At 62.2% G+C, this 108,516-nt stretch carries 124 protein-coding genes (2 of these 124 only partly in view); 69 read left to right on the forward strand and 55 right to left on the reverse strand.

Translation table 11 applies throughout. The annotated features are described in order from the left end of the window. On the reverse strand, positions 1 to 852 hold the 5' portion of the coding sequence (locus ACWNZ3_RS03530) for a TRAP transporter substrate-binding protein (protein WP_269365631.1). The gene continues 168 nt to the left of window position 1, outside the view; only the first 852 of its 1,020 coding nucleotides appear in the window; it begins with the start codon at positions 850 to 852; its stop codon lies beyond the left edge, outside the window. Positions 853 to 931: 79 nt separating this feature from the next. Further along, on the reverse strand, positions 932 to 1,465 hold the full coding sequence (locus tag ACWNZ3_RS03535; protein WP_496901207.1) for a MarR family winged helix-turn-helix transcriptional regulator: 534 nt from the start codon (positions 1,463 to 1,465) through the stop codon (positions 932 to 934). Positions 1,466 to 1,603: 138 nt separating this feature from the next. On the opposite strand from ACWNZ3_RS03535, the gene ACWNZ3_RS03540 reads away from it, so the two are divergent. From ACWNZ3_RS03540 to ACWNZ3_RS03550, 3 genes are read left to right on the forward strand one after another with little or no spacing between them, the layout of a single operon-like run. Beyond that, a complete protein-coding gene (locus ACWNZ3_RS03540) occupies positions 1,604 to 1,792 on the forward strand; it encodes a hypothetical protein (protein ID WP_496901208.1) in 189 nt (62 codons plus the stop codon). An 11-nt stretch (positions 1,793 to 1,803) separates the two neighbouring features. Next, the gene (locus ACWNZ3_RS03545) at positions 1,804 to 3,144 is read left to right on the forward strand and encodes an aromatic ring-hydroxylating dioxygenase subunit alpha (RefSeq protein ID WP_496901209.1); all 1,341 of its coding nucleotides are present in this window, start codon (positions 1,804 to 1,806) and stop codon (positions 3,142 to 3,144) included. Beyond that, entirely contained in the window at positions 3,141 to 3,614 is a 474-nt protein-coding gene (locus ACWNZ3_RS03550; protein ID WP_269365640.1) for an aromatic-ring-hydroxylating dioxygenase subunit beta, read from the forward strand. Before ACWNZ3_RS03545 ends, ACWNZ3_RS03550 begins: the two co-directional genes overlap by 4 nt. Positions 3,615 to 3,796: 182 nt before the next feature. Here ACWNZ3_RS03550 and ACWNZ3_RS03555 read toward each other — a convergent pair whose 3' ends face one another. Genes ACWNZ3_RS03555 through ACWNZ3_RS03570 form a run of 4 tightly spaced genes read right to left on the reverse strand, consistent with a single transcriptional unit; the run spans position 3,797 to position 9,024 of the window. Next, positions 3,797 to 4,654, reverse strand: a complete 858-nt coding sequence (locus tag ACWNZ3_RS03555) for an isocitrate lyase/PEP mutase family protein (RefSeq protein WP_496901210.1) — start codon at positions 4,652 to 4,654, stop codon at positions 3,797 to 3,799. Then, positions 4,651 to 5,268 carry a cysteine hydrolase family protein gene (locus ACWNZ3_RS03560; RefSeq protein ID WP_496901211.1) on the reverse strand — a complete coding sequence of 206 codons (618 nt, stop codon included), beginning with the start codon at positions 5,266 to 5,268 and terminating at the stop codon, positions 4,651 to 4,653. The genes ACWNZ3_RS03555 and ACWNZ3_RS03560 overlap by 4 nt, the downstream gene beginning before the upstream one ends. Before the next feature lie 16 nt (positions 5,269 to 5,284). Continuing rightward, positions 5,285 to 7,333: a hydantoinase/oxoprolinase family protein gene (locus ACWNZ3_RS03565; RefSeq protein ID WP_496901212.1), complete on the reverse strand. Its 2,049-nt coding sequence runs from the start codon at positions 7,331 to 7,333 to the stop codon at positions 5,285 to 5,287. After that, entirely contained in the window at positions 7,330 to 9,024 is a 1,695-nt protein-coding gene (locus ACWNZ3_RS03570; RefSeq protein ID WP_496901213.1) for a hydantoinase B/oxoprolinase family protein, read from the reverse strand. Before ACWNZ3_RS03570 ends, ACWNZ3_RS03565 begins: the two co-directional genes overlap by 4 nt. A 238-nt stretch (positions 9,025 to 9,262) precedes the next feature. On the opposite strand from ACWNZ3_RS03570, the gene leuC reads away from it, so the two are divergent. Together leuC and leuD are read left to right on the forward strand one after the other, a co-directional pair. Next, positions 9,263 to 10,666 (forward strand): 3-isopropylmalate dehydratase large subunit, encoded by a 1,404-nt coding sequence (leuC, locus tag ACWNZ3_RS03575; RefSeq protein ID WP_496901214.1) that lies wholly within the window; start codon positions 9,263 to 9,265, stop codon positions 10,664 to 10,666. Continuing rightward, a complete protein-coding gene (gene leuD / locus ACWNZ3_RS03580) occupies positions 10,666 to 11,271 on the forward strand; it encodes a 3-isopropylmalate dehydratase small subunit (protein ID WP_496901215.1) in 606 nt (201 codons plus the stop codon). Before leuC ends, leuD begins: the two co-directional genes overlap by 1 nt. Positions 11,272 to 11,616: 345 nt before the next feature. Here leuD and ACWNZ3_RS03585 read toward each other — a convergent pair whose 3' ends face one another. The 5 genes from ACWNZ3_RS03585 to ACWNZ3_RS03605 all read right to left on the reverse strand — a co-directional run bounded on the left by ACWNZ3_RS03585 (position 11,617) and on the right by ACWNZ3_RS03605 (position 16,156). Continuing rightward, positions 11,617 to 12,879, reverse strand: coding sequence for a glycerate kinase type-2 family protein (locus ACWNZ3_RS03585; protein ID WP_496901216.1), 1,263 nt, complete (start codon positions 12,877 to 12,879; stop codon positions 11,617 to 11,619). Positions 12,880 to 12,947: 68 nt separating this feature from the next. After that, a complete protein-coding gene (locus ACWNZ3_RS03590; RefSeq protein ID WP_274574215.1) occupies positions 12,948 to 14,114 on the reverse strand; it encodes a nucleotide sugar dehydrogenase in 1,167 nt (388 codons plus the stop codon). A gap of 174 nt (positions 14,115 to 14,288) precedes the next feature. Beyond that, a complete protein-coding gene (locus ACWNZ3_RS03595; RefSeq protein ID WP_274574216.1) occupies positions 14,289 to 15,344 on the reverse strand; it encodes a YeeE/YedE family protein in 1,056 nt (351 codons plus the stop codon). A gap of 41 nt (positions 15,345 to 15,385) precedes the next feature. Further along, the gene (locus ACWNZ3_RS03600) at positions 15,386 to 15,721 is read right to left on the reverse strand and encodes an ArsR/SmtB family transcription factor (protein WP_269365657.1); all 336 of its coding nucleotides are present in this window, start codon (positions 15,719 to 15,721) and stop codon (positions 15,386 to 15,388) included. Positions 15,722 to 15,784: 63 nt separating this feature from the next. Then, positions 15,785 to 16,156, reverse strand: a complete 372-nt coding sequence (locus ACWNZ3_RS03605) for a thioredoxin fold domain-containing protein (protein WP_274574218.1) — start codon at positions 16,154 to 16,156, stop codon at positions 15,785 to 15,787. Positions 16,157 to 16,227: 71 nt separating this feature from the next. Here ACWNZ3_RS03605 and ACWNZ3_RS03610 point away from each other — a divergent pair, with 71 nt between their 5' ends. The 13 genes from ACWNZ3_RS03610 to ACWNZ3_RS03670 all read left to right on the forward strand — a co-directional run bounded on the left by ACWNZ3_RS03610 (position 16,228) and on the right by ACWNZ3_RS03670 (position 26,109). After that, a complete protein-coding gene (locus ACWNZ3_RS03610; RefSeq protein ID WP_496901217.1) occupies positions 16,228 to 16,968 on the forward strand; it encodes a cytochrome c biogenesis CcdA family protein in 741 nt (246 codons plus the stop codon). Positions 16,969 to 16,981: 13 nt separating this feature from the next. Next, positions 16,982 to 17,542 carry a thioredoxin family protein gene (locus ACWNZ3_RS03615; RefSeq protein ID WP_269365661.1) on the forward strand — a complete coding sequence of 187 codons (561 nt, stop codon included), beginning with the start codon at positions 16,982 to 16,984 and terminating at the stop codon, positions 17,540 to 17,542. 123 nt (positions 17,543 to 17,665) lie between these two features. Beyond that, on the forward strand, positions 17,666 to 18,139 hold the full coding sequence (soxX, locus tag ACWNZ3_RS03620) for a sulfur oxidation c-type cytochrome SoxX (RefSeq protein ID WP_269365662.1): 474 nt from the start codon (positions 17,666 to 17,668) through the stop codon (positions 18,137 to 18,139). Between the two features lie 69 nt (positions 18,140 to 18,208). Beyond that, entirely contained in the window at positions 18,209 to 18,625 is a 417-nt protein-coding gene (gene soxY, locus ACWNZ3_RS03625; protein ID WP_496901218.1) for a thiosulfate oxidation carrier protein SoxY, read from the forward strand. Between the two features lie 20 nt (positions 18,626 to 18,645). Then, positions 18,646 to 18,975: a thiosulfate oxidation carrier complex protein SoxZ gene (soxZ, locus tag ACWNZ3_RS03630; protein ID WP_114275008.1), complete on the forward strand. Its 330-nt coding sequence runs from the start codon at positions 18,646 to 18,648 to the stop codon at positions 18,973 to 18,975. Positions 18,976 to 19,002: 27 nt separating this feature from the next. Further along, entirely contained in the window at positions 19,003 to 19,854 is an 852-nt protein-coding gene (soxA, locus tag ACWNZ3_RS03635; protein ID WP_496901219.1) for a sulfur oxidation c-type cytochrome SoxA, read from the forward strand. 93 nt (positions 19,855 to 19,947) lie between these two features. Further along, a complete protein-coding gene (soxB, locus tag ACWNZ3_RS03640) occupies positions 19,948 to 21,651 on the forward strand; it encodes a thiosulfohydrolase SoxB (RefSeq protein WP_496901220.1) in 1,704 nt (567 codons plus the stop codon). A gap of 23 nt (positions 21,652 to 21,674) precedes the next feature. Beyond that, positions 21,675 to 22,109, forward strand: coding sequence for a DsrE family protein (locus ACWNZ3_RS03645; RefSeq protein WP_114275005.1), 435 nt, complete (start codon positions 21,675 to 21,677; stop codon positions 22,107 to 22,109). Between the two features lie 44 nt (positions 22,110 to 22,153). Further along, positions 22,154 to 23,422, forward strand: coding sequence for a sulfite dehydrogenase (gene soxC, locus ACWNZ3_RS03650; RefSeq protein ID WP_496901221.1), 1,269 nt, complete (start codon positions 22,154 to 22,156; stop codon positions 23,420 to 23,422). Then, positions 23,406 to 24,476 carry a c-type cytochrome gene (locus ACWNZ3_RS03655; RefSeq protein WP_496901222.1) on the forward strand — a complete coding sequence of 357 codons (1,071 nt, stop codon included), beginning with the start codon at positions 23,406 to 23,408 and terminating at the stop codon, positions 24,474 to 24,476. The genes soxC and ACWNZ3_RS03655 overlap by 17 nt, the downstream gene beginning before the upstream one ends. Positions 24,477 to 24,610: 134 nt before the next feature. Further along, positions 24,611 to 25,069: a GNAT family N-acetyltransferase gene (locus tag ACWNZ3_RS03660; RefSeq protein ID WP_496901223.1), complete on the forward strand. Its 459-nt coding sequence runs from the start codon at positions 24,611 to 24,613 to the stop codon at positions 25,067 to 25,069. A 162-nt stretch (positions 25,070 to 25,231) separates the two neighbouring features. After that, positions 25,232 to 25,660, forward strand: a complete 429-nt coding sequence (locus tag ACWNZ3_RS03665; protein ID WP_496901224.1) for a DUF302 domain-containing protein — start codon at positions 25,232 to 25,234, stop codon at positions 25,658 to 25,660. Further along, on the forward strand, positions 25,660 to 26,109 hold the full coding sequence (locus ACWNZ3_RS03670; protein WP_496901225.1) for a methyltransferase family protein: 450 nt from the start codon (positions 25,660 to 25,662) through the stop codon (positions 26,107 to 26,109). The genes ACWNZ3_RS03665 and ACWNZ3_RS03670 overlap by 1 nt, the downstream gene beginning before the upstream one ends. A gap of 16 nt (positions 26,110 to 26,125) precedes the next feature. On the opposite strand, the gene ACWNZ3_RS03675 is transcribed toward ACWNZ3_RS03670, so the two are convergent. The 5 genes from ACWNZ3_RS03675 to ACWNZ3_RS03695 form a co-directional block, all read right to left on the reverse strand. Then, positions 26,126 to 27,046: an MBL fold metallo-hydrolase gene (locus ACWNZ3_RS03675; protein WP_496901226.1), complete on the reverse strand. Its 921-nt coding sequence runs from the start codon at positions 27,044 to 27,046 to the stop codon at positions 26,126 to 26,128. Positions 27,047 to 27,129: 83 nt separating this feature from the next. Then, positions 27,130 to 27,441, reverse strand: a complete 312-nt coding sequence (gene hmuQ / locus ACWNZ3_RS03680; RefSeq protein ID WP_496901227.1) for a heme-degrading protein HmuQ — start codon at positions 27,439 to 27,441, stop codon at positions 27,130 to 27,132. A gap of 9 nt (positions 27,442 to 27,450) precedes the next feature. After that, positions 27,451 to 28,269, reverse strand: coding sequence for a ChaN family lipoprotein (locus ACWNZ3_RS03685; RefSeq protein WP_496901228.1), 819 nt, complete (start codon positions 28,267 to 28,269; stop codon positions 27,451 to 27,453). An 81-nt stretch (positions 28,270 to 28,350) separates the two neighbouring features. Next, complete coding sequence (locus ACWNZ3_RS03690) at positions 28,351 to 29,370, reverse strand: Fe(3+) ABC transporter substrate-binding protein (RefSeq protein WP_269365687.1); 1,020 nt, start codon at positions 29,368 to 29,370, stop codon at positions 28,351 to 28,353. Positions 29,371 to 29,963: 593 nt separating this feature from the next. Next, positions 29,964 to 31,109 (reverse strand): alpha-D-ribose 1-methylphosphonate 5-triphosphate diphosphatase, encoded by a 1,146-nt coding sequence (locus ACWNZ3_RS03695; protein ID WP_496901229.1) that lies wholly within the window; start codon positions 31,107 to 31,109, stop codon positions 29,964 to 29,966. Between the two features lie 56 nt (positions 31,110 to 31,165). On the opposite strand from ACWNZ3_RS03695, the gene ACWNZ3_RS03700 reads away from it, so the two are divergent. Further along, positions 31,166 to 31,834, forward strand: a complete 669-nt coding sequence (locus ACWNZ3_RS03700) for a DUF1045 domain-containing protein (protein WP_269365689.1) — start codon at positions 31,166 to 31,168, stop codon at positions 31,832 to 31,834. On the opposite strand, the gene ACWNZ3_RS03705 is transcribed toward ACWNZ3_RS03700, so the two are convergent. The 8 genes from ACWNZ3_RS03705 to phnG form a co-directional block, all read right to left on the reverse strand. After that, positions 31,816 to 32,301: a ribose 1,5-bisphosphate phosphokinase PhnN gene (locus tag ACWNZ3_RS03705; protein ID WP_496901230.1), complete on the reverse strand. Its 486-nt coding sequence runs from the start codon at positions 32,299 to 32,301 to the stop codon at positions 31,816 to 31,818. The two genes, ACWNZ3_RS03700 and ACWNZ3_RS03705, sit on opposite strands and share 19 nt — an antisense overlap. Positions 32,302 to 32,357: 56 nt before the next feature. Beyond that, the gene (phnL, locus tag ACWNZ3_RS03710; protein ID WP_496901231.1) at positions 32,358 to 33,038 is read right to left on the reverse strand and encodes a phosphonate C-P lyase system protein PhnL; all 681 of its coding nucleotides are present in this window, start codon (positions 33,036 to 33,038) and stop codon (positions 32,358 to 32,360) included. Positions 33,039 to 33,087: 49 nt separating this feature from the next. Next, entirely contained in the window at positions 33,088 to 33,858 is a 771-nt protein-coding gene (phnK, locus tag ACWNZ3_RS03715; protein ID WP_269365693.1) for a phosphonate C-P lyase system protein PhnK, read from the reverse strand. After that, complete coding sequence (locus tag ACWNZ3_RS03720; RefSeq protein ID WP_274574236.1) at positions 33,855 to 34,730, reverse strand: alpha-D-ribose 1-methylphosphonate 5-phosphate C-P-lyase PhnJ; 876 nt, start codon at positions 34,728 to 34,730, stop codon at positions 33,855 to 33,857. The genes phnK and ACWNZ3_RS03720 overlap by 4 nt, the downstream gene beginning before the upstream one ends. Positions 34,731 to 34,791: 61 nt before the next feature. After that, positions 34,792 to 35,085: an endonuclease domain-containing protein gene (locus tag ACWNZ3_RS03725; protein WP_496901233.1), complete on the reverse strand. Its 294-nt coding sequence runs from the start codon at positions 35,083 to 35,085 to the stop codon at positions 34,792 to 34,794. 282 nt (positions 35,086 to 35,367) lie between these two features. Beyond that, positions 35,368 to 36,453: a carbon-phosphorus lyase complex subunit gene (locus tag ACWNZ3_RS03730; protein ID WP_496901234.1), complete on the reverse strand. Its 1,086-nt coding sequence runs from the start codon at positions 36,451 to 36,453 to the stop codon at positions 35,368 to 35,370. Then, positions 36,453 to 37,013 carry a phosphonate C-P lyase system protein PhnH gene (gene phnH, locus ACWNZ3_RS03735; protein ID WP_496901236.1) on the reverse strand — a complete coding sequence of 187 codons (561 nt, stop codon included), beginning with the start codon at positions 37,011 to 37,013 and terminating at the stop codon, positions 36,453 to 36,455. Before phnH ends, ACWNZ3_RS03730 begins: the two co-directional genes overlap by 1 nt. After that, complete coding sequence (gene phnG / locus ACWNZ3_RS03740; RefSeq protein WP_496901237.1) at positions 37,013 to 37,468, reverse strand: phosphonate C-P lyase system protein PhnG; 456 nt, start codon at positions 37,466 to 37,468, stop codon at positions 37,013 to 37,015. Before phnG ends, phnH begins: the two co-directional genes overlap by 1 nt. 103 nt (positions 37,469 to 37,571) lie before the next feature. Between phnG and phnF the strand changes: the two genes are divergently transcribed. Next, complete coding sequence (gene phnF / locus ACWNZ3_RS03745) at positions 37,572 to 38,282, forward strand: phosphonate metabolism transcriptional regulator PhnF (protein ID WP_496901238.1); 711 nt, start codon at positions 37,572 to 37,574, stop codon at positions 38,280 to 38,282. A gap of 6 nt (positions 38,283 to 38,288) precedes the next feature. On the opposite strand, the gene ACWNZ3_RS03750 is transcribed toward phnF, so the two are convergent. The 9 genes from ACWNZ3_RS03750 to phnC form a co-directional block, all read right to left on the reverse strand. Then, on the reverse strand, positions 38,289 to 38,933 hold the full coding sequence (locus tag ACWNZ3_RS03750) for a CDP-alcohol phosphatidyltransferase family protein (protein WP_496901239.1): 645 nt from the start codon (positions 38,931 to 38,933) through the stop codon (positions 38,289 to 38,291). Next, positions 38,926 to 39,327 (reverse strand): hypothetical protein, encoded by a 402-nt coding sequence (locus tag ACWNZ3_RS03755; protein ID WP_496901240.1) that lies wholly within the window; start codon positions 39,325 to 39,327, stop codon positions 38,926 to 38,928. Before ACWNZ3_RS03755 ends, ACWNZ3_RS03750 begins: the two co-directional genes overlap by 8 nt. Next, positions 39,324 to 40,265 (reverse strand): phosphatidate cytidylyltransferase, encoded by a 942-nt coding sequence (locus ACWNZ3_RS03760; RefSeq protein ID WP_269365709.1) that lies wholly within the window; start codon positions 40,263 to 40,265, stop codon positions 39,324 to 39,326. Before ACWNZ3_RS03760 ends, ACWNZ3_RS03755 begins: the two co-directional genes overlap by 4 nt. Continuing rightward, a complete protein-coding gene (locus ACWNZ3_RS03765) occupies positions 40,258 to 40,896 on the reverse strand; it encodes a lysophospholipid acyltransferase family protein (protein WP_496901241.1) in 639 nt (212 codons plus the stop codon). Before ACWNZ3_RS03765 ends, ACWNZ3_RS03760 begins: the two co-directional genes overlap by 8 nt. A gap of 76 nt (positions 40,897 to 40,972) precedes the next feature. Further along, the gene (locus tag ACWNZ3_RS03770; protein WP_496901242.1) at positions 40,973 to 41,590 is read right to left on the reverse strand and encodes an LbetaH domain-containing protein; all 618 of its coding nucleotides are present in this window, start codon (positions 41,588 to 41,590) and stop codon (positions 40,973 to 40,975) included. Further along, complete coding sequence (gene phnE / locus ACWNZ3_RS03775; protein WP_496901243.1) at positions 41,590 to 42,873, reverse strand: phosphonate ABC transporter, permease protein PhnE; 1,284 nt, start codon at positions 42,871 to 42,873, stop codon at positions 41,590 to 41,592. Before phnE (ACWNZ3_RS03775) ends, ACWNZ3_RS03770 begins: the two co-directional genes overlap by 1 nt. Further along, positions 42,870 to 43,697: a phosphonate ABC transporter, permease protein PhnE gene (phnE, locus tag ACWNZ3_RS03780; RefSeq protein ID WP_443069614.1), complete on the reverse strand. Its 828-nt coding sequence runs from the start codon at positions 43,695 to 43,697 to the stop codon at positions 42,870 to 42,872. The genes phnE (ACWNZ3_RS03775) and phnE (ACWNZ3_RS03780) overlap by 4 nt, the downstream gene beginning before the upstream one ends. 120 nt (positions 43,698 to 43,817) lie before the next feature. Continuing rightward, a complete protein-coding gene (gene phnD / locus ACWNZ3_RS03785; protein WP_496901244.1) occupies positions 43,818 to 44,729 on the reverse strand; it encodes a phosphonate ABC transporter substrate-binding protein in 912 nt (303 codons plus the stop codon). A 57-nt stretch (positions 44,730 to 44,786) separates the two neighbouring features. Next, positions 44,787 to 45,581 carry a phosphonate ABC transporter ATP-binding protein gene (gene phnC / locus ACWNZ3_RS03790; RefSeq protein WP_114274978.1) on the reverse strand — a complete coding sequence of 265 codons (795 nt, stop codon included), beginning with the start codon at positions 45,579 to 45,581 and terminating at the stop codon, positions 44,787 to 44,789. Positions 45,582 to 45,839: 258 nt separating this feature from the next. On the opposite strand from phnC, the gene edd reads away from it, so the two are divergent. From edd to ACWNZ3_RS03805, 3 genes are all read left to right on the forward strand, one after another. Continuing rightward, positions 45,840 to 47,639 (forward strand): phosphogluconate dehydratase, encoded by a 1,800-nt coding sequence (gene edd / locus ACWNZ3_RS03795; RefSeq protein WP_496901245.1) that lies wholly within the window; start codon positions 45,840 to 45,842, stop codon positions 47,637 to 47,639. 15 nt (positions 47,640 to 47,654) lie between these two features. Beyond that, on the forward strand, positions 47,655 to 48,293 hold the full coding sequence (eda, locus tag ACWNZ3_RS03800; RefSeq protein ID WP_496901246.1) for a bifunctional 4-hydroxy-2-oxoglutarate aldolase/2-dehydro-3-deoxy-phosphogluconate aldolase: 639 nt from the start codon (positions 47,655 to 47,657) through the stop codon (positions 48,291 to 48,293). A gap of 449 nt (positions 48,294 to 48,742) precedes the next feature. Then, positions 48,743 to 49,693, forward strand: coding sequence for a 2-hydroxyacid dehydrogenase (locus ACWNZ3_RS03805; RefSeq protein WP_496901247.1), 951 nt, complete (start codon positions 48,743 to 48,745; stop codon positions 49,691 to 49,693). 102 nt (positions 49,694 to 49,795) lie between these two features. On the opposite strand, the gene ACWNZ3_RS03810 is transcribed toward ACWNZ3_RS03805, so the two are convergent. From ACWNZ3_RS03810 to ACWNZ3_RS03825, 4 genes are all read right to left on the reverse strand, one after another. Beyond that, entirely contained in the window at positions 49,796 to 50,374 is a 579-nt protein-coding gene (locus tag ACWNZ3_RS03810) for a nucleoside/nucleotide kinase family protein (RefSeq protein ID WP_496901248.1), read from the reverse strand. Positions 50,375 to 50,915: 541 nt separating this feature from the next. Beyond that, entirely contained in the window at positions 50,916 to 51,680 is a 765-nt protein-coding gene (locus ACWNZ3_RS03815; protein ID WP_269365725.1) for an ATP-binding cassette domain-containing protein, read from the reverse strand. A 130-nt stretch (positions 51,681 to 51,810) separates the two neighbouring features. Continuing rightward, positions 51,811 to 52,872 carry an ABC transporter permease gene (locus ACWNZ3_RS03820; RefSeq protein WP_269365728.1) on the reverse strand — a complete coding sequence of 354 codons (1,062 nt, stop codon included), beginning with the start codon at positions 52,870 to 52,872 and terminating at the stop codon, positions 51,811 to 51,813. 169 nt (positions 52,873 to 53,041) lie between these two features. Then, a complete protein-coding gene (locus tag ACWNZ3_RS03825; protein ID WP_269365729.1) occupies positions 53,042 to 54,061 on the reverse strand; it encodes a sugar ABC transporter substrate-binding protein in 1,020 nt (339 codons plus the stop codon). A 154-nt stretch (positions 54,062 to 54,215) separates the two neighbouring features. Here ACWNZ3_RS03825 and ACWNZ3_RS03830 point away from each other — a divergent pair, with 154 nt between their 5' ends. Then, entirely contained in the window at positions 54,216 to 55,415 is a 1,200-nt protein-coding gene (locus ACWNZ3_RS03830) for an ROK family transcriptional regulator (protein ID WP_496901249.1), read from the forward strand. Positions 55,416 to 55,704: 289 nt separating this feature from the next. Then, a complete protein-coding gene (locus tag ACWNZ3_RS03835; RefSeq protein ID WP_496901250.1) occupies positions 55,705 to 56,412 on the forward strand; it encodes a D-lyxose/D-mannose family sugar isomerase in 708 nt (235 codons plus the stop codon). Between the two features lie 46 nt (positions 56,413 to 56,458). Here ACWNZ3_RS03835 and ACWNZ3_RS03840 read toward each other — a convergent pair whose 3' ends face one another. The 6 genes from ACWNZ3_RS03840 to ACWNZ3_RS03865 form a co-directional block, all read right to left on the reverse strand. After that, a complete protein-coding gene (locus tag ACWNZ3_RS03840; protein WP_496901251.1) occupies positions 56,459 to 57,757 on the reverse strand; it encodes a flavin-dependent oxidoreductase in 1,299 nt (432 codons plus the stop codon). A gap of 61 nt (positions 57,758 to 57,818) precedes the next feature. Next, positions 57,819 to 59,498, reverse strand: a complete 1,680-nt coding sequence (locus ACWNZ3_RS03845; RefSeq protein ID WP_496901252.1) for an amidohydrolase — start codon at positions 59,496 to 59,498, stop codon at positions 57,819 to 57,821. Positions 59,499 to 59,606: 108 nt separating this feature from the next. Continuing rightward, a complete protein-coding gene (locus tag ACWNZ3_RS03850; protein WP_496901254.1) occupies positions 59,607 to 60,626 on the reverse strand; it encodes an ABC transporter substrate-binding protein in 1,020 nt (339 codons plus the stop codon). A gap of 18 nt (positions 60,627 to 60,644) precedes the next feature. Continuing rightward, entirely contained in the window at positions 60,645 to 61,445 is an 801-nt protein-coding gene (locus tag ACWNZ3_RS03855; protein ID WP_269365736.1) for an ABC transporter permease, read from the reverse strand. After that, positions 61,438 to 62,349, reverse strand: a complete 912-nt coding sequence (locus ACWNZ3_RS03860) for an ABC transporter permease (RefSeq protein ID WP_269365738.1) — start codon at positions 62,347 to 62,349, stop codon at positions 61,438 to 61,440. Before ACWNZ3_RS03860 ends, ACWNZ3_RS03855 begins: the two co-directional genes overlap by 8 nt. Before the next feature lie 4 nt (positions 62,350 to 62,353). Next, on the reverse strand, positions 62,354 to 63,433 hold the full coding sequence (locus tag ACWNZ3_RS03865; protein ID WP_240313039.1) for an ABC transporter ATP-binding protein: 1,080 nt from the start codon (positions 63,431 to 63,433) through the stop codon (positions 62,354 to 62,356). Positions 63,434 to 63,582: 149 nt separating this feature from the next. Here ACWNZ3_RS03865 and ACWNZ3_RS03870 point away from each other — a divergent pair, with 149 nt between their 5' ends. Next, positions 63,583 to 64,383, forward strand: coding sequence for a helix-turn-helix domain-containing protein (locus ACWNZ3_RS03870; RefSeq protein ID WP_496901255.1), 801 nt, complete (start codon positions 63,583 to 63,585; stop codon positions 64,381 to 64,383). A 42-nt stretch (positions 64,384 to 64,425) separates the two neighbouring features. Here the strand turns inward: ACWNZ3_RS03870 and ACWNZ3_RS03875 are convergent, their stop codons facing one another. Next, positions 64,426 to 66,057: an alpha-D-glucose phosphate-specific phosphoglucomutase gene (locus tag ACWNZ3_RS03875; RefSeq protein ID WP_496901256.1), complete on the reverse strand. Its 1,632-nt coding sequence runs from the start codon at positions 66,055 to 66,057 to the stop codon at positions 64,426 to 64,428. A 355-nt stretch (positions 66,058 to 66,412) separates the two neighbouring features. Here ACWNZ3_RS03875 and ACWNZ3_RS03880 point away from each other — a divergent pair, with 355 nt between their 5' ends. Beyond that, positions 66,413 to 67,339, forward strand: coding sequence for a carbohydrate kinase family protein (locus tag ACWNZ3_RS03880; RefSeq protein ID WP_496901257.1), 927 nt, complete (start codon positions 66,413 to 66,415; stop codon positions 67,337 to 67,339). Here the strand turns inward: ACWNZ3_RS03880 and ACWNZ3_RS03885 are convergent. From ACWNZ3_RS03885 to ACWNZ3_RS03920, 8 genes are all read right to left on the reverse strand, one after another. Then, entirely contained in the window at positions 67,336 to 69,186 is a 1,851-nt protein-coding gene (locus tag ACWNZ3_RS03885) for an FAD-dependent monooxygenase (RefSeq protein WP_496901258.1), read from the reverse strand. The two genes, ACWNZ3_RS03880 and ACWNZ3_RS03885, sit on opposite strands and share 4 nt — an antisense overlap. A gap of 58 nt (positions 69,187 to 69,244) precedes the next feature. After that, a complete protein-coding gene (comE, locus tag ACWNZ3_RS03890; RefSeq protein WP_269365747.1) occupies positions 69,245 to 69,799 on the reverse strand; it encodes a sulfopyruvate decarboxylase subunit beta in 555 nt (184 codons plus the stop codon). Next, positions 69,796 to 70,302, reverse strand: coding sequence for a sulfopyruvate decarboxylase subunit alpha (locus ACWNZ3_RS03895; protein WP_496901259.1), 507 nt, complete (start codon positions 70,300 to 70,302; stop codon positions 69,796 to 69,798). The genes comE and ACWNZ3_RS03895 overlap by 4 nt, the downstream gene beginning before the upstream one ends. 90 nt (positions 70,303 to 70,392) lie before the next feature. Continuing rightward, positions 70,393 to 71,700, reverse strand: coding sequence for a histidinol dehydrogenase (gene hisD / locus ACWNZ3_RS03900; RefSeq protein ID WP_496901260.1), 1,308 nt, complete (start codon positions 71,698 to 71,700; stop codon positions 70,393 to 70,395). Positions 71,701 to 71,952: 252 nt separating this feature from the next. Continuing rightward, positions 71,953 to 73,227, reverse strand: a complete 1,275-nt coding sequence (tviB, locus tag ACWNZ3_RS03905) for a Vi polysaccharide biosynthesis UDP-N-acetylglucosamine C-6 dehydrogenase TviB (RefSeq protein ID WP_496901261.1) — start codon at positions 73,225 to 73,227, stop codon at positions 71,953 to 71,955. A gap of 10 nt (positions 73,228 to 73,237) precedes the next feature. Continuing rightward, the gene (locus ACWNZ3_RS03910; RefSeq protein WP_496901262.1) at positions 73,238 to 74,251 is read right to left on the reverse strand and encodes an NAD-dependent epimerase/dehydratase family protein; all 1,014 of its coding nucleotides are present in this window, start codon (positions 74,249 to 74,251) and stop codon (positions 73,238 to 73,240) included. Between the two features lie 263 nt (positions 74,252 to 74,514). After that, on the reverse strand, positions 74,515 to 75,672 hold the full coding sequence (gene argE, locus ACWNZ3_RS03915) for an acetylornithine deacetylase (RefSeq protein WP_496901263.1): 1,158 nt from the start codon (positions 75,670 to 75,672) through the stop codon (positions 74,515 to 74,517). 2 nt (positions 75,673 to 75,674) lie between these two features. Continuing rightward, positions 75,675 to 76,856, reverse strand: coding sequence for a M24 family metallopeptidase (locus ACWNZ3_RS03920; protein ID WP_496901881.1), 1,182 nt, complete (start codon positions 76,854 to 76,856; stop codon positions 75,675 to 75,677). A gap of 190 nt (positions 76,857 to 77,046) precedes the next feature. On the opposite strand from ACWNZ3_RS03920, the gene ACWNZ3_RS03925 reads away from it, so the two are divergent. From ACWNZ3_RS03925 to ACWNZ3_RS03950, 6 genes are all read left to right on the forward strand, one after another. Then, entirely contained in the window at positions 77,047 to 78,267 is a 1,221-nt protein-coding gene (locus tag ACWNZ3_RS03925; RefSeq protein WP_496901264.1) for an aminopeptidase P family protein, read from the forward strand. A gap of 13 nt (positions 78,268 to 78,280) precedes the next feature. Beyond that, positions 78,281 to 79,657 (forward strand): aspartate aminotransferase family protein, encoded by a 1,377-nt coding sequence (locus tag ACWNZ3_RS03930; protein ID WP_496901265.1) that lies wholly within the window; start codon positions 78,281 to 78,283, stop codon positions 79,655 to 79,657. A gap of 152 nt (positions 79,658 to 79,809) precedes the next feature. Beyond that, positions 79,810 to 80,910, forward strand: a complete 1,101-nt coding sequence (locus ACWNZ3_RS03935; protein WP_274574272.1) for an ABC transporter ATP-binding protein — start codon at positions 79,810 to 79,812, stop codon at positions 80,908 to 80,910. Positions 80,911 to 81,022: 112 nt separating this feature from the next. Then, positions 81,023 to 82,117, forward strand: a complete 1,095-nt coding sequence (locus ACWNZ3_RS03940; RefSeq protein WP_269365764.1) for an extracellular solute-binding protein — start codon at positions 81,023 to 81,025, stop codon at positions 82,115 to 82,117. Between the two features lie 89 nt (positions 82,118 to 82,206). Further along, positions 82,207 to 83,892, forward strand: a complete 1,686-nt coding sequence (locus tag ACWNZ3_RS03945; protein WP_496901266.1) for an ABC transporter permease — start codon at positions 82,207 to 82,209, stop codon at positions 83,890 to 83,892. A gap of 4 nt (positions 83,893 to 83,896) precedes the next feature. Then, positions 83,897 to 85,075, forward strand: a complete 1,179-nt coding sequence (locus ACWNZ3_RS03950; protein WP_496901267.1) for an ABC transporter permease — start codon at positions 83,897 to 83,899, stop codon at positions 85,073 to 85,075. A 441-nt stretch (positions 85,076 to 85,516) separates the two neighbouring features. On the opposite strand, the gene ACWNZ3_RS03955 is transcribed toward ACWNZ3_RS03950, so the two are convergent. The 3 genes from ACWNZ3_RS03955 to ACWNZ3_RS03965 all read right to left on the reverse strand — a co-directional run bounded on the left by ACWNZ3_RS03955 (position 85,517) and on the right by ACWNZ3_RS03965 (position 88,656). Then, positions 85,517 to 87,349 carry an AAA family ATPase gene (locus ACWNZ3_RS03955; protein WP_496901268.1) on the reverse strand — a complete coding sequence of 611 codons (1,833 nt, stop codon included), beginning with the start codon at positions 87,347 to 87,349 and terminating at the stop codon, positions 85,517 to 85,519. Positions 87,350 to 87,380: 31 nt separating this feature from the next. Next, entirely contained in the window at positions 87,381 to 87,686 is a 306-nt protein-coding gene (locus ACWNZ3_RS03960; protein WP_496901269.1) for a YbjQ family protein, read from the reverse strand. Between the two features lie 223 nt (positions 87,687 to 87,909). Then, entirely contained in the window at positions 87,910 to 88,656 is a 747-nt protein-coding gene (locus tag ACWNZ3_RS03965; RefSeq protein ID WP_496901270.1) for a S24 family peptidase, read from the reverse strand. Positions 88,657 to 88,755: 99 nt separating this feature from the next. Here ACWNZ3_RS03965 and ACWNZ3_RS03970 point away from each other — a divergent pair, with 99 nt between their 5' ends. The 36 genes from ACWNZ3_RS03970 to ACWNZ3_RS04145 form a co-directional block, all read left to right on the forward strand. Next, on the forward strand, positions 88,756 to 89,004 hold the full coding sequence (locus ACWNZ3_RS03970) for a hypothetical protein (protein WP_496901271.1): 249 nt from the start codon (positions 88,756 to 88,758) through the stop codon (positions 89,002 to 89,004). Beyond that, positions 89,004 to 89,228: a hypothetical protein gene (locus ACWNZ3_RS03975; protein WP_496901272.1), complete on the forward strand. Its 225-nt coding sequence runs from the start codon at positions 89,004 to 89,006 to the stop codon at positions 89,226 to 89,228. The genes ACWNZ3_RS03970 and ACWNZ3_RS03975 overlap by 1 nt, the downstream gene beginning before the upstream one ends. Next, complete coding sequence (locus ACWNZ3_RS03980) at positions 89,219 to 89,449, forward strand: hypothetical protein (RefSeq protein ID WP_496901273.1); 231 nt, start codon at positions 89,219 to 89,221, stop codon at positions 89,447 to 89,449. The genes ACWNZ3_RS03975 and ACWNZ3_RS03980 overlap by 10 nt, the downstream gene beginning before the upstream one ends. Then, a complete protein-coding gene (locus tag ACWNZ3_RS03985) occupies positions 89,446 to 89,682 on the forward strand; it encodes a hypothetical protein (RefSeq protein WP_496901274.1) in 237 nt (78 codons plus the stop codon). The genes ACWNZ3_RS03980 and ACWNZ3_RS03985 overlap by 4 nt, the downstream gene beginning before the upstream one ends. Next, a complete protein-coding gene (locus ACWNZ3_RS03990; protein WP_496901275.1) occupies positions 89,682 to 89,951 on the forward strand; it encodes a hypothetical protein in 270 nt (89 codons plus the stop codon). Before ACWNZ3_RS03985 ends, ACWNZ3_RS03990 begins: the two co-directional genes overlap by 1 nt. Then, positions 89,948 to 90,835: a ParB/RepB/Spo0J family partition protein gene (locus tag ACWNZ3_RS03995; RefSeq protein WP_496901276.1), complete on the forward strand. Its 888-nt coding sequence runs from the start codon at positions 89,948 to 89,950 to the stop codon at positions 90,833 to 90,835. Before ACWNZ3_RS03990 ends, ACWNZ3_RS03995 begins: the two co-directional genes overlap by 4 nt. Further along, on the forward strand, positions 90,835 to 92,976 hold the full coding sequence (locus ACWNZ3_RS04000; RefSeq protein ID WP_496901277.1) for a DDE-type integrase/transposase/recombinase: 2,142 nt from the start codon (positions 90,835 to 90,837) through the stop codon (positions 92,974 to 92,976). Before ACWNZ3_RS03995 ends, ACWNZ3_RS04000 begins: the two co-directional genes overlap by 1 nt. A 60-nt stretch (positions 92,977 to 93,036) precedes the next feature. Further along, on the forward strand, positions 93,037 to 93,780 hold the full coding sequence (locus ACWNZ3_RS04005; RefSeq protein ID WP_269367232.1) for an AAA family ATPase: 744 nt from the start codon (positions 93,037 to 93,039) through the stop codon (positions 93,778 to 93,780). Further along, positions 93,777 to 94,388, forward strand: coding sequence for a hypothetical protein (locus ACWNZ3_RS04010; protein ID WP_496901278.1), 612 nt, complete (start codon positions 93,777 to 93,779; stop codon positions 94,386 to 94,388). The genes ACWNZ3_RS04005 and ACWNZ3_RS04010 overlap by 4 nt, the downstream gene beginning before the upstream one ends. Beyond that, positions 94,385 to 94,756 (forward strand): hypothetical protein, encoded by a 372-nt coding sequence (locus tag ACWNZ3_RS04015; RefSeq protein WP_496901279.1) that lies wholly within the window; start codon positions 94,385 to 94,387, stop codon positions 94,754 to 94,756. Before ACWNZ3_RS04010 ends, ACWNZ3_RS04015 begins: the two co-directional genes overlap by 4 nt. Beyond that, positions 94,753 to 95,094, forward strand: coding sequence for a hypothetical protein (locus ACWNZ3_RS04020; protein WP_496901280.1), 342 nt, complete (start codon positions 94,753 to 94,755; stop codon positions 95,092 to 95,094). The genes ACWNZ3_RS04015 and ACWNZ3_RS04020 overlap by 4 nt, the downstream gene beginning before the upstream one ends. Then, entirely contained in the window at positions 95,087 to 95,302 is a 216-nt protein-coding gene (locus ACWNZ3_RS04025) for a hypothetical protein (RefSeq protein ID WP_269368084.1), read from the forward strand. The genes ACWNZ3_RS04020 and ACWNZ3_RS04025 overlap by 8 nt, the downstream gene beginning before the upstream one ends. A gap of 2 nt (positions 95,303 to 95,304) precedes the next feature. After that, positions 95,305 to 95,535, forward strand: coding sequence for a hypothetical protein (locus ACWNZ3_RS04030; RefSeq protein WP_496901281.1), 231 nt, complete (start codon positions 95,305 to 95,307; stop codon positions 95,533 to 95,535). After that, positions 95,532 to 95,756 carry a hypothetical protein gene (locus tag ACWNZ3_RS04035; RefSeq protein ID WP_496901282.1) on the forward strand — a complete coding sequence of 75 codons (225 nt, stop codon included), beginning with the start codon at positions 95,532 to 95,534 and terminating at the stop codon, positions 95,754 to 95,756. Before ACWNZ3_RS04030 ends, ACWNZ3_RS04035 begins: the two co-directional genes overlap by 4 nt. An 11-nt stretch (positions 95,757 to 95,767) precedes the next feature. Continuing rightward, positions 95,768 to 96,418, forward strand: a complete 651-nt coding sequence (locus ACWNZ3_RS04040; protein WP_496901283.1) for a DUF3164 family protein — start codon at positions 95,768 to 95,770, stop codon at positions 96,416 to 96,418. Positions 96,419 to 96,422: 4 nt separating this feature from the next. Then, positions 96,423 to 96,659, forward strand: coding sequence for a hypothetical protein (locus ACWNZ3_RS04045; protein ID WP_496901284.1), 237 nt, complete (start codon positions 96,423 to 96,425; stop codon positions 96,657 to 96,659). Then, a complete protein-coding gene (locus ACWNZ3_RS04050) occupies positions 96,656 to 97,285 on the forward strand; it encodes an HNH endonuclease signature motif containing protein (RefSeq protein ID WP_269368069.1) in 630 nt (209 codons plus the stop codon). The genes ACWNZ3_RS04045 and ACWNZ3_RS04050 overlap by 4 nt, the downstream gene beginning before the upstream one ends. Before the next feature lies 1 nt (position 97,286). After that, positions 97,287 to 97,658 (forward strand): helix-turn-helix domain-containing protein, encoded by a 372-nt coding sequence (locus ACWNZ3_RS04055; protein WP_496901285.1) that lies wholly within the window; start codon positions 97,287 to 97,289, stop codon positions 97,656 to 97,658. Beyond that, positions 97,655 to 98,098, forward strand: a complete 444-nt coding sequence (locus ACWNZ3_RS04060) for a gp16 family protein (RefSeq protein ID WP_496901286.1) — start codon at positions 97,655 to 97,657, stop codon at positions 98,096 to 98,098. The genes ACWNZ3_RS04055 and ACWNZ3_RS04060 overlap by 4 nt, the downstream gene beginning before the upstream one ends. Before the next feature lie 20 nt (positions 98,099 to 98,118). Next, on the forward strand, positions 98,119 to 98,352 hold the full coding sequence (locus tag ACWNZ3_RS04065; protein WP_496901287.1) for a hypothetical protein: 234 nt from the start codon (positions 98,119 to 98,121) through the stop codon (positions 98,350 to 98,352). Beyond that, positions 98,349 to 98,723: a helix-turn-helix domain-containing protein gene (locus ACWNZ3_RS04070; protein WP_269367832.1), complete on the forward strand. Its 375-nt coding sequence runs from the start codon at positions 98,349 to 98,351 to the stop codon at positions 98,721 to 98,723. Before ACWNZ3_RS04065 ends, ACWNZ3_RS04070 begins: the two co-directional genes overlap by 4 nt. 111 nt (positions 98,724 to 98,834) lie before the next feature. Next, positions 98,835 to 99,698 carry an N-acetylmuramoyl-L-alanine amidase gene (locus ACWNZ3_RS04075; protein ID WP_496901288.1) on the forward strand — a complete coding sequence of 288 codons (864 nt, stop codon included), beginning with the start codon at positions 98,835 to 98,837 and terminating at the stop codon, positions 99,696 to 99,698. Positions 99,699 to 99,716: 18 nt separating this feature from the next. Further along, a complete protein-coding gene (locus ACWNZ3_RS04080) occupies positions 99,717 to 99,935 on the forward strand; it encodes a hypothetical protein (RefSeq protein WP_269367830.1) in 219 nt (72 codons plus the stop codon). A gap of 3 nt (positions 99,936 to 99,938) precedes the next feature. Further along, positions 99,939 to 100,343, forward strand: coding sequence for a hypothetical protein (locus tag ACWNZ3_RS04085; protein WP_496901289.1), 405 nt, complete (start codon positions 99,939 to 99,941; stop codon positions 100,341 to 100,343). Positions 100,344 to 100,372: 29 nt separating this feature from the next. Then, entirely contained in the window at positions 100,373 to 100,735 is a 363-nt protein-coding gene (locus ACWNZ3_RS04090; RefSeq protein ID WP_269367828.1) for a hypothetical protein, read from the forward strand. Positions 100,736 to 100,800: 65 nt separating this feature from the next. Next, positions 100,801 to 101,037, forward strand: coding sequence for a hypothetical protein (locus ACWNZ3_RS04095; RefSeq protein ID WP_269367827.1), 237 nt, complete (start codon positions 100,801 to 100,803; stop codon positions 101,035 to 101,037). Positions 101,038 to 101,059: 22 nt separating this feature from the next. Then, positions 101,060 to 101,353, forward strand: coding sequence for a VpaChn25_0724 family phage protein (locus tag ACWNZ3_RS04100; RefSeq protein ID WP_269367826.1), 294 nt, complete (start codon positions 101,060 to 101,062; stop codon positions 101,351 to 101,353). Between the two features lies 1 nt (position 101,354). Then, on the forward strand, positions 101,355 to 101,930 hold the full coding sequence (locus ACWNZ3_RS04105; RefSeq protein WP_269367825.1) for a phage protein Gp27 family protein: 576 nt from the start codon (positions 101,355 to 101,357) through the stop codon (positions 101,928 to 101,930). Next, complete coding sequence (locus ACWNZ3_RS04110) at positions 101,920 to 102,225, forward strand: ubiquitination-like system serine protease family protein (RefSeq protein WP_496901290.1); 306 nt, start codon at positions 101,920 to 101,922, stop codon at positions 102,223 to 102,225. The genes ACWNZ3_RS04105 and ACWNZ3_RS04110 overlap by 11 nt, the downstream gene beginning before the upstream one ends. Continuing rightward, on the forward strand, positions 102,225 to 102,545 hold the full coding sequence (locus tag ACWNZ3_RS04115; protein WP_496901291.1) for a DUF7694 domain-containing protein: 321 nt from the start codon (positions 102,225 to 102,227) through the stop codon (positions 102,543 to 102,545). The genes ACWNZ3_RS04110 and ACWNZ3_RS04115 overlap by 1 nt, the downstream gene beginning before the upstream one ends. Further along, complete coding sequence (locus ACWNZ3_RS04120) at positions 102,545 to 102,748, forward strand: hypothetical protein (RefSeq protein ID WP_496901292.1); 204 nt, start codon at positions 102,545 to 102,547, stop codon at positions 102,746 to 102,748. Before ACWNZ3_RS04115 ends, ACWNZ3_RS04120 begins: the two co-directional genes overlap by 1 nt. After that, positions 102,745 to 104,442 (forward strand): terminase large subunit domain-containing protein, encoded by a 1,698-nt coding sequence (locus tag ACWNZ3_RS04125; RefSeq protein ID WP_496901293.1) that lies wholly within the window; start codon positions 102,745 to 102,747, stop codon positions 104,440 to 104,442. Before ACWNZ3_RS04120 ends, ACWNZ3_RS04125 begins: the two co-directional genes overlap by 4 nt. Positions 104,443 to 104,567: 125 nt before the next feature. Further along, positions 104,568 to 106,220, forward strand: a complete 1,653-nt coding sequence (locus tag ACWNZ3_RS04130; protein WP_496901294.1) for a DUF935 domain-containing protein — start codon at positions 104,568 to 104,570, stop codon at positions 106,218 to 106,220. 127 nt (positions 106,221 to 106,347) lie between these two features. Next, positions 106,348 to 107,367 carry a phage head morphogenesis protein gene (locus ACWNZ3_RS04135; protein WP_496901295.1) on the forward strand — a complete coding sequence of 340 codons (1,020 nt, stop codon included), beginning with the start codon at positions 106,348 to 106,350 and terminating at the stop codon, positions 107,365 to 107,367. A gap of 121 nt (positions 107,368 to 107,488) precedes the next feature. Next, positions 107,489 to 107,989, forward strand: a complete 501-nt coding sequence (locus ACWNZ3_RS04140) for a phage virion morphogenesis protein (RefSeq protein WP_496901296.1) — start codon at positions 107,489 to 107,491, stop codon at positions 107,987 to 107,989. 112 nt (positions 107,990 to 108,101) lie between these two features. Further along, on the forward strand, positions 108,102 to 108,516 hold the 5' portion of the coding sequence (locus ACWNZ3_RS04145) for a phage protease (protein ID WP_496901297.1). Its footprint extends 662 nt past the window's final position; only the first 415 of its 1,077 coding nucleotides appear in the window; the start codon lies at positions 108,102 to 108,104; the stop codon falls past the right edge of the window.

Consider the following 108,516-nt stretch of genomic DNA (forward strand, 5'->3'; position numbering starts at 1 on the left):
CGCTTCGGTCTGTGCCCGCGCCTCTGCGTCGCTTTCGTCCCAGACCTGACCCATCATCCGGCTTGCCGTTTCACCAAAGACCTGTTCGTCCAGCGCAGCCTGCAGGTTCTCGGGCAGGCTGTCGAATTTGTCCTGGCTCATGATCACCGCGAAAGACCCGCGATAAAAGCCGCCGGGCATTTCATAGACGTTCTTGGCGACCTCGTTCAGCTTGAAGCTGATCCGCTCGCCCATGTTCATGGCCACGGCGTCAGCGGCCCCGGAATCCAGCGTCTCATAGACTTTGGGTGCCGGTACCTGAATGCCCACAAGCCCCAGTTCCGCCCCGACATCGGCCGACACCCCGCCGCCCAGACGGGTTTTCAGCCCCTGCAGATCGGCCAGTGTCTTGACCTCCTTGTTGGAGTGGATCTGCCCGGGACCATGGGTTGTCAGCGCCACCAGCTTGGTGCCACGGTGTTCGTCCAGCGCATCGAGGTATTCCTTCTGCACCCGCCAATAGGCCACCGAGGCAGCTTCGGCGCTGCCTTCGTATCCGGGCACTTCGATCAGCTTCGATCCGACAAAACGGCCCGGCTGATAGCCGTGGAAGATGATCGTCATATCCGCCGCGCCATCCATCACCAGGTCCATCTGCGCCGGTGGCGGGGCAAGGCCCATCTTGATCTCGCCGGTGACTTCACCCCCCGTCGCGGATTCCATCATGTCGATCAGGCCTTGCAGCATCCCTGTGTTGATCGGATGGCTGGGCGGCAGCCAGCTTGAGATCGTGATGGTTTCAGCAGCCTGTGCCGTGGTTGCCATGCTGAGAACCAGCGCGGTGCCGGTCAAGAATTTGGTAAACTTTCCCATGTCTCACTCCCTTTTTCTTCACGCAGGCGGTCGCCGACAAAGCCGGACTCACCCGTCATGAAATTTATATGCATTTTCATTAATCCATATTTTCTTTGACTTGTGAACCCGTTTTCTGACCTGTCCCGCGCCGTGCCGTTTCGGAAGTTCCCGGTTCAAGCGCTGCCAGCAGGGATCGCAATGCAGGTTTCAGCCGCGCGCCGTCGCCGCCGGAAAGTGTCCGGATCAGTTCCGCCTCGTGCACCTTGGCTTCGGCGACCAGCCTGGTGGCCAGGCGCCGGCCTTCGGGTGTCAGATGCACCCGGACCCGCCGCTTGTCGGCGGCGTCGCCGCGCCGGACGACAAGATCGCGCTTTTCCATTTGCAGGATGATCCGGGTCAGCCGCGACTGTTCGGCCAGGGCAACTGTCGCCAGTTGCGTGACCATCGCGCCGTCTTCGTCCAGCAGGCAGGCCAGCACCCGCCATTCAGGGACCCGCAGACCCGCCGCGCGGACGGTCTGGTGGAACTGGGCGCTCGCCGCTTCGCTGGCAGCGGCCAGCAGGTACAGCAGATAGTCCGAAACAAAGCCGGGCGCCGCCTCTGAAACGGTTTCCTCGCGCGGTGCCTGCATCCGTAAAATTCCTTCCTGTCTGCCACCCTGGTTCAGCAGCAACCTGCCTGGAACAATGTAGCGAAGCACAGGGACCACATAAAGGGCTTGACGGCTATTATATGATTTTTCATGCTAGTTGACATGAGAGAACAGCCGATGGAGACCATGTTCGGCAGGATCGTCGATGTTGCCCCGCTGACCGGCCGCATCGACAAATTTCGCATCGCGGCGCAGATCGGTGATACCCTGGGCCTGTCCGGGGCGGCATGCGCCAGCGCCAGCGGCAGGGTCACGCATATCTGCGTCATCCGGGCCAGATCCGCCCGGCTGACACGGGACATCTGAAGGAGCACCCGATGGGCAAGTATTCCGGTAACCCCGCAGCCGCCGCTGCATTGTTCGAGGGCCATCAGGTCCACCGCGATGTCTATATCGACCCGGAGGTGTTCCGGCTTGAGATGAAACATGTCTTTGCCAATGCATGGGTCTTTGTCGGCCACGAAAGCCAGACGCCACAAAAGGGTGACTATTTCGCGACCTCGATCGGCGACCAACCGGTGATCCAGGTGCGCCATTCAACGGGTGACATCCATGTTCTCTACAACCGCTGTCCGCACAAGGGCACCAAGATCGTCATCGACCGGCAGGGCAACACCGGCAAGTTCTTTCGCTGCCCCTATCACGCCTGGTCCTTCAAGACCGACGGGTGCCTATTGGCGATCCCGTTGAAGAAAGGCTACGCCGACACCGGCCTTGACCAGACGGAGAGCGCCAGGGGCATGAAGGCCGTGGGCGCGGTGCGCAACTACCGTGGTTTCATCTTTGCCCGTCTGGCCGAAGAGGGCATTTCATTCGAAGATTTCTTCGGCGACAGCCTGTCATCGCTCGACAACATGGTGGACCGTTCCCCTGCCGGACGGCTTGAGGTCGCAGGCCCGCCGCTGCGCTACATGCACCATTGCAACTGGAAAATGCTGGTGGAGAACCAGACCGACACCTGCCACCCGATGGTGGCCCATGAATCCTCCGCAGGCACGGCGGTAAAGCTCTACGAAGAACTGAACCTGCCCGAAGACGCGCCCAAACCCCCGGCGATGGAGATCATCGCACCTTTCATGAGCCCTTACGAATTCTTCGAGAACATGGGCATCCGCACCTGGCCCAACGGGCACGGTCACACGGGTGTGAATCACTCGATCCACTCCAATTACTCCCGGATCCCCGGTTATTTCGAAAAGATGGTGGAAAGCTATGGCGAGGAAAAGGCAAAGGCGATTCTGGACGAGAACCGCCATAACACGGTCTATTTCCCCAACATCATGATCAAGGGCCCGATCCAGCAGTTGCGCATCTTCATCCCGCTGGCGGCGAACAAGACCCTGGTGGAAAGCTATATCTACCGGCTGGTCGATGCGCCCGATGAACTGACTGCCCGCACGGCGATGTACAACCGCATGATCAACGCGCCCACCTCCATCGTCGGCCATGATGACCTTGAGATGTACGAACGCGCGCAGGAGGGGCTGGAGGCGAACGGTCTGGAATGGGTGAATATCCAACGCCTGCGGACGGGCGAAGAGGATTTTTCCGAAGAGGTGGTGGAGAACGGCACGACAGAGCGTCAGATGCGCAACCAGTTCGACGCATGGGCGCGGTTCATGACCTGGGATACCCCCGCGCGGGAGGCGGCGGAATGAGCGTGACCAGGGAGCAAGTGATCGACTTCATCTATGATGAGGCACGGATGCTGGACGAGGGCCGCTATACCGAATGGCTGGCGCTCTGGCTGCCCGACGGCCATTACTGGATGCCGCTGGATTATCAGCAGACCGACCCGCTGAACGTCACGTCGCTGATGTATGAGGATCTCTTCATGCTGAAACTGCGGGTGGAGCGCCTCAACGGCGCGCGCACCTTCAGCCAGAAACCCAAAAGCCGCTGCCACCACGTACTCCAGCGCCCCTTCGTGGACGAGATGAACGGCGACAGCTTCGTCACCACCACCTTCATGCATTACGTCGAGACGCGGCTGGACGAACAGCAATTGCTGGCGCTGACCGCGAAACACGACCTCGCGCTGGTCGACGGATCGCTCAGGATCGCCAACAAAAGGGTGGATATCGTCAATTGCGACGCGGCCTTCCGCAACATTCAGCTGCTGCCATAAGGAGCGGCTGCGCCGCATTCGATCCAAAGAATCTTGGGGCTTTGCCCCAAACCCCGTGTATTTACGGAACAATGAATGTGGCACGATGCGCCATAGTCCGTTTCATTGTTCCGTAAATATACCGGGGGAGACGCCGCTTGCGGCGTCGGGGGCAGCGCCCCCGGCTTTGCCTGCCAAGGATTTCAGTCTTCATAAGTTTTGCCGCGCGCGAGCAACTCGGCGGTGCCGATCACCTCGTTCAACCCGTCGAAATCATGCATCCGTCCGGCGAAAGGCGCGTTGGTTCCGTGGGTCGCGAGGCTGGCGTAATAGTCCTGCGCCGTCCGGGCCAGTGCGCGCACGATGCCGCCGGGAAAGATCACCAGTGAAAAGCCGAGGGTTTCCAGGTCACCGGCACCATGCATCGGGGTTGCGCCGCCTTCGACCATATTGGCCAGCAGCGGCACGCGGCCCTTGAACTGTGCCGTGATCTCCTGCAACTGCGCGCGGGTCCGGGGCGCTTCGATGAACAGAACGTCAGCACCGGCTTCCAGATAGGCTTCCGCCCGGTCTGTCGCCGCCCCGAACCCTTCGACCGCGATGGCATCGGTCCGGGCCACGATCAGCGTATCCTCGGAGCGGCGGGCATCGCTCATGGCGCGGATTTTCCCAGCCATTTCCGCAGCGCTGATCAATGTCTTGTCCTTCAGATGCCCGCAGCGCTTGGGATAGGTCTGATCCTCGATCTGCAGTGCCGCCGCGCCTGCGCGTTCATATTGCCGCATCGTGCGCTGGGCGTTCAGCGCATTGCCGAAGCCGGTGTCGGCGTCGATGATCACCGGCAGTTCAACACGGTCCGCGATCAGCGCCATGGTATCGGCCATTTCGGTCACCGAGGTCAGCCCGATGTCGGGCCGCCCGAGCCTTGTATAGGCCAGGGCCGCACCCGACAGATACAGCGCCTCGAACCCCGCCGCCTGGGCGATGGCGGCGGTGAGCCCGTCATAGACGCCGGGGGCGACAAGGATCTTGCCGGTGCCGAGCCGCGATTTCAGGGTCATGCGTCCTCCAACAGTTTCAGCGCCTCGGCGCAGGTCATCTGGTGCGTCACGGTGCCCAGCGACAGCAGCGTTGCCTCATGCACATCGTCGCGGAAGGCGGCGCAGCCGTCACTCAGCATGCAGGTTTCAATATCGCGCAGATGCGCGTCCCGCAGGGTGGAGGCGACGCCGCCGTTCGTGACGATGCCCGCCACGATCAGATGCTCCAGGCCGAGGGCGCGCATGATGTATTCCAGCCGGGTCTGGTAGAAGGCGGAATAGGCCACCTTTTCCACCACGAAATCCGCCGGGTGCAAAATATCGACGATCCTGTGGCCAAAGCTGCCGGGGGCAAAATCACCTTTGGTCAGGAAGGGGCGCAGCTGTTTCAGATGGGGTGCGATCAGCGGCACACCCTGCGGCCCGGGCACCAGGGTGAACTGGGCCGAGATATAGGTGCCGCCCCGCGCCCGCAGCGCCCGCACCAGCGGGGCGATGCGGTCGGGCAGGGCGGCGATGCTGTCTGCGCCCTGACCGGCGCGGCCATAGGCACCATCGGGATGGATGAAGTCGTTTTGCAGGTCGATTGTCAGCAGGGCCGTTCTGGTCAGGTCCCATGTTTCGGGGTGGCTCATGTCATCTTCGCCTTTGTCATCTGTCACCTGTGATGATGGTGTTGCCAAAGCGATCCACCCGGCCTTTCAGCCCCGGCTCGATCAGCACCGTGGTATCGGGTTGTTCCAGGATCGCGGGGCCGGTGATTTCGGTGCCGACAGGCAGGGCAAGCCGGTCGTAGATCGCCGTGTCGCGCCAGGTATCGCCGAAATGAACGCGGCGCGTGGCCCTGGGGGCAGGTATCCTGGTGCCCCTGGGGGCCAGTGTTTCCAGATCGAACTTTGGCCGGATGCCCGTCACGGCCGAGCGCAGGTTCAGGACGCGCCGCACGCCGTTCTTCAAGAGCCGCCCGAATGTCGCGGTATAGGCGGCGTCGAATGCGGCCTCGATCTGTGCCCTGGCAGGGGGCTGAACGATGCCATCGCCGACCGTTACTTCCAGCGGGACGGCAACCGTATGGGTCTGACCGATATAGGCCATGTCCAGTTCGAAGCTTACCTTTCGCGCCTCGAAGGTGGTTTGTGCCGCCCGCAGCATCGCCATGCCCCGGTCGACGTGATCCTGCATGAAACCGGTAAGCACCGCTGTATCCAGCTGATCGACCAGTGCGTTGATCGTCTGGACAAAGTCCTGCCGCATGTCCGCGATCACGCAGCCCATGGCGGATGTCACCCCCGGATACCGCGGCACGAAGGCGCGGGCGATGCCGACCTCGGCCAGCATGGCACCCGCGTGCAGCGCACCGCCACCGCCAAAGGGCATGAAGGCAAAGCGTTTCGGGTCAAACCCGCGTTCGATACTGACCAGGCGGATCGCCCCCGCCATGCGGCTGTTGGCGACGCGCAGGATTGCCTCTGCCGCCTGATGGGTGTCGAGGTTCAGCGGCGCGCCCACATGGGCGTCGATGGCCCGTGCTGCCGCTTCCACATCCAGCCGTGTCAGCTTGCCGCCGATGGGATTGTCCGGGTCGATCCGGCCCAGCACCACATTGGCGTCGGTCACGGTGGGCCGGTCGTTGCCCAGCCCATAGGCCACCGGTCCGGGATTTGACCCCGCGCTTTCGGGGCCGATGTTCAGCAACCCGCCCTTGTCCACCCAGGCGATGGAGCCACCGCCGGCACCGATGGTGGTGATCTCGATCATCGGGGTGCGTACCACCATGCCGAAGTCGATGGAGGTTTGCGGGGACAGCATGGATTGCCCGCCCGCAATCAGCGACACATCGAAGGATGTGCCGCCCATGTCGCCGGTGATCACATCGGGAAAGCCTGCGGTGGAGGCGATGTAGCCCGCCGCGATCACCCCTGCCGCAGGCCCTGACAATGCAGTGCGCACCGGCACCTTGCAGGCGGTATCGACAGCCATCACCCCGCCATTGGACTGCACGATCATGAATTCACCGCCGAACCCGCCCTGCTTCAGCGCCGTTTCCAGCCGGTCGAGATAGCCCGAGACTTCCGGCTGCAGATAGGCGTTCAGCGCGGTGGTGGAGAAACGTTCGAACTCGCGGATTTCCGGCAGGATTTCCGAGGAGCAGGAGACATGTTCATTGGGCCAGATGGCACGCACGGCCTGAACTGCCAGCGCTTCGTTCGCGGGATTGGCATAGGAATTGGCAAAGAGGATGGCGATGGCGGCGCAGCCCTGACCGGCAAGCGTGGTTGCCGCCGCGCGCACCGCGTCCAGATCGACGGGCGTGCGGATCGTGCCATCCGCCAGGGTGCGTTCCGGCACTTCCAGACGATACCGCCGGTCCACGACCGGTTCGAAATCACCGCGCAGGCCCCAGGTGCGGGGCCGGTCCCGGCGGCGCATTTCCAGCACGTCGCGCAGCCCCATGGTGGTGATCACGCCGATCTTCGCACCCTTGCGTTCCAGCAGGGCATTGGTGCCTGCCGTCGTGCCATGCACCACAACCGAAATATCGGAAAGGTCTTCCACCTGTTCGCCGATCCCGGTCAGGAAACCGCCCGATTGATCCGGGCGCGTGGTGGGAACCTTGGCGACCGCAGCGGTGCCGTCCGCTTCGTTCAGGACAAAGACATCCGTAAATGTACCGCCCACATCGACGCCGACGATCTTCATATGTTGACCTCCCGCCAGGCCAAACCATAGGCTTCATCCGCATGTTCGGCAGACATCAATCCGCGCGCCACGTCACGCGCCACGGCGGCGGCGGCACGGTCGGCGGCAGGGCCATAGCCGCCGCCGCCGGGTGTTTCCAGCCGCACCGATTGCCCCTGCCGCAACTTGATGCCCCGCATCTTCGAGACCAGCGGTGGATGCGCGAAACCTTCGTCGGTCGCATAGGAGAACACGTTCAATGCCGCGTTCGCCCCGCCCGCGATCCCCTTGGGCGCGAACCGCCCGCGTTCGCCAAACAGGAAGGCTTCCGCGCCATTCTCTTCCAGGACCTCTATTTCATAAATGGCCCCCAGCCCGCCGCGATGCTTGCCATCGCCTGCACTGTCCGGGCGCAGGGCCCATTGCCGGAACATCACGGGATAGACGCTTTCGAGGATCTCCAACGGCGGAATGGTGGCGGTGGAGATCGGCGCATTGCCGTGGTTCAGCCCGTCACCCTCCAGCGATGCGCCGTGCCCGCCGCCGTAAAAGCTGAACATGACCCAGGGCCGCCCGTCACTGCGCTTGCCCGCAATCGACAGCGCATTGATCGTGCCATAGGCATTGGCGACGATCCGGTCCGGCGCCGCCTGTGCGGCGGCAGAGAATATCACGTCGATCATCCGCAGGATTGTCTCCGTATAGCCGCCCGTGGGCGCAGGAAACTGCGCGGCCAGCATCGACCCTTCCGGCACCCGCACCTCGATGGGGCGCATCACGCCCGCATTGGCGGGCAGCATCGGAAAGACATGTTTGATCGCCACATAGGCGGCAGCCACGGTGGTGGGCAGGGCGATGTTCACCGGCCCCGCGCATTGCGGGGCGGAGCCTGCAAAATCCAGCACCATTTCATCGCCGTTGATTTCCAGCGCGACCCGGATGGCCAGCGGTTCATCGGTGATACCGTCATTGTCGAGGTAATCCATGGCCTCCCAGCGGCCATCGGGCAGCCCCTCCAACTCGGCGCGCATCAGCGCCTCGGCCCGGTCGCCCAGGGCATCCAGTGCCGCGCGCACCGTGTCGGCGCCATAGGCGTCCAGCAATTCATCCATCCGCCGGATGCCAAGATCCAGCGCGCCCAGCTGGCCGTTCAGATCACCCATTGCCGATTGCGGCAGGCGGGTATTGCGCAGCAGGATGTCGATGATGTCCTGGTTGATCTCGCCCGCGCGGGCCAGCTTGACCGGGGGCAGGTTGAAGGCCTCCTGAAACACATCCGTCGCCGCCGGGTTGTAATTGCCCGGCACCGCGCCCCCCACATCATGCCAATGCCCGACCGAGGCGAGGTAACAGAACAGCTTGCCATCGCGATAATAGGGCCGCACCAGCCGCATGTCGCTCAGATGTGTGCCGCCGATATGGGCGTCGTTGAAAATATAGATGTCCCCGTCGGCCAGATCGCCATCGGCGGCGGCCTTGTCGATGACCGCCCTGACCGCAAATGCCATGACCCCGACAAAGATCGGCAGCCCGGATTTGCCCTGCACCAGCGTGTCACCCGTGGATGCGTGATAAAGACCATGGCTGGCGTCATGCGCCTCTGCAATGATCGGGTTGAAGGCCGCGCGGAACAGGGTCGCGTCCATCTCATCGGCGATCTGTTCCATCCGTCCCGCCAGCACGGCGAGGGTGATCGGGTCAATCTCGGCCATGGTCTGCCTCTTGTCTTCTGCGCCCCCTGGCGATGTCATGGACCTTGTCGCGGCGGTGGCGCGGATTGACGGCAGGTCCGACGGGGCTGGCGTTCACCGCAGCCGGAACTCCGTCGGTCAGGTGAATTTCGACAACCGGCACGACACCCCCTTCGGGTTACCATCTCCGCCGGACAGGCTGCTGCCGCGGCGGGACATTCTGTTGCATTTGGGCCTTGGGACATTTATGTGCATTTTCATGAAAAAGCCAAGCACCCTGCTGGACAAACTCTGGGGCGCGCATGAAATTCTGCGCCGCGAAGATGGCACTTCGCTGCTTTGGGTGGACCGGCATCTGGTGCATGAAGGGTCGCATCACGCCTTCGCGAAGCTGGCCGCGCGGGGTCAGCCGGTGGCAGAGCCGCGCCTGACCTTTGCCGTCACCGACCATTATGCCCCGACCCGGCAGCGCGACAGGATCACGGACCCCGACATCGCCCGCATGATCGAGACGCTGGAGGGCAACGCGCAGACCCATGGGCTGGAGATCTTCGGGCTGCGCGACCCGCGACAGGGCATCGTGCATGTGATCGGGCCGGAGCAGGGGCTGACCCTGCCGGGGCTGCAGATCAACTGCGGCGACAGCCACACATCGACCCACGGAGCCTTCGGCGCGCTGGCCTTTGGCATCGGAGCGACGGAAGTGGCCCATGTGCTGGCAACCCAGACGGTCTGGCAGCGCAAACCGGCTGCCATGCGGATCACCTTTGAGGGGGCCTTGGCACCGGGGGTCACCGCCAAGGACATGGCGCTGGGCTGGATCGCCCGGCTGGGTGCCGGCGGGGCGCAGGGACATGCGGTGGAATACGCAGGCCCGGCGGTCGAAGCGCTGAGTATGGAGGGGCGCATGACCCTGTGCAACCTGTCGATCGAGGGCGGCGCCCGCTTTGGCATGGTGGCCCCCGACGCGGTGACATTCGCCTATATCAAGGGCCGCCCCTATGCGCCCGGGCCCGGCGATTGGGAGACGGCCCTGACCGGCTGGCGCGTCCTGCGCACGGATGCGGGGGCGGATTTCGCCCGCGAGGTGGTCATTGACGCCACCGAGATTGCGCCGACCCTGACCTGGGGCACCAGCCCCGAACAGGCCATCGGCATCGACGCGGTCCTGCCCGCGCCCGAAAGCCTTGGCTCAGGCAAGGCCGCAGCGGCAAGGGCGGCCTATGACTACATGGGGCTGACACCGGGGCAGCCGATCAAGGGCACGCCGGTGGATCAGGTCTTTCTCGGCTCCTGCACCAACGGGCGGATCGAGGACCTGCGTGCGGCGGCGGCGGTCCTGCGGGGCCGCAAGGCGCGGGTGCCGGGGTTGGTTTCACCCGGTTCGGCGCTGGTCAAGCAACAGGCGGAGGCCGAGGGGCTGGACAAGGTGTTCCGGGACGCCGGGCTGGAATGGGCCGCATCGGGCTGTTCGATGTGCGTCGGCATGAACGGGGATCTGGTGGCGCCGGGCAAGCGCTGCGCCTCATCGACCAACCGGAACTTCAGGGGGCGCCAGGGGCGCGGGGCGCGCACGCATCTGATGTCGCCCGCCATGGTCGCGGCGGCGGCGGTGACCGGCGCGCTGTCGGATGTGCGCGAAGTCACGCAGGAGAGGACCTGATGGCGGGATGGACCAGGCATGAGGGCAGGGCCGTCCACCTGCCGCAGGACAATGTGGACACCGACCAGTTGATCCCGGCGCGGTTCATGTCGACGCCCCGTGTGCAGGGCTATGGCGATTTCCTGCTGCATGACATGCGGCGGGATGAGGCAGGGATGCTGCGCCCGGATTTCCCCTTGAATGGGGTGGAACCTGCCAGCATCCTGATCGCGGGCCGGAACTTTGGCACCGGTTCCTCGCGGGAGGCTGCGGTTTACGCTCTGGTCGACGCCGGATTCCGCGCCGTGATCGCGCCCGGCTTTGGCGACATCTTTGCCGCCAATGCGGTCAACAACGGCCTGTTGCCCGCAAGGCTGGCGGAGCGTGAGATTACGGCACTGGCGGGCGCATTGGGCGGCGGCGATGCACGCGTTTCCATCGACCTGGGCAATTGCGAAATCCACGCGGCGGGACAGGTCTTTGCCTTTGCGCTGGACGAGATGTGGCGGGAAAAGCTGATCCGGGGCTGGGATGACATCGACCTGACGCTGCAACATGCCGCGCAGATCAGGACGTACCGGGAGCGTCGGGTCGCGGATATGGCCTGGCTCTTGCCGGATGATTGAGGCCGGTCTGGCCGGACCGGCATCCTGCACCGGAACTTGCAGGTCAGGCAGCACCTGACACTCAGGGTGCGTGTCGAGGTGTGAACGCGCAGACCAGATGCAATCCAGATCGCCAGCAAGCGCGCCGCTCCTGACAAACGCCAAACCTGACACAAATGAAGACATGTCATTTTTGACATGTCAAAAATGACATGTCTTCATTTGTGTTGATACTTGGCAATAGCGGCAGACCGCAGACCGCACTAAACCCCCGCGTCGCGCGAATCCACTGGGCCGCCGGGGTGATTCAAGGGTCCGGAAGCCGGTGCTGCCCGTCCCCGCCCAGGGGCGCGGGCATTGCGGCCATCAGCCTCTGGGCGTTCCGATCAGGATGGCCCGAAAATCATTGACGTTTGTCCCTGTCGGCCCGGTCATGAACAACCCGTTTACCGCCTTGAGCGCCGAATAGGAATCGTCACGCTGCAAAGATTGCAACGGATCGAGACCCGCAGCACGGATCCGCGCCGCCGTCGTCCCGTCCACCCAGGCCCCTGCATTGTCTTCGGAGCCGTCGATCCCGTCCGTATCGGCCGCAAGGGCGTGAAACCACGGCTCCCCCTCCAGCGCCAGGGCGAGGGAAAGCTGAAAGGCGCTGTTGCGTCCGCCCTTGCCCCTGTGGCGCAGCGTTACTGTCGTCTCTCCGCCTGACAGCAGGACCACCGGCGCAGGATAGGGCGTGCCTGCGGTTGCGGCCTGCCGCGCGAGGGCCGCATGGACCAGGGCCACCTCGCGGGCCTCCCCTTCGATCCGGTCGGACAGAACCCAGGGCGTCACGCCCTCGGCGCTGGCCCGGCAGGCGGCGGCCTCAAGCGACTGCGCGGCAGAGGCGATGATCCTTGTCGTCACATCGGGGTGCGGTGCCGCCCCGTCTTCCGGCTGCTGGCGCAGGTGATCCATGCAGGCCTGCGGCAGCGACAGCCCCCGCGCCTCGATCAGGGCCGCGACCTCTGCCGCGGCTGGCCGTCCCGGCACCGTGGGTCCGGAGGCGACGGCACCGGGGTCGTCACCGGGCACATCGGACACGATCAGGTTGCAGATGCGCGCGCCCCCGGCCAGTTCCGCAAGCCGCCCGCCGTTGATGCCGCTGAACCGCTTGCGGATCGCATTCATGACCGAGATCGGCGCGCCGGATTCCAGCAGGGCGGCATTCAGTTCCTGCAGATCGGTCAGGGTCAGCCCCGCGGGCGGATCGGGCAACAGCGATGACCCCCCGCCGCAGATCAGCGCGATGACCAGATCATCCGGCCCCAGCCCGCTGACAGCCGATTTCAGCGCCTGTGCGGCCGCCAGCCCGGCGGCGTCCGGCACCGGATGCGCCGCTTCCATGACCCGGATGGTGTGACAGGGCGCGCCATAGCCGTAGCGGGTGACCACGACCCCTTCAAAGGGCGCATCCCACAGCCCCTCAAAGGCCTGCGCCAGCTGCGCCGCCCCCTTGCCGGCACCGATCACCACGGTGCGGCCGCGTGGCGCTTCCGGCAGATTGCTGCCCAGGGCATTCAGCGGATCGGCGGCCGCAACCGCCGCGTCGAACAGCCCGGACAGGAAGGCGCGGTGAGTGTCTGCCATGGTCCCTCGTCAGTTTGAATGGCGCTACCTGCCCCGGGCGCTGCCGGTCCCGCAACGCCTTTTGGGTCTCAGCTCAGGCCAAAGATGTCCCGGGTAAAGACCTTGTCTTCCACATCCGAAAGATCATCGGACGCCCGGTTGGCCACGATCACATCGCTTTGCTGCTTGAAGGTTTCCAGGTCGCGCACAACCGTGCAGTTGAGAAAGCTCTCCTGCGCGTAGGCCGGTTCGTAGATAACCACCTTGATCCCCTCGGCCAGGATGCGACGGATCACGCCCTGCACGGAACTTTGCCGGAAATTGTCCGACCCGGCCTTCATCACCAGACGGTGAATCCCCACCACCTGAGGTTTGCGCGCCAGCACCCGTTCGGCGATGAAATCCTTGCGGGTGCGGTTCGCATCCACCACCGCGCGCATCAGGTTCTGCGGCACCGCCGAGAAATTGGCGAGCAACTGCTTGGTATCTTTGGGCAGGCAATAGCCGCCATAACCGAAGGAGGGGTTGTTGTAATGGGTGCCGATGCGCGGATCGAGGCCGACACCTTCGATGATCTCACGCGCGTTCATGTCTTCGGCCAGGGCATAGCTGTCCAGCTCGTTGAAGAAAGCCACCCTCAGCGCCAGGTAGGTATTGGCAAAAAGCTTGATCGATTCCGCCTCTGCCGGTCCGGTGTAAAGCACTGGCACATCCTTGGCCAAGGCTCCCTGCACCAGCAAATCGGCAAAGACCTTTGCCTCTTCCCGGCGCGACCCGACCACGATCCGTGAGGGATAGAGGTTGTCGTGCAGCGCCTGACCCTCGCGCAGGAATTCGGGGCAAAAGATGATGTCCTCGCTCCCGAACAGCTTGCGCACCCGGTCGGTAAAGCCGACGGGCACGGTCGATTTGACCACGATGGTCGCGGTCGGATTGACCTCAAGCGCCAGCTTGATCACCGCTTCCACCGAGGAGGTGTTGAAGAAGTTGGTTTCGGGGTCGTAATCCGTCGGCGTCGCGATCACGATGAAACGCGCCTCCCGGCAGGCGGCCGCGCCGTCGATGGTGGCTGTCAGGTCCAGTTCCTTTGTGGCCAGCCATTGTTCCAGTTCCACGTCTTCGATCGGCGAGGTCCGGGCATTCAATTGCGCCACGCGCTCCGCCGACAAATCCACCGCCGTGACAGTGTTGTGCTGGGCCAGCAGGACTGCGTTCGACAAACCCACGTACCCAATTCCAAAAACAGCAATTTTCATTAATTTTCTTCCAATTAATACCGCGCGAACTACTCCCATATTCGGTCCGCGCTGGCAATATCCGGTGATCCGATCCGGGCCTGACGGTGGCTTTTTGCGCAAAGCGGGTTGTGAATGGTCAAGGTGTGATCACGAAGGTGGCGGTTGGCGGCCCCGGTGCAGCAGGCCAGCGGCCTAGACTCCCGGCGCGAATCCCAGGATCAGCTGGCGCAATCCAACCGCGGCACCGGCCATGATGCAGGCCAATGTCAGCGGCGCGCTGTAGGCCAGTACCGAAAATGCGGAAAGCCCCTGGCCCACGCTGCAGCCGACGGTGATCACGGCGCCGAACCCCATCAGCGCGGCCCCCAGGATCTGACGGCCCAGCTCGCGCGGGTCGTCACAGGCCTCCCAGCGGAAATGCCCCTTGAAAAGACTGCCCGCAAAGGCGCCCAGCAGCACCCCCAGGACCGACCCGGTGCCAAAGCTGATGGTATTGCCCGAGGAGGTCATCGCGTAAAGCATGGTTTCCCCCAGGGGTGCGGAGAACGTATGGCTCACAACCGGCGTGGCATCAAAACCGACATTGGCCACCCATTGTGTGCCTGCCCATCCCGAAACGATCGCGAGACCGACAACCGCCCCCCAGAACACATGCGCATAGGCCCGGCGCATCGGCCTGTGCAAAAGCGTCAGCAGCAGGATCAGCGCCCCGATCAACATGCCCGTGGCATGAACCGGCAGACCGGTCAGGGCTGACAGCGCATCTGCAAACCCCGGCATCGGGCCGGGGGTGTCGGCGGCATCGAACAGCCACAGCCGCAATCCCGACAGCGGACCGCCCAGGGTCATATAGGCCGCCAGCCCCATCACCAGCACGATGACGAAAGAGCGCAGATCACCGCCGCCCAGACGGGCCAGCGCGCCATAGCCGCAGTTGCCCGCCAGCGCCATGCCATAGCCAAAGGTCAGTCCGCCGACCACACAAGCGAGCGGGGTCCAGCCGCGCCCAAGATAGAGGGTCTGCCCGAGGTCGAGCAGCCCCGATGCCGCCAGCCCGAAGGTGCCCATCACCGCCACCCCGATGGCAACGCCCCACATGCGCAGCCGCAGGCTGGAATTGCCGTAATAGATGTCTTCGATGGCGCCCAGCGTGCAAAACCGACCGATCCGCGCGGCAAGGCCCAGCAACAGGCCGCCAAGCCCGCCGATCAGCGCAACCGCCTGCGGCTCTGTCAGATAATTCAGCACGTGACCCCTCCCTTCACGCATTGGATATCGAAAAGGCTCAGTTATTTCTCCTGGCAGAACAGGTCATAGACCACTTCCATGATCTTTCTCGGGCGGTCGTCGGCAAGGCTGTAATAGATCGTCTTGCCATCACGCCGGGGGGTGACCAGCCCTTCCAGCCGCAGCCGCGACAATTGCTGCGACACTGCGGCCTGTCGGGCAGACAGCAGTTCTTCCAGCTCGGTCACTGATTTCTCTCCGGTGGTGAGATGGCACAGGATCATCAGCCGCCCCTCGTGGCTGATCGCCTTGAGAAAATTGGAGGCCTGCACCGCGCTGGCGGCCATCCTGTCCATATCTTCCGCACACATGTCGTCGTGAAAAACCGGCAACCCCATCAACCTGCTTCCTTCGTTGTTTCGGACCGGACAGCGCCTGCATGGGCGCGGCCAGTCGGACCGTCAGTTCATTTTGATCCCGGGATCGGCGCGGGTGATCATTGCACCCAGCAAACCCCAAAAGAAATCTTCGCCCGGATAGCCTTCGATCCGCGACAATTCGCGCCCGTCCTCAACCAGGACAAAGGTCGGCGTGAAGCGCAGCGGACCTGTGAAGGCAAGGTCCGTCGGCACCGGCGTATCAATGTCATAGCGCCGCAACGGGGCGGCGCGCCCCTCGGCTGTCTTGGGGTACTTGGGCGCGATTTCGCGGTCCCACCTGGCACACCAGATGCAGCCCTTTTCCTCAACCATCACAAGCGCAAGCTCCGCAGAGGCGACCTGCACCCATCCGGCGACAACAAAGGCAGGCAGTAACAGCGCGCGCAGCAACATGTCGGTTTGACCTTTCCGTTAAATAACACTTAATATGAATATGTGAATTACTCAAGCACGGACCCCGGAACATGATGGATATCACCCTCGCTGGCGCGCTGATTGCCGGATTATTGTCCTTTCTGTCGCCCTGTATCCTTCCGATCGTGCCGTTTTACCTCAGCTACCTGGCCGGCGTGGGCATGAACCAGATATCGGCAGATGCCCCCGTAGACAGCGCGGTGCGGCGGCGCGCGGTGCTGGCGGCCTGCCTGTTCGCGGCAGGGGTGATCACGATCTTCATGGGGCTGGGGGCGGCGGCCACGGCATTCGGCCAGATCGTGCGCGAATATTTCGATATCCTGCGCTGGATCGCGGCGGCGATCATCATCGCGATGGGGCTGCATTTCCTGGGCGTGATCCGGATCGGCCTGCTTTACAGACAATTCCGCGCCGATGCGGGCGATACCTCCAATGTCAGCCTGCTGGGGGCCTATGTCATCGGTCTGGCCTTCGCCTTTGGCTGGACGCCCTGCGTGGGGCCGGTGCTGGCGGCGATCCTGTTCACCGCAGCCGGGGCAGATACCGCGGGCAGCGGCGCGCTGCTGCTGTTCGTCTACGGGCTGGGCATGACCGCGCCCTTTATCCTCGCCGCGCTGTTCATCGGCCCGTTCATGCGCTGGATGGCCCGGTTCCGCCGCCACCTTGGCCTGATCGAAAAGCTCATGGGTGTGATGCTGATCCTGTTCGGGATATTGATAGCCACAAACACCATCAACTATATCGCGCAATGGATGCTGGAGATCGCGCCGGACATCGGCACGTTGCGCTAAGCGGAGGAACGACATGCGACCAATCGCACTGGCCCTTGCGGCCCTGATCACAATGACACAGGCGGCCCTCGCCGACCTGGGCGACGACGGGCTGCACAAGGCCCCCTGGATGCGCGATACCTTCAAGGACCTGTCGGAGGACCTGGCCGAGGCCAACAGCGAAGGCAAGCGCATGGCGATCATGGTCGAACAGCGCGGCTGCATCTATTGCAGCAAGATGCACGAAGAGGTCTATCCGATCCCCGAAATCGCCGATTACATCGAAGAGAACTTCTTTGTCGTGCAGATCAACATGTTCGGCGACATCGAAGTGACCGATTTCGATGGTGAAGCCCTGCCCGAAAAGGAGATGGTGCGCAAATGGGGTGTCCTGTTCACCCCCACCGTGCTTTTCATGCCCGAAACGGTGGCGGAGGATGCCACAGCGGCGCAGGCGGCTGTGACCGTCATGCCGGGGGCCTTTGGGCGTCATACCACCTTCAACATGTTCAACTGGGTGGTCGAAAAGGGCTATGACGGCGACGAGAGCTTTCAGAAATATCACGCCCGCAAATTTGCCGAGCAAAGCCAATAGGCTGGGAACAAAGAGGTTTTGAGGGTCAAAATCTATATTCATTCGATTTTTTGAATTTGTTGTTGCCTGTTCACAAAGCTGTGGGCTACGTTAAGGCAAAAGCCGAAGGGCGAGGGAGGAACCATGAAAATTCTAGGAACAGCTGCGGGCATCGCGGCCTTGCTGGCATCCGTGGCGGTGGCGGAAATCATCGAGCCGACCAATGTCAGCTTTGAGGACGGGGCCATTGCCACATCCCTGACAGGTACGCCCGGCGACCCTGCCGAGGGGCGCGATATCGTCGGTAACAAGAAAAAGGGCAATTGCGTTGCCTGCCATCAGGTCAGCGATCTGGCTGAGATCCCCTTCCACGGTGAAATCGGGCCGATGCTGGACGGAGCCGGCGACCGCTGGAGCGAGGCAGAGCTGCGCGGCATCGTCGCCAATGCCAAGGTGATGTTCGAGGACAGCATGATGCCTTCCTTCTACAAGACCGAAGGATTTATCCGTCCGGGCAATGCCTATACGGGGGAGGCGGCGGATGACACATTTGGTCCCATCCTGACCGCCCAGCAGATCGAAGATGTCGTCGCCTACCTCGCGACGCTCAAGGATTGAGCCGCGCGACAGGCGGCACGCTCACGGAACGAACCGCGCCCGACGCGGCCTGAACGATAGGAGATCGGAATGGAATTTACACGACGCAACGCGCTGGCGGTCGGGGCAGGGGCCGTTGTCCTTGCCGGGCTGCCCATCAGGGGTTTCGCCAAGGGCGAAGAGGAAATCGCGGCCTTCACCGGTGGTGCCGATCTGGGCGAAGGCGGCATTGAACTGACCGCGCCCGAAATCGCGGAAAACGGCAATACCGTGCCAATCGAAGTCTCTGCCGAAGGCGCGACAGAGATCATGGTGCTGGCAATGGGCAACCCGACCCCGCCCGTGGCCACCTTCAAATTCGGCAAGTTGGCCGCATCCCAGCAGGCCTCAACCCGCATTCGCCTCGCCGGGACGCAGGAGGTTGTCGCCATCGCCAAGATGGCCGATGGGTCCTTCGCCAAGGCGTCGAAAACGGTCAAGGTCACAATTGGCGGCTGCGGCGGCTAAGGCATTCAAGGAGAATTATCATGGCATCAGGTGTAAAACCGCGCGTCAAAGTCCCGAAAAAAGCGGCTGCCGGAGAGGCGATCACGATCAAGACCTTGATCAGCCACCAGATGGAAAGCGGCCAGCGCAAGGATGATGACGGCAACGCCATTCCGCGTTCGATCATCAACCGCTTTGTCTGCGACTTCAACGGCGAGAACGTGATCGACGTCAAGATGGAACCGGCGATTTCCACGAACCCCTACTTCGAATTCGAGGCCATCGTGCCGGAAGAAGGTGAGTTCAAGTTCACCTGGTATGACGACGACGGTTCGGTCTACGAGGAAACCAAGGCCATCGCGATCGGCTGAACGACACGTTTCAGGGAGGGACGGATAATGAAAAGACTGGCAAAAATGGCCGGCGTGGGTGCGCTGATCGCAATGGGAATGTCGGCGCAGGCCGACCCGGTTGACGATACGCTGATCCTCAACGATGAAACGGAAATGGTGACGCGCACGGCGGCACCCGCCCATCTTTCGGACAGGTTTGACGAGATCCTGTCGGGATGGCTGTTCCGGGGTGACGAAACCCGGATCATGCAGGCCGACGATTTCGACAATCCCGGCATGATCTTTGTCGAAAAGGCGCTTGAAGCCTGGGAGACAGCGGACGGCACCGAAGGCAAGTCATGTTCCTCCTGCCACAATGACATCGAAAGCATGGCAGGCGTCAAGGCGACCTACCCGAAATGGAACGAGGCCGCGGGCGAGGTGCGCACGCTGCAGATGCAGGTCAACGACTGCCGCACCAACCGGATGGGCGCGGAAGCCTGGAAATACGACAAGGGCGACGCGATCAACATGGAAGCGGCGCTTGCATCCGTGTCGCGGGGCCTGCCGGTCAACGTGGCCATCGACGGTCCGGCGCAATCCACCTGGGAACAGGGCAGGGAGCTGTACTACACCCGCACCGGCCAGCTGGAACTGTCCTGCGCCAATTGCCATGAGGACAACTTCGGCCGGATGATCCGCGCCGACCACCTCAGCCAGGGCCAGATCAACGGTTTTCCGGTCTACCGCCTGAAGAACACCAAGCTGAACGGATCGCATTCCCGCTTCAAGGGCTGTATCCGCGACACCCGCGCGGAAACCTATGCGCCGGGCAGCCCGGAATTCGTGGCACTTGAGCTTTACGTGGCCTCGCGGGGCAATGGCCTTTCGGTCGAAGGCCCCTCTGTCCGCAACTGAAAACTGAAGACCCCCGTGTGCCGCGTCGCACGGGGTTTTTCGCCCCAGACAAATTCATAGATGCGCATATATATCTGCGTGAAGGAGCCCCCCATGATTTCGCGTCGCGACTTCCTACAGACTTCCATGGCTGCGGCGTCGATCTATGGCGCTTCCGGCTTCGGCAACTGGTCCCGGCTGGCCGCCCAGCAATTGCTGACGCAGGACAGGCTGCTGGAGTTCGATACCTTCGGCAATGTGTCGCTGATCCACGTCACGGACATCCACGCGCAGCTCAAGCCGGTCTATTTCCGGGAACCGGAGGTCAACATCGGCGTGGGCGGCAACAAGGGGGCCGTGCCCCATGTCACCGGCGCCGATTTCCGCAGGCTCTATGGCATCGACGATGGCAGCCCTTCGGCCTATGCGCTGACCTGTGATGACTTTGCCGCACTCGGGCGGGCATACGGGCGGGTCGGCGGGCTGGACCGTGTGGCGACCGTGGTCAATGCCATCCGCGCCGACCGCCCCGATGCGCTGCTGCTGGATGGCGGCGATACCTGGCACGGCAGCTACACCTGCTATCAGACCGAAGGCCAGGACATGGTCAACGTCATGAACGCGCTGAAACCCGATGCGATGACCTTCCACTGGGAATTCACCCTGGGCGCCGACCGCGTGGCCGAGATTGTCGAGGGGTTGCCCTTTGCCGCCCTGGGCCAGAACATCTTCGACGCCGAATGGGACGAACCGGCCGAATTGTTCCCGCCCTACAAGTTCTTTGAGCGCGGCGGCGTGAAGATCGCCGTGATCGGCCAGGCCTTTCCCTATATGCCCATCGCCAACCCCGGCTGGATGTTCCCGGGATACTCCTTTGGGATCCGCGACGAACGCATGCAGGAAATGGTGGACGAGGTCCGCGCCGAAGGGGCCGAACTGGTGGTCTGCCTGTCGCATAACGGGTTCGACGTGGACAAGCAGATGGCGGGGAAGGTCACCGGCATCGACGTGATCCTGTCGGGCCACACCCATGACGCCCTGCCCGAACCGGTCCTTGTGGGGCAGACGATCATCATCGCCTCCGGTTCCAACGGCAAATTTGTGTCCCGCGTCGATCTGGATGTGCGCGACGGGCGCATGATGGGCTTCCGCCACAAGCTGATCCCGATCTTTTCCGACGTGATCACCCCGGATGCGCCCATGACCGCATTGATCGACGAACAGCGCGCGCCCTATCTGGACGCAATGTCAGAGGTGATCGGGAAAACGGCAGAGGATCAGACCCTCTACCGACGCGGCAATTTCAACGGCACCTGGGACGATCTGATCTGCGATGCGCTTCTGTCCGAACGCGAGGCCGAAATCGCGCTCAGCCCCGGCGTGCGCTGGGGCCCGTCGATCCTGCCCGGGCAGGACATCACCCGCGAGGACATCTGGAACGTGACCTCGATGACCTATCCGCAGGCCTATCGCACCGAAATGACCGGCGAATTCCTGCATGTGGTGCTGGAAGACGTGGCCGACAACCTGTTCAATCCCGATCCCTATTACCAGCAGGGCGGCGATATGGTCCGCACCGGCGGGCTGGGCTACCACATCGACGTGACCAAACCGCAGGGCGAACGGATCACCGAAATGACCCTCCTGAAAACCGGAGAGTTGATCGACCCGGCCAGGACCTATCAGGTCGCGGGCTGGGCCTCTGTCAACGAAGGCACCGAAGGCCCGCCGATCTGGGATGTGGTCGAGGCGCATATCGCCAAACAGGGCACCATCAGTCTGAACCCGAATACCAGCGTGACCGTCGCAGGCACGTAACCCTTGATCAAGGAGATACGGCAATGAAGAAACTGATGACAGCAGCGGCACTGGCCGCCACGATCGCCACCGGCGCATGGGCCGAGGGCAAGACGCATTATGTCGCCATACATGTGGATGAGAACGATCCGCAGGTGATGAACATGGCGCTGAACAATGTTGCCAATGTCGCCAGCTATTATGAATCCCAGGGTGACAGCGTGGTGGTCGAAGTGGTCGCCTATGGCCCCGGCCTGAACATGCTGATCCCCGGCAAAAGCCCGGTGGAAAACCGCATTTCCGCCATGTCGCTGGAACTGGAAAACCTGACATTCGCAGCCTGCGGCAACACCCTGCGCGCCATGAGCAAGAATGCGGGCCATGAGATCTCCGTGATGGACGAAGCCAATGTCGTGCCCTCGGGCGTGGTGCGGCTGATCGAACTGCAGGAAGACAACTACGCCTACATCCGCCCCTGAAAGGCGCGGGCAAGGGCCGGAATACGAAGCTAACGGAGACGATGATGACAGATCGCACATCGCGCAGAGCGTTTTTGAAGCATGGCTTTGCGGCAGGGGCAGCAGCCTCCATTGCAGGCACGGCTCGGGCGCAATCGGCCGATCCGCTGATCACCGAAGTCCAGCCCTGGGCGCAGGAATTCGGCGATGGTGTGGATGCGACCCCCTATGGCCTGCCGATCCGGTTCGAGGGTGACGTGATCCGGCGCAATGTCGAATGGCTGACCGCCGATACCGTCAGCTCCATCAACTTCACCCCGATCCACGCGCTGGACGGCACGATCACCCCGCAGGGCTGCGCCTTTGAACGGCACCACTCGGGCGCGATCGAGCTGCGCAAGGAAGACTATCGCCTGATGATCAACGGTCTGGTCGATCAGCCGTTGATCTTCACCTATGCCGATCTGGAACGCTTCCCGCGCGAAAACCACGTCTATTTCTGCGAATGCGCGGCAAATTCCGGCATGGAATGGGCCGGCGCACAGCTTAACGGCGCGCAATTCACCCATGGCATGATCCACAACATGGAATATACCGGCGTGCCGCTGCGCAGCCTGCTTGAGGAAGCGGGGTTGGATGCTGCTGGTGATCTCAAGGGCAAATGGGTCTTTGTCGAAGGTGCCGATGCCTCCTCCAACGGGCGGTCGATTCCGATGGAAAAGGCGCTGGACGATGTGCTGGTGGCTTTCAAGGCCAATGGCGAGGCATTGCGCAAGGAGCACGGGTATCCCGTGCGCCTCGTGGTGCCGGGGTGGGAAGGTAACATGTGGGTCAAATGGATCCGCCGGATCGAGGTCACGGATGGCCCCGTCGAAAGCCGCGAGGAAACCAGCAAGTACACCGACACGCTGGAAGACGGCACCAGCCGCAAATGGACATGGGCGATGGATGCGAAATCCGTTGTCACCTCCCCCAGCCCGCAGGCCCCGATTGCCCATGGCGCGGGCCCGCTGGTGATCACCGGCCTGGCCTGGTCCGGGCGCGGTGCGATCACCCGTGTGGACGTCTCAAAGGACGGGGGCATGACATGGGAAACCGCGCGTCTGGCGCGGCCCGGTGAAAAGATGGCGATGACCCGCTTCTACCTGGACACCACCTGGGACGGGCAGGAGATGATGCTGCAATCGCGCGCCATGGATGACACCGGCTATGTCCAGCCGACCAAGACCCAGCTGCGCGAAGTGCGCGGGCTGAATTCAATCTATCACAACAACGGCATCCAGACCTGGCTGGTGCGTGCCAACGGGGAGGCGGAAAATGTCGAGGTTTCTTAAGTCCGCAACACTTGTTGCAATGCTCGCCACCGTGGCCGGCCCCGGTCTGGCACAGGGGCTTGGCCTTGGCCGTCCCGCCCTGCCCGAAGAGATCGCGGCCTGGAACCATGACATCGACCCCTCCGGCGCGGACCTGCCGGCAGGCGCTGGCAGCGTCATGGAAGGGGAAGAGATCTTTGCCGAAAGATGCGCATCCTGCCATGGCGATTTTGCCGAAGGTATCGGCAACTGGCCGAAACTGGCCGGGGGCCGGGGCACACTCGACCGCGACGATCCGCTCAAGACCGTGGGCTCCTACTGGCCGCATCTGACGACGGCTTTCGACTACATCCGCCGGTCCATGCCATATGGCAATGCAGGCACGCTGACCGATGACGAAGTCTATGCGATCACCGCCTATATCCTCTATTCCAACGATCTGGTGGACGGTGAATTTGAACTGTCAGACCAGAACCTGATGGATGTCGAAATGCCCAATGCCGGTGGTTTCATTGTCGATGACCGGGCCAAGACTGAATATGCCCTCTGGCAGGGCGAGCCCTGCATGGAGAATTGCAAGGATGCGCCCGTCAAGGTCACCATGCGAGCCATGGTGCTGGATGTGACGCCGCAGGACGAGGACGTAGAGCCGCAGGCGCCATCCGACGAGGTGGTAAAAGCCACCGCGACGCAAGAGGCACCTGCAGAGGAAGCACCGGCAGAGGAAGCGCCGGCAGCCGCCGCCGCATTCGACCCCGAACTGGCCAAAGCAGGCGAAAAGGTCTTTCGCAAATGCAAATCCTGCCACCAGATCGGTGCGGGGGCCAAGAACCGATCCGGCCCGCTGCTGACCGGCGTGGTCGGCCGCGCCGCCGCTGCCGTGGACGGCTTCAAATATTCACGGGCGATGACCTCCGCCGCTGGGGAGGGTCTGATCTGGAACGAGGCGGAGCTCTCCAGCTTCCTCGCCGCACCGAAAAGCTACATGAAAGGCACCCGGATGTCCTTTCGCGGGCTGAACAAGCAGGAAGACCTGACCGCCGTGATCGAATATCTCAAATCGGCCGGTGACTGACCCGGCTTGCGCCGGGCAGGGGCTTTATGTGGCCGCTGCGCCAAACGGGGCCATGGCAAATGCCGCTTGGAACGCTCCTTGCCTATCGCTGCGTGCCAGCAGTACCATCAAAACAAAGCCGGTATGGAGCGCGTTTGGACAAGGGTTTTGACATCAGGCAGGCGCAGGCTGCGGATGAAACGGCTGTCAGGGAATGCGCCCAAGGTGCCTATGAACGCTACGTTGCGGCAATGGGCAGGAAGCCCGCCCCGATGGTCGCCGATTTTGCCGCCCTGATCGCCGCCGGGGTGGTGCATGTTGCTGTCGGGCAGGATGCAGAGGTGCTCGGATTTATCGTGTTTTATCAGGAGGGTGAGCAGGTTCTTCTTGAAAACGTCGCCGTGCGCCCAACCGCAGCGGGTCGCGGTATTGGAAAACACCTGATCGCCTTTTGCGAAGCAGAGGCAAAACGATCAAACGCAACCTCGGTCAAGCTCTATACGAATGAGAAAATGACTGAAAATCTGTCGATCTACCCGCATCTTGGCTATCGGGAGACCGAGCGAAAGACAGAAGATGGTTTCAACCGCGTGTTCTTTGAAAAGTTCATCTGAAGAATGGCCGAATGGCCCAATGCCGGAGGTTCACGCAGCCTGCGGCAAACCCTCGCCCGCCGCAGAAATCTTCGGCTGAAACACGCGGCCGGGGCTTTGGCCTTTCCCATTTCCCCCGGTTTTCTGCTACACTTTCCAGACCCCGCATAACGGAGACTCGTCATGAAGCCCCTGATCCTTACCGCTCTGATCTGCTGCGCCGCCCCGGCCCTCGCGCAGGAGGCGGTCACCTATCCCTTTGACGGCAGCTTTGACGACGCCACCTTCAATGTGGAAAGCGCGATAGTCGGTCAGGGGCTGGTCATCGACCATGTCAGCCATACCGGCGAGATGCTGAGCCGCACGGCGAGCGATGTCGGCAGCGATACCAGGATTTTCGATGCTGCGGATGTGTTCCTGTTCTGCTCTGCCGTTCTGTCCCGCAAGGTGATGGAGGCGGATCCGATGAACATTGCCCATTGCCCCTATGGCATCTTCGTGGCGGACCGCGAGGGAGAGGTCGTCGTGGGATACCGGACCTATCCGCAAGGCCCGATGCAGGAGGTGCAGGCCCTGCTGGATGAGATCGTGCAAGAGGCCGTGGCCAACTGATGCGCGCCTTTCCCGATCTGCCGCCGGTCTGGTGGCTTGGCAGCATTGCCGCGATCTATCTGTTCAAGTTCATCGCGCCCGGCCTGCACCCGGACATCTGGTGGCTGGATGCCCTGTCCTGGCTCGTGCTTCTGGCGGCGCTGGCGATCATCGTCTGGTCCGCCTGGTACTTCTTTGCCCGCAAAACCACGATAGAGCCACATCACACCCCCAAGGTCCTGATCGAGGAGGGGCCGTTTCAATGGTCCCGCAACCCGATCTACCTCGCGCTGGTGATGCTCACATTGTCCTTTGCCATGGGCAACGGGTCACTGCTGGGCCTTGTGCTGACAGCTGTGCTCTGGCTGGTGCTCGACCGTCGTTTTGCCGCGCCGGAAGAGGCCCTGCTGCGCCAGACCTTCGGGGAGGAGGCAGACGCCTATTGCGCCCGGGTCCGGCGCTGGATCTGACCTGCACCGCAGCGCGTCAGTCGACCCCCGGCACAAAGCGATAGGCATCCGCCGTCTTTTCCACCCGGCCGAACCCCTGCGGCAGGTGAAAGCCGATGATGCGGGTCTGTTCATGTGCCAGCTGATCCAGCAGGGCCACCCGCGTTGTGGCGGCAAGTTCCTGATCCTGATCCGACCCAGACAACCAGCCAGGCCGCGCAAAGGCGACATGGTGGTTGCCGATGCAATCACCCAGGATCATCACGGATTCCGTGCCGTCCTGCACTTGCAGCGCCATATGGCCCGGCGTGTGACCCGATGTGGCGCGGGCCAGAACACCCGGCAGAACCTCGTCGCCGTCATCGAACAATGTCATGTCCTCTTCGATCATCCGCAAACGCCGCTCCGCCCCGACTGCAAAGGCGACACGCGCTTCGCCAATCTGATCGACCGTGGCGGGGTTGAGCCAATAGTCCCACTCCGCCCGCCCCATCATATAGCGCGCCCCGGCAAACAGCGGATCGCCGAAATCATCCAGCAGCCCCCAAAGGTGGTCCGGATGGCCATGGGTGAAAACCACATCCGTCACCTCCTCCGGCGCGACACCCAGGGCATCCAGCGAGGCACCCAGGGTCCCGGCGGTCGCTGCAAAATCCGGGCCAGAGCCCACATCGAACAGCACCGTCCGGTCACCGCTGCGCATCAGGGTCACATTGCAGGGCGGGGTCAGCACCTCGGGAGAGATGCCCTGCGCCGCCAGCACGGCCTGCAGTTCATCCTTGGGCATCGGATCAAAGACAAAGCTGCCCGGCAGGGCAAGCGCGCCGTCGCTGACCACATCAAGCCGGACATTGCCCAGATCAATCTGCGCATGTGCAACCCGCGGCCCAAGGCCAATCCCGGCCATGCCCGCCGCGCCGATGCTGCCCGCCACGAAACGCCGCCTGGTGATATGCATCGCCTGTCCTCCCCGTTAAAAATTCGTAACCTTGAATATGAAGGGGCGGGAGGCAAAGCGCAAGCGTGGCGGGGGCAATGAGGTCAGGCGATATGCTGGATCGTCGAAAACCCTTCGAACACCGGAGCACCCTCATGCAGCTTTGCCGTGGTGCCGGCGCTCTTGTGCGAGGCCCGGAAAGCGTCGCTGCGGGTCCAGTTGCGAAAGGCATCCTCCGACGCCCAGACCGTATTCGAGGCGAAAAGCACCTTGCCGTCTTTTTCGGGACCGCGCAGCATGTGGAATTCCACAAAGCCCTCCATCTCCTTGAGATGGCTGTCGCGGCCCAGCCAGAGCGCCTCGAAGGCTTCGGCGTTTTCCGACGGGACGGTGAAACGGTTCATCGCGATATACATGGCAGGTCCTTACTTGTTGAATGCGGCGCAGGGATCTGGCCGGTCCGCCGGGGCGGTGACGATGGTGGTATCATAACGCGGATCACCGCCCTCTGCGGGGGCTTCGACAAAGCCCGTCACATGCACCCTGGTCTGCGCTGCGGCGCGGGCAATCAGGGCCGGCATGGCCCAATCCTTGCGCGCATGTCCGTTGCCGGTGATCACCACCACGGGCGCGCCATAGGTGGCAAGCGCGTCGAGTGTCGCTGCGGAAAAGGCGGCGTCGCGCAGGCGCTGCGCCTCGACCATGCCGCCCATCATTTCCATCGGCATCGCCGCGCAATGCGCCTCGAACTGCAATGCCGCGCGCGCCTCTTGCTCGGCCTGCGACAGGGGGGCATCCAATCCGAACCGGCTGGCCCCGGCACCGAACACCTCTGCCGCGCCGCGTTCAAAAGCCGCACGCACCTTGTCACGGGGCAGGGCGGCGCCAACCACGGGGGTTTGCCCTGCCGCCTCGAACACCGGACGGTAGAGCGCAAAATCCGGCCAGCCCGACTCCGCCCAGCCGATCTGCTGCGCCAACGCGGTCAGATCCCCGCGGCTGTCCGCATTGACCTGTGTCGCCTGCTCCGGTGACAGCATTTCGAAAACAATGGCCTTTGGCGCAATCCGGGCAATCAGTTCCGCCTGTCCAATGTGGTGCGCGGCATTGTCATGCACCTCGCCCAGGATGACGATATCGGCGGCGCGCATCCGCGCAACCGCATCGGGGTCGACCTCCGCCACGCCGGGTCCGGCGGCAAGGACAGCCAGACAAACTGTGAGCATGTGACGGAAGTGGCGCATATCAGCCCCCTGCTGGATCGGGCATTACAGCCCATGCAAAAAGGGCCGCATCGCTGCGGCCCCATTGTTGCGATGCCGGGCTTACTTCCAGCCGACTTCGTTAAAGATCTTCTGCGCTTCGGGCAGGTTCTGGGCCACGGCCGAGAGGTTCACTTCATCCGCCTTGAACGCGCCCAGCTTCGCCACGCTCTCGCTCAGCGGCACGCCCGCGACCGTCGGGAATTCGTCGTTCCCGGCAGAGAAATAGACCTGTGCCTGATCCGACGCGAGATATTCCAGGAACTTCACCGCATTCTCGCGGTTCGGCGCATGGGCTGCCACACCGCCGCCCGAAAGGTTCATATGCGCCCCTTCGGCATCCTGCGCCGGAAAGATCCAGCCGATCCGGTCCACCTCTGCGGTCACGCCATCCACGTCTGTGCGCAGGGCGCGGGCAAAGTAATAGCTGTTGGCGATGGAAATTTCGCATTGTCCCGACACCAGCCCGCGCAGCTGGTCGGTGTCCCCGCCTTCGGGGTCGCGGGCAAAGTTGGCGACCACACCGGCGGCCCAGTCACGCGCCGCTTCCGCGCCATGGTTCTCGATCACCGAGGCAAGCAAGGTCTGGCTGTAGACATTGGTGGAAGAGCGGTGGCACACCATGCCCTTGTACTTGGGATCTGCCAGCGACAGGTAATCCATCGGCGGCTCGGTCACATCGTTCTTGTCGTAAAAGATGATCCGCGCCCGCTGGGAGAAGCCGAACCACTGGTTGTCGCTGTCCTGCAGGTTGGCGGGAATGCGCTCTTCCAGGATGTCGCTGTCGACCGATTGCAGCACACCGGCATCCTTGGCCCGCTGCAGGCGCGAGGTATCGACCGTCAGCAGCACGTCTGCGGGTGAATTCGCGCCTTCCGCCTGCATCCGCGCGATCAGCTCGTCCGCATTGCCTTCGATCCGGTTGACGGTGATGCCGGTCTGTTCGGTAAAGTCGGAGTAGAGCCGCTCGTCCGTGTCATAATGGCGTGAGGAATACAGGTTCACATCCCCCTCGGCGGCAGCGCTGCCAGCCACCAGAACGGCGGTCAGGGCAAGGGGGGTAAAACGTGTGTTTAGGGGCATGGGGATCTCCGGTTTCCAATCCTTACTTTTTTGATCAGATACCAGACTGAACTTGGGATGCAAGAATACTTATCGAAACACTCGGAAATATCCCGCTGGTGGGAAACGCGTCTGGCGGGGACGAGTCCAATGTGATGTGAGGGCGAGCCGGGCCAGCGCCTGCCCGGGGTAGGCGATGCTGGCTTATGTTCATGCCACTTAATTTCTCAACCATGATGAGTCCTATCGGGGGAATACCCAGGCTCACCAAATCGCCTACCCGGGGCACGGGCAGGCGATGGCCCGGCGCCTTTGGCTTGTTCCGGGCTTTGGTGGCATTGATTGACGGCAGCAGTGTCCCGCTCACCAGACCTTGACCCATACCACGTCTAAAGTCTGGTTGGGTCGGAAATGCTTGGCATATGGGTCGGAATTGCCGCGCAGGACCCACTGAAATGATTCAGCAAACGCGCCGCCAGGAGCCGGAGTTGCGCCACATTCGGCATGTCTTATTTGACAGGTCGCCGGTGACGGGTGTTGATTTCAAGGCAGCAAGACCGGCGGGCCCCTGTCTCACCACGCACCGCACCCCCCGGGCCCGGCGGCACCCGACATCAGGACACCCGCGCGCCCTGGACCCAGACGGATTTGACCACCGGATGATGGCCCAGCGTCGCGAAGCGCATCAGGTCGCCGCGCCTGCCGACCTCCAGCACACCGCGATCCTCCAGCCCCACATGATATGCCGGATTGGCGGTGACAGTGGCCAATGCGCGCGGCAGATCCCCCCATATTTCGTTCAGGATCAGCGCCCCCTGCATCAATGCCGCGGGCACATAGTCGGACGACAGGATGTCCAGCCGGTCGCCTTCCGCCAGCTCCCTTGCCGCCACATTGCCCGAATGAGATCCGCCCCTGACCAGGTTCGGCGCCCCCATGATCGTGGCGATCCCCTGCCTGTGGCAGGCCTCCGCCGCCTCCACGGTGGTGGGGAATTCCGCAATGCGCACGCCCTGCAAATGGCTCTTGTCCACCTGTTCGGCTGTGGTGTCGTCATGGCTGGCCAGCGTCGCCCCGTACCGCTTTGCCGCCGCCACTGCCGCGCTCTCATGGGCCGTCCCCAGCCGGGCCTGCAGCCCACAGAGGAAATCGCGATATTCGTCGAAGCCCTCGTCGGACATGCCATGCTTGCCACAGACGTAATCCTTGAACTTGCCCAGATCCCGGAACTGCCGCTGGCCCGGCGTATGATCCATCAGCGACACGATCCCGATCTTGTCCGCCGGTCCGAATTCCGCCATCTCCTCCACCAGCGTTTCCGAACAGATCTCGGCCCGCAGGTGGATATGATGGCTGATCTTCAGCACCCCCGCCTCCCGCATTTCCAGGATTTCATCCGCCATCTGCCGCGCATATTTTCCATAGCGCCTGCTGCTGGAAGACACGATGGACCCAACCCGGATCGCGTCGAACACCGTGGTAATCCCGGTGCCCGCCAGCTCCCGGTCATGCGCCAGGATCGCGGCGCGATGCGGCCAGTCCACCTTGGGGCGCGGCGTCATGTGCCGCTCCAGGTTATCGGTGTGCAATTCGATCAACCCGGGGCAAAGGTAATCGCCCTCGCAATCCTGCGCCCCGGCTGCCGCGCTGCCCCCCTGCGAGATATCGGCGATCCGCCCGTCCCGCAGCACAAGCGATCCCTCGATCACCTCTGTCGGCAGGACGATCCTTGCATTTGTCAAAACGGTCTCTTGTGTCATAGCAACGTCACATCTGAATGGCACGGCTTGCGCGTGCCAGTTGAAAGGAAGGGTTCATGTTCAAACGGTTTGCGGTCTATTTCACGCCCCAGGGCGCCTTGGCAGACAAGGGGGCCGCATGGCTGGGATGGGACATCGCATCGGGCTGCGCCGCTGACCACCCGAATATTGCCGGGCTCGACCTTGCCGGCCTCACCGCGACACCGCGTAAATACGGCTTCCACGCCACCATCAAACCGCCTTTCGCCCTTGCGACGGGCACCGATGTCGCCGGGCTTTCGCAGGCCCTGGCGCGGTTCTGCACCCAATTCGCCCCGGTCACGCTGGACGGGCTTCAGGTGGCGCAACTGGGCGGCTTCCTCGCCCTGATCCCGACCGGAGATCAGGAGCAGCTGAACCACCTCGCGGGCGAGGCGGTGATGCGGCTCGACCGGTTTCGCGCGCCCCCCACGGCGGAGGAACTGGCGCGCCGCCGGGCCAGCCATCTGACTCCGCAGCAGGAGCGGAACCTGCGTGAATGGGGCTACCCCCATGTGCTTGACGCCTTCCGCTTCCACATGACCCTGAGCGGGCGTGTCAAGCAGCCCAAACAGATCCTGCCCGCCGTGGCCGCCCATTTTGCCGAAGTCCTGCCGCAGCCTTTCCTGATCGACAGCCTGACCCTGGCGGGAGAGCGTCATGACGGGATGTTCGAGGCTCTGCAACGCTATGCCCTCGCCGGATAAAGCGCGGCCAGCGCGCGAGTGACAGTGTCGCGCAGCGCGCCGGAGTTGTCGATCCGCGTGGCGCTGATGCCCTCCGGCAGGGCAAAATCCGCCCGTGCCAGCCGGGTCTCGATCTCTGCCGCACTCTCGCGCCGGCGCGCACGCAGACGTGCCTCCAGCACCTCCGGCGTCGCAGTCAGCGACAGCACCTCAAAGCGGTCGAAACGCGCTTGCGCCAGCGGCAGGACCGACCGCGACAGATTGGCCAGCACATCCTGCCCCCGCGCCATCACATCCACGACCCCGGCCGGGATGCCATAGCACAATCCATGCGCCTGCCAGTGCAACACGAAAGCACCCTCTGCCACGCGCCGCGCAAATTCAGCCGCGCTCACCGCCTCATAATCCTCGCCCCCCGCCGCCACCGGCCGGGTGATGACCCGGCGGACCGCCACAAGATCACGCGCCCGGGCGACCATTCCGGCCATGACGGAATCCTTTCCGACACCCGACGGGCCGACAACTGCGATGAAACGCCCCACGCTCATGCCAGCCCGGGGGTAAAGCGGGTTACATCCACCTCGCGGTCACAGACCCTGTGCCGCGCCGCCTCATCGTGGAAGATCCCGACAATGGCAGCCCCGCGCGCCTTGGCCTCTTCGATCAGCGCCAGCACAACCTCCCGGTTGCCCGCATCAAGGCTCGCGGTCGGTTCATCCAGCAGCAGCGCCGGATAGGCATAGGCAAAGCCGCGCGCAATGTTCACGCGCTGCTGTTCGCCCCCCGAGAATGTGGTCGGGCTGAGCGTCCACAGATGTCGGGGAATGTTCAACCGCTCCAGAAGCTCCTGCGCCCGCGCCCTGGCGCTCTGCGCGCCGCAGCCCGTGCGCAACAGCGGTTCGGCCACCACATCCAGCGTCGACACCCGTGGGACCACCCGCAGGAACTGGCTGACATAGCCCAGCCTGTCCCGGCGCAGCGCCAGGATCTCGCGCGGCTCGGCGCGGGCCACATCGACCCCGCCAATCCGGATATGGCCAGAGGCCGCCAGGTAATTCCCGTAGAGCATGCGCATCAGGGTGGACTTTCCGGCACCGGAGGCCCCGATCAGCCCGACACATTCGCCGGGGGCCACCTCAAATTCTGCATCCTGCATCACCGGGATCACCGCGCCACCCTGATTGTGCAGGGTGAAGGACTTGCAGAGTTTCTCGACTTGGATCATCAGATTAACCTGTTGTTAATAAGTAAAAGGTTTCGCGGCGAAACCAGTCTCATACCTGCAGGACCGATGAGACCAGCAATTGCGTGTAGCCATGCTGCGGATCGTCCAGCACCTGGTCCGTCAACCCGGTCTCGACCACATGACCGTCCTTCATCACCATCAGCCGATCGGCCAGCAACCGCACCACGGCAAGGTCATGGGTCACGATGATCGCACTCAACCCCATCTCGCGGACCAGACCACGCATCAGATCAAGCAACCGGGCCTGCACCGAAACATCAAGCCCCCCGGTCGGTTCGTCCATGAACACCAACCGTGGCCCGGTGACCAGATTGCGCGCAATCTGCAACCGCTGCTGCATGCCCCCCGAAAAGGCGCTGGGGCGGTCGTCGATCCGATCGGCGGCAATCTCGACCCGGCCCAGCCAGTCCGTCGCGGTGTTGCGGATATCGCCATAATGGCGTGCGCCCACCGCCATCAGCCGCTCACCCACATTGCCGCCGGCACTCACGTTCATGCGCAGCCCGTCGCGGGCGTGCTGATGGACAAAGGCCCAGTCGGTGCGCCCCAGCATCCGGCGCTCGGGCTCCGACATGGTGATCGTATCGCGCAACCCCCCGGCGCGGGTGTCGAAACGAACTGCGCCTGCGTCAGGCTGCAAATGTCCCGCCAGACAATTGAGCAGCGTCGACTTGCCCGATCCGCTTTCACCGACGATGCCCATGACCTCTCCCGGATAAAGATCAAAGGACACCTCCGCGCAGCCGATCCGCGCACCATAGAATTTCGAAACGGCGTCAACCTGCAACAAGGGCGTCATGCCACATCCTCCTTCGCCGGAACACCCTGGGCGCCCACATGGCCCGCCGCGCGGCGGGTTGTGCAATAATCGGTGTCCGAACACATGAACAACCGCCCGCCCGCGTCATCGACGATCAGTTCGTCAAGATAGCTGTCCCCGGCGCCACAAAGATCGCAGGCATGATCCGCCTTGCTGGCCTCGAACGGGAAATCCTCGAAATCAAGACTGACGACCCGGGTATGGGGCGGCAGCGCATAGATCCGCTGCTCGCGCCCGGCGCCGAACAATTGGATGGCATCCATGGTCAGTTTCGGATTGTCGAATTTCGGGATCGGCGAGGGATCCATGACGTAACGCCCCTCGACCTTGACCGGATAGGCATAGGCGGTGGCAATCGCCCCGTGCTGGCTGATGTCTTCGTAAAGCTTGACATGCATCAGCCCGTATTCCTCCAGGCTGTGCATCTTGCGGGTCTCGACCTCGGAAGGCTCCAGGAACCGCAGCGGCTCGGGGATGGGAACCTGATAGACAAGGATCTGATCCGACCGGAGCGGCATTTCGGGGATCCGGTGACGGGTCTGGATCACGCTGGCCCTGGCGGTGTCTTCGGTCACGGCGACCCCTGCGGTTTTCTCGAAAAAGCGTCGGATTGACACGGCATTGGTGGTGTCATCCGCCCCCTGGTCGATGACCTTGAAGGTGTCCTCGGGCACCAGCACCGCCGCTGAGACCTGCACGCCACCGGTGCCCCAGCCATAGGGCATCGGCATCTCGCGGCTCGCAAAAGGCACCTGATAGCCGGGGATCGCCAGCCCCTTGAGGATGGCACGGCGGATCATCCGCTTGGTTTGCTCATCGAGATAGGCAAAGTTATAGGCTGAAACATTCATGCGAAATGCCGCTCCTGTCTGACCGGGAAACTGAGGGGGGAGGCTTGGCGGCGCGCCCGCGTCAATGCCTGCGATGCGCAATGGCTGCGATTTCTGCCAACAAGCCGGCAAAATCGCTGTCGACCTGTTCGCGGGCGAGGCGGATCACCCCATATCCAAGCGCCTGCAGCGCCATGTCCCGCTGGACAAGCAAGGCACGATGTTGCGCCTGCCCGGTGACTTCCACCACCAGCCGCGCCGCAGGGCACAGGAAATCTACAACGTAGGGTCCCAGGGGCGCCTTGCGGCGAAATTTCAAACCGGCCAGCTGCCGGTTGCGCAGGGCCTGCCATAATTTGTCTTCGGGCGCCGTCATCCAACGACGCTGCGCACGCGCCTTGCTGATCTGCGGATGGAATCTGGCCATCCGGGAAGGGTGGCACTGAATTCGTGAACCACGGATTAACAACACAAGTATCAGGTCGAAGTTTCTTATCGCACCGTGACCCCCTCACCCCCGGCCCCTCTCCCCTTGGGGAGAGGGGAGCCACGCTATCGCCGTTAGCACATCCTGTTGCTTCGGGCGCTGCGCTGCATGGGGTACGGCGTCCCCTCTCCCCAAGGGGAGAGGGGGTTGGGGGTGAGGGGGGCAACACGGTCATTCGGCGGCGTCCCTGATTGTATCCGACACTGCGCGGCGCAACTTGCGGATCAGTTCAAGTTCGGACTGAAAATCCACGTAATGGGGCAATTTGATGTGTTCCAGGAACCCGGTGGCCTGGATATTGTCCGCATGGCTCAGCACGAATTCCTCGTCCTGGGCCGGAGCACCCAGGTTGTCTTCTCCGAGTTCCTTCCACCGCAGGGCCCGATCCACCAGCGCCATCGAGATCGCCTTGCGTTCGGACATGCCGAAAACCAGGCCATAGCCGCGGGTAAATTGCGGTGGTTCGGTTCTGGAGCCCTTGAACTGGTTTACGGTTTCGCATTCGGTCACCTCGATCTCACCGATCTCGATCTCGAATCCCAGCTCGGGAACGTCCATTTCCACCGCGACGGTGCCGATGCGCAGTTCCGCCACGAAGGCGTGGTTGCGGGCATAGCCGCGCTGGGTCGAATAGGCCATGCCGAGGATGAAGCCCTCGTCGCCGCGGGTCAGGGACTGCAGGCGCAAGGGGCGTTCTGCAGGCAATTCGAGCGGTTCGCGGGTCAGATCGGGGGGTGTTTCCGCACCCGTTTCCTCGGTCTGGATCAGATTTTCCCGATCCAGGAACCCCATGATATGGGGTGTCCGGGCGGGATCGGCGGGTTTCTCGGGGGCTGCGGGCACATCACCTTCGGCGGCCAGTTTGAAGTCGAGCAGACGGTGCGTGTAGTCGAAGGTCGGGCCCAGCAACTGGCCCCCCGGGGCGTCCTTGAACGTGGCCGAGACACGGCGGTCGCAGCGCATTGCGCCGGTGTCGATGGGATGTGAGGCACCGAAGCGGGGCAGGGTGGTGCGATAGGCACGGATCAGGAAGATGCCTTCGATCAGGTCCCCGCGCGCCTGTTTGATGGCCAGCGCGGCCAGGTCGGGATCGAAAAGGGACCCTTCGGCCATCACCCGGTTGACCGCCAGTTTCAGCTGTTCACGGATCTGGGCGACGGAGAGTTCGGCCACCTCGCTGTCACCGCGGCGTTCTTCGGCGAGCCAGGCATGGGCGTTGTCGATGGCGCGCTCGCCACCTTTTACTGCGACATACATCAGGACACCTTTGTGCTGCGGGGCAGGGCCGCAATCTGCGTGCCCGTGGTGAAGAAATGATCATGACCCAGGGGGAACAGGGCGGCATTGTCCTGAAACCGCTTGATCTCTGGCAGCGAGAGCCGCGTGACATCCCTGATGCCGGGGCCGCGCAGGGTGGCGCCGGATTGCGCGAGATGTGTCACCTCCACGATCAGCGTGGCGGAGCGGTCGGGGTATTCCGGGGTGCCGATGGCAAAGTCGCAGGGCGTCAGCGCGTCCCATGTGCCCAGGGCAAAGCGGGCAGTTGCCGCGCCGGTAAAGGGCGCGCCGGTGTGGAAGGTGATCCAGTCCCTTATCTGCGGCGTGTCATGGCCCGGTGCCAGAAAGATCGGCGTGTCCGGATCGCAGAGTGTCAGGATCAATGTCCCGGCGGCGACGGAAAGGGGGGCCGGTGGCATGGCGCCTGAGAGGGGTGCAATCTCGCCCGGTCGGGCCATGACCTGCATGATGGCGCGAAAGGCGGTGGCCGCCTCGATCGGGGCGTCGTCAAAGCCGCCTGTGAGGGCCTGTGTCTGCATCAGTCTTCCCCCCGGGCCATGGTAAAGAAATCGACCCTGGTCGCGGCGGCCTTGGCGGCGCGGGTGGTCTGGCGGCGGGTTGCTGCCGTCGAGAGCGGTGTCAGCACCTTCTCGCGGATCTCGGTGGCGGCGGCGGTCTGCATTCCGGCATCAAGCAGCGCGGCGCGCAGGGCCTTGGTCTTGTCGCGGCCCTGCACATAGGCGTGGCCGTCCTGACCGGAGGACAGGCGGACCGAGCAGCGGGTGACGGTGATTTCGCCCAGGTTGAAGGCGGCACCCACCGCGCCCGCACGGCCGCGGACCATGACGCTGCCAACCTCGGGCGCGCGCAGCACCTGGTGATCAAGGCTGAGGTCCAGGGCGGACCAGGCACCATCCAGCTCGGCGGGATCGCATTTGGCCAGCAGGCTCATCCATTGCTTGCGGTCTGCGTTCTGGTCTTGAATGACGGTCATCTAGACACCTTGTGGATTTGTCTACTATACTATACAACTAGACAAATCATGACGGATTCGCCGTTCTGACACAAGCCCCGCAACTGTGAAACTTTGGTGACACATGGCCCGCACCCCGATCTGGAGATCCATTGCAACCACGCTGAGCGGTGAAATCAGCGCCGGGCAGTACGCCCCCGGGGACAAGCTGCCGACCGAAGCCGTGCTGGCGGCGCGTTTCGGGGTGAACCGGCACACCGTGCGCCATGCGCTGGCGGCGCTGGCCGACGAGGGGGTGGTCTTTGCCCGGCGCGGTGCCGGGGTCTTTGTCACCCAGGTGCCGACGGAATATCCGCTTGGCAAGCGGGTGCGGTTTCACCAGAACCTTGCTTCGGCGGGGCGGGTCCCGGGCAGGCGGATCCTCACCATGCAGACCCGCAGCGCCACGGAAACGGAGCGCAACCTGCTGGCGCTTGAGGAAGGCGCCCAGGTGCATGTGGTCGATGGGCTGTCCTTGGCCGATGACATGCCGGTTGCGGTTTTCAACAGCGTCTTTCCGGCGGCGCGTTTCCCCGATTTGCCGGTGTATCTGGAAGAGGTGAATTCGGTGACCGAGGCGTTGCGCCGTTCCGGCGTGCGTGATTATACCCGCGCCTCGACCCGGCTGAAAGCCAAGCTGGCCACAGCCACGCAGGCCTTGCATCTGCAGATTGCAGAGGGCGCGCCGGTGCTGCTTTCGACCTCGGTCAATGTCGATCCGGAGGGCACGCCGGTGGAGTTCGGCAGCACCTGGTTTGCCGGGGACAGGATCACGCTGACCTTGGAAGGGGAGTAGGGGATTTCACCCCCCGAGCAGGTCGGCCCGGATATGATTGGCGCGCCGTCCGACCGTGACGATGGAGCCGATGATCACAACCCAAAGCGCGACGGTCAGAATTGTGCCTTGCGGCAGGAAATGCTGCTCAACGACCGCCAGCACCGCGGCCAGCGTGACAGTTGCCATCCGGTGCTGCTTGGCCATCGGGCCGGAAAAGTCGGGCGCAAGTCCGATGCTGGCGCCCAGTTCACGGGTATAGGCGGTCAGGACGGCACATGTGGCTGCGGCAAAACCGAGGGTGGGGGAGCCAAGGCCAAAGCCGATGCCGATGAAGATGATGATATCTGCGATACGGTCCGGAAATTCATTCCAGAACGGCCCGTCGGGCGCGCTTTTGCCGGCTTCGATGGCGACCATTCCGTCGAACAGATTGCAGAGCAGGCGCAATTGGCAGGCCAGGGCGGCCAGGATCAGCAGCGCCCCCTTCAGGTTGGTGCTGTCCGCATAGGCGGTCATCCAGAACGCAAGACCGGCCAGGAGTGCCGCCGCAATGCTCGCCTGCGAGATCTGGTTCGGCGTGATCGCGCGCCCGGCCAGAAAGGCTGTGATCCTGTTGGCCCAGCCTGACTTGCGGCTTTGCAGGGGGCGGCGGTTTTTCAGGTCAGTCATGAGTCCTGTCTTCCGATCTGTGCTGGCTGAGAAAATTGTAGGTGAAAATATAGGAGGCCGATACCAGCAGCGGCACTGCGATTGTCCTGGCCACTTCGGGCGTGCCGGACAGCAGATGCGCTGTGACAAGCAGCATGGCAGAGGCCAGAGAGGCGATCAGGGCAGGCGCGACATGGCCCGTCCCATAGGAAAACCGGGGGCGCATCCAGTCCACCGTTCGTTTGAGGAACAATGTCAGTGCCGCCGAGATGCTGCCCTGCACAAGACCGGCCAGCAAGGGTTTGGGCATGGCATGGGTGCTGTTTGCAAAGATGGCCCAGCCCCCCATCGCGACAAAGGCAAAGGCCACATGCAGCGGGGTGCTTTTCAACGCTGCTGACAGGGCGTTCTTCAATGAATGTCCCAGTAGAAGCGCACGATGTGAAAGAAGATCGGGGCGGAGAAGATGACCGAATCCAGCCGGTCGATGAAACCGCCGTGTCCGGCGATCAGATGGCCCCAGTCCTTCACCCCGCGATCCCGCTTGATGGCGGACATGACCAGCCCGCCCAGAAAGCCCATGAGGGTAATCACGATGGACATGCCAACCGCCTGCATCACGGTAAAGGGCGTGATCCAATAGAGCGATGCCCCAAGCAGGCTGGAGGTGACGACACCGCCGATGAGCCCTTCCCAGGTCTTGGATGGTGACACCTTCGGCGCGATCTTGTGTTTTCCCAGCAGCTTGCCCCAGACATATTGAAACACGTCGCTGGACTGAACCACGACCACCAGGAAGAAGATCAGGAACAGGTTGCGCCCTTCGAAATCCGCGATGTTCAGGCTGAGCAGCGCAGGCACATGCGACACGCAGAAGACGCTGATCATCAGCGCCCATTGCGCCTCTGCGATGCGGATCAGGAAATTGTCGGTTTCGCCGCTGAGCATGGAGACGATCGGCATCAGCAGGAAGGCGTAGACGGGAATGAAGATCGAGTAGAAGCCGTACCAGTTCATGCCCACCGCGATGAACTGGATCGGCAGGACGATGAAGGCGGCGGCGGCAATGGCCCAATGGTCAGAGACACGGGTGTTGGTCAGCGTCAGGAATTCGCGCAATGCGGCAAATGAGCAGAGCGCGAAAAGGATCACAACGCCGGTGTTGCCGGCCGAAAAGGCGAGGGCCGTCAGGCCGACCATGACCCACCAGGCATTGATGCGGGCATTCAGATTTTCGATGGTCAGATCAGGCCCGTCAGGCCCGGCCTTGAATTTCAGGAATTGCCCGATGGCCGATGCCACCAGCAACACGGCCAGAACGCAGCCCAGCAGAAAGAGAAAGCTGTCAGCCATTCACCTGTTCCTTTGCGGTTATCGACAGCGCCAGCAGCGCCGCCTGCGCGCGTTCCAGAAAGTCTGCTTTGGTTTCGCCCTGCTTCAGCCGCAGCGGTTGCCCGAAGGTGATGGTACAGATCAGCGGGATCGGCACCAGCTTTCCCTTTGGCATCACGCGGTTCAGGTTTTCGATCCAGACCGGCACCAGATCGACCTCGGGCTTTTTTGTGGCCAGGTGAAAGAGCCCGGTCTTGAAGGGGAGCAGGGGCGATTGGGTCATGTTGCGGGTGCCCTCGGGGAAGAGGATCAGGCTGTCGCCCGCATCCAGCGCATCCGCCATTTGCTGCACCGGATCGGCGGCGCGTTCTTCGGGGTTGCGTTCAATCAGCAGGGCGTTGAACACCGATCTGCCGATGAATGTCTTCAGTTTGGAGGACAACCAGTAGTCCGCAGCGGCGACGGGGCGGGTTTTTTCGCGCAGCTTGCCGGGCAGCACGGTCCAGATCAGGACAAAATCGCCATTGCTTGCGTGGTTGGCAAAATAGACCCGCTTTTCCGGGAGCGGAGCGGCACCCTGCCAGATCGCGCGCACTGCCGTGATCAGCCTTGCAAACGTGATAATCAGCAATGCGACAAGTTGGCCAAACATCGGCTGAATTTGCATGAGAGGGTTTGTGAAGGCAATCACAATAGTTGCCCTGGGGCCCCGGCCCGCGCAGTTGTTTTCAGCCTTCGTATTTCTCCAAAAACGCCTCGGCGGGCAATGTGCGGAAGTCCTGCAAGGTCTCGCGCAGGCGGGCATGGGGCCAGTCCCACCAGGCGAGCGTCATCATGCGCTCTGCGATGCTGTCGGAAAACCGGGCGCGCAGGGGCGCGGCGGGGATGCCCGCGACGATCATATAGGGGGGCACGTCGCGGGTGACGATGGCGCCGCCTGCGATCACCGCACCATGGCCGATGGTGACTTCGGGGCGGACCTGCGCGCCGTGGCCCAGCCAGGTGTCATGCCCGATCTGCGCGCGGCGGCTGCGGCGGTGGGCGAACCATGCGTGGTCCGGTTCCGCATCGTCGAAATAATCGGCAGAGCGGTAGTGGAAATGGTGCAGGCTGGCCTTTTCCATCGGGTGGTCGGTCGCGCCGATGCGCACAGCGGAGGCAATGTTGGAGAATTTGCCGATCTCGGCATTGGCGATGTCGGCGAAGCGGTCGCAATAGGAATAATCCCCGATGTGGCTGTGCGCCACGCGCGAGGCGCGGCCGATCTCCACATAGGCACCAAATGTGCTGTCGGTGATCTCGCAATCGGGGTGCAGGTAGGGAACGTGCGGTTTCAGCCGTGCCATCAGGACGCGTCCCCGGAGATCAGACGCCGCCGCAGCCAGCCTGACAGGCTGTCCATGATCATGACCATCAGGATGATCAGCACGATGTAATAGGTCACTTCTTCCCAGTCCTTCTGCGTGATGATCGCCTGTGTCAGCAACAATCCGATGCCGCCGCCGGTGATCGCGCCGATGATGGTGGCAGAGCGGGTGTTGGATTCAAGGTAATAGAGCACCTGGCTCAGCAATATCGGGGTGATCTGGGGGATCACGCCAAAGCGGTAGCGTTGCAGCGGCCTGGCCCCCGTGGAGGTCAGGCCCTCGATCTGCTTGTCGTCCACGTTCTCCAGCGCCTCGGAGAATATCTTGCCGAAGGTGCCGGTGTCGGTGAGCATGATCGCCAGCGACCCGGTCAGCGGGCCGGGGCCAAAGGCGCGGCTGAGCACGATGGTCCAGATCAGCCCGTCGACCCCGCGCAGGAAGTCGAAGATGCGGCGCGCGGCGAAGCGGGCGGCGCCGAGCGGCGTGAAGTTGCGCGCGGCGAGAAAGCCCATGGGCAGGGCGATGATGGCGGCACCGAAGGTGCCGAGGAAAGCCATCAGCACGGTTTCGACCAGCGCCCAGGCGACATCGGCGTGGCGCCACATCTTGTTGTTCCAGAAATCCGACCACATCCCGCCATAGTCGCCGTTTGCGATGAGTTGCGTCAGGCTGAGGTCATGGAACGGGCTGTCCAGGGTGAAGAAAAACAGCTCCCAGCCGGTGAAATAGCGGAACACCTCGGTCCGGTTACGGGTGATGGTCAGCCGACCCGCGTCGGTGGTGATTGCGATACGGTTCCTTGAGGCGTTGATCCAGTCGGGCACCGCGCCCGCAGGCAGTTCGGCGTTGACGCCGCTGCGGCCCGGCCGTGCCGTCACGGTGCCATAGCCGGGAATGTCGTAGCGCACGGTTTCGCCCAGCGTGATCAGGTGGCCGTCGCCCAGATCGACGGATGTGGCAGGTCCAAGTTTTACCCAGTCCGGGCTGTCGCCCTGCGGGTAGGTTCCCTTGCGCTCGCCCTCGATGGCGATGCTGACCTCGCCGTTGCGGTTGTCCTGCGTGACATGGGTCTTGTAGCTGTAGGTGTCGCGCAAAAGCGTGTTCATGTTGTCCAGGCTGACCCGGTCGCGCAGGCCCGGCACGTCGAAGGCGAAGAAGACATAGATCAGATAGGCCGCGATCAGCACCGGCGCGGCAAGCGCGACCAGTTTCTTGCGGGCAATCAGGCGCTCGGCCTGCAGGGTGAGGGTTGCGGTGGTCACAGGAGGGCTCCCTTGTCCTTGTAGGCCTTGCCATGGGTCAGGCGGTTGCGGGCGTAGCTGGAGAGCTGATCCACGATCACGATGGCCCCGAAGAGCAGCAGGAAGATCGCCGCCGCCTCGTCGAACTTGCCCTGTCCCCAGGACATGGTGTTGCGCAGGTCATAGCCGATGCCGCCGGCACCCACGAAGCCGAGGATTGCAGAGGCGCGGATGTTGATCTCGAACCGCAGCAGCGCATAGCTGAGGTAGTTGGGCGCGACCTGGGGCACGACGCCCAGCATCATGCGTTGCAGCCAGGACGCGCCGACAGAGGCCAGCCCTTCGACCGGTTTGAGGGAGGCGTTCTCGTTCACTTCGGAGAACAATTTGCCAAGCGCGCCGATGGTATGCAGGCAGATCGCGATCATGGCGGGCACCGGGCCGCCGCCCAGCAGGAAGATCAGGATCAGGGCGATGACGATTTCCGGCACCGCGCGCAGGATGTCCAGAACCCGGCGGACGGGTGCGACGATCCAGGGCAGGGGGGCCAGGCCACGTGTGGCCAGCAGGGCCGCGAAAAACGCCAGCAAAGCGCCCAGCAGCGTGGCTGCGGCGGCGATGTTGATGGTTTCGATCAGCGACGGCAGGTATTTCAGGAAATAGCCGGGCAGCAGCTGGGCGCGGGACAGCGCCTCGCCGATCACGTCACCGGGGAAGTCGAGGACATTGCGCCATCCGTCCCAGAAGCCACCGGCATTGCGCGCATCTGCGGTGGCGAAACCCGCCACCATCAGGGCCACGAAGATGACCAGCAAAAGCATGTTCAACACACGTTTCTGTCGCATCGCCGCGACGTATTCCGTGCGGATGTCCTGGACCGTTTCGGCCATTACCCCACCCCTTTCAAAAAAATTGCAGGCCCCGATGTGACACCGGGACCTGCAGCTCAACTTAAATGTCTTTGATCAATTCGATTTCGCCTTGCGGGCTTCGACGATCGACACATAGGCGTCATGTGTGATCGGATCGAACCCCAGAGTATCGCCCGACGCCACGCCATAGGCGCAATCGGGGTCGGTCTCGTACAGGTTGTCGACCAATGCGGTCATCTTGGCCTTGACCTCCTGGGGGAGGGTCTTGCGCAGGACAACGGGGCCTTCCGGGATCGGCTTGGAGCGCCAGATTTCCACCAGGTCGTTCATGTCGACCAGGCCAGCGTCCACGGCCTTGCGCAGCGCGCCGGAGTTATAGCCGTCTTCCCAGTTGCCCTGGCCGTCGGCCCAGGTCACGCCGCCGTCGATTTCGCCATTGGCGACTGCGACGATGGTCTGTTCGTGACCGCCGGTGAACTTGACCTCACCGAAGTAGTCACCGGAGTCCATGGTGATGCCTTCGCCCGCCTGCGGGATCTCGATGGAGGGGATCAGGTAGCCGGAGGTGGAGTTGGGGTCGCCGAAGCCAAAGACCTTGCCTTTCATGTCGGCAAGCGAGGCGATGCCGCTGTCCTTGCGGGCAAAACCGATGGAATGGTAGCCGTAGGAGCCGTCGAGGTTGATCTTGACCAGCACCGGCTCGACCGCTTCGGGGTCCTGAAGGTAGACGGCGGCGTAGCCGGAAGAGCCCATCCATGCCATGTCGAGCGTGCCGCCCAGCAGGCCCTGGATCACGCCGTTGTAGTCGGCGGGGGCGAAAAGCTTGGTTTCGACGCCCAGTTCCTCGGCCGTGTAGTCGGCCAGGCACTGAAAGCTGTTCATGCGGTCCTGCGCGTTTTCGCCGCCCAGGATGCCGATGCGGAATTCGCTGATGTCGTTGGTCTGGGCCAGCGCGCCCGTGCTCAGGGCGGTGGTGGCGAGTGCCGCTGCGAGAAGCTTGTTCATATGTTGTCTCCGGTTGGTTGGATGTTCCGCCCGGTCTTGCCGGTGCGGCTTGGGCATTCAGGCAAGCGCATGGTCGAGGGTCTCGATCGAGGTCGAGGTTGCAGCTTCTGAAAAGGAGGCGTCGGCGCCGTAGATTTCGCGCGCCATCGCGGTGGTCAGTTGTTCGGGCAGCCCGTCAAAGACGATCTTGCCGTCGCGCATCCCCACCACGCGGTCGCAGTAGCGGCGCGCGGTATCGAGGGTGTGCAGGTTGGCGATGATGGTGCGGCCGTCCTCTTCGTGGATGCGGCGCAGGCTTTGCATCACCACCTGGGCGTTCATCGGGTCAAGCGATGCGATGGGTTCGTCCGCGAGGATGATCCGGGGGTCCTGCATCAGGGCGCGGGCAATCGCCACGCGCTGTTGCTGGCCGCCCGACAGCGCCTCTGCCCGTTTGGTGGCATGTTCGGCGATGCCGAGGCGGTCGAGGATGTCGATGGCCCGGTGCACGTCTGCCGTCGGGTAGATGCTGAACATGCTGGCAAGGGTCGAACGGCGGTTGAGGGTGCCGTGCAGCACGTTCGAGACCACATCCATGCGCGGCACCAGGTTGAACTGCTGAAAGATCATTGCGCAGCGGGACTGCCAGTCGCGCTTGTCCTTGCCGGAGAGCGCGGTGATGTTGCGGCCTTCGAAATTGATTTCGCCCGAGGTTGCGTCGGTGAGGCGGTTCAGCATCCGCAGCAAGGTGGATTTGCCGGCACCCGACCTGCCGATGATCCCGATCATGGCCGGGCGGTCGATGTCCAGGTTCGCGGCGCGTACCGCGACATTGGGACCAAAGGACTTGGTCAGGTCGGTCAGTTTCAGCATGTTGCCCCCGTGGTTTGAGGCACCATCTGTCAGGGCGGGCTTTCAGAGATATGTCGGTTTGACGAAACTTTTGTAACGCCGGACGCGCAGCCCCGGTTGCAAGGGGGCGAAGGTTTGCGCGATGATGTGGAGGTGCTGGACTTTTCGATCTGTTAGCGCTAACAAGGCGCTGACGAAGCGTGAAGAACACATGCACAATATGTGATTGGCCGGTGCGCCCGCGATGGGCGGCCCTGATACGAATCGATGGAGGATCCCATGCTGAACCAGACCGTTGCCCGCGTCACGGACCGTATCATCGCCCGCAGCAGCGCGGGTCGGGCTGATTATCTCGGACGGATGGCAAGGGCCGCGCAGGACGGCCCGGCGCGCGCGCATCTGTCCTGCAGCGGACAGGCCCATGCCTATGCGGCGGCAGGCCCGGACCAGGAGGCGCTGGCGACGCAGTCGGCGGGAAATATCGGGATCGTCACCGCCTATAACGACATGCTCTCGGCGCATCAGCCGTTTGAGCGCTATCCCGAGCTGATCCGCGCCGCGGCCCGCGCCGCAGGCGGCACCGCCCAGGTGGCGGGCGGGGTGCCCGCGATGTGCGATGGCGTGACCCAGGGCACCGCCGGGATGGAGCTGAGCCTGTTTTCGCGCGATGTGATCGCATTGGCCGCCGGGGTGGCGCTCAGCCACAACACCTTCGACACAACGGTTTATCTGGGCGTCTGCGACAAGATCGTGCCGGGGCTGGTGATCGCGGCTCAGGTCTTTGGCCATCTGCCGGCGGTCTTTCTGCCTGCGGGGCCGATGACCTCGGGCATTTCCAATGACGAAAAGGCGCAGGTGCGCCAGAAGTTCGCGGCGGGTGAAGTGGACCGCGCCGCGCTGATGAAGGCCGAGATGGGCGCCTATCACGGGCCGGGGACCTGTACCTTTTACGGCACCGCGAACACCAACCAGATGTTGATGGAATTCATGGGGCTGCATCTGCCGGGGTCCAGCTTTGTCAACCCGAACACGCCGCTGCGCGATGCGCTGACCGATGCGGGGGCGCGGCGCGCCCTGTCGATCAGCCATCTGGGCAATGAATATATCCCGACCAGCCAGGTGCTGGACGAGAAAGCCTTTGTGAACGGCATCGTCGGGCTGCATGCCACCGGCGGCTCCACCAACCTGCTGATCCACCTGGTCGCCATGGCGCGGGCGGGGGGGATCATCCTGGACTGGCAGGATTTTTCGGATCTCGCCGATGTGACGCCGCTGTTGGCGCGGGTCTATCCCAACGGGCTGGCGGATGTGAACCATTTCCACGCGGCGGGGGGGCTTGGCTTCATGATGGGGCAATTGCTCTCGGCGGGCCTGCTGCATGAGGACGTGAAGACGATCATGGGCCCTGGGCTGGACCGTTACACGCGCGAACCCCGTCTGAAGGACGGCGCCCTGACCTGGGAAGCAGGCGCGGCAGAGACGCTGAACGACCGCATCCTGCGCCCGGTGACGGACCCGTTCCAGCCCACCGGCGGATTGCAGCGGCTGGATGGCGCGCTGGGGGCGGCCGTCACCAAGGTGTCGGCGGTCAAGCCCGAGCATCACGTGATCGAGGCGCCGGTGCGGGTGTTCCACGATCAGGAGGCCGTGAAGGCGGCCTATCAGGCCGGGGAGTTCGTGGAGGATGTGATCGTCGTGGTCCGTTTCCAGGGGCCCAAGGCGAATGGCATGCCGGAACTGCACAGCCTGACGCCGGTGCTGGCGAACCTGCAGGCGCGCGGGCTGAAGGTCGCGCTGGTGACGGACGGCCGGATGTCGGGTGCCTCGGGCAAGGTCTTGAGCGCGATCCATGTCTGCCCCGAGGCCGTCGACGGCGGTGCCATCGCCAAGCTGCGCGACGGTGATATCCTGCGTGTGGACGCGGCAAAGGGCAGGCTGGATATCATGACCGAAGGCGTGCTGGAGCGTGACTGCGTGACGGCGGACCTGACTGCGAACGGCTTTGGCCAGGGCCGCGAGTTGTTCAACCATTTCAGAACGCTGGTCGGCTCTGCCGATACCGGCGCAAGCAGCATCTAGGATCGGAGACCCAACATGACCCCAGCCGAAAGCAGCCGCGAGGCCCGCGCGCTTTGCCAGATGGCCCCCATCATTCCCGTGCTCGTGGTGGAGGATGTGGCCCATGCCCGGCCCCTGGCCGAAGCCCTGGTCGAGGGCGGGCTGCCGGTGCTTGAGGTGACCTTGCGCACCGAGGCCGCATTGGCCGCGATTGCCGAGATGGCGAAAGTCGAAGGCGGGGTTGTGGGCGCCGGGACGCTGATCACCGCGCAGGATGTGGCCGCGGCCGTCAAGGCCGGTGCACGGTTTGGCGTGTCGCCGGGGGCGACGGATGCATTGCTGACAGCGACGGAGGCGGCGGATCTGCCGATGTTGCCGGGGGCGGCCACGGCAAGCGAGGCCATGCGCCTGCTGGCGCGGGGCTATGACATGTTGAAATTCTTTCCTGCGGAATCGGCGGGCGGCGCGGGGATGCTGAAATCTCTGGGTGGCCCCTTGCCGCAGATCAGTTTCTGCCCCACGGGCGGGATCAGCCCGTCGAATGCCCTGTCCTATCTGAGCCTGCCGAATGTGGTCTGCGCCGGCGGCAGCTGGGTTGCGCCCGCAGCGCTGGTCAAGGCTGGCGACTGGCGTGCCATCACCGAACTGGCGCGGGAAGCAGCGGCGCTGGCGTAACCTACAGCGTCCTGCCTATAATCTGATACGTTCAGTATCGCCGATGTCCCGAGAGCGCGAAGCGCGGCAGGGTATCGGCGATGCAGGCTTTACAGCGTTTCGGGATAAACTTGAAACATCCCGTGTCACTTTTCGCGTTCGACCGAAGGGAGAGGCAGCGAACAAGTGATTCAGGTATATCGCGAAACGCTATAGGCGGGGCGCTTTGGCGGAGTCTTGCGAAAACCGGAAAGAGCCGCGCGGGGCCGCAGGTGCGGGACCTTCGGCACTGCAAATGATGACATGTCATTTTTGACATGTCATCATTGAGGACGGGCTGGGCTGTGCCGATGGCGCATGGTCCCGCTGTGGCGCATCCATTGGCGTGTTTTGCGCAGAAAGACGTGCGGAAGCCGTGGTCTCTGCCAGGCACCTGGCTTAAACAGGTCGCGGAGCAGCCGGAGGACAACATGCAGAAACTATGGATCACGCGGCCCCTGCCGGACAAGGTGATCGCCGAGGCGCGGCGGCATTTCGACGTGGAAGTCCGGGCGGAAACCCTGCCCCTGACCCAAGCCGAACGGCTGCGCGCGCTGGCTGAATTCGACGCTGTTCTGCCGACCCTTGGGGATGCATTCGATGCGTCCTTTTTCAAGGATAGACCACGATGCCGGATCCTTGCCAATTTTGGTGTGGGGTTCAATCACATTGACGCCAAGGCCGCCCGCGCCGCCGGGGTGGCGGTCAGCAACACGCCGGGTGCCGTGACCGATGCAACTGCCGACATCGCCATGACCCTGATGCTGATGACCTGCCGCCGTGCGGGCGAGGGCGAAAGGATGGTCCGTGCGGGCAACTGGCCCGGTTGGCATCCGACGCAGCTTTTGGGCATGCATGTCACTGGCAAGACGCTGGGCGTCATCGGCATGGGGCGGATCGGCCAGGCGATTGCGCAGCGGGCGGCGCTGGGCTTTGGCATGAAGATCGTTTTCTACAACCGCTCCACCGTGGCGGGGCTGCCCTTTGACGCCACACAGCTGGCCGGGTTGGAGGATGTCCTGCAAGCGGCTGATGTGGTCGTGCTGGCGGTGCCTGCCACGCCCGAGACCCATCACCTGATCGACTCCGCCGCACTTGGCATGATGAAGCGCGAGAGCGTGCTCATCAACATCGCGCGCGGCGATGTGGTAGACGAAGCGGCGCTGATCGAAGCCCTGGAGCAGGGGCGCATTGCCGGGGCGGGGCTGGATGTCTACGAGTTCGAACCGAAGGTGCCGGAAGCCCTGCGCAGGATGGAGAATGTCACGCTGCTGCCGCATCTGGGCACCTCGGCGCAGGAGGTGCGCGAGGACATGGGGCTGATGGCAGTGGCCAATCTCGTTGCCTTCTTCAAAGAGGGCAAGGTGCTGAACCCGGTCTGACCACAGCGTTTCGGGATAAACTTCAGAAGTCGCAGATCACCTTTCGCATTCGACCGAAAGGTGACGTCGCGAACACGTGAATCATGTATATCCCACAACGCTCTAGCGCTGTTGTACATCGTCGGGCGTCAGGGTGATATCGGCGGGCAGCGCGTCGGCAATCACGGTGTTTGCGTTCAGCATGTCGTTCTGATGGACCTTGCGGGCAGCGTCCTGCGGTGAATATCCGTGATCCAGCCAGCGCTGCATCAGCCGGGTTTCCAGAACCTCCGCCGGGACATCCAGCCGGATCGACAGATCCCAGAGCGCAGCCAGATCGCGCCATCCGGGGCGATCCAGCAGCAGATAGTTTCCTTCCAGGATCACGGTTTCAATGGCCGGCCCGACCACGCCGCTGCCCGCAATCGCGCGGTCCAGCCTGCGGTCGAAGCTGGGATAGATCACCTCGTCCTCCTGCCCCAGCCGGGTGACCAGATGGCGCAGCCCCGCCACATCGAAGGTTTCCGGCGCGCCCTTGCGGTGCAGCAGGTCGCGGTCCCGCAGCACGCCATTGTCCAGGTGAAACCCGTCCATCGGCACCATGCAAAAGGAGGCATCCGCCCCTGCCAGAACCTCCGCCAGCGTGGATTTACCGCTGGCCGGGGCACCCGCCACGGCGACCAGCCTGCGTTTGCCGCGCATCGGGGCCGCCTTGATGCGGGTGACTAGGTCGTGTTGACATTCAGTGTCGCCCACCCGTTTCAGTCCAAAGTTGCTCAGTTCCAGGCAAGAGAGCGCGGAATAGTCAGCTACTTCAAGCTCTCTTTGCGCAGAAATGGGTAATTTTGGCGAAACCCCATCGGGGCGCGGCGGATTTTGCCTCTGCCCTCCCGGATGTTCGCTTCCAATGATCACATTGCTGTGCTCACATCAGGGTGCCAGCGGCAAAATCCGTCTCGCGCGGGTGGGCGAAGATGAATGTCCACAGGCCCTAGTCAGCCGGACTCAAAGTTCGGTTCATTGAATGCAGCTCTCAACGGCAGGTTCGCGCCCGACCCCGAGGGCGGCCTTCCATTTTGCGGGGCATCTCCATTTTTCCATACTTCGCAGCATCTTGCGAGGTCGGAGTTTCGCACCCGCCCTGGGGGGCGGGGTCGGGTGCGAACCGGATCGCAAGCGATCCGGAGGCATGGGGAAATGGTGCGCATTTCGTTTCCGCAATACTAGCTTCTCCAGCACGGGATCAGGCCGCCTGCGGTTCCCTGGCCCCGGTCATGAAGGCCACGGCATCGGACATCGTGTGTTCTTTCGGGTCGATGACGCAGAGCCGTTTGCCCAGCCTGTGGACATGGATGCGGTCTGCCACTTCAAAGACATGCGGCATGTTGTGGCTGATCAGGATGATCGGGATGCCCCGGCTTTTCACGTCCTGGATCAGTTCCAGCACCCGGCGGCTTTCCTTGACGCCAAGTGCGGCGGTCGGCTCGTCCAGGATAATCACCTTGGAGCCAAAGGCCGCTGCCCGCGCCACTGCCACGCCCTGGCGCTGGCCGCCGGACAGGGTTTCAACCGCCTGGTTGATGTTCTGGATCGTCATCAGGCCAAGTTCGCTCAGCTTTTCGCGGGCGATTTCTTCCATCCGCTTGCGGTCGAGCTGGCGCAGCACCTTGCCCCGGAACCCCGGTTTGCGGATCTCGCGGCCCATGAACATATTGTCCGCGATCGACAGGGCCGGGGACATGGCCAAGGTCTGGTAGACCGTCTCGATTCCAGCATTGCGTGCGTCGATGGGCGAGGTGAAGCGGATGTCGCGCCCCTCCAGCGTTACGGTGCCTGCGTCGGGGATGACTGCACCCGACACCGCCTTGATCAGCGATGACTTGCCCGCGCCGTTGTCGCCGATCACCGCCAGGATCTCACCTGGATAAAGATCGAAGTCGCAGTGATCCAGCGCGGTCACCTTGCCGTAGCGTTTGACCAATCCGCGTGCTTTGAGAATGGGTTCCATTATGCTGTCACCTTTCTGATCTCAGCGGCTTTGCCGCCTACCCGGCAGGCGATGCCTGCATCGCCGAGAGGGCACTGATCCACAGTCACGAGGTCGGGGACAGGTTGATGTGAGAATTTGATCTGTTCCATTATGCTGCCACCTTTCTGATCCACTGATCGACGGCCACCGCTGCGATGATCAGCAGGCCGATCAGCAGGAATGTCCATTGTGCGTCCGCCCCCATCAGCCGCAGACCAAGGGTGAAGACACCCACGATCAATGCGCCGAAGAAGGTGCCGAGGATCGAGCCGCGCCCGCCGAAAAGCGAGATGCCCCCGATCACCACGGCGGTGATGCTCTCGATGTTCAAAAGCTGCCCGGAGGTGGGCGAGACCGATCCGATCCGTCCGATCAGCGCCCAGCCGGCAAATCCACAGATCAGCCCGGCGATGGCATAGACCGAGATCAGCGTGCCGCGCACGTTGACGCCGGACAGTTCGGCGGCCTCCGCATCGTCGCCCACAGCATAGACATGTCTGCCCCAGGCCGTGTGTTTCAGCACATAGGCAAGCACCAGCACCAGAAGCAGCATGAAAACCACGCCGAAGGTAAAGACCGCCCCGCCGATGTTGAACTTGGCCCCCATCATCTGCAACAGCGGTGCCTGTTCGGCGATGTCCTGGCTGCGGATGGTTTCATTGGCGGAATAGAGGAAATTCGCCGCCAGAACGATCTGCCACATGCCCAGGGTCACGATGAAGGGGGGCAGTTTCATGGCCGCCACCAGCCAGCCGTTGACCGCCCCGATGGCGGTGCCAAAGGCCAGGCCGCACACTACCGCGATCTCGACCGGCAGCCCGTAGCGGAAGGTGAATTGCCCCATGATGACCGAAGAGATCACCGCGATGGCGCCGACACTCAGGTCGATGCCTGCCGTCAGGATCACCAGGCTTTGCGCAGCGGCGACGATGCCCACGATCTGCACCTGCTGCAGGATCAGCGTCAGCGCGAAGGGCGAAAAGAACTTGGCGCCCAGGATGCTGCCGAAAACCACGATGGATGCCAGCAACACGATCAGCGGTACAAGCGAAGGTGTCGTATGCAGGGCGTGATGGAAGCGGCCGAACAGCCCCTTGTCGTCTTCTTCGAACCGCGCCACATCGGTCGCGGCGGTGGAGGCTGCGGCCTCGAAATTATCGGATTGCGACATGTGCTCTCTCCGTTGAAAATCCGCGACCTGTCAGGCGCCGGATGCAAGAAGGGCGGGCCGTGGCCCGCCCCCGGTCTGCGTTTGGGTTGTCGGCCAGCGTGTCGTTACTGGCCCGAGATTAACGTATTTACAGGCGGCAGGTCAAAAGATCCGCCGCCCTGGCGCTTGCTCAGCCCCAGCAAAGTTCCTTGCCTTCCGCGACGCTGATGCTCTCGACGCCCTCCACGGGCTTGTCCGTCACCAGCGCCACGCCTGTGTCGAAGAAGTCCTTGCCATCTGTCGCGGCGGGTTTGGTGCCGTCCTTGGCAAAGGCGGCAATGGCTTCGATGCCCTTGGAGGCCATCAGCAGCGGATATTGCTGCGAGGTGGCACCGATCACGCCATCGGCGACGTTTGCGACACCGGGGCAGCCGCCATCGACAGAGACGATCAGCACGTCGTTTTCACGACCGATGGCTTTCAGCGCCTCATAGGCGCCCGCCGCTGCCGGCTCGTTGATGGTATAGACCACGTTGATCATCGGATCCTGCGCCAGCAGGTTCTCCATCGCCTTGCGCCCGCCTTCTTCATTGCCGGCGGTCACATCGTTGCCGATGATGCGGGGGTCTTCCTCATCGCCGTTGCGGTTGGGGTCGGCCAGGTCAATGCCGAAACCCTGCAGGAACCCCTGGTCGCGCAGCACGCCGACGGTGGGCTGGCTGACGGCAAGGTCCAGCATCGCAATCTTGGCATCGGCGGTGTCGTCACCCAATGTGGCAGCGGCCCATTTCCCGATCAGCTCACCGGCCAGGAAGTTGTCGGTCGCGAAGGTCATGTCTGCCGCGTCGATCGGGTCAAGCGGGGTGTCCAGCGCGATCACCAGAATGCCCGCATCGCGCGCCTGCTGGACCGCAGGCACGATGGAAGAGGTGTCGGAGGCGGTCAGCAGGATGCCCTTCGCGCCATTGGCGATGCAGGTTTCGATGGCGGAAACCTGTGTTTCGTGGTCGCCGTCAATCTTGCCGGCATAGGTGTTCAGGGTCATGCCCAGTTCTTCCGCCTTGGCGGTGGCCCCTTCGCGCATTTTCACGAAAAAGGGGTTGGTATCGGTCTTGGTGATCAGGCAGGCCGATACGGCATGTGCGTCGGCAAAGGCTGCACCGGTCATGGCGATCAGGCCCAATGCGGTGCCGGCGATGAGTTTTTTCATGGTTTCCTCCCAGAATGTCCAACAAGCGCCTCGAATCGAGCGCTGTTGCCTTGAGACTGGGCAAAACCGCTGCCTCTGTCAATTAATAAATAAACTTGATTTACTAATTAATCCAGATCAAGGTTGGCCCATGCAGAACCCGGAAGAAAATGACATGGACTCTTCGGTCGCGATCCGCCCGCTCAGCAATGGTGCAAACCAGAAAGGTCTGCGCAATCACAACGAGCGGCTGATCCTGTCGTTGTTGCATCGCCATGGTCAGATGCCGGGCAGCGACATCGCCCGCGACACCCATCTGTCGGCCCAGACCGTGTCGGTGATCCTGCGCAAACTGGAAAGCGACGGTCTGGTGCTCAAGGGGGAACCGGTCAAGGGGCGGGTGGGCAAGCCTTCGGTGCCGATGGTGGTGAACCCTGCCGGGGCGCTTTCGGTCGGCTTCAAGCTGGGGCGGCGGAGCAGTGAGCTGCTGCTGACCAATCTGACCGGCGAAATCCTGTTCGAACGCCGCATCGCTTACGATATGGCGATCCCGGACCGGGTCTTTGGTTTCATGAAAGAGGCCTTTGAGGCGGCGGTGGCGGAAATCGGTCCGGCGCAGGCCGAACGCCTCTGCGGCATCGGCATCGCGGCGCCTTTCGAGATCTGGAAATGGGCCGTGTCCGGGGGCAATGCGGACGATCAGTTCATGACCTGGAAAGACACGGTATTCGAAGAGCGTGTGGCGGAGTTTTCCGATCTGCCCGTCTTCATGGTGAACGACGCGACCAGTGCCTGCTGGGCCGAATATGTCTATGGCCGGGGCAAGGAGTTCCGGGACTTCGCCTATTTCTTTGTCTCCACCTTCATTGGCGGCGGGATTGTCCTGAACCATTCGGTCTATGAGGGGGCTTCCGGCAACGCAGGCGCCCTGGGGTCACTGCGTGTGGGTGACAAGGACGGGCGCACGCGGCAATTGGTGGATGTGGCATCCATTCATCTTCTGGAGACCAAGCTGAGCGCGGCAGGGATCGACCCCCGTGCGTTATGGGTGCAGCCGCAGGATTGGTCCGACTTCGAACCGCTGGTTGCGGAATGGATCGAGGAAATTGCCTCCGAAATCGCGCGCGCGGCCCTGTCCGCCTGCGCGGTGATTGATTTCGAGGCGGTGGTCATCGACGGTGCCTTCCCCCAGACCATTCGCAGCAGGCTTGTGGAGCAGGTCCGCGCCTGCATGGCGACCGAGGACAGCCGCGGCCTGATCCTGCCACGCCTGGAGGCGGGGGGGATCGGCGGGGACGCCCGCGCCATCGGGGCGGCTTGCGCGCCGATCTTCAGCCAGTATTTTCTGATGGCCCATTCCTTTTCCGTGGACTGACCGTCCGATAGCAAAGGCACCCTAGGCTCTGGACCCATTAATTCTATATGCTCAGTTTGACAGATTTTTTTGCAGGCCAGGAACATCTGCGCAAGAATAGTGGTTCTATTTCAAGCAGATGTGACGCAGGCTGCGGGAAAATCCGTCAAACCCGAAGGGCGGCGATTTCGCTTCATTTCAACGTCTTGGGTCGCTTGCAAATAGAACCACTATTGGCTGCACGCCCCAAACCTTTGAAATTTCGCGAAATCGCCGCTGAGTATATAGAATTAATGGATCCAGAGCCTAGATGAAACGTTCCCGCATCAACGAACTGCTGGCCGAGGCGGATGAAATGATCCGCCGTCACGGCTTTGTCCTGCCGCCCTTTGCCGATTGGACACCGGAAGAATTCCCGGAACGCGCCGCCGCCGCGCCCCATGTCGTCACCGCGCGTTGCGGCTGGGATGTGACCGACTACGGTGCCGGGCGTTTCGACGAGATGGGGCTGGTGCTGTTCACCCTGCGCAATGGTCTGCCGGGCGATCTCACCGCGGGGCGCGGCATGTGCTATGCCGAGAAACTGCTGATCTCGAAGCGCGATCAATTGTCGCCCATGCACACCCATGTGATCAAGGCCGAAGACATCATCAACCGGGGCGGTGCGACCCTGGTGGTCGAGCTTTTCGGCTCGGACGAGACCGGGGCATTTGCCGCCGACCGGGGCGGCCAGGTCATGTGCGACGGTCTGCTGCGCCCCTATCAGCCGGGAGAAAAGCTGCGTCTGGCACCGGGGCAAAGCGTGACCCTGCGGCCCGGTGACTGGCATGCCTTCTGGGGCGAGGGGGGCGATGTGCTGATCGGTGAGGTCAGCACAGTGAACGACGATGAGACCGACAATGTCTTTCGCGAACCGATCGCCCGGTTCTCAAAGGTGGAAGAAGACGTGGCCCCCCGCCGCCTGCTGGTCAGCGATTACGCGGCATTGGCTGGCTACAGCGTCCTGCCTTTAACCTGATGCACCCGGTATCGGCGATCCAAGTTTAAGGCGGAGCGCATTAGCGCTATTCGGCGGCGCGCTGATGCACCTGCGCGCCTTCGGGGATGGTGGGCGCGGCGCTGTTCAGCGCCTCGATGGCGAAACCGGCGGCGGCCTTGTATTTTGCCATGAACTCTGCCCGTTCCGCGGCTGGGATCACCTCGTCGAGATTGTCGAAACTGCCGCCGCAGCGGTCGTTCACCATGTTGAGCAGCCCGAAGGGCCCGGCACCCCGGTTGCGCAGGATCAGCGCGGAGATCGGCGCGCAGAGTTTCGCATCGAAGGCCGCCAGCGCCGCAGGGGTCACCCCATGGGTGAGGAAAGCCGCGCCCAGTTCCCGGGCGTCGACGATGGCCTGGCTGGCCCCGTTCGACCCGGTCGGATACATCGCATGGGCGGCATCGCCCATCAGGGCCACCGGCCCGTCAACCCATGTCTCCACCGGGTCGCGGTCGATCATCGGGTTTTCATAGGCCACATCCGCGCCGCGCAGCAGGGCAGGCACATCGAGCCAGTCATAGACCCAATCGTCGAAATGATGGGCAAAGTCGTCGATCTCCACCTGCCGGAACCAGCCGATGTCATCACGCGCGCCGGGATCGTCCATGGTGACCTCGGCGATCCAGTTGACCTGTGCCAGACCGGTGTCGGGATCGGGCGGCGAGATCGGGTAGATCACCATGCGCTGGCGATGGGTGCCCAGCCCGATGAAGGATGATCCGGTGCGCACGGGTCTGGCCATGCTGGTGCCACGCCACATGACGGCACCGCCCCAATGGATCGGCGGCTGGTCGGGATGCATCTGCGCGCGCACCTTGGAGTGAATGCCGTCGGCGCCGATCAGCAGCGCCCCGGCCTCGCGCCGTTCCGATCCGTCGGCGGAGGTCACGATGGCGTTGACCCCGCCACCGGGCGTCTTTTCGTATCCTGCCACACGGCAGCCCAGTTGCACCGCATCCTGACCCGCCCGGTCCATCAGGACCTGTGCCAGCAGCATCTGCAACTGCCCCCGGTGCATCGCATATTGCGGCCAGTTGTATCCTGCCTCCAGCCCGCGCGGCTCGGCATAGATTTCCTGGCCCTGCTGGCCCACCAGCGCCCATTCGCGCGCGGGCACCCCGGCCTTGTCCAGCTCTGGGGCCGTGATGCCCATCTCGAACAATTCGCGCACCGCATTGGGTTGCAGGTTGATGCCCACGCCGAGGGGGCGCAGCGCGCTGACGGATTCGAAAATGGTGAAGGGCACCCCGATCTGGTGCAGCGTCAGCCCAAGGGCGAGACCGCCGATACCGGCCCCGGCGATGATAACTCTGTTCTCTGGCATGGTCCCTCGGTTGGTCTGATTGGCTTGCGTCGCGACCTTATAGGCAGGTTTCCACCTGGGGTCAGCCCCGTTCGAAGGTCACCTTGCCATCGCAGATTGTCACCTGCGCCTGCGCCCGGGTGATCTCCGCCGGCGGCAGGGTGTTCAGATCATGGCTCATCACTGCGATGTCGGCCATCATGCCCGCCTTGATCTGCCCCTTGCGGTCCTCGTTGAACTCCACCCAGGCATTGTCGCGGGTATAGCTGGCCAGCGTGTCATGCAGGCTTTGGGTCTGGTCGCGCCAGTCGGGGCCAAGGTCCAGCGGTGCAATCGCGGCCTTGATATTGGGCATGACATCCAGCGGGATCACCGGCCAGTCGGTGGAAAACACGACCCGCGCGCCGGTGTTCCGGATGTCCTGCCAGGCATAGGCCCCGGCGATCTGGTCGGCGTGCAGGTACTGGCCGACCGCGCCGGGGGGGAAGATATGGCCGCGCGGGGCGTGGCCCGGCTGGATCGAGGCGACGATGCCCAGTTCGGCCAGCCGCGGGATATCCTGCACATGCATGACCTCAAGGTGTTCGATCCGGTGGCGGCTGTCGCGCTTGCCATTGGCGGCCTGGGCGGCGGCATAGGCGTCGATCGTGCGGCGCACGCCTGCGTCACCTATGGCATGGACGGCAATCTGCATCCCGTGGCGGTCGGCCTCCTGCGCGGCGGCGACGAAATGCGCCTGGGTAAAGACCTCATCACCCATGTTGCCGTCCTTGCCCAGATCACCGGGATAGGGTTGCAGCATCAGCGCGGTACCGCTTTCGATCACCCCATCGATGAACATCTTCATATGCCCGCACCAGACCTTGTCGCCCTGGTAGCGGTCGCGCATGGGCACGCCTTCGGCGGCGATGCGGTCAATCGGATCGGTGCCCTTGAAGTGGAAAGGCACCATGCAGCGGCAGAGCAGGCGGCCCTCGGCCTCAAGCTCGGTCAGCAGTTCCACCTGGTAGAGGTTGCCGTCCATCAGATGCAGCCCGGTGATGCCCTGTGCGGCGCAATGTGCAAGACCCCGGGCGATCACGTCCTTGTCCATTTCGCGTTGCGCGGGCGTCGGGGCCGGGACCGGGTCCTTGCCCGTGGTCAGCCCCATCATCTCGCGCCCCGCGTGACGGGTCAGGGCGAGAACCGGGCTGTAGGCGCCGGGTTCCAGAAGTTCACCGCTGGCCAGCCCGTCGTCGCCCATCACGATCTCCGATCCGGCATCGACTTCGCCACCCTGCAACAGGCCCGCGGCCTCCAGTGCGGCGGTATTGGCCCAGACGGTGTGGTGATCCGGCGCAAACATCGCCAGCGGGCGGTCCGGCAGGATGGTGTCGAGGTCATGGCGGGTCGGGGTCCGGCCTGTGCCAAGGATGCCGTAATCGGCCATGACGCAGAAAACGAGGTCATCACCGGGATTGGCCGCGGCATGGGGGCGGATCATTTCGGCCATCTCCTCCAGCCCTTCAACGCCGTAAAGGCTGAGGCTTTCCAGTTCGACCGACCCCCCGAAGAGATGCACATGGCTGTCGATCAGGCCCGGCAGCACGGTGCCGCCCTTTGCGTCGATCATGCGGGTGGTGTCACCGGCCAGCGCCGTTACCTCCGCATCGGTGCCCACGGCGGTGAGCGTCCCGCCCGTGATCGCAAGCGCCTGCGCCTCGGGCTGATCGGGGTCGAAGGTCATCAGCTTGCCGTTGTGGATGATGATGTCGGGGGTCATTCAATAGCTCCGTGGAGGGGGCGATTTCTTTGAAGAAATCGGTCCGGAGTTTTTGAAAACTCCGGGGCAGGCGGCAGCCGCGATGCAGGATCGCGGCTGCCTCTCGGTTTACTTCTGCAGTTCGGTCCAGATCGCGGTGTAGATCTTGGTTGCTTCCGGCGGGCAGGTCTTGGCCACATAGGCGGCCCCTTTCAGCTCTTCCGGGACCACGATTTCCGGCGCGGTCTTCATGTCGTCGGGCATGAAGGCCTCGGACCCTGCGATCCCGTTTGCGTAACGGGCAAATGCCGAGAGCATCGCGGCGTTTTCGGGGTCCATGATGAAGTTGAGGAAGGTCTTGGCCTCTTCCACGTTCTGCGCATCTGAGAGGATCGCGGCATTGTCCATCCAGACCGGATAGCCTTCCTGCGGATAGCCGAAAGCGATGTCCGGGTTCTGGTTGCGCGACCGCATGGAGGCGCCGTTCCAGTTCACCCCGGCATAGACATCGCCTTTGGCGAATTTCTCGATCATGCCATAGTCCATCGACAGCCAGTTCTTCTTGGCCTCGACAAGGGTATCGCGCACTTTTTTCAGGACTTCCTTGTCGGCGGTGCATTGGTCGCCACCGACATAATGGATCGCCATGCCCATCACGTCATTCATTTCAGGGACCACGTTGATCTTGCCCTTGAGCTCTTCGGGCGGGTCAAAGACCATGGCAGCGGTATTGATGTCGCCGTCATAAATCGAGGTGTTCACGGTCACCCCCACGGTGCCCCATTGCCATGGCACGGTGTAGTTCCGGCCCGGGTCGAATTCCACATCGACCCATTGCGGATCCATGTTCTTGAAATTCTCCATCTCGTTGGGCTTGCTTTCCATCAGCAGCCCCTCGCCGATGAAGATCGGCACATAGGTGCCCGAGGGGACCACGATATCAAACCCGTGACCGCCCGCCTTGATCTTGGCCAGCGCGGTATCGTTGCTGTCGTAATCCGTGATCGTCACCTTGATCCCGGTTTCTGCCTCGAACTTCTCGATCATCTCGGGGCTGGTGTAATTGCCCCAGTTGTAGATGTTCAGCTGCCCTTCGGCAAAGGCAGGTGTGGCCAGCACCAGTGTCAGGGCCGTCAGTGTCTTTTTCATTGTCTTACTCCCGTTGGCTTAGTTTTTGATTTTGCCCAGCACGGTGAACGCGATGACGAAGGTCACCGAGATGCCAAACAGTACGGTCGAGATCGCATTGACCTCTGGCGTGACCACCCGCCGCAACTGGCCGAGCATATAGGTCGGCAGCGTATCCTGTCCTGCGGATTTAACAAACTCCGTGATCACCACATCGTCCAGCGAAATCACGAAGGCCAGCATCGCCCCGGCCAGAATTCCCGGCCAGAGCTGGGGCAGGGTGACCCGGCGGAACACCTTGAAAGGGGTGGCATAGAGGTCGGCGGCGGCCTGTTCCAGGCTCAGGTCCATGCCTTGCAGCCGCGCCCGGATCGGCAGGTAGGCAAAGGGGATGCAAAAGGCGGAATGCGCGACGATCAGATAGGCCAGCCCGGTATAGCCGGTCGCGACCTTTATCATCGCGAAGAAGATCAGCAGCGCCACCGCGGTCACGATCTCGGGCACCATCAGGGGCTGGTTGATCATGGCAAAGACCGCCGCCTGTCCCTTGAACTTGCGCGTGCGGGTTGTGGCAAGGGCGGCCAGCACCGCGCAGGTGGTCGAGATGGCAGAGGCCCAAAGCGCGATGATCAGGCTGCGCACGGTGGCCTCCTGCACCTGGTCGTTTTGCCATGCGGATTGATACCAGCGCCAGGAGAACCCCTCCCAGATCGCGACGGAGGTGCCGGAGTTGAAGGAATAGACCACCAGCAGGATGATCGGCAGGTAAAGCAGTACGAAACAGGTGATCGCAATGGTGGTGAAGCCGTTTTGCCGGCTGACGTTGAATGCCTTAGACACGATGCGGCTCCTGGTTCCCGGCGGCGCGGACATAGGCCATCAGGGCCACCATCACGATGGCCAGAAGCGTGATCGACAGCGCCGCCCCCAGCGGCCAGTTGCGGCCCTGGCCGAACTGCAGCTCGATCAGGTTGCCGATCATCAGCTGGTTGCCGCCGCCCATGACGCGGGGCGTCACGTAGGCGCCCAGCGAAGGCACGAAGACCAGGATCGACCCGGCGATGACCCCCGGTTTGACCAGCGGCAGGATCACCCGGCGCAGCACTTTCAGGCGCGTGGCGTAAAGGTCGTATCCGGCCTCGACCAGGCTGAAATCCAGCCGCTCCATCGAAGCATAGAGCGGCAGCACCATCAGGGGCAGATAGACATAGACCATGCCGAGCAGGATCGAGAATTCGGTGAACAGCATCTGGATCGGTGTGTCGATGATACCCAGCCAGATCAGCAGCGTGTTGACCGTGCCTTCCGCCCGGATCAGCTCCACCACTGCAAAGGTGCGGATCAGCAGGTTGGTCCAGAACGGAATGATGATCAGCAGCATCCAGAGATCGCGCTGCTTTTTCGGGCGGGTCGCGATGAAATAGGCGGTGGGAAAGCCGAAGAAAAGGCAGAGCACCGTGGTCATCAGCGACAGTTTCACCGAGCGCCAGAAGATGCTCAGATGCGCGTCGGACCAGCCCAGCGTATCGTCGAAGATGTCGCGTTCCATGACCACGTTGAACCAGGCCTGCCAGGAAGCCTGCCATTCGACACCGCCGTAATCGCCGGGGGTCAGGAAGGAATAGACCAGCGTGATCAGCAAAGGTCCGGCTGCGGCGAAGACAAGGATGAACAGGGCAGGTGCCAGCAGCAGCCAGCGGCGGCGGCTGGCCTGAGTCTCGGCGGCAGAGGACAGATCGGCCATCAGGTCAATCCTTCAGGACCTGACCGATGCCGGGTGCAAAATGCACGCCGACCCGGTCGCCGGAGGAAAACTGCGCCGTCGCATCCGGGCGGTTCTGCTGACGCACCACGAAGCCGGTCCCGTCCTCCAGCGCCACATGGTAATGCGTGTCGGTCCCGAAATAGACAACTTCGCCCAGGGTGCCGGCCAGCAGGCCCTCGGCCTCGGGGCCGATGCTGGCGTGTTCGGGCCGCACGGCGAGCGTGACCTTGCCCTTTTGCGATCCGCTTTCGGCGGCGCGGGCCGCGATCTGTTTGCCAGATGACAGGCGTATCGTGGCGGTTTGCCCGGCAGTCTCGATCAGCTCTGCAGGCAGGAAATTGGTATCCCCGATGAAATCCGCGACAAAGCGCTCGGCGGGCTGGTCGTAGATCTGCCGGGGGTTGCCGATCTGCCGGATTTCGCCCGCGTTCATTACCGCGATCCGGTCCGACATGGTCAGCGCCTCTTCCTGATCGTGGGTGACAAAGACAAAGGTGATCCCGGTCTCCATCTGCAGGCGTTTGAGTTCCAGCTGCATGTCCTTGCGCAGCTTGAAATCCAGCGCGCTGAGCGGTTCGTCCAGCAACAGCACGCGCGGCTTGGGGGCCAGGGCACGGGCCAGTGCCACGCGCTGCTGCTGGCCGCCGGAGATCTGGCCGGTCTGGCGGTCTGCCATCTCCGTCATCTTGACCAGCGCCATCATCTCGTCGACGGTCTGCCTGATCTCCGCCTTGGGTTTGCCCAGCATTTCAAGGCCGAAACTGATGTTCTGGGCCACGGTCAGATGCGGGAACAGGGCATAGCTCTGGAATACCGTGTTCACCGGCCGCTTGTAGGGCGGCAACTCCAGCAGGTTTTCACCATGCATGGTCAGACTGCCCGCCGTCGGGTGCTCGAATCCGGCGATCATCCGCAGCAAGGTTGTCTTGCCGCAGCCCGACGGACCCAGCAGGGTGAAAAATTCGTTGTCCTTTATGTCGATGCTGGCATCCGCCAGCGCAACGACGGGCGGTTGTCCCGGATAGACCTTGCGCAGATTGCGTACACTGATGGCTGTCGCCACTTTTAGCGTTCCCCCTGTTATGGTCTTCTCAACGTCGCCCGAGACTTGGGCAAACACCATGCAATCGAATGATTGCTGCAATAGTCTGGCGAAAAAATACCCCCACGGGGGTATTAAATGACTAATGTTTGGTCTTTTGGGGGTTAGAAATGACAGAGATGCTCAGAGAGGGTGATGTGCTTCGCCTCCAGCGGGCATTTGCCCATTGCAAGGACGAATCGTTCTTTGAGCATTTTCGCAGGCTGCTGCGCGCGCGACTGCGCTTTGATACCTTCCTGATCCTGCGGTTCAGCGACAGCGGCACGCCGCAGGCGCTGGACAGCTGGCTGGCGGATTGTTCGCTCAAGACCTCCTATCCGCGCCATTACCTCGACGGATCCTATCGGCTTGATCCGTTTTTCCAGATGCGCAAGCGGGCCTCGCCCGGTGCAATGTACCGGCTGTCCGAGATCGCGCCGGACCGGTTCTTTTCCGGGGAATATTACCTTCAGTACTACTGCAAGACCGAAATCTGCGACGAGGTTGGTCTGTTGGTCGATCTCAAGGGCGGTGCCACGGGCCATCTGTCGATGAGCAGGCAAGCCGGGCAGGGGCGTTTCAAACGCAAGGAATTGCAATGCCTGCGCCATTTCAGCCCTGTCATGCTGGAGCTGCTGCGCCAGTACTGCGAGTATCGTCAGGACCAGTTGGGCGAAAGGGTCCAGCCGCCGGTCCACAGCCCGCTGGACACGATCATCCGCGATCACGTCACCGCTCTGTCCGGCACCGTCCTGACCCGGCGGGAGGCGCAACTGGCCGCGCTGATCCTGCAGGGGCATTCCAACCTGTCGGCGGCGCTTGACCTTGGTATCGCGCGCGCAACGGTCAAGGTGCACCGGCGCAACATCTACCGCAAACTCGACATTTCCTCGCAGGCGGAATTGTTCGCAGCGCTGAAAGACCTGTTCTGAACGGGTGGGGTGCGGCACTTCAGGTCACACCACCCACCACCCTCAGGTCATCACGTCGGGTTTTGTCCTGCCTGTGCGCCTTTCCAGATCGCTGAGTTCCGCCACCGCCGCCGCGACCTGGGCCAGGGCTGCTTGCGTTTCGATTTCCAGATCGCCCCCGGAGGGCTCATAGCGTTCCAGATAGACCCGCAGCGTCGCCCCTTCGGTCCCGGTGCCGGACAGGCGCAGCACGCCGCGCGCGCCGCCTTCGAAATTGATCCGCAGGCCCTGGTTATCGCTCACCGAACCGTCCACCGGATCGTGGTAGGAAAACTGGTCAGCCTCCGTGATCATCAGCCCGGCGGGGCGCTGGCCGGGCAGGTCGGGCAATGCCGCTTCGAGCGCACCCATCAGCCCGGCTGCGGCAGTGGCGTCGACGGCCTCGTAATCATGCCGCGAGTAATAGTTGCGGCCGTATTCCTTCCAGTGATCCTTGAGGATGTGATGCACCGACTGGCCGCGCACCGCGATGATGTTGAGCCAGAGCAGCACCGCCCAGAGCCCATCCTTTTCGCGCACATGGCTGCTGCCGGTGCCGGCGCTTTCCTCGCCGCAGAGCGTCACCTTGCCCGCGTCCAGCAGGTTACCGAAGAACTTCCACCCCGTGGGGGTTTCGAAACAGGCGATGCCCATGGCCTCTGCCACGCGGTCACAGGCGCGGCTGGTGGGCATCGAGCGCGCAACGCCCGCAATCCCCGCCTTGTAGCCCGGCGCCAGATGGGCATTCGCCGCCAGCACGGCAAGGCTGTCAGAGGGGGTCACGTAAACGCCGCGGCCGAGGATCATGTTGCGGTCCCCGTCCCCATCCGAGGCGGCAGCGAAATCGGGGCCGTCTTCGGCCATCACCATGTCGACCAGCGGCTTTGCCCAGATCGGGTTCGGGTCCGGATGGCCCTTGCCGAAATCGACCGAGGGCACGCCGTTCAGCACGGTGCCTTCGGGCGCGCCCAGCTTTTCCTCAAGAATCGCCCTGGCATAGGGGCCGGTGACGGCATGCATGGCATCGAAGCGCATGGTGAACCCGGCCTGGAACAGCCCTTTGATGGCGTCGAAGTCAAAGAGTTTTTCCATCAACACGGCATAGGCGGCAACCGGGTCGACGATTTCGACCGTCATGCCGCCCAGTGTCGTCTCGCCCGGATCGCCCAGGTCGATATCGTCGGTGTCCAGCGTCTTGTAGCTGCGGATGGTCCTGGTTTCGTCATAGATCGCGGCGGTCACGCTCTCGGGGGCCGGGCCGCCGTTGGAGACGTTGTATTTCAGACCAAAATCCGCGTCGATCCCACCGGGATTGTGGCTGGCCGACAGGATCAGCCCGCCGGAGGCGCTGCGTTTGCGGATCAGGTGCGAAGCCGCCGGCGTGGAGAGCAGCCCGTCCTTGCCGACAATGGCGCGTTTCGCCCCGTTGGCTGCAGCCATCCGCAGAATGGTCTGGATCGCCTCGGCGTTGAAGAACCTTCCATCCCCTCCGATGACAAGGGTCTTGCCCTCGACCCCTTCGATGGCGTTGAAAACGGATTGGACAAAACATTCCACATAGCCCGGCTCCATGAAGACGCGGGTCTTCTTGCGCAGGCCCGAAGTGCCGGGTTTTTGCCCCTCGAAAGGGGTGCAGTCCTGGGTGAGTGTCGTCATGAAATTACCTTTTGTCTTAATCTAACTGTTCTTCGGTCTGGAATTGGCCTGGCCGCATCGGACAGCAAGTTGGCGGCCCGTGCAAGGGGCGGTTGAGCAGGCCGGCGTAACCACGCTGGTCAGGGAACACCCGGCGGCACGAAAGGGTTCCGGCCTGTGCCGCGATGCAGCACCACACCTGATCCGAATAGAGCGGACATCCATGGGCCTCAACGGAAAACCGGTGCTGCGCTGCCTGATTTGCCGAATTAATAAACTAGATTGATTTATTATTCTTGACATCCGGAGGTGAGGCTTTCATCCACTATGGGGCAAGGCCGCGCGCGGGCGCGGCGGTATTCCGGGGGGAAAGTTCATGATCCTGTGCGCGGGCGAGGCCCTGATTGACATGTTGCCAATCCCCGGCCCATCGGGCGGCAGCGGGTTTGCGCCGCATGTGGGCGGGGCGATCTTCAACACGGCCATCGCGCTGGGGCGTCTTGGCGTGCCTGCGGGGATGCTGACGGGCATTTCGACCGATTCCTTCGGCAAGCTGCTGTCGGCGGCGCTGACGGCAAACGGGGTGGATACCGCCCATGTGGTCCATGCCGACCGCCCGACGACACTGGCCTTTGTCGAGCTGAACGGCGGGCAGGCCAGCTACATGTTCTATGATGAGAATTCTGCCGGGCGGATGCTGTCGCCGCAGGAACTGCCGCAGGTGGGCGATGATGTGACGGCGCTCTATTTTGGCGGAATCAGCCTGGCCTGCGAGCCCTGTGCCGATACCTATGCGGATCTGCTGGCGCAGGCGGGGGCGGGACGTGCGGTGATGATCGACCCGAACATCCGCCCCGGTTTTGTCCGCGATGCGAACCGCTTTCGCACCCGGCTGGGGGCGATGCTGCGGCAGGCGGACATCGTCAAGGTCTCTGACGAGGATCTGACCTGGCTTCATCCTGATCCGATGCCCGTGCCGGACAAGGTCAGGGCGCTGCTGGGTCACGGGCCGGCGCTGGTCATTGTGACGCGCGGCGGGGAAGGGGCGACGGCCTATTTGGCCGATGGCACCGAGATGACCGTGCCCGCCTTGCGGGCCGAGGTGGTCGATACCGTGGGGGCCGGCGATACTTTCAACGCGGGCGTTCTGGCCAGCCTCACCGAGCAGGGGTTGCTCAGCAAAGACGCCCTGCGCGGGCTGACGACACAGGCGGTGACTGATGCGCTGACCTTTGGCGCGCGCGTGGCGGCGGTGACCGTCTCCCGCGCGGGCGCGAACCCGCCCTGGGCGCGGGAACTCTAAGGCCTACCCAAGCGCAGGGGCGTGCCTGCAAGGAAGGTATCAAACCCCGCCAGATCGCCCAGCGGGAGGATCGCGGCGACATATTGGTCGGGCCGCACCAGCACCATCGCGCCCCTGTCACGGTCGATGCCGCGCAGGTCGAAGATATCCCGGCCCGCTACCGGATCGGCGGCAAAGATTTTCTCATAGTCGATCAGGCCAAACCGCCCCTTGCGGGGCAAGAGCAGGGCAGGCATCCGGTCGATCTGCAGGCTGCGGTGGGGATGTTGGAAAACACCCCTGACGTCGAGAACCGCGTCCGGGTCACCGTCGGGCACCCGCAGCGCCAACCCCGCGCAGAGCTGGGCCATCGGCCCGCCGTGCGCACCGGTATCGTTCCGGCCCGAAAAGGCGATGAGCCGCCAGCGCCCATCGGCCTTGATCGTATGGGCAAGCTGCATGGGTTTTGCATCGGCCACACGGATCACCGGGGCGGAATGGAACCGCATCCCGATGGGCAGACCCGTCGCCAGCGCTTGATGCGTCCCGTCCGCCGTCAGGACCGACGGGTCATATCGGGTCTCGACCCCTGCGGTATAACGGCCATGCTGACGGAAATAGCGCTGGAATTGCGCGGCCTCGGCGGGGGAGGCCGGTTTGGCGCTGAACAGCCGGGCCATGTCGCGGTCGAAGTCGATCAGCTCCTTCGCCTTGGCGCGGCGTTCTTCTGAATAGGTATTCAACAGCGCGGCATCCGCCTGTCCACGCAAGACGGCGGCCAGCTTCCAGCCCAGGTTGAAGGCATCGGCCATGGAGACATTCATGCCCTGCCCCGCCTTGGGACTATGGGTATGGCAGGCGTCACCCGCGATGAAGATACGCGGGGCCTGCCCGCCTTCAGCTGCATCGTCGAAACTGTCGCAGACCCGTTGCCCGATCTCATAGGCCGACCACCAGGCGACCTGTTTCACGTCAAGCGCATAGGGGGCCATGATGGCCTGCGCCCGGGCGATCAGCGCCTCGGCGGTCAGGTTCTTGTCGGCGGCGCGCTCATCGCCATGCAGCACGTCCATTTCGATGTACATCCGCACCATGTAGCCGCCCTCGCGCGGGATGATCAGGATGCTGCCCTGATCCGCGGACTGGATGGCGCATTTCAGACGGATGTCGGGGAAATCGGTGACTGACAGAATGTCCATCACCCCCCACAGCTGCCGGGTCGCTTCGCCCTTGAGGTGAAGGCCCATTCCGGCCCTGACCGTGCTGCGCGCGCCGTCGCATCCGACCACATAGCGGGCGCGCAGGGTTTCCTGCGTACCGGGGGCGTCAAGGCAGTCAAAGACGGCCCGGACAGGGTAAACGGCATCATCGGTCCGGGTCAGGGACACCAGTGACCGGTTGTAATCCGGTGCCAGTCGGGTCGGGCTGTTGCGCATGACGTCGAGGTAGAAATCATGCACCCGTGCCTGGTTGAGGATGGTATGGGGGAATTCCGACAGCCCTTCCTCCGTGTCCAGGATGCGGTCGGCGCGGGTGATTTCCTTGCCATCGGGACCGGGCCGCCAGAAGGCGACCTCATTCACCCAATAGGCTTCCCTTTGCACCTTTTCGGCAAATCCGAATGCCTCGAACATCTCCATCGAGCGGCAGGCGATGCCATCGGCCTGACCAACCTCCAGCGGGCCGGGTTTGCGTTCCAGGATGCGGGTGGCGATCTCGGGGAAGGCGGACAATTGCGCGGCCAGCGTCAGCCCGGCCGGGCCGCAGCCCACGATCAGCACGTCCAATGTATCGGTCTGTGCCGGCCTGGCGGTATGGTCAGCGACTGCCGGGTCACCGGGGCGGAAACCGTTCAGATGGAATTGCATGAAAGTCCTCCTTGCGGCCAGGGTGGTATGCGCCTGACAGGTCCCCCAGGGCTGCGCCCTATGCCTGCACGGCCTTCATGAAGCGGTCACGGATCACCACCGGGTCCATCGTGATCACCGGATGCCTGGCATTGCCGCTGTCGCATTTGACGACAATCACGGTCATCTTTCCCGACGCCAGCGCCGCCTGAAGCACCTTGCCGGTATCTTCGCCCTGACAGGTCACCACGTTTTCGCAGCCGCAGGCCTCGGCCACTTTCTCAAGCCTGGTCTTCTTGCCCGCATAGGTCGGCTGATCCCCGGTGGACCCATAGGAGCCATTGTCGATGATCATCAGGATGTAATTGTCTGCCACGTTATTGGCGATGGTGGGCAGGGTGCCGAGGTTGGTCAGGACGGAACCGTCGCCGTCGATGGCGATCACCGGCTTGGGTTGCGCCAGTGCCAGCCCCAGCCCGATGGACGAGGCCAGCCCCATGGTGCCCAGCATGTAGAAATTGGTGGGCTGGTCGTCGATGGCATGCAGCTCCTGGCTGGGGATGCCGATGTTGCAGACCACCAGATGGTCACGGATGATCGGTGCGATCTCTTTCAGGATTTCGGAACGGATCATTGGTCGCCATAGCCTCCCCAGAAATTGGCATCGGTCAGGATCGCCACGGGTTTGTTGCACATGAAGGTGTATTTCAGGATGTTGTCGAACTCCTCGACATCCTTCTGCCAGTGGAAGTGGTAGGTGGGGATGTTCAGCTGCGCCAGCAGTGCCTTGGTGTGCACCGCCATCTCCACCTGACAGGCCACGGGTTCGCGCAATTCGCCCCGGTAGGAGATGATCATCGGCAGCGGCATCCGGTAATACTGGATCAGCGTGGCGAGCGTGTTGATCGTCACCCCGATGGCGGTGTTCTGCATGATGATGGCAGGCCGCTTGCCGCCCATGAAGGCCCCGGCACAGAGGCCCATGCCCTCGTCCTCCTTGTTGGAGGGGATGTGGAAGATGTCGTCGCGCGCGTCGATCTCCGCGATCACGCCGGCCAGCTGCTTGCAGGGCACGGTGGTGACAAAGGAGATGTCGTTGGCAACAAGATCATCCGCGATCTTCCTGTCGATGTTCATCGGTTTTCTTGCCTTTCGGTGGGTGCGCCGGGGCGCGCGATTAACGGTAAGAGGTCTGGCACGCACTGTAACATGCGGCGGGTGGGGCGATCAGCCATCGGCGGTCAGATCAAAGGTTTCGTCCGGGAAATACTTCGCCAGACGCACGTCTGCCGCGCGGGCGTGTCCCTCCATCCCCTCCAGCCGCGAAATGCGGGCGGTGGCCAGCGCCACGGGTTTGGAGCCTTCGCGCGTGGCGCGCTGCCATGTCACGATTTTCATGTACTTGTGGACCGAAAGCCCGCCAGTATAGCTGGCCGCACCGGAGGTCGGCAGCACGTGGTTGGTCCCGGTTGCCTTGTCGCCATAAGACACGGTGGTTTCCTCGCCCAGAAACAACGAGCCATAGCAGGTCAGATGCGCCAGCCACCAATCCAGATCATCCGCCTGGACGGTCAGGTGCTCGGGCGCATAACCATCGGAACAGGCGGCCATTTCTGCGCGATCGGAACACAGGATCACCTCTGCATAGTCGCGCCACGCGGCAAAGGCGTTTTCTCGGTTCACCTCGGGCAGGTCCTCGATCAGCCCCGGCACCAGATCCATGACCTTCTCCGCCAGCGCACGGTCATCGGTGACCAGCCAGACCGGAGAGTTGTAGCCATGTTCCGCCTGGCTCACGAGGTCGGTCGCCACCACCATCGGATCGGCCTGCGCATCGGCCAGAATAAGGCTGTCCGTGGGACCGGCGATCATGTCGATGCCCACGCGACCAAACAGGATGCGCTTGGCCTCGGCGACGAACTGGTTGCCGGGACCGACAAGGATATTGGCAGGCGGCAGGCCGAACAGGCCAAAGGTCATCGCGGCCACGCCCTGCACACCGCCCATTGCCATGATCCGGTCCGCGCCGCTGATGTGGGCGGCATAGACGATGGCAGGGGCCACGCCGACACCCGGGCGCGGCGGCGAACAGGCGGTGATGTGACGGCAACCTGCGACCTTGGCGGTGGTCACCGTCATGATCGCACTGGCAATATGGCTGTAGCGCCCGCCGGGCACATAGCAGCCCGCCGCATCCACCGGAATCGCCTTTTGCCCCGCGATCAGGCCGGGCACAATCTCGATCTCCATGTCCGACATGGTGCTTTTCTGCTTTTCGGCAAAGCGTTTCACGTTGTCATGTGCAAACCGGATATCTGCTTTCAGTTTCTCCGGCACCAGCGCGCAGGCGGCTTCGATCTCCTCCGGGGTCATCAGCACATTGCCTTCGTAGCGGTCGAACCTGGCGGCGTATTCCATCGCCTTGGCATCGCCGCCCGTCTCTATGTCGGCAAGGATCGTCTTGACCGTCTCATGCACTTCGGAGGCATCGGATTTTGCGGTCAGCGTGGCTTTCTTCAGGTATTCACGGGCCATGGGGATTCCTGTTTGCAGTTTTCAGAAAACGGCATGTCCGGAAGGGCTGCCCTCTGGCGATCTGTCAGAGAGCGTCCCGGCGGTGCCTGCCAGAAGTCGCAGTTAATCTGTGCATCTGGAGGATGCGCCGCGTCAATGCAGCCGTGGCGTTTTTGCGGATAATCTTATGAGTCCAGTTTTCAGATTAAGCAAATCGAAATCTGTCAATTGGCTATGCGAAATATCGGGGCGTCCCGCGGGGGCGCGGCAGGTTCAGACCCGCAGGTCGCTGTCCCCGGGGCCAAAGACGCTCTTGATGTCGTAGAAAACCTGCGCGGCTTTGCCGTGGGCGCGCAGGGCGGCGGCCCCGGCCTCACAGAACTCCGCATGGGCAACGGCGAGGACAACCGCATCATAGGCACCCTCGGCGGGGGTTTGCACCATGTCGATGCCGAATTCGCGCTGGGCTTCTGCCGGATCGACCCAGGGGTCATGCACATCGACCTCCGCGCCGTAGTCGCGCAATTCGCGGATCAGGTCGATCACGCGGGTATTGCGCAGGTCGGGGCAGTTTTCCTTGAAGGTCAGCCCCAGCACCAGCACCCGCGCGCCGCCGATGGCGATGTCACGCTTGATCATTGCCTTGACCAGTTGGCCCGCCATATAGGCGCCCATCCCGTCGTTCAGCCGCCGCCCCGCCAGGATGATCTGGGGATCATAGCCCAGTTGCTCGGCCTTGTGGGTCAGGTAGTAGGGATCGACCCCGATGCAATGTCCGCCTACCAGACCGGGCTTGAAGGGCAGGAAATTCCACTTGGTCCCGGCGGCGCGCAATACCGCGTCGGTGTCGATGCCCATCCGGCCAAAGATGATCGCCAGTTCATTCATCAGGGCGATGTTCAGGTCCCGCTGGGTGTTCTCGATCACCTTCGCTGCTTCGGCCACGCGGATGCTTTCGGCCTTGTAGGTGCCCGCGGTGATGATCTGGGCATAAAGCGCGTCAACGCGGTCCGCCGCCTCGGGCGTCGAACCGGCGGTGACCTTGCGGATGTCGGGCAGGCGGTGCAGCTTGTCGCCGGGATTGATCCGCTCGGGGCTGTAGCCGCAAAAGAAATCGACGTTGAACCGCAGGCCGGAGCCACGTTCGAGGATCGGCACGCAGTCTTCTTCGGTCGCACCGGGATAGACCGTGCTTTCGAATATCACGAGGTCGCCGGGTTTCAGCACCCGGCTGACGGTCTCTGCGGCACCACGCAGGGGCCCCAGATCGGGGCGCTTGTGGGCGTCAATGGGGGTGGGCACGGTGACGATGTAGATGGTGCAATCGGCAATTTCTGCCGGATCGGTTGCAAAGCCGAGCTGCCGGGCCTCTGCCAACTCCTCCGCCGAGGTCTCGCGCGTGCGGTCACGGCCCGCGCGTAGGTCCGCGATCCTTGTGGCGCTGATGTCAAAGCCGACCACGGGGCGCTGCCTGCCAAAGGCCACGGCGAGCGGCAGGCCGACATAGCCCAGTCCGATGATCGCGATCTTTTCCGCCCCGGCACCCATCCTGGCCACCTTACCTGCCGTAATAGTCGCGGAACCATGCCACGAACTGCGCGATGCCGTCACGCACATCTGTCCGGGGCTGGTAACCGGTGAGGTTGCGCAGCAGCTCCGCATTGGCCCAGGTCGCGGGCACGTCGCCGGTCTGCATCGGCATGTAGTTGCGCTTGGACTCGATGCCCAGTTCGGCCTCGATCGCGTCGATGAAATCCAGCAGGCGCACCTTCTGCGAATTGCCGATGTTCACCACCCGGAAAGGCGCCACCGGCGACAGGCTGTCCCATTCGGGAATGTCGTCCTTGCTGGCGGGGCGCTGGGGCACCGCCTCCATCAGCAGCATGATGCCGCGCACCAGGTCGTCGACAAAGGTAAAGTCGCGGAACATGTCGCCGTGGTTGTAGATGTCGATGGGCCGGCCATCCAGAATGGCATCCACGAATTTGAACAGCGCAAGGTCGGGCCGCCCCCAGGTGCCGTAAACCGTGAAAAAGCGGAACATCGTCGTCGGCAGGTCATGCAGATGGGCATAGGCATGGCCCATGTTCTCATTCGCCTTCTTGGTGGCGGCATAGATGGTCAGCTGGGTTTCGGTCCGGTCCATCTCGGCAAAGGGCATTTCTTCGTTGGCGCCATAGACCGAAGAGGTCGAGGCCATCAGCAGATGTCTGACCTTCAGCTTGCGCGCCGCTTCCATCACGTTGAACGTGCCGATCACATTGCTGTCGAGATAGGCGCGCGGGTTTTCCAGCGAATAACGCACGCCGGCCTGTCCGGCGAGATGCACGACGATCTCGGGCTGGAACGCCTCTGCCACGGACCACAGCAGTTCCTCGTCTTCCAGCTTGCCCACCATGGCCGAGAAACGGGGGTTCTCCAGCAGCATCTCGTGGCGCTTTTCCTTCAGCGTGACGTCGTAGTAATCGGTCAGCGCGTCATAGCCCTGCACCTCGAACCCTTCGGCCAGCAGGCGGCGGGCAAGGTGAAAGCCGATGAAGCCGGCGGTGCCGGTGACAAGTACGCGTGTCATCGGCCTGTTCCCGCATGTCCCGCGTCGGGGCGGGCCGGGGTGTGAATCTGGAAATGGATCAAGGCGACACCTGACACATGATTGGGTTTGTTTTGTGCCACGGTGGCTGGGCCCGCGTTTCGGCGACCCTCAGGGAAATAGGCAATTGCGGGCCACTTACAACCTGCCGGGGCGGGAATACAAGCGCAAGGGTGCTATGCATGCGCCCATTGGCACGGGTGAAGATGCCGCTGTGCCGACAGTCGGGCGATGCCGAGGCAGCACTATCCCAAACGCTCTGCCAGCCCTTCCAGCATGTCGATGCAGGCCGCAAGTTCGCTGATCGCGACGTATTCGTCGGGTTTGTGGGCCTGTTCGATGGACCCCGGCCCGCAGACAACGGCGGCCATGCCAAGCTGCTGGAAAATGCCTGCCTCCGTCCCGAAAGATACCACATCGGTCCCGTTCGCGCCGGTCAGCGACATCACCAGGTCACGGGCGGCGTTCTCGGCCATGACCTCAAGCCCGATGGTTTCGCCGATGACTTCGGTGACGATATCGGCGTCTGGCCAGACTGCGCGCATCCGCGGCAGCAGGACCTTGGAGGCATAGTCGCGCATTGTCTTGTTGATGTGGTGGAAATCGGCGGATTGGACCGGGCGCATGTCCCATTCCACCGATGCAAACCCCGGTATCACGTTATGCGCCACGCCCCCGTGCAGCGAGCCGACGTTGATGGTGCTGTGCGGCGGGTCAAAGGCGCTGCCCGCAGGCGCGCGGGCTTTCAATTCGTCGTTCAGCTCCATCAGCCGGGTGATGTAGCGCACGGCGTATTCCACCGCGTTCACGCCAAGGTGCGGCAGGGAGCCGTGGCCCTCGCGCCCGGTGAAATGCGTGGAATATTCGCAGCAGCCCTTGTGGCCTTCGATCACCCGCATTTCGGTGGGTTCCCCGATGATGGCAAGCGACGGGCGGTCGCCACGCGTTGCCAGTTGGTCGGCCAGCGCCTTGGCGCCCAGGCAGCCGGTTTCCTCGTCATAGGTGAATGCAAAGTGAACGGGGCGTCGGGTGGCTTTCGCCGCAAACAGGGGGGCAAGGGCGACAGTGGCGGCGATAAAGCCCTTCATGTCGCAGGTGCCGCGCCCGTACAGGCGGCCGTCCCTTTCGGTCATGGCAAAGGGATTGCTCGCCCAGATCTGATCGGTGATCGGCACCACATCCGTATGTCCGGCCAGCAGGATGCCCCCCGGCACTTCCGGCCCCATGGTGGCATATAGGTTGGCCTTGGCCCCGCTGTCGTCGTGATACACATCCACCCGCGCGCCTGCGTCTTCCAGACGCGCGGCCAGATCGTCGATGATCGCAAGGTTGCTGTCCGAGGAAACGGTGGGATAGCCGATGAGATCGGACAGGATTGCCGTGGTGGAGTCTAGAGGTCGCATGGTCAGTCCTTGATGAAGAGCTTGCGTTCGATGCCGCAGAAGGGCTGCGCCCGGCCGTCCTCGGTGATCAGGATGCTTTCCGTGATCTCCAGCCCCCAGTCGTCCATCCAGAGACCGGGCATGAAATGGAAGGTCATGTCGGCTTTCAGCACGCTTTCGTCCTCGGGGCGCAGCGACATGGTGCGTTCGCCCCAGTCGGGCGGATAGCTGAGGCCGATGGAATAGCCACAGCGCGCGCCGCGTTCGATGCCGGCCTTGTCCATCGCGGTGCCAAGGGCGTTGGCGACATCCTGGGTCCGGTTGCCTGCGCGCGCCTTGTCCAGCCCGGCCTCCAGCCCCTCGATCAGCGCTTCTTCGCCGCGTTTGATGTGGTCGGGCGGGGTGCCGAGCATGACAGAGCGTGACAGCGGTACATGATAGCGGCGGTAGCAGCCGGCGAGTTCAAAGAAGGTCACCTCGCCCGTCTTCATCACATCGCCGTTCCAGGTCAGATGCGGGGCGGCGGCGTCGGTGCCGGAGGGCATCAGCGGCACAATCGCGGGGTAATCGCCCCAGGTTTCGCCAACGCCTGTGATGCCCGATGCCATGATCTCTGCCGCGAGTTCATTCTTGCGCAGGCCGGGTGCGGCGCGGTCGATGGCCAGCTGGATGATCTTTTCGGTGATCGTCGCGGCCCTGCGCATGAAGGTCAGCTCTTCCTCCGACTTGACGGCGCGTTGCCAGTTCACCAGGGCCGTGGCATCGACGATTGTCGCGTCGGGCAGGGAGGTGACAAGGGTCGTATGGGCCTTGGCGGAGAAGTAGTAATTGTCCATCTCGACGCCGATCCGCCCCCGTGCCAGCCCGCGCGCCGCAAGCTTGGCGGAGAGATCCTGCATCGGGTGACGCTCTGTCGATTGCACAAAATCATCGGTGTAGAATTCCACATCCGTGACGGCCCGGTTCACCGTGCGCAGGGCGCCGTTGCTGTCCTGCCTGCGGCCCCACCAGAAGGGGGTGCCGTCAATGGGCAGGATCACGGCCTGATGGACGTAGAAGGACCAGCCGTCATAGCCCGTCAGCCAGGCCTGGTTCGATGGATCGGTGGCAATCAGCACGTCGATCCCGGCGCGCGCCATGGCGGCACGGGTCAGGTTCAGGCGGCGCTCATATTCCTGTGGTGAAAACGGCGTTGGATCGGTCAGGGTCAAGGGGGCCTCCTGCAGTTGTCAGCGGAGGCTACGCGTTGACAGGGCGGCACACAATACATTAGCCAGTTTGTATATGGCCCGCGATGGCGTCGCAGTTTCCGGCCATTTTCCCCATCCTGTACGCCCGGATATTTTCTTTGACCTGGCCGCGCCGCGCGCGTCCGATCCAATTGAGGATACTTCGATGCCTGATCTTTCCAACCGCCCGCAGTCCTTCACCAGCCACAACGGCGACAAGGCACCGCTGCCTTTTTCGGCGGCCGAATATGACCGGCGGCTGTCCGGGCTGCGCAAGATCATGGCGGCGCGGGACATTCCCGCGGTGCTGCTGACGTCGATGCACAACATCGCCTATTACTCGGGGTTTCTCTATTGCAGCTTCGGGCGGCCTTACGGGTGCGTGGTGACGCAGGATACCTGCACCACCGTCAGCGCCAATATCGACGCGGGACAGCCCTGGCGGCGGTCGCATGGCGATAATGTCATCTACACCGACTGGGCGCGGAACAATTACTGGCGTGCGGTGGCGGGGTTGATTGGTGGCGCGCGGCGATTGGGGATCGAGGCCGATCACCTGACCCTCGCCGCGCGCGACACGCTGGCAGAGATGCTGGGCGCACCCGAACTGGTGGATATCGCGGGCGATACCATGGCCGCGCGGATGATAAAGTCCGGGGAGGAAATTGCCCTGATCCGCGAAGGCGCGCGCATTGCCGACCATGGCGGAGAGGCGATCCGCGCCGCGATCAGGGCTGGCACGCGGGAGATCGACGTGGCCATGGCCGGGCGCAACGCAATGGAGCTTGAGATTGCCCGCGCCCATCCCGACAGCGAATTGCGCGACAGCTGGGTGTGGTTCCAGTCTGGGCTGAACACCGACGGGGCGCATAACCCGGTCACGACGCGCAAACTGGAGCGGGGCGATATCCTCAGCCTCAATACCTTTCCGATGATCTCGGGCTATTACACCGCTTTGGAACGCACCTTGTTTCTGGGCGAACCGGACAAGGCCAGCCGCAGGATGTGGGAGGCGAATGTGGCGGCGCATGAACTGGGCCTGTCGCTGATCCGCCCCGGTGCGACCTGTTCGGGGATCTGCGACGAGATCAACCGCTTCTTCGCGGATCAGGGTCTGTTGCAATACCGATCCTTCGGCTACGGCCATTCCTTCGGCATCCTGTCGCATTACTATGGCCGGGAGGCGGGGTTGGAACTGCGTGAGGATATTGATACCGTTCTGGAGCCGGGCATGGTGGTGTCGATGGAGCCGATGATCTGGGTGCCGCAGGGCATTGCCGGGGCAGGTGGCTACCGCGAGCACGACATCCTTGTGGTTGGCGGCAACGGGGTCGAGAATATCACCAAATTCGCCTATGGCCCGGAAGCGAACATCATCGACGCATAGAAGGACGCGCAACATGCTGACGAACGACGTATTGGACAAATGGGACCGCGAGAATTTCTTTCACCCGTCCACACATCTGGCGCAGCATGCGCGCGGCGAAAGCCCGGCGCGGATCATCAAGGGGGCCGAGGGCAGTCACATCATCGACCGTGACGGCAACCGGCTCCTCGACGGATTCGCCGGGCTCTATTGCGTGAACGCGGGCTATGGCCAGCGCGCGATCACCGATGCCATCGCCGCTCAGGCACATGAGCTGAGCTATTACCATTCCTACGCCGGCCACGGGACAGAAGCCTCGATCACGCTGGCCCGGATGGTGATGGAACGCGCGCCTGCGCATATGTCGAAGGTCTATTTCGGGCTTGGCGGATCGGACGCGAACGAGACCAACATCAAGCTGCTCTGGTACTACAACAACATCCTGGGCCGGCCGCAGAAGAAAAAGATCATCAGCCGCTGGCGCGGTTACCACGGATCGGGCCTGATGACCGGCTCACTCACCGGGCTGGGGTTGTTCCACGCCAAGTTCGATCTGCCGATGGCCGGGGTCCTGCATACGGTCGCGCCGGACTTCTTCCGCCGCGAGAACCTCGACCAGACCGAGGCGGAGTTCGTGGCCCACTGCGTGGCCGACCTGGAGGCGATCATCGACCGGGAGGGGGCCGATACCATCGCGGCTTTCATCGGGGAGCCGGTTCTGGGCACCGGGGGCATCGTGCCGCCACCGGAGGGCTATTGGGATGCCATCCAGGCGGTGCTGCAAAAGCACGACATCGCGCTGATTGCGGATGAGGTCGTGACGGGCTTTGGTCGTCTGGGCACCATGTTCGGCTCCGATCATTACGGGCTGAAACCCGATTTCATCACCATCGCAAAGGGCCTCACCTCGGCCTATGCGCCGCTGTCGGGTTCCATCGTGTCCGACCGGGTCTGGAAAGTGCTTGAGCAGGGCACGGATGAAAACGGCCCGCTCGGCCACGGCTGGACCTATTCCGCGCATCCCATCGGGGCAGCGGCCGGGGTCGCGAACCTGCAGGTGATCGACGATCAGAAACTGGTAGAGAATGCCGCCACCGTGGGGCCCTATCTGCACCGCAAGATGCAGGAGGCGCTTGGCGACCACCCGCATGTGGGCGACATCCGGGGTGCCGGGATGCTCTGTGCCGTGGAACTGGTCGAGAATCGGGGCGACCGGGCGTTCTATGATCCGGCCAGGAAAATCGGCCCACAGGTGGCGGCAGCGCTGCTCTCAAGCGGGGTCATCGGGCGGGCGATGCCGCAAAGCGACATCATCGGTTTCGCGCCGCCCTTCTGTCTGACCGAGGCAGAAGCGGACGAGATTGTCGCAAAAACAACCCAAGCGGTCGTTGAGGTCATAGGCGTCGCATAAAGAATAATCGCACTTTCCCCAGAGCGTATCTTGCCACACCTGCCCGGTTGCAAAGCCCTGAGGCATGTGGTTGTCTAAAAGCCAACCTGCCGAAACGGCGGAAACACTCGCTGAATTGGCGAGAACAAACATAACACCTGGGGAGGTGCGATTTGTCTGAGAAAGCCACTGGCGGCGATTTCGTCGTGTTCGATCACGTACAGAAAAGTTACGATGGCGAAACGCTTGTGGTCAAAGACCTGAACTTGTCGATAGGCAAGGGCGAATTCCTGACAATGCTCGGGCCATCGGGCTCCGGCAAGACCACATGCCTGATGATGCTGGCCGGGTTCGAGACGGCGACCCATGGCGACATCCTGCTGGATGGCAAGCCGATCAACAACATCTCGCCCCACAAGCGCGGCATCGGCATGGTGTTCCAGAACTACGCGCTGTTCCCGCATATGACGATTGCAGAGAACCTCAGCTTCCCGCTGGAAGTGCGCAAGATGGGCAAGTCCGAGCGCGAAGAGAAAGTCGCGCGCGCCCTTGGCATGGTGCAGATGGAAAGCTTCGGTGGCCGTCGGCCCGCGCAGCTTTCCGGTGGTCAGCAGCAGCGCGTGGCGCTGGCCCGGGCGCTGGTTTTCGAACCCGATCTGGTGCTGATGGACGAACCATTGGGCGCGCTCGACAAGCAGCTGCGCGAGCATATGCAGTTCGAGATCAAGCACATTGCCGACAACCTCGGGATTACCGTGGTCTATGTGACCCACGACCAGACCGAGGCGCTGACCATGTCGGACCGCGTTGCGGTCTTTGAAGACGGGCGCATCCAGCAGCTTGCCCCGCCGGACGAGCTTTATGAGAAACCCTGCAACAGTTTCGTGGCGCAGTTCATCGGCGAGAACAACACGCTGCAGGGCGAGGTCAAGGAGATCAAGAACGGGCTGGCGGTCGTCAAGCTGGACGATGGCAGCCTGATCGACGCGATGCCCGTCAACGTGAACAAGGCAGGCGAGCGCACGCAGCTGTCGATCCGGCCCGAAAGGGTCGAGTTCAACATGGAGCGTCTCAACCCCGGCGCGCATACGCTGCAGGCCGAGGTGCTCGAATTCATCTACATGGGGGACATCTTCCGCACCCGGCTCAGGGTCGCGGGGAACGATTCCTTCATCGTCAAGACACGCAATGCGCCCGACCAGGTGCGCTTGGAGCCGGGCCAGACCGTCGAGATCGGCTGGCAGGCAGAAGATTGCCGCGCGCTGGACGCATAGGCGCGCGTGTCATGTCGCGGGCGCAAGCCCGCGATGAACACGAAGCCCGTAACTAAACCCGTTGTTATTGGCCTTACTTGAAAAAACGGGAAGAAAATTGGGAGAATACCAAATGAAATTCACCAAAATCCTACTAACTTCGACCGCGCTCAGCGCAGTCGCAGGCGTTGCCCTGGCACAGGAAATGTCCAACGACATGACCATCGTGTCCTGGGGCGGGGCTTATCAGAACAGCCAGTTGAAGGCCTATGTTGAGCCCTATCAGGCGCTGCACCCCGAAGTGAATGTCGTATGGGATGAAAGCTCCAATGAAGCCGTGGCCAAGCTGCGCGCGATGAACGAAGCGGGCAACATCACCTGGGATCTCGTTGACGTGGTGGCGTCTGACGCCATTCGCCTCTGCGACGAAGGTCTGGCGATGGAATACGAACCCAATGAGCTGCTGGCCGAAGGCGCCGACGGCACATCCGCAGAAGATGACTTCGGCGACCTGATCGTCTCTGACTGCTACATCCCGCAGATCGTCTATTCGACCACATTCGGCTACCGCACAGACATGGTGCCCGAAGGTGCTGCGGCGCCCAGCGAAATCTGCTCGGTGTTCGACCTGGAAACCTATCCCGGCAAGCGTGCGCTGGAAAAGCGTCCGATCAACAACATGGAATGGGCGCTGCTGTGTGACGGCGTTGCCAAGGACGAAGTCTATGACGTGCTGGCGACACCGGAAGGTCAGGAGAAGGCGCTGGCCAAGCTCGACACCATCAAGGACAACGTGATCTGGTGGTCGGCCGGTGCGGATACGCCCCAGCTTCTGGCAGACGGCGAAGTCTTCATGGGCTCCACCTACAACGGTCGCCTGTTCTCTGTCATCGAAGAGCAGAACCAGCCCGTCGGCATGATGTGGGACGCTCAGGTCTTTGACCTGGATGGCTGGATCATCCCCGAAGGCCTGGACGAAGCGCGCCTGAACCGTGTGAAGGACTTCATCAAGTTCGCCACCGACACCCAGCGTCTGGCTGATCAGGCCAAGTACATCTCCTATGGTCCGGCACGCCTGTCGTCCGCACCGCTGGTGCCCGAGGACATGAAGCAGCACATGCCGACCGATCCGGCAAACGCTGGCAACACCTTCCTCTACAACTACGAGTTCTGGGCTGACTATCGCGACGACATCGACGCGAAATTCCAGGCGTGGCTCGCGCAATAAACTGAACCCGGGCGGGCCACTGATGGCCCGCCCTTCGCAGGCCGGATCCCTGGTCCGGCCTGCCCGAATTCCCCGCGAAGGACAGCCCGATGAGCGATGTGACCGAGACGATCCCCCAGGATTCTCCCGAACAGGGGGGCAAAAAATCTGACGGAAAGATTCGCGCCGCGGACGGCACGTCGCTGAAACGCAGCCTGAACCGCGCCCTGCGGCGTCAGAAGCTGCGGGCCTTGATCCTGATCGCCCCGCTGCTCATCTTTGTCCTGGTCACCTTCATCGCCCCGATCGCGGACATGCTGTTCCGCTCGGTCGAGAACCAGATCGTCGCACAGACCCTGCCGCGCACGACCGAAGCGCTGGCCGATTGGGAAGCCGGGTCCGGGCAGGCCCCCGGCGCGCCGGTCTACAAGGCGCTCTACGAAGACATATTCATCGCGCAGGAGCGCAAGCTGCATACCCGTCTCGGCTCGCGGCTCAATTACGAACTGACCGGCGCATCCTCGCTGTTTCGCAAATCCGGACGCGGCGTGGGTGACATGGGCGAGGTCTATCAGGACCAGTTCGAGGATTTTGACGATTTCTGGAAGAAGGGCGAGAACTGGAACGCCTTCCTCGGCTCCGACGAATGGCTGGCCGAGATTCAGGCATGGGACAAGGCCTCGGGCGATGACCAGCCTGCCTTTGAAATGCGCGACGGCATGGAAGAGCTGTTTCCCCAGACCGCTGCCAAATACGAGATTTTTGCCGACTTCGTGCAATACGAGGATGGCGACAACCTGTACAAGGAAGACCCCTGGGCGCTGATCTATTCCTCATTCTATGATGACCTGACCGGCCCCACTGCGCCACAGATCGCGGCATATGACGGCCCCGCCGCCGCGCAGATCAAGGCGGCCGCCGCTGCCGCAGCAAGTTTCGAAACCGTGGATTACGCCGCCGCCTTTGCGGAGATCGACAAGGATTGGGCCGAGACCCCGATCTGGGAGACAATCCAGACCTATTCGGGCCCGTTCACCAACGGCTACTTCCTGAATGCGGTCGATATGCAAAAGAGCCCGGACGGCGCCGAACTGCGCCCCGAAAACCAGCGTATCTATGGCACGCTGTTCCTGCGGACGCTGTTCATGTCGCTGATGATCACCGGCAGTTGCATCCTGCTGGGCTATCCGGTGGCCTGGCTGCTGGCGAACTTGCCCGCGCGCACCGCGAACCTGCTGATGATCCTTGTCCTGCTGCCCTTCTGGACCTCGCTGCTGGTGCGGACCTCGGCCTGGAAGGTGATGCTGCAGCAACAGGGTGTGATCAACGACACGCTGGTGTGGCTCGGGATCGTGTCCGATGCGAACCGTCTGGCGCTGATCAACAACCAGACCGGTACGATCATCGCGATGACGCATATCCTGCTGCCCTTCATGATCCTGCCGCTCTATTCGGTGATGGCGACGATTCCGCCCGCCTTTCTGCGCGCCGCCAAGAGCCTTGGCGCAACCAACTGGACGGCCTTCTGGCGGGTCTATTTCCCGCAGTCGGTGCCGGGCATCGGTGCGGGCTCGATCCTCGTCTTCATCCTGTCCATCGGGTATTACATCACACCCGAAATCGTGGGCGGTACGACAGGCACGTTTATCTCGAACCGGATCGCCTATCACATTTCCAGCTCGCTCAACTGGGGCCTCGCTGCCGCACTTGGGGCGATCCTGCTGGCGGTCGTGCTGGCGCTCTATTGGGCCTACGACAAGATCGTCGGCATCGATAACGTGAAACTGGGGGGCTAGGACCATGACTGCACTCACGCCGATCAGCCGCACGCCGGTGTCCTTCTATGCCTCTGTCGCGGCTGCTGCGGGGGCCCTGGCCGGGCTCTTTGTGGGCACCGCACAGGGCAGCGGATTGCTGGGCATCATCATCGGCGCAATCGCCATGGGCGCGCTGGCTTTCGTGCTGACGCAGGTCATCAAGGCCGAGAAACCCGGGATCTGGGGCAGTGTCGTGCTGCTGGCGGTCATCGGTTTCCTGCTGGGGGGTATACCGGCGCTGGTCATTGGCGCGCTGTTCGGCTGGTTCTTTGCCTGGTTCAGCTTCTGGCTCTACGAAGGACGTTACCGGCGCAAGTTACCGCCCTATCTGACACCGGGTCAGGTGCTGTGGCACTTTGCCTTCCGGGTGATCTGCGGGGCAATCCTGGTGTTCCTGATCACGCCGATCCTTGTGGTCATGCCGCTGAGCTTCAATGCCGAGAACTTCTTTACCTTCACGCCCGAGATGCTGCGCTTTGATCCCGCGGGCTACTCGCTGAAGCACTACCGCGCCTTCTTCAACAGTTCCGACTGGCAGAACGCGCTGCGCAACTCGGTCATGATCGCACCGGCCGCGACACTGCTGTCGGTCGGTTTCGGCACGCTGGCGGCCATCGGGCTGAGCCAGCCGCATGTGCCGTTCCGGCGGGCCATCATGGCGATCCTGATCTCTCCGATGATTGTGCCGCTGATCATTTCGGCGGCGGGCATGTACTTCTTCTACAGCCGTATCGGGCTGCAGGGCACCTACATCGGTGTGGTACTGGCCCATGCGGCGCTTGGTATTCCCTTCGTGATCATCACCGTGACGGCGACCCTGGTGGGCTTTGACCGTTCGCTGACGCGGGCCGCCGCCAACATGGGGGCCTCGCCGATCCGGACCTTCTTCAAGGTGCAGATGCCGCTGATTCTGCCTGGCGTGATCTCCGGCGGGCTGTTTGCCTTCATCACCTCGTTCGATGAGGTGGTGGTGGTGCTCTTTGTCGGCTCAGCGGGTCAAAAGACGCTGCCCTGGCAGATGTTCATCGGGCTGCGTGAACAGATCAGCCCGACCATTCTGGCGGTCGCGACACTGCTGGTTGTGATCTCTGTCCTGCTGCTGACGACGCTGGAATTGCTGCGCCGCCGGTCCGAGCGGCTGCGGGGCATGTCTCCGAGCTGACCGGCGCCGGTCGCGGGGGAGGGCAAAGCAGGCCCGCCGCCGCTGATTGAGACGCCTGAGACTGTCGAGACACAGGTGTGTTGCTGTAATGCGAAGGAAATGTTGGCATAAACGGGTGTTTTAATCCGGAAGAGCCAGACTGAGCCCGGATGAACCCGGATAGTGTAAGTCCCAAAAATATATGGCGAAATTGAAGGTCGCGGCTACTGGTGTTGCAGATCGGCACTGCCAAATAAACTTCGCACCTAGCTACACTGGCTTTGAGGGCGGAACTCATAGCCTATAAAAATATAGGTTTCCTAAAATTAAGGTGGGACGCAAAGCTTCAAGTGCGCCAGAAGCGTCCCACCTTCATGCCGTCCCTATAAAACAAGGGGACATTAGGCGATCAACGAATGTTTGACAAACTTGAGGTGGGACGTTTTGAAACAGCATTGAAGATTATTTTTTGACCGTTCCATCGCCAGGAAAGAGGCACTCTTCGATCCTTTTTAGCTCAGATCTAAACTTCTCAAAGTCAATCGCATCTCGCTTCACATCACAAAGGTGGTCACATAACTTTACCTTGTTGAGTTCGGTGGTCTCGACAGTTGACGTACCTTTTTCGCGCCGGGTAGTCGTGTAAAAGTGATCCGCAAATACTGCTTTTGGAAGAAGATTCTCAATCCCCGCTCTATATTTCGCATCATCTTCGTTGCATCGCAGCACTCGAACATGAAGGAAACCCTGGTCGACATCCTCATAGCTCTGATCGCAGTCGAAAAGCAGGAGCGTATGAGACCGCAAGAGATTTGGATTGTTACCTAGAGTTCTTTGAGCTTGTTTGAGCTGTCTTTCTCCACCATCCTTTGATTGACCTTCTGACAGCACTCCAATCCAATCAAAATCGACGCCAGAACTCAGACGGTCGAAACCGAGAAGTTCAGCAGCAGTTCTTAAGTACTTCGGGTCCGTCGGCCCCTCGCACAAAACTAACGGGCGTGAGGCTGCTCCCGCACGTTCTAGGATGTGATCATCAAATGCCTTGGTTGTCGTTAGGTAGTCAAAAGAACTGACAAACTCGCTGAATCTCTCTGCCGTGATCCGTGTTCCTTCCGGAAACTCGACAAGCATAAAACCATCAGATCCAAATTTTTTCTCCATACCAAGAGGGAAAAGTGGAGAATGTGCAGTCAAAATGAACTGTATCTTCGGAAACAGTTCGATCAGGGCGGGCAGCACGTCATGTTGTAAGTCGGCGTGTAAATGCGCGTCGACTTCATCGACCAAGACTATCCCCGTCATATGGTCCATCGGTTGAAGCATCTGGCCAGCGTCTGCGTACCGCAAAATTGTACCGAAGATACTAACCAGCATCGCCTGCCCAGATGAAAAAGCGTCCAAGCTAGGCATTATTACTTTGTCACCCTCGACTATCAGCAGTTTTCGTGCCCCATGATGTCGATTCAAGCGAAGCAACTTGGCGCCAGGGGCCTTTAAAATCAGTTGAAGAACTTTGTTTATATTATTCAAGGCCTCAGAGTGGACACGAGCAACCCCAACCAAACTCCGAAGGCTGGAGTTGTTAGTCTGCTGCTCTATTCGGTCATGAGCAGCGTCAACTAGGGCCGAGATATCTAATTGACTGTCTAAAAACACATCAGAGATCCAGGACCTTAGCTCCTCAATGCTGGAACGAACTGAAATTTTGTTCCTAAGGATTCTGGTATAGTCCATGTGGAAGGTCGGAGAATCCAACCCTCTTGATTCCCCAGTCCAATGGGCATTTTCCGAGCGCTCGGCTGGGAAACTTACATAGCAGCCTTTGCCAAAAATTTCTTTGATATTCTCTTTCTTTCCCTCAGCCGCCTTGTGCGCGTCGTTAGTTGGCCAGTTTAGACCTGGGTATGCAGAAATCCTTTGTTGCAAGTCTTGCTGGCTCAATAAACCGCCTTTGCTCACATAGGTGAGGTTCTTGCTACCATGAGAGAATTTCATCAGGGCTAATTCAAATTTGCTGCCAGTTCTTGTCGTGGTAGCACCGATGATACGGTGCCACTTGTGACCCACGCCACGTTCGTTGGCAGGAGCGGCATTTTGGTAGTACTTCGAGGCCAACTCAATCAGTGCATCAGTGACATAAGACAGGAAGTTAGATTTTCCCGAGCCATTTTTTCCTACCAAGACAATGGGCTTAGGATTTCCATCCTGTTTAAATTCAAAGTTAAGTTCCAAATCCTCAATGGGCCCGCATTGGAGGATCAAGGTGTGTTCTAAATACAATTCATTCTCCAATATTTGGCCTAAGGATTAGCGGCACTCGGCATCATTTCCCAACCTTCACCGCCGTCCCGGACGCCACCAGCATGACCATGCTCCAGCCGCCGTCGCCAATCTGGACGTAGTCGAGATCGACGGCGATCACGGCGTCAGCGCCCAGGCGCGCGGCTTCCTGTTTCAGCTCGTATAGCACCGTCTCGCGAGCATCGCGCATCGTGTCTTGAACCGCCTTTGAACGGCCACCGAAGACGTTTCGCACAGAGGCGAAGAGGTCCTTGAAGGCGTTCATGCCATAGGCGCACTCGGCCGTGACGATCCCCAGACGCTTTTCGATGACCAGGTCGGTGTGCATCTCTGTGGTGACGATGATTGCTTCAATCGCGGCTTCGCGGGACGTCCTAACTCCAACCGGTCCGCAAGTTTTGCAGCTTCCATCTCCAATCCTGTTGAAACTATTCAAAATTTCTCCACAGACTGCGCATTTATCCACGAGATTCTCCTAAATCCATATGTGCTTGGATGTCGAACAAGAAGGTGCAAGCATCGCATTTGCCACAGTTCGCCATCTTCGTCCCCTAGAACCAGGTATGTTGAAACGCCGAACGTTTCTTTGGGGTTGGCTTCGACCGCTGCCGGATGTTGTCATAGGCGTGCCCAGACCAGACAAGCCGTCCGATAATATGAACGCGATTGGCGTCGTCACCCATCCGTGCTTCGGATGGAAAATCGGGGTTCTCAGATCGGAGCAGTAAGCCGTTTCCGATCTTTTCAAGCCGCTTGACCCGGGTGTCGCCCGCAACGTCGACAATGCCGTAGATTTCGCCCTCGCGAAGTTCAGCGTACCGGCGATCAAGCAGAACAAGATCACCATCGCTGAGTAGCGGCTCCATGCTGTCGCCGCCAACGCTGCAAACTACACATTTGTTCGCTATCAGTCCGCGTTCCGTCAACCAATCGCGCCGGAACGCGACCGGTGCCAAATGCCGGGCATTGTCGCCAGCCGCTCCCGGTCCGGCTGATAGGGATACATCGAAGCGTTCCACAAAAGCGAACTGATCAAGCAGCTGGACCGCTTCATGGTTGCTTCTTGGCCTCTCAGACTGATCGGACTTGGGCGGCTCCAGACTTAGTTCAAGCCCGAGAAAATCTGCGATTTTTAGTAGGTTGTGAAGCGCGTTTGCCCTCTCACCAGGGCCACGTTCCAAGAGGCCTTGGATGTTCTTGATCGCGGAAGGATTGCCAACAGCCTCTTTCGAAGCCGCCGCGGCACTCAACCCTCTTCGCTTCAACGCAGTGTCTATCGCCTGGATCAAATCAGCCATTCCTATCTTGTTAGCCATCTATGGCTAGGCCGCAAGATAATAATACCAAGTGGCCATACATGGCTTGACAGCAAAGGCCATGCATGGCTAGGTGCAATCATGAAAACGCTCATTCAACAAATCGTTTCCCTCGGAGAAACACTGGCTGATCACCATTGCACCAAGCATTGGACGATTTCGAAGCTGGTGAGCACCAAGAGCGATTTTCTCCATCGCCTTCATAACGGTGCGGATATGGGAACACGGACATATGAGGCAACGCTCCAGAGGTTCTCCGATATCTGGCCTGACGACCTTCAGTGGCCACACGATATCCCGCGCCCTTCGGTAAAGAAGGACGCCGCCTGATGCGCGATCACCCCGATATCCCGCTCGACACCGATGCAGCGCGCTGCGCGTTGAATTTACTGTCAGAGGCGCAGCGTCTTGCCCTGGTGATGGAGGTCATCAACGGGGCCGTGTCGCCTGCATCGTGCCTCCAGCTTGCCCGCATCGAAACTCTCGCCCGTGTGACTGCAGAGCAGATCACACGGCAGGCACATGTCACAGAGGAGATCCGCAAATGCCGATAGAACAGACAACCGAACTGGACGAATTTGCGCGCCCGCCCAGCTTGCTGGACCGTATCGCGGAGCTTGAGGCTCGAGTGGCCCTGTTGGCCATTCAGGTCAACGTCATGAACGGAAAAGACCGTGACGAGGGCGTGAGGATTTCAGCTGGTGACGCGATCGGTGGGCTTGCCCTTGCTGTTCTCACCTTCGGCGGAATGTTTGTGCTCTGGGGGCTGTCATGAGCCGGTCCCCCCAGCAGGCCTTTGCAGACCTTTCCGCCGCCTTGACCGAAATGGTCTCCCTCCAACAGCAGATGCAGTCCGAGAAAGAAGATACCGACAACAACCTGATCACGCTTTGGGATGCCCAGGCGGACCGCGCCATGGGGGCATGGGGCGAGTTGATCAATCAGCAGGACGCGCTGCGCGACATCAAGGGGCTGTTGAATGTGACCTATGGCGGGGCACCCGACTGATGCATGCCGCCACCATGTCCTCGGATCGTCTGCAGCGGGTGAAGAAGCTGCTGTCTGACCGAAAGCCGCATTCCACCCGCGAAATCATGCGCCGGGCGCATGTCTGCGCCATCAACAGCTGTGTCGCCGAGCTGCGGCAGCTGGGGGCGGACATCGTCTGCGAACGCCAGAAGATCAACGGCAAGTTCATCTTCTTCTACACGATGCTGACGCCGCCTGATGAAGCGCCGGAAGCCGACGAAACCCTCAACTTCACGGATGACGCATGACTGACACGCCTCAAAACACCCCTTCGGACGCGCTGCGGAGCGTTGCATTGGCACCCGGCCAGATCGAAGTCGGGGAGCGTCTGCGCAAGGCCAAGCCGCATCGGGTGGCCGTGCTGGCAGCGGATATGCAGGTACAGGGGCAGTTGCAGCCGGTTCTGGTCTGCGAGGCTGAAACCGCTGGCAAATACACGCTGGTCGATGGTGGGCAACGGCTTGCCGCGCTGATCGAGATCAAGGCAGCCTTTGTCGAAGCGGTTGTGCTGCCCGCGTCCTATGGACCCGAGATGATCCTGTACGCCCAGATTATGGCGAACGTGAACCGCGAGGACCTGACCAAGCTGGAGCGGGCGGAATATCTGTCGGAATTGCGCGATGTCTGGCAAAAGCTGAACCCTTCGGCCAAGCAGGGCGGGGATCGGCGAAGCGCCCATGTTCGCGCCGTGAAGGAACGTGAGGCGGGCGAGGAAAATCAAAGTCCAATTCTTGGACTTTGGTCAGAAGTTGCGTCAAAGGTGGGGTTAGGCAGGGCCTCCTTTTTCAACGCAATCGAGATTGCCAAAGGTCTTTCCCCCGCCATCAAGGACCGCATCCGCGACACATGGATTGCCGATCATCAGGCCGGATTGCAGGCATTGGCCAAAGCTGAGCCAGACCAGCAGGAGCGGGCCTGCGACATCCTCTTGTCCGACCCTCCCAAGGCCAGCACCATGGCCGATGCGCTGCTTCTGGCACAGGGCCGTGCGCTGCCGAAGAACGACGACAAGCACTATCACCGGGTGACCGCGACCTGGTCGCGCCTGTCCACCAAGAGCAAGCGCGCCTTCATCGACGAGCACAAGCGCGAGATCATCGCGCATGCCCGCAAGCAGGGCTGGACCATCTGATGCTCTGGGTCTCGGCACAACAGATCGCGGATGCGGCATCGGCAGGGCTGATGCCCGGCCTGCCGACAACCAAGCGGCGGGTGAATGCCCTGGCCGTGCGCGAAGGTTGGGCCGACGCAGGGCTTGCACGGGTGCGCGAGGGCCGCGAGGGCGGCGGCGGGCTGGAGTATCACATCGACGTGCTGCCCGCTCCGGCCCGGGCGGCATGGCTGGCCAGTCACCTGACCCTGACCGACCGGGACACCCGCCCTGTCGTGCATGAGACCACGATCAATGATGGCGAAGATGCCCGGACCGTCATTCTGGGCCTTGCGCAGAAGTTCCAGTTCGAGAATGCGCTGCCACAAACGGCTGCCGATGCAATGTTTGCAGAGCTGTTCACAAGCGGTTCAATCGACCTTCCAGGCTGGATCACGGCAGCTGTGCCCAGCGTTTCGGCCCGGTCGCTGGCCCGGTGGCGCAAGGCCGCAACGTCGGGTGCAGCACCTTGCGGCCGGGGGCGTCCGAAAGGGTCTGGAATTCTGGATGTGGCGCACGATGGGCAGGTTCGGGCCCTGATCCTTGCCGCCATCGCCAAGCAGCCGTTCCTCTCGGCCAAACATCTGCGCATTCTGGTGAAGGACAAGTTCGGCAAAACGCTGGAGACGGTCTGCGCCCGGACGGGTGATCCGAAAGTGGTTGCGCTGCCCAGCATCAGGGCCTTTCAGGGCGTGATCTCGCGCTGGAAAGACGAGTATCGCAACGAATTGCTGCGCCTGACGAACCCGGATGGATATCGGTCCACCGTGCGGTTCTCGGCAACGGGCAGTCAGCGTGCGGACCGGTTGAACGAGATCTGGCAGATCGACGCCTCGCCGGCCGATGTGATGCTGAAAGGCGGGCGGCATTCGATCTACATGGCGGTCGATGTCTACTCACGCCGGGCCATCGTTCTGGTCAGCAAGACGCCGCGCGCATCCGCTGTCGGGCTGTTGATCCGCAAGTGCATCAAGTTGTGGGGGGTGCCCGAAAAAATCCATACCGACAACGGATCGGATTTCGTGGCGCGTCAGACCAAGCGGCTGTTTGCCGCGTTGCAGATCGAGGTCGAACTCAGCGATGCATACGAGCCAACCGACAAGGGCATCGTAGAGCGGACCATCGGCACCTATCAGCGCGACATCGCGGTCTGCCCCGGTTTCATCGGTCATTCGGTCGCGGACCGGAAGGTGATCGAGAACCGCAAGGCCTTTGACAAGCGGCTCGGGGCGACAGACGAGACGCTCTACGATGTCGATATGGACTTTGCCGAGTTCCAGGACTGGAGCGATGTCTGGGCGGCTGACATGTACGGTCGGGACGCGCACGCCGGATTGGGCAAGCGCACCCCATTCGAGGTGGCTGCCAGTTACGCAGGCCCGGTGCGCAAGATCGAGCACGAAGCCGCATTGGACGTGCTGCTGGCCCCGATCGCGTCGAATGGCGGTCTGCGCCGCGTGACCAAGCAGGGGGTGCGGGTGGATGGAGCCATGTACCTGCCAATGGCCGCGCTCCCCGGTGACGATGTGCTGGTACGCATGGACCCTGCCGACATGGGGCGGGTCATGCTGTTCCACCCGGAGACGGAAAGCTACATGGGCGAAGCGTTGAATGCCGATCTTGCCGGTTTGAACCCGGTGGAGGTCATTGCCAAGGCCAAGGCCATGCAGCGAGCCTTCGAGGACGAGAAACTCACGGATATTCGCCGCGCCAGCCGCAAGATCGGCAAGCGCGACGTGGCCGATGCCATGCGTCGGGACGCCGCCGAGAAGGCCGGTGTCATGGTGGCATTTCCAAAGGCCCGCGAGGTCTACACGACGCCTGCGCTTGAAGCTGCTCAAGATGCCGCTGCGCCTTCGCGCCGTGCAGACACGAAAAGCCGAGTGTCCGACGACGCGCTTTCCGCGCTGCGCGCCGAGCATGCTGTAACGGCCGAGGTTGTGATGAAGCCCGAGACGCCGAAGGAGCGGTTCCGCCGGTTCCTCGTTCTTGAGCAGCGGATCAAGGCCGGAGAGCCGGTTCTGCCGGAGGAGCGTCAGGCGCTGCAGGCCTATCAGAGGCAGCCTGAGTACATCGGGCACATGAAGATATTCGAGGATTTCAGCTGGGCGATGTTCGGCTGATTTAGGTGTCACCGGCGGCATTGCGGGCCGACCGGCGACGATAGTGAAGGTGAGGGAATGATGACAGAAGAATTCAGGCAAAACAACTCTGTTGCACCGCTGCGCAATGTCGTGGCTTTGGTGGAACTGATCGAGCGGGTCAACCAACGCGGTCCAGGTCTGCCCGGATTGGGCGTTTTCTACGGCTGGTCGGGCTACGGCAAGACAACGGCGGCGGTCTACGCCGCCAATAAGTTCCGGGCCTATCAGGTCGAGGTGAAATCGGTCTGGACCAAGAAGAAACTCTGCACGGAGATCCTGCGCGACATGGGCGTTCTGCCCGCCAAGACGATTTCCGACATGGTGGATCAGATTGCTCAGGAACTGGCGCGCAATGACCGGCCGCTGTTGATCGATGAAATCGACCATCTGGTTGACCGTAACATGATCGAAATCGTGCGCGACATCCACGAAAGCTCCGGGGCAACCATTATCCTGATCGGCGAGGAAAAACTGCCGCGCAAGCTGATGGCCTGGGAGCGCGTCCACGGCCGCATTCTCGATTGGGTGGCAGCGGAAGAGGGCCAGATTGACGATGTGGGCTACCTGGCGGCGATCTATTGCCCCGGAGTGACGCTGGACGACGCATTGAAGGCGCAGGTTCTGGAAGACAGCCATCGCTCTATCCGGCGCATCTCGATCAACCTCGAGCGGGTCAAGGAATTCGCGCAAACGCGCAATCTGAACACGGTCAGCCGCGCCGACTGGGGCAACCGCCCGTTCTTTACCGGTGAGGCGCCAACACCCCGGAGGACCCCGAAATGAGCCGGATTTCCGCCACCGCCGCCGCTGCATCACGTGAGCCGCAGGGTCGTCAGCCGCTTTGGGAAGAGATGGTCAAATTCGACCGGGAGCCGTTCACGATTACGGATATCTACGATCAGACCCACGTCAGCCGTCATACTATCCGGAGTTACCTGAAATCATTGGTGCTGGCCAAGTACGTCGAACGGATAGAACCGGACGCTGATGCCGTTCGCGAAGAGGCAGCGATCAAGTTCAAGATCATCGTCGATCCTGTTCCGCATCATGCGCCGCGGCTGAACCGGAACGGGGAACCGGTCACGCAAGGCAGCGGTGTCGAAAACATGTGGCGTACGATGCGGATGTTGACCCAGTTCTCGCCCCGCGACCTTGCGGCGCATGCGACCACCGATATCGTCAACGTCACCGAGACGACGGCAAAGTCCTACTGCAGCACGTTGCTGCGGGTCGGCTATCTGAAGGTTGTCAGCAAAGCCAGCCCACCAAAGAAGCAGGCCGTATATCGTTTAATCCGGAACTCCGGTCCGAACCCGCCGATGATCCAGCGGACGAAGCAGGTTTTCGATCCGAACACGAAGCAAGCCTATCCGGTCGAGAGCAAGACATGAGCGGTCCTGTCGATATCGTTCATGCGGCCTGGGGACCGGATGCGCCCGATTGGGTGCTGGCCCTTGCCCATGCCTGCGCGCAGCGCAGTCAGAACAAGGTTGCCGAGGATATCGGGCGCTCCGCGTCCCTCGTCAGCAATGTCCTGCGCCGGAAGTATCCAGGCAACATGGCCGCGATCGAGGAGTTGGTGCGCGGCGTGTTCATGGAAACCGTGATCGCCTGCCCTGTCCTGGGCGAGCTTCCGACGGATCAATGCCAGACCTGGCGCAAGAGGGCGACCAGGCTGCAAGGGCACAACACGTTCCGGGTGCAGATGTATCGCGCCTGCCGCCGCTGCCCGCACTTCAACGTGGAGGATCAGGAATGAACTCTCGCTATGCTGAAATTGTCAGTCTGGCCAAGCAGCGGGTCCGCCCGGTGGCCATTGCAAACCAGCTCGGCATTCACCCGAACACGGTCTACGAAAACATCCGCAAGGCGCGCAAACGCGGTGAGGATATCAAGACCTTCGCCAAGGGTCGGGAAGCTGACGCAGACGGCACCGGTGAGGCGATTTCACCCGTCACGCCGCGCAATCTGCTGATCCCGATGCGCTTGCACAGCCTCCTAGAATTGCGCGCCAGCGAGCGCGGCATGACGACTTCCGAATATGGACAGCGCCTGCTTGAGCGGGCGCTGTTGGGCACAGTGGTGCGCCATGACTGAGCCGCGCCCCTTTCAGCCCGATGAATTGCTGCGTTTGGCGGGCAGCGGAGTTGCCAAAGTGGACCTGATGGGCCCGCGCGGCACCACACTTTGCACCATGGACGAAATCGAAGCGATGGCAGCACTGATCGTCTTGGGTGGCCTGTTGCCAGGGAGGCCGACCGATCCGGCGCGCCAACCCCGCTTTGTTGAAACAGAAGGGAACTGAGAATGATTACGTTCGAGGCCGTAATGACCGGCAGTCAGCTGGGCCGCAAGTTTGCCAATGACCCCGAGGAGACAGCGTACCTTCTACGCGCGATCGTCGACGACGCTCCCGAAGATTTCTGTACCGACGTCGCGGATTATGAGCGCAGTTCCGAGACAGCCGCATGGCTGCGCGGGCTTGCTGACGCGATGGACCCGCCGGGCCCGCACGAAACGGCGGAGGGCCGCACGTGAAACTCACCATCGAGCCCACCGCCCAGATCACAAGCATCGAGCGCGCCCCATGCCGACTTTGGGAGGGCCACGATGAGAATGGCACCCCCGTCAAGGTCTGGGTGCGGACCTTGCAACCGCAGACCCATGACGAGGCGCGGCTCGACGCCTTCAACCGCGAACTCGATGCGCTGCCCGCTCTGGGTCCAGGCGCAATCGACTATCGCTTCATCATCGACTGAGGAGACATCCTATGACCAACTTCACCCCCGCACCGATCCCGAATGGCCGCAAGGTCATCGAGGGCAACACCTACATGGGCGATGGCAAGGGCGGCTGGCAGCCGGTCGAGACGATCAAGGCGCAGCATCTGCTCGAGGACGAGACGGTGCGCAAAATCATCAGCTATGCCTTGCCGCTCTCCGAACAGGTCAGCCGGTTCAAGGCGCATACCTTCTCCGACATCGGCGGCTTCGAGGCGCTGCTCGCCCAAGAGTACGACGCGAAGATCGGCGGGCGCAAAGGCAACAAGACGCTGATGACCGTCGACGGGCTTTACATGATCAAGGTGGCAGTGTCCGACCGGATCGACTTTGGCCCCGAAATGCAAGTCGCCAAGGAATTGTTCGACGAGTGTCTGAACGAATGGTCAGCGGATGCGCGGGCGGAACTGCGCGGCCTCGTGACCGACGCTTTCAACACCGACAAGGAGGGCAAGATCAACAGCGCCCTGATCTTCCTTCTGTTGCGTCGTGAGAGCGATGACCTGCGCTGGAAGCGGGGCCAGGACGCCATCCGCGACGCGATGCGCGTGGTCGGATCAAAGACCTATGTCCGGTGTTACCAGCGGATTGCCCACGATGCTCCCTGGGAGGCCATCACCATCGATCTGGCGAAGGCGTAGGGCGATGAAAAACAAACTCGTCGATCTTAACGATCACTTGTTCGCTCAACTCGAACGCCTCGCTGACGAAAGCATGACCGCCGAAGATATCGACAAGGAGGTCAAACGCGCGGATGCCATGGTGTCGGTTGCGGATCAGATCACCGGAAACGCAGAGCTGCGGCTGAAGGCGGCAAAGCTCTATGCAGAGCATGGCGACAAAATCCTGCCTCACCTCCCGCAGATCGGAAACCGGAAATGAAAGGCCGGCGTCTGATCTATACGCCCGAGGAGCTGGCTTGGATCAAGGCGCGGTGCCGTGATGATCGCAAGGCCACTCACTCGGCATTCTGCGCCTTGTTCGGACGGGTGGATGTGTCACTCAGCAATCTGAATTCCCTGTGCAAGCGAAATGGCTGGCTGACCGGTCGCACCGGTCGCTTTGATCCTGGTCAGGTTCCGCCAAACAAAGGGAAGAAGATGCCATTCAATGAGAACCGGGCAAAGACGCAGTTCAAGAAAGGTCAGGTTTCGCACACCTTTCGGGGAGCCGGTCACGAACGCGTTGACAACAAAGATGGCTACATCGTGATGATCGTGGAAGAAACCAACCCCTGGACCGGGGCAAGGACCCGGCCGGTTCACAAACATCGCTGGCTCTGGGAGCAAAAGAACGGACCCGTTCCTGAGGGAATGGTTCTGAAATGCCGTGATGGGGACAAGACCAACACCGACCCGTCCAACTGGGTAGCTATCCCTCGCGCAATGCTTCCGCGCCTGAACGGGCGCTTCGGTCGTGGCTACGACGCCGCACCCGCCGAATTAAAGCCGGTACTGATGGCGACGGCCAAACTTGAGCATGCCGCGCGGCAAAAGAAACGGGGCTGACATGACCCCAATCACCATCCCGCAGATCAAGGAAGCCGTCGCCGCCTACTTTGGCACCACTGTGCTGGAACTGACCGGCCCGGAGCGGACGCAGATCGTTTGCGCCCGCCGTGCGGTGGCCTTCCGGCTCTGCAATGAGCTGACGGAGGTCTCCTACTTGCAGATCGGGCGGGAATTCGGCGGGCGGGATCATTCGTCTGTTCTGCGCGCCCTGACGAAGCCAATCGACCTGCAGCACCAGATCGCTTTTGACCGGCTGCGCGCGGACCTGATCCGGGGCACGACCCATGACGTAGACACCGTGCTCCGCTGGCAGTTCAAATCCCGCCGGGCCCCCGTCGTGCCGATGTTCGTGCGCAGGTACACAGCATGACCCGCTCTTTGAAAAAGTTGATCCACGTCGGATGCCGGGAGCTTGGTCTCGACGCGGACGCGCGGCACGATCTGCAATTGGCCGTCTGTGGCAAGGCGTCGATGTCGGATATGACCGAGGCCGAGTTGAAACGGGTTCTGGATCGACTGAAAAACAGCGGTTTCAAAGTCAGTTCAAAAAGGCGGCGTCCCGCAGCCCCTCGCGCCGATCTGCGACTGATCCATGTTCTGTGGAAAAGGCTCGGCAATGCGGGCGCGCTCTCCCGGCCTGACCGCGCTGGTCTCAATGCGTTCATTCGGGCGCGCTTTGGCGGCATCTGGCATTCCGTGCCAGCCGATATCGACATGCTGCGCGATGAAGATCAGATCGAAGCTGTTGTTGCCGCATTGAAAGCATGGGGCAAACGCGCCGACATCGATTTTGACTGGCGAGGCCGCTGATGGGCAGGAAGCGGGATATCGTGACGGACCATGCGGTCGTGCGCTATCTTGAGCGTGTCTATGGCGTGGATATCGCAGCCCTGAAACGCCGCATTGAAAAGACCACCGAGGGCGGGCGTGAACAGCGCGCGGATGCCGTGTTGAGTGACGGCGTCCGCTACCGGCTGAGCCAGTCCGGCCGCGTGGTCACGGTGCTCGGGCTGACCGGAGCCATGTCGAACCGCGGCAAGCGCTGGAAGGCGCGGCGGAAATGACGGACATGCCCGAAGCCCCCGAGAATATTCAGGCCTACGTCGATATCCTTGGTGTGGATGGCACCATTGAATTCCTGCTCACATTCGGTGGCGCGGAATTGTACATGCCCGCTGATCCAAAGGGGGGCTCGGAACTGGCCAATCTGGTCGGTGTCGAAAAGGCCCGAGCGCTTGCAAAAGCTGCCGAGCACATGAAAGCGCGCATTCCGACAGCCAAAAGGTGGATCGCCCAGGTCCTCGCATCAAAAGGCTTGCCGGTTTCAAAGATTGCCCGCAAACTGCACATCACCGATGTGACGGTCCGCAAGTACCTGCGCGACGAGTTCACGTCCGACGCGGCATTTTCCTCCCAGCAACTCGACCTGTTCTGATCTTCAGGCGGTTCCCCGCAAGCGCTTGCGGATGTTTATGCCCCCGGTTGAAAGGTAATTTGAACCCCAATGCCGTGACGCTCGGAATGCGTCGCAGAACCGGGGTCCGTCATGCAATTCAAGAACCACATCGCCCAGAACCTCTCCTATAGCCGCGCCAAGAACATTGGCGACAAGATCGTCCCGACCATCGTGGTGCTGCATGACACCGCCGGTCGCCTGGACAAGTTCAATTCCGCCAACTACCTGCTGACCGCCCCCCGGGGCGTATCGGTTCACTTCGTCGTTGAGCGAGATGGCACGATCACGCAGCAAGTGCCGACAAACCGGCGCGCGGGCCATGCCGGAACCTCCGAGTATCATGGTCAAAAGGGCTGCAACAACTTCTCCATCGGCATCGAGATCGTGAACCCAGGGCGGATGACGGACGCAGGCGGTGGCCGTGCGCGCACCTGGTTCAAGAAGACCTACGATGTTGCTGAAGAAGGCATTCATTTCATCCAGACCAAGGAGCATGGCGCGGGTTGGTGGATGGACTACGAGCCCGAGCAGATCGCGGCGCTTGAGGCCCTGTTGCACGCCCTGTTCGATTACGTCCCGACGCTGACTGACATCGTGACCCACTGGTACATCTCGCCCGGCCGCAAGGTTGACACCAATCCGCTGTTCCCGCTGGAGAGCCTGAAGGCGCGTGTTCTGGGCCGGGATGATCTGCAGGATGAAGCCGCCAATGATGCCTCCGACCTGATCGAGGACAAGGGCGAGATGGTCAGCATCGATGTGCCCAATGACACGCTCAACATGCGCCGCTGGCCCTCGTTCAATCCAAACGTCATCGCGACCATTCCCGACGGTGTCGTGGTGCCGGTGATCCGCTCAGGCACCTTCGGCGACCGGCCCTGGCTCAAGGTGCGCTACTCCGGCCAGGAAGGCTGGATCGTTGCCCGCCACGCCGCCCCCATCACCCATTCTTGACCCCGAAAAGGAAACCTCATGTTCACGCAACCCAAATCCCCCTTTGCCTCGCTCGGCGTTCTCGGCGGCTCCGGAGCCATCATCCTTGGTGCCAGCCAGCTGTTCGGCTGGGCAATCTCACCTGCTGATGCTGCCGATCTGTCTGAAGCCCTCAAGGGGCTGGCGGTTTCCGCCGCAGGCGTCGTGGCAGTCTACGGCCGCATCCGCGCCCAAAAGCGTATCTCACTGAAGGGGTAACCCATGCTGGAATGGTCGGCCGTCACGATGGCCAGTCACCTTTGCCTGGCCGTGGCCATTGCCTGCGCGTTCGTGAATGCCGTGTCGGTGCGCCGAACCTGGCAGTTTCCGTCGTCGTCGGCTGTTTTTGTTCGTCTCGAAGGGCCGATCTTCGCAATCGCCGCCGCATTGATGGTGGAACGGTTCTATTACGTTATTGCGCGCTTCCTGGTGAAATCGGAGCTCAATCTCTGGCAGGCACATCCTGCGCCGGAGATGCTTTCGTTTTCCGTTGCGGCTACCGTCTTCTGGCTGGCCTGCGCAATCCGGTATCTTGAGGGGTCTCAGGGCGCGGCCCGACGGACTGTTGTCGTTCAGACGATCTGTATCTGCACCCTGTTTGCATCAGTTGCCTGGGGGTTCTGGTAGTGGATTATTCGTGGATCTCAGATGGTCAGATGATCGTCGGCTTCCTGCTCATGATCATCGGCGCAATCGCCGGGTTTCAGAAATGGTTCTGGGGGCGGGTCAGCTCCAGTGTTTCGGCAAGCGTGTCCAACCTGGTCGTTGGCCATGAAGGTATCGAGAAACGCCTGGAAAAGGTCGAGGGAACGGTCGGGCAAGTTAAGTCCGATCTCGATCGCATGCGTGGTCGCATGGGCAACATCGAAGGCCGTGTCGATCAGTTGGCGACCAAGAATGATCTGCACGAAGTCAGCATCCTCGTGGCGCGGATCGGCGCGGGGCTCGAGGCACAGGCCAACATGACGCGGATGCTCTACGAGGCCGCGCAGCGCGCCGAAAAAGGCGGGGCAAGCTGATGTTCAAGGCATGGCCCATCGAAAGTGTGGAAGCCGAGTTTCGGCGTCTGAAGGTGCTTCAATATTTGGCGTCGGCGACAGGCTATGAGGCCTCGGCAACGGTGTTGCGGTTGCACTGCGGTCGCATCGGCGTCCCGACCACGACTGACCAGGTGGTGGCGGCAATGGCTTGGCTTGTGGAGCAGGAGTTGGTGACCAGCAGGGTCTACAAGGATGAGCCGATCATCCGGCTGAGCCCGAAGGGCCGCGACGTGGCCCATGGGAATTCCCATGTACCGGGCGTGATGCGCCCGGACCCGTAAACTAGAAACACAGGAGCCGCAGATGGCTGACAGCCTTGAAACCGAACACCGCCGCCTTGCGATCCTGAAGCACCTTGAGCGGTCATCGGAATACACCTCCAACGCCTCGATCCTGATCGACGTTGTGCGCGGCGTTGGCGTTTCCACATCCGAGGCCCAGATGCGATCGGCTCTGGCCTGGCTTGACGAGCAAGAGCTCATTGAAATGACCGACCACGGGCATGTCGTCATCGCCACGGCTACGGTGCGCGGCGCGGAGGTAGCTTTGGGTCACGTGACCTGCCCCGGTGTCAAGCGCCCGACGGCGCGGCGTTGAGATGCCCCCGCCCCGCAAGATTGACCTGATCCCCCAGGAGATCCGTCTCTGGCTTCAGGACGTGCTCAAGGAGCGCGGCTTCGGCGACTATCTGGCCGTCACCGATGAACTCAACTTCAAGCTCGAAGAAGCCGGGCTGGAGATGCGCGTGGGCAAGTCGGCCGTGCATTCCTTCGGGCAGGAATACGAGCAGATGGCCAAAGCCCAGGAGGAAGCCTCCGCCTGGGCTGTGAGCTGGATGGAGGGCAACGGTCTTGAGGAGGAGGCCAAACGCCACAACGTCCTGTTCCAGATGATCACCACGCTGGCCTTCAAGGTCATGAAAAGCGCCATGCTCAAAGAGGGCGACGAGATCGACCCGAAAGAGCTGCATTTTCTGGGCAAGATGCTCAAGGACGTAATGAGCAGCTCGGGCATCCGCGAAAAGCTGACCGCCGATGAACGGTTGAGGATTGCCAAGGAAGAGCGCGCCAATGCGGCCGAGACAGCCGTCAAAGCTGCCCGTGAAGCGGGTATGAGCAGCGCTACCGCCGAGAAAATCAAAGCCGATATTCTGGGGGTTTCAAATGACGGTTAAAGGGCCATTGCGGGCTGTTCATTTCGTCGAATTTGAAGACTTCCAGGACAAGCGCTGGCCGGGCAGCTTCTACGTCGCACCTGGTGACGCCCGCGGCGAGTGGTTTTTCTGGTACTGCTGCCCCTGCGGCTGCAAGGTCATCGCCCCGATTAAGGTGGGTGCGAACTTCAAGCCCCCCAGCAGCCCGTCCTGGAACTGGAACGTGTCGAAGACAGAACCGACGCTGACCCCTTCGGTGCACCACAAGGGGCATTGGCACGGCTGGTTGCGCAACGGCTATTGGGAGGTCTGCTGATGTCAGATCGCGCGATCAGGCATTTCCGATGTCTGGGGTTTCCTGTCGATATCGATGATGCCCTCGGGCTTCTGAGCATCCACCATGATGGCGATATCACCTGGGATCAAATTCAGGAGGTCAAGAACACGGTCTGGGGCAAGGGCACCCGCGCGATCGAGGTTTACCCTGCGCAAGCTGATGTCGTGAACGCGCGCAACATGCGGCATCTCTGGAGGCTGGGCCCGAACGACTTTTGCCCGGACCTTCTGGGTGAGGACAACGGACACGACGGCCTTCAGGCGCGCCACGCCGTTGCATGGGCGGAGGCGCGGGGGTGATGGCATCATCTGCTGAAATCGAGAACGATCTTCGGGCGCGGGCGACGCTGTTGGACCGAACCAATATGAACGACCACGCCCGCGCCATGCGTCGGGCGGCTGACATGTTGGCTGCGCAGAGAAGTCTCATCGCTGAACTTGAAGCAGCGGCAGAGACGGAAGCACAGCGATATGAAGACTACTTCTATGGAAACACGCGATGACCGCCCCCATCTCCAAATCAGAATGGGAACGCCAGCGGCGCGCGGCAACCGATGTCATGCCTCAGCTGGTCGGCGATGTCGGCTTGCCGAAGGTGCTGTTGCCGTACCAGGCCAAGACAGTTGGCTTGCTCGATACCGTGTCGACCCGCGTTCTCTTCGTCGAGAAATCGCGCCGGATCGGTCTGACCTGGGCGCTTGCCGCCTATGCGGTCCTGCGCGCGGCCAAGGCCAAATCGGCGCGCGGCATGGATGCGATGTACATCTCGTACTCTCAGGAGATGACCCGCGAGTTCGTCGACGCCTGCGCGATGTGGGCCCGCGCGTTCAACATCGCCGCCTCCGCCATCGAGGACGGGCTGTTCGAAGAGGGTGATGACGAGGGTGACAAGTCAATCCAGACCTTCCGCATCCGCTTTGCCTCCGGTTTCCAGATCAAGGCGCTCAGCTCGGCCCCGCGCGGGCTGCGCGGCAAGGAAGGCGTGATCATCATCGATGAGGCCGCGTTCGTGGACAACCTGGCCGAGCTGATCAAGGCCGCGATGGCCTTCCTGATCTGGGGCGGTCAGGTCATCGTCTGCTCGACACATGACGGGGCGGACAATCCGTTCAATCAGAATATTCAGGACATTCTGGGCGGACGGTTGCCCTACCATCATCTGCACATCGATCTCGACGAGGCGCTGACCGACGGGCTTTACGAGCGCATCTGCCTGGTCAGCGGCACGGAATGGTCTGCCGAAGGCGAAGCTCAATGGCGTCAGGACCTGATCGACTTTTACGGCGACGGTGCAGAAGAAGAGCTGTTCTGCATTCCCTCACTCAGCTCGGGTGCCTGGCTGCCGGCACCGCTGATCGAAGCACGCATGACGGCGGATGCGCCGGTGCTGCGGCTGGAACTACCCGGCAACTATCTGCACATGACCGCGCTTGAGCAACGTGCTCTCATGGCCCCCTTCCTCGAAGAGCTTGAGGAGGTGCTGGGCGGGCTCGACATGGATCTGAACTATGCGGCCGGTTTCGACTTCGCCCGCGTTGCCGACCTCAGTGTCATGCCGGTGCTGGCGATCGAGCAGAACCTGAAGCGGCGCGAGGTCTTTTCGATCGAGATGCGCAATGTGCCCGGCGACGAACAGAAACAGGTCGTCGGCATGGTGCTGGGAAAGCTGCGGGAACGGCTGTTGGGGGCTGCATTCGACGCGACCGGCATGGGCTGGACCGTCGCCGAAGACATGGGGCGCAAATTCGGCCTCCGGGAGGATGAGGATGGCTCCGGTCTGATCTGGGCGATCAAATTCACCGAGGACTGGTACCGGGTGAACATGCCGCCCCTGAAAACCGAGTTTGAAGATGATATGATCGCCATCGGCAAGGATGAGGATCATCTGGGCGACATGCGCTCGGTCAAGTTAGTGCGCGGCATCCCGCGTGTTCCTGCCATCCGCACCAACGAAAAAGGCGAGGCAAAAGACAAGAAGGGCAAGAAGCGTCACGGCGACTATGCAATCGGGCTGGCGCTGGCCAGCTTCGCCGCGCGCATGCGCTGGGTTGAATACGGCTACCGCGCCGCGACATCGGTCCTGCGCCACCAGCGCGCCGAAGGGCGGATGCGTGACACGCCAAGCAACGACGATGGGCTGGGGCGCAGGAATGCGTTCGACGGGCCGCTGGGCGCGAGATTGAGGGGGAGTGTTTAAATGCCAAGGCGTAAACGCAATATCGAACCCGGCGCACCCGCAGATTACTGGAAATATGACCGAAATCGCCGCAAGCCATCTTGGCTGCGCCGCCTCTTCGGGTTGAGCTGAAAAGGAGCCTCCAAATGGCCAATAAACCCGTCCTGCTCGACCGCTGGGGCCAGCCGGTCAAACGCGCGGGCCTGACAGAGGAGGTCGCGGCCGCCACCCTCGGCGGCGTGCGCTCGCCAATCTCGGGCCACCCCGGCGACGGGCTGAACCCAGTGCGTCTCGCCAACATCCTGCGCGAGGCAGACCAGGGCGATCCTGTTCGCTATCTCGAATTGGCCGAAGTCATCGAAGAGCGCGACCCGCACTATCTGGGCGTCCTCGGCACCCGCCGCCGGTCGGTAAGTCAGATTGATATTACGATCGAAGCCGCATCAGACGACAAATTCGACGTCGAACTGGCCGACATGGTGCGCAACTGGTTGGACCGGGACGAGCTGAGCGATGAGCTCTTCGATATCCTGGACAGCATCGGCAAGGGCTATTCCTTCACCGAGATCATCTGGGACACCTCCGAAGGCCAATGGCAGCCCGAACGCCTTGAATGGCGCGATCCTCGCTGGTTCCGGTTCGACCGGGTCAATCTGGCCACGCCGATGAAACTGGATGACAATGGCCAGGAAGTCCCGCTCGACGCGTTCAAGTTCATCTATGCCAACGTGAAAGCAAAGTCAGGTCTGGCGCTGCGATCAGGGCTGGCGCGGGTCGCTGCCTGGGGTTGGATGTTCAAAGCCTTCACGCAACGCGACTGGGCGATTTTCAGCCAGACCTATGGTCAGCCGCTGCGCCTGGGCAAATGGGGAGCGGGGGCCAGCGAGGCGGACAAGGACACGCTCTTCAATGCCGTCGCCAACATCGCGGGCGATTGCGCCGCGATCATCCCCGAGAGCATGTCAATCGACTTCATCGAGACCAGCAACGTCGGCGCGTCGGCAGACCTTTACGAAAAGCGCGCGGACTGGCTGGACAGGCAGATCTCCAAAGCCGTGCTGGGTCAGACCGCGACAACAGATGCGGTCACCGGCGGTTTGGGATCGGGCAAGGAACACCGGCAGGTCCAGGAAGACATCGAGCGGGCGGATGCAAATGCGCTGGCCGCGATCCTGAACCGGGATCTGATCCGACCCTGGGTACAGCTCGAATACGGGCCGCAGAAGCGGTATCCACGTCTCAAGATCGGACGGCCAGAGCCGGAGGACCTCAATCAACTGGCCAACGCCTTGGGCATTCTTGTGCCCATCGGCTTGAAGGTCAGCGAAAGCGAAGTGCGCGGCAAATTCGGGTTTTCTGACCCCAAAGCGGGTGATGCGATTTTGACCGCTCCAACGCCCGTATCGGCCCCCAGCGCGTCTGATGCGCAAAACGCAGGGGGCGATCCCGGCGAAACCCCCGCTGGGAGCGCCGTTAAATACCCATTAAATACCCGCGACCCTCAATCTGGGACACTGGCCCCGCAATCGCAGGAAACGCACTCAGGGGGCGTTTCTGGCGCTGGCCCCGAAAACGTGCTTGCCGAGCAGCTGGCAGCAGCGGCTCAGCCGGAAATCGGGTACATGCTGTCGCAGGTCGAAATCATGCTCGAGCAGGCCGGGTCGATCGAGGAATTGCGCGAGATGTTCTTCGCCGCATTTCCCGATGTGGATGCGAGCGGGTTTGCGTCCGCGATTGCCGAGGCGATGATCGCGGCAGACGCGGGCGGACGGGCGCTGGCGGAGGCCGAGAGTGGCTGATCCGCTGCGCGCGACATTCCGGCAGCCGTTCAAGGAGCAGCTTGCCGCGTTCCGTCTGCGGCTGGGTGATCTGGTTCCGACGTCGTGGTGGGATGACATTTCGCGCGCGCAACATGACCGGGCCTTCATGGTGGCAGGTGCGGTAAAGGCGGACCTGCTCGCGGATCTCGGCGCTGCGATCGACAAGGCGATCGCGGAGGGCACCGGGCTGGAGGAGTTCCGGCGCGACTTTCGCGATATCGTCGAGCGGCGGGGTTGGCATGGCTGGACCGGCGAAGGCACCGCCAGGGGCGAAGCCTGGCGGACAAAGGTGATCTACCAGACCAACATGCTTACAACCATGGCGGCCGGTCGCCATGCCCAGCTGGTCGACGGCAACTTCAAGTTCTGGGTCTATGAACATTCGGGCGCAGCTCACCCTCGTCTTGACCATCTGTCATGGAATGGCCTGATCCTGCCATCAGATCATCCATTCTGGGCCACACATTACCCCCCGAATGGTTGGGGTTGTGGCTGCCGGGTGCGCGGGGCCCGGACCTTGGCCGGCGCGATCCGGATTGGTGGCGATCCGACCAAGACCTTGCCCGACAACTGGCAGTCGCTAGATCCAAAAACAGGCGCACCCTTTGGCGTCGGCAAGGGCTGGGATTATGCCCCAGGCGCAACTGTCACCAACATCGTGACGGCGCTGAAACCGAAATTGAACGATCTGCCCCGTCAACCAGCGGTCGATCTGATCCAAAGCTGGTTGAACGGTCGCGGCTTTGAAAGCTGGTTTGCAAACCCGGCTGGCAACTGGCCTGTGGCACGTTTGATGCAACGCGATGCAGATGCCCTGGGCGTCAAAAGTCCGGTGGCCCTGCTATCGCCCGACACCCTGGCCAAACAGGTGGCACACCACCCCGAGCTGACAGTCACAGACTACCGCATGATCCAGCAGGTCATGGACAGGCCTACAAGGGTTATTCCAGAAGGGTCACGCAATCTGATATTCGTTCAGGATGAACTGCAGGGAACGGGGTATGTGATCGTCGTGAAGGCCGTTGTCGCGAAGGACGAGATTTTCCTGACCAGTTTCAGGCGGCTGTCGAACGAACAGGCACGGCGCGATCGCGAAGTGGCTCGGCTGCTGAAGAAGGGGAATTGAGACGCAGGCGGCGGGGCCTGCCGCCCGGTTACCCGGAAACCCCGCAAAGCGCTCCGGTTCAAGAACCGTGCTACGGCCGGCAGAATATCACCGCGTCACGCCTGCATGAGAGAATATAGCCATGATCACCATCGAACTCAATGACGCCGACATCGAGCGTGTCCTGTCCAAGGTCAGCGCGCATCTGACCGACATGTCCGATCTGATGAATGAGATCGGCGAGCAGCTTGAATATGAGACCAAGGAACGGTTCGACCAAGGTGTGGCTCCCGATGGTACTGCCTGGGCCCCAAAATCGCAGGCCACCCTTGATGCCTACAAACAGCGGGGTCAGACCGTCGATGTCCGGCCCCTCTTTGGTCCGAATGCGGACGGCGTCCCGCTGCGCAACAGCATTTTCCGGGATTACGGACCCGACTTTGTCGAGATCGGCACGAACAAGGTTTATGGTGCCACTATGCAATTTGGGGCCGCTAAAGGTTCCTTCGGGACGGATGCCGGGGGCAGCTCCATTCCCTGGGGAAACATCCCGGCGCGGCCCTACCTCGGGATTTCGGACCAGGACCGCACAAACATCGACGCAACTGTCAATGAATGGCTTGCGGACATCGTGGAGGATTGACCGGCGCGCCTGAGCAAGCCTAACCTGTCCTCGATCCCCACTAGTATCTGAACCCATCTCCGCAAGCGCTTGCGGATGTTTTGGGTTTTCGGCCTCCGGTAAATGTCGCTGCATGACAACTGCCGAACGCATCCTTGCCCTTATGAGCGCGCAGACCCTTCCGCCGATCGCGGAAGGCGGCGGCGCGCCCGAATGGATACACCTGCTTCCCGCCGGTGTCATCGCAACGGGCGACAAACGCGGTCCTTACCGGGCGCTCAATTTCGAGCAGATCATCGCTGACAGTTTCCTCAATGAGGCAAAGCTGCCGGTCGATATCAATCATTCCATCCATCTGCGCGGGCCTAAAGGTGAAGAAGCTCCGGCTGTCGGCTGGATCGTTGCCATGCAGGCGCGGGCGGATGGATTGTGGGGCAAGGTCGAATGGACGGCGCAGGGTGCGGAACTGGTCACCTCACGCGCCTACAAGGGCATCAGCCCGGTGATCCGGCACACGGCAGACAAGACGATCCTGTCGATCGAATGCG

Source organism: Sulfitobacter sp. IGS-18, from assembly GCF_059628195.1.

What these genes read in the sequence shown, in the direction of transcription:
- ACWNZ3_RS03535 (WP_496901207.1), bottom strand. Translation starts at nt 1,465, where the DNA reads ATGCAGGCACCGCGCGAGGAAACCGTTTCAGAGGCGGCGCCCGGCTTT.
- ACWNZ3_RS03540 (WP_496901208.1), top strand. Translation starts at nt 1,604, where the DNA reads ATGGAGACCATGTTCGGCAGGATCGTCGATGTTGCCCCGCTGACCGGC.
- ACWNZ3_RS03545 (WP_496901209.1), top strand. Translation starts at nt 1,804, where the DNA reads ATGGGCAAGTATTCCGGTAACCCCGCAGCCGCCGCTGCATTGTTCGAG.
- ACWNZ3_RS03550 (WP_269365640.1), top strand. Translation starts at nt 3,141, where the DNA reads ATGAGCGTGACCAGGGAGCAAGTGATCGACTTCATCTATGATGAGGCA.
- ACWNZ3_RS03555 (WP_496901210.1), bottom strand. Translation starts at nt 4,654, where the DNA reads ATGACCCTGAAATCGCGGCTCGGCACCGGCAAGATCCTTGTCGCCCCC.
- ACWNZ3_RS03560 (WP_496901211.1), bottom strand. Translation starts at nt 5,268, where the DNA reads ATGAGCCACCCCGAAACATGGGACCTGACCAGAACGGCCCTGCTGACA.
- ACWNZ3_RS03565 (WP_496901212.1), bottom strand. Translation starts at nt 7,333, where the DNA reads ATGAAGATCGTCGGCGTCGATGTGGGCGGTACATTTACGGATGTCTTT.
- ACWNZ3_RS03570 (WP_496901213.1), bottom strand. Translation starts at nt 9,024, where the DNA reads ATGGCCGAGATTGACCCGATCACCCTCGCCGTGCTGGCGGGACGGATG.
- leuC (WP_496901214.1), top strand. Translation starts at nt 9,263, where the DNA reads ATGAAAAAGCCAAGCACCCTGCTGGACAAACTCTGGGGCGCGCATGAA.
- leuD (WP_496901215.1), top strand. Translation starts at nt 10,666, where the DNA reads ATGGCGGGATGGACCAGGCATGAGGGCAGGGCCGTCCACCTGCCGCAG.
- ACWNZ3_RS03585 (WP_496901216.1), bottom strand. Translation starts at nt 12,879, where the DNA reads ATGGCAGACACTCACCGCGCCTTCCTGTCCGGGCTGTTCGACGCGGCG.
- ACWNZ3_RS03590 (WP_274574215.1), bottom strand. Translation starts at nt 14,114, where the DNA reads ATGAAAATTGCTGTTTTTGGAATTGGGTACGTGGGTTTGTCGAACGCA.
- ACWNZ3_RS03600 (WP_269365657.1), bottom strand. Translation starts at nt 15,721, where the DNA reads ATGGGGTTGCCGGTTTTTCACGACGACATGTGTGCGGAAGATATGGAC.
- ACWNZ3_RS03605 (WP_274574218.1), bottom strand. Translation starts at nt 16,156, where the DNA reads ATGTTGCTGCGCGCGCTGTTACTGCCTGCCTTTGTTGTCGCCGGATGG.
- ACWNZ3_RS03610 (WP_496901217.1), top strand. Translation starts at nt 16,228, where the DNA reads ATGATGGATATCACCCTCGCTGGCGCGCTGATTGCCGGATTATTGTCC.
- ACWNZ3_RS03615 (WP_269365661.1), top strand. Translation starts at nt 16,982, where the DNA reads ATGCGACCAATCGCACTGGCCCTTGCGGCCCTGATCACAATGACACAG.
- soxX (WP_269365662.1), top strand. Translation starts at nt 17,666, where the DNA reads ATGAAAATTCTAGGAACAGCTGCGGGCATCGCGGCCTTGCTGGCATCC.
- soxY (WP_496901218.1), top strand. Translation starts at nt 18,209, where the DNA reads ATGGAATTTACACGACGCAACGCGCTGGCGGTCGGGGCAGGGGCCGTT.
- soxZ (WP_114275008.1), top strand. Translation starts at nt 18,646, where the DNA reads ATGGCATCAGGTGTAAAACCGCGCGTCAAAGTCCCGAAAAAAGCGGCT.
- soxA (WP_496901219.1), top strand. Translation starts at nt 19,003, where the DNA reads ATGAAAAGACTGGCAAAAATGGCCGGCGTGGGTGCGCTGATCGCAATG.
- soxB (WP_496901220.1), top strand. Translation starts at nt 19,948, where the DNA reads ATGATTTCGCGTCGCGACTTCCTACAGACTTCCATGGCTGCGGCGTCG.
- ACWNZ3_RS03645 (WP_114275005.1), top strand. Translation starts at nt 21,675, where the DNA reads ATGAAGAAACTGATGACAGCAGCGGCACTGGCCGCCACGATCGCCACC.
- soxC (WP_496901221.1), top strand. Translation starts at nt 22,154, where the DNA reads ATGACAGATCGCACATCGCGCAGAGCGTTTTTGAAGCATGGCTTTGCG.
- ACWNZ3_RS03655 (WP_496901222.1), top strand. Translation starts at nt 23,406, where the DNA reads ATGTCGAGGTTTCTTAAGTCCGCAACACTTGTTGCAATGCTCGCCACC.
- ACWNZ3_RS03665 (WP_496901224.1), top strand. Translation starts at nt 25,232, where the DNA reads ATGAAGCCCCTGATCCTTACCGCTCTGATCTGCTGCGCCGCCCCGGCC.
- ACWNZ3_RS03670 (WP_496901225.1), top strand. Translation starts at nt 25,660, where the DNA reads ATGCGCGCCTTTCCCGATCTGCCGCCGGTCTGGTGGCTTGGCAGCATT.
- ACWNZ3_RS03675 (WP_496901226.1), bottom strand. Translation starts at nt 27,046, where the DNA reads ATGCATATCACCAGGCGGCGTTTCGTGGCGGGCAGCATCGGCGCGGCG.
- hmuQ (WP_496901227.1), bottom strand. Translation starts at nt 27,441, where the DNA reads ATGTATATCGCGATGAACCGTTTCACCGTCCCGTCGGAAAACGCCGAA.
- ACWNZ3_RS03685 (WP_496901228.1), bottom strand. Translation starts at nt 28,269, where the DNA reads ATGCGCCACTTCCGTCACATGCTCACAGTTTGTCTGGCTGTCCTTGCC.
- ACWNZ3_RS03690 (WP_269365687.1), bottom strand. Translation starts at nt 29,370, where the DNA reads ATGCCCCTAAACACACGTTTTACCCCCCTTGCCCTGACCGCCGTTCTG.
- ACWNZ3_RS03695 (WP_496901229.1), bottom strand. Translation starts at nt 31,109, where the DNA reads ATGACACAAGAGACCGTTTTGACAAATGCAAGGATCGTCCTGCCGACA.
- ACWNZ3_RS03700 (WP_269365689.1), top strand. Translation starts at nt 31,166, where the DNA reads ATGTTCAAACGGTTTGCGGTCTATTTCACGCCCCAGGGCGCCTTGGCA.
- ACWNZ3_RS03705 (WP_496901230.1), bottom strand. Translation starts at nt 32,301, where the DNA reads ATGGCCGGAATGGTCGCCCGGGCGCGTGATCTTGTGGCGGTCCGCCGG.
- phnL (WP_496901231.1), bottom strand. Translation starts at nt 33,038, where the DNA reads ATGATCCAAGTCGAGAAACTCTGCAAGTCCTTCACCCTGCACAATCAG.
- phnK (WP_269365693.1), bottom strand. Translation starts at nt 33,858, where the DNA reads ATGACGCCCTTGTTGCAGGTTGACGCCGTTTCGAAATTCTATGGTGCG.
- ACWNZ3_RS03720 (WP_274574236.1), bottom strand. Translation starts at nt 34,730, where the DNA reads ATGAATGTTTCAGCCTATAACTTTGCCTATCTCGATGAGCAAACCAAG.
- ACWNZ3_RS03725 (WP_496901233.1), bottom strand. Translation starts at nt 35,085, where the DNA reads ATGACGGCGCCCGAAGACAAATTATGGCAGGCCCTGCGCAACCGGCAG.
- ACWNZ3_RS03730 (WP_496901234.1), bottom strand. Translation starts at nt 36,453, where the DNA reads ATGTATGTCGCAGTAAAAGGTGGCGAGCGCGCCATCGACAACGCCCAT.
- phnH (WP_496901236.1), bottom strand. Translation starts at nt 37,013, where the DNA reads ATGCAGACACAGGCCCTCACAGGCGGCTTTGACGACGCCCCGATCGAG.
- phnG (WP_496901237.1), bottom strand. Translation starts at nt 37,468, where the DNA reads ATGACCGTCATTCAAGACCAGAACGCAGACCGCAAGCAATGGATGAGC.
- phnF (WP_496901238.1), top strand. Translation starts at nt 37,572, where the DNA reads ATGGCCCGCACCCCGATCTGGAGATCCATTGCAACCACGCTGAGCGGT.
- ACWNZ3_RS03750 (WP_496901239.1), bottom strand. Translation starts at nt 38,933, where the DNA reads ATGACTGACCTGAAAAACCGCCGCCCCCTGCAAAGCCGCAAGTCAGGC.
- ACWNZ3_RS03760 (WP_269365709.1), bottom strand. Translation starts at nt 40,265, where the DNA reads ATGGCTGACAGCTTTCTCTTTCTGCTGGGCTGCGTTCTGGCCGTGTTG.
- ACWNZ3_RS03765 (WP_496901241.1), bottom strand. Translation starts at nt 40,896, where the DNA reads ATGTTTGGCCAACTTGTCGCATTGCTGATTATCACGTTTGCAAGGCTG.
- ACWNZ3_RS03770 (WP_496901242.1), bottom strand. Translation starts at nt 41,590, where the DNA reads ATGGCACGGCTGAAACCGCACGTTCCCTACCTGCACCCCGATTGCGAG.
- phnE (WP_443069614.1), bottom strand. Translation starts at nt 43,697, where the DNA reads ATGCGACAGAAACGTGTGTTGAACATGCTTTTGCTGGTCATCTTCGTG.
- phnD (WP_496901244.1), bottom strand. Translation starts at nt 44,729, where the DNA reads ATGAACAAGCTTCTCGCAGCGGCACTCGCCACCACCGCCCTGAGCACG.
- phnC (WP_114274978.1), bottom strand. Translation starts at nt 45,581, where the DNA reads ATGCTGAAACTGACCGACCTGACCAAGTCCTTTGGTCCCAATGTCGCG.
- edd (WP_496901245.1), top strand. Translation starts at nt 45,840, where the DNA reads ATGCTGAACCAGACCGTTGCCCGCGTCACGGACCGTATCATCGCCCGC.
- eda (WP_496901246.1), top strand. Translation starts at nt 47,655, where the DNA reads ATGACCCCAGCCGAAAGCAGCCGCGAGGCCCGCGCGCTTTGCCAGATG.
- ACWNZ3_RS03805 (WP_496901247.1), top strand. Translation starts at nt 48,743, where the DNA reads ATGCAGAAACTATGGATCACGCGGCCCCTGCCGGACAAGGTGATCGCC.
- ACWNZ3_RS03810 (WP_496901248.1), bottom strand. Translation starts at nt 50,374, where the DNA reads ATGCGCGGCAAACGCAGGCTGGTCGCCGTGGCGGGTGCCCCGGCCAGC.
- ACWNZ3_RS03815 (WP_269365725.1), bottom strand. Translation starts at nt 51,680, where the DNA reads ATGGAACCCATTCTCAAAGCACGCGGATTGGTCAAACGCTACGGCAAG.
- ACWNZ3_RS03820 (WP_269365728.1), bottom strand. Translation starts at nt 52,872, where the DNA reads ATGTCGCAATCCGATAATTTCGAGGCCGCAGCCTCCACCGCCGCGACC.
- ACWNZ3_RS03825 (WP_269365729.1), bottom strand. Translation starts at nt 54,061, where the DNA reads ATGAAAAAACTCATCGCCGGCACCGCATTGGGCCTGATCGCCATGACC.
- ACWNZ3_RS03830 (WP_496901249.1), top strand. Translation starts at nt 54,216, where the DNA reads ATGGACTCTTCGGTCGCGATCCGCCCGCTCAGCAATGGTGCAAACCAG.
- ACWNZ3_RS03835 (WP_496901250.1), top strand. Translation starts at nt 55,705, where the DNA reads ATGAAACGTTCCCGCATCAACGAACTGCTGGCCGAGGCGGATGAAATG.
- ACWNZ3_RS03840 (WP_496901251.1), bottom strand. Translation starts at nt 57,757, where the DNA reads ATGCCAGAGAACAGAGTTATCATCGCCGGGGCCGGTATCGGCGGTCTC.
- ACWNZ3_RS03845 (WP_496901252.1), bottom strand. Translation starts at nt 59,498, where the DNA reads ATGACCCCCGACATCATCATCCACAACGGCAAGCTGATGACCTTCGAC.
- ACWNZ3_RS03850 (WP_496901254.1), bottom strand. Translation starts at nt 60,626, where the DNA reads ATGAAAAAGACACTGACGGCCCTGACACTGGTGCTGGCCACACCTGCC.
- ACWNZ3_RS03860 (WP_269365738.1), bottom strand. Translation starts at nt 62,349, where the DNA reads ATGGCCGATCTGTCCTCTGCCGCCGAGACTCAGGCCAGCCGCCGCCGC.
- ACWNZ3_RS03870 (WP_496901255.1), top strand. Translation starts at nt 63,583, where the DNA reads ATGACAGAGATGCTCAGAGAGGGTGATGTGCTTCGCCTCCAGCGGGCA.
- ACWNZ3_RS03875 (WP_496901256.1), bottom strand. Translation starts at nt 66,057, where the DNA reads ATGACGACACTCACCCAGGACTGCACCCCTTTCGAGGGGCAAAAACCC.
- ACWNZ3_RS03880 (WP_496901257.1), top strand. Translation starts at nt 66,413, where the DNA reads ATGATCCTGTGCGCGGGCGAGGCCCTGATTGACATGTTGCCAATCCCC.
- ACWNZ3_RS03885 (WP_496901258.1), bottom strand. Translation starts at nt 69,186, where the DNA reads ATGCAATTCCATCTGAACGGTTTCCGCCCCGGTGACCCGGCAGTCGCT.
- comE (WP_269365747.1), bottom strand. Translation starts at nt 69,799, where the DNA reads ATGATCCGTTCCGAAATCCTGAAAGAGATCGCACCGATCATCCGTGAC.
- ACWNZ3_RS03895 (WP_496901259.1), bottom strand. Translation starts at nt 70,302, where the DNA reads ATGAACATCGACAGGAAGATCGCGGATGATCTTGTTGCCAACGACATC.
- hisD (WP_496901260.1), bottom strand. Translation starts at nt 71,700, where the DNA reads ATGGCCCGTGAATACCTGAAGAAAGCCACGCTGACCGCAAAATCCGAT.
- tviB (WP_496901261.1), bottom strand. Translation starts at nt 73,227, where the DNA reads ATGGGTGCCGGGGCGGAAAAGATCGCGATCATCGGACTGGGCTATGTC.
- ACWNZ3_RS03910 (WP_496901262.1), bottom strand. Translation starts at nt 74,251, where the DNA reads ATGACACGCGTACTTGTCACCGGCACCGCCGGCTTCATCGGCTTTCAC.
- argE (WP_496901263.1), bottom strand. Translation starts at nt 75,672, where the DNA reads ATGCGACCTCTAGACTCCACCACGGCAATCCTGTCCGATCTCATCGGC.
- ACWNZ3_RS03925 (WP_496901264.1), top strand. Translation starts at nt 77,047, where the DNA reads ATGCCTGATCTTTCCAACCGCCCGCAGTCCTTCACCAGCCACAACGGC.
- ACWNZ3_RS03930 (WP_496901265.1), top strand. Translation starts at nt 78,281, where the DNA reads ATGCTGACGAACGACGTATTGGACAAATGGGACCGCGAGAATTTCTTT.
- ACWNZ3_RS03940 (WP_269365764.1), top strand. Translation starts at nt 81,023, where the DNA reads ATGAAATTCACCAAAATCCTACTAACTTCGACCGCGCTCAGCGCAGTC.
- ACWNZ3_RS03945 (WP_496901266.1), top strand. Translation starts at nt 82,207, where the DNA reads ATGAGCGATGTGACCGAGACGATCCCCCAGGATTCTCCCGAACAGGGG.
- ACWNZ3_RS03950 (WP_496901267.1), top strand. Translation starts at nt 83,897, where the DNA reads ATGACTGCACTCACGCCGATCAGCCGCACGCCGGTGTCCTTCTATGCC.
- ACWNZ3_RS03960 (WP_496901269.1), bottom strand. Translation starts at nt 87,686, where the DNA reads ATGCACACCGACCTGGTCATCGAAAAGCGTCTGGGGATCGTCACGGCC.
- ACWNZ3_RS03965 (WP_496901270.1), bottom strand. Translation starts at nt 88,656, where the DNA reads ATGGCTGATTTGATCCAGGCGATAGACACTGCGTTGAAGCGAAGAGGG.
- ACWNZ3_RS03970 (WP_496901271.1), top strand. Translation starts at nt 88,756, where the DNA reads ATGAAAACGCTCATTCAACAAATCGTTTCCCTCGGAGAAACACTGGCT.
- ACWNZ3_RS03975 (WP_496901272.1), top strand. Translation starts at nt 89,004, where the DNA reads ATGCGCGATCACCCCGATATCCCGCTCGACACCGATGCAGCGCGCTGC.
- ACWNZ3_RS03980 (WP_496901273.1), top strand. Translation starts at nt 89,219, where the DNA reads ATGCCGATAGAACAGACAACCGAACTGGACGAATTTGCGCGCCCGCCC.
- ACWNZ3_RS03985 (WP_496901274.1), top strand. Translation starts at nt 89,446, where the DNA reads ATGAGCCGGTCCCCCCAGCAGGCCTTTGCAGACCTTTCCGCCGCCTTG.
- ACWNZ3_RS03990 (WP_496901275.1), top strand. Translation starts at nt 89,682, where the DNA reads ATGCATGCCGCCACCATGTCCTCGGATCGTCTGCAGCGGGTGAAGAAG.
- ACWNZ3_RS03995 (WP_496901276.1), top strand. Translation starts at nt 89,948, where the DNA reads ATGACTGACACGCCTCAAAACACCCCTTCGGACGCGCTGCGGAGCGTT.
- ACWNZ3_RS04000 (WP_496901277.1), top strand. Translation starts at nt 90,835, where the DNA reads ATGCTCTGGGTCTCGGCACAACAGATCGCGGATGCGGCATCGGCAGGG.
- ACWNZ3_RS04005 (WP_269367232.1), top strand. Translation starts at nt 93,037, where the DNA reads ATGACAGAAGAATTCAGGCAAAACAACTCTGTTGCACCGCTGCGCAAT.
- ACWNZ3_RS04010 (WP_496901278.1), top strand. Translation starts at nt 93,777, where the DNA reads ATGAGCCGGATTTCCGCCACCGCCGCCGCTGCATCACGTGAGCCGCAG.
- ACWNZ3_RS04015 (WP_496901279.1), top strand. Translation starts at nt 94,385, where the DNA reads ATGAGCGGTCCTGTCGATATCGTTCATGCGGCCTGGGGACCGGATGCG.
- ACWNZ3_RS04020 (WP_496901280.1), top strand. Translation starts at nt 94,753, where the DNA reads ATGAACTCTCGCTATGCTGAAATTGTCAGTCTGGCCAAGCAGCGGGTC.
- ACWNZ3_RS04025 (WP_269368084.1), top strand. Translation starts at nt 95,087, where the DNA reads ATGACTGAGCCGCGCCCCTTTCAGCCCGATGAATTGCTGCGTTTGGCG.
- ACWNZ3_RS04030 (WP_496901281.1), top strand. Translation starts at nt 95,305, where the DNA reads ATGATTACGTTCGAGGCCGTAATGACCGGCAGTCAGCTGGGCCGCAAG.
- ACWNZ3_RS04040 (WP_496901283.1), top strand. Translation starts at nt 95,768, where the DNA reads ATGACCAACTTCACCCCCGCACCGATCCCGAATGGCCGCAAGGTCATC.
- ACWNZ3_RS04045 (WP_496901284.1), top strand. Translation starts at nt 96,423, where the DNA reads ATGAAAAACAAACTCGTCGATCTTAACGATCACTTGTTCGCTCAACTC.
- ACWNZ3_RS04050 (WP_269368069.1), top strand. Translation starts at nt 96,656, where the DNA reads ATGAAAGGCCGGCGTCTGATCTATACGCCCGAGGAGCTGGCTTGGATC.
- ACWNZ3_RS04055 (WP_496901285.1), top strand. Translation starts at nt 97,287, where the DNA reads ATGACCCCAATCACCATCCCGCAGATCAAGGAAGCCGTCGCCGCCTAC.
- ACWNZ3_RS04060 (WP_496901286.1), top strand. Translation starts at nt 97,655, where the DNA reads ATGACCCGCTCTTTGAAAAAGTTGATCCACGTCGGATGCCGGGAGCTT.
- ACWNZ3_RS04070 (WP_269367832.1), top strand. Translation starts at nt 98,349, where the DNA reads ATGACGGACATGCCCGAAGCCCCCGAGAATATTCAGGCCTACGTCGAT.
- ACWNZ3_RS04075 (WP_496901288.1), top strand. Translation starts at nt 98,835, where the DNA reads ATGCAATTCAAGAACCACATCGCCCAGAACCTCTCCTATAGCCGCGCC.
- ACWNZ3_RS04080 (WP_269367830.1), top strand. Translation starts at nt 99,717, where the DNA reads ATGTTCACGCAACCCAAATCCCCCTTTGCCTCGCTCGGCGTTCTCGGC.
- ACWNZ3_RS04085 (WP_496901289.1), top strand. Translation starts at nt 99,939, where the DNA reads ATGCTGGAATGGTCGGCCGTCACGATGGCCAGTCACCTTTGCCTGGCC.
- ACWNZ3_RS04090 (WP_269367828.1), top strand. Translation starts at nt 100,373, where the DNA reads ATGATCGTCGGCTTCCTGCTCATGATCATCGGCGCAATCGCCGGGTTT.
- ACWNZ3_RS04100 (WP_269367826.1), top strand. Translation starts at nt 101,060, where the DNA reads ATGGCTGACAGCCTTGAAACCGAACACCGCCGCCTTGCGATCCTGAAG.
- ACWNZ3_RS04105 (WP_269367825.1), top strand. Translation starts at nt 101,355, where the DNA reads ATGCCCCCGCCCCGCAAGATTGACCTGATCCCCCAGGAGATCCGTCTC.
- ACWNZ3_RS04110 (WP_496901290.1), top strand. Translation starts at nt 101,920, where the DNA reads ATGACGGTTAAAGGGCCATTGCGGGCTGTTCATTTCGTCGAATTTGAA.
- ACWNZ3_RS04115 (WP_496901291.1), top strand. Translation starts at nt 102,225, where the DNA reads ATGTCAGATCGCGCGATCAGGCATTTCCGATGTCTGGGGTTTCCTGTC.
- ACWNZ3_RS04120 (WP_496901292.1), top strand. Translation starts at nt 102,545, where the DNA reads ATGGCATCATCTGCTGAAATCGAGAACGATCTTCGGGCGCGGGCGACG.
- ACWNZ3_RS04125 (WP_496901293.1), top strand. Translation starts at nt 102,745, where the DNA reads ATGACCGCCCCCATCTCCAAATCAGAATGGGAACGCCAGCGGCGCGCG.
- ACWNZ3_RS04130 (WP_496901294.1), top strand. Translation starts at nt 104,568, where the DNA reads ATGGCCAATAAACCCGTCCTGCTCGACCGCTGGGGCCAGCCGGTCAAA.
- ACWNZ3_RS04135 (WP_496901295.1), top strand. Translation starts at nt 106,348, where the DNA reads ATGGTGGCAGGTGCGGTAAAGGCGGACCTGCTCGCGGATCTCGGCGCT.
- ACWNZ3_RS04140 (WP_496901296.1), top strand. Translation starts at nt 107,489, where the DNA reads ATGATCACCATCGAACTCAATGACGCCGACATCGAGCGTGTCCTGTCC.